The following is a 115,343-nucleotide window of genomic DNA, read 5'->3' as shown; positions in this document are numbered from 1 at the left end:
TAATTCCGATACTGGAGCGATTAAATGAGGACAAAAAAGACATCCAAGCGGTCATTCTTGTCCCGTCCCGTGAACTGGCGATGCAAATTTTGGACGAGGTTCGAAAATTTACGAAAGGAACCGAAATCGTAAGTTATTCTTTCATTGGCGGGGCAAATCTAAAGAAACAAGTAGAAAAGCTAAAAAGCCGACCACAAATTGTTATCGGTACAACCGGTCGGATGTACGAATTAATTAAAATGAAAAAAATGAAAATGCATGAAGTGAGAACCGTGGTTGTTGATGAGGCGGACAGACTTCTTTCCCGGGAGCATTTAGCTGAAGTAAAAAATATCATTCATTCTACTTTGAGAGACCGACAACTGCTCGTTTTTTCAGCAACCATTACGAAAGAAACAGAAGAAATCGCCCGTGAGCTCATGAATAATTCGGAAATAATTCGGATTCAAACACAACCTGAAAATGCAACTATTCAGCATCAATATATAACATGTGAGCAGCGGGAAAAGATCGATTTGCTCCGAAAAATCATGCATACAAATCCGGGGCGAACCATTGCTTTTTTCAAGAATACCGTTAAAGTTGAGGAAGCCGCTGAAAAACTTACCTATCATGGATTAAAGCTTGCGGTTTTAACGAGTGAAAGAAATAAAATGGAACGAAAAACGGCACTGACTCAATTCCGCTCCGGCGCTGCCCCTCTCCTCCTAACAACCGATGTAGCGGCAAGAGGTCTCGATATTCCTGATATTGCTACTGTCATTCATGTCGATTTTCCAAGTACAGAGGGGCAATATTTGCACAGATCCGGACGCACAGGGCGAATGGGTAAAACAGGAACGGTTATTTCGCTCGTCAATGCACGAGAAGAAAGTTTTTTAAAAAAGATGAGCAAGGAATTGAATGTGAAAATAAGTAGGAAAGAATTGTATAAAGGGAAAATGGTGGATGTGAAAAAAAATCCTCATAAATAGCATAAAGAAGGCGGAGAAAATGTTATTCTCCGCCTTCTTCCTCTTCCATAATCTGGTCAAATGCTTGTGAAACTTTATCGAATTCTTCATCGGAACCGATTGCCGCTAAATCTCCCTCTTCGTCTACTTTCAATAAAAAGATGTCGATACCCTCATCGGTTTCTTCCTGTAAGTCCTCAGTAAAACTAACCGCTACATATTCAACTCCATCAACAGGAAATGCAGCTAAAACCTCAACCTCGTTTTCTTCTCCTGCTTCATCACTAATTGTAAAAACTTCGCCTACTTCAACTTTTTCCACAAAATCCACCACATTTTTTCGATTTAACAGTTGTTCAAACTAGATGTTAATATTCCCCTCTTTTTGCTGTTTATTCCTATTTTTTCGCATGTCATCAATATTTCGTAATCCCATTTTTAACTTCATTAAGCCAATCGATTGAGAAGCAACTAATTCATGAAGTCCCATTGTTTCATGCCATGCAAGTGTTTGTCGGGACATACCATCCATTTTCCTTTCCCCTTTCAATTTTTCTCAATCGCATTATATGGCTCATTTCATTATTAGGTACATGTTCTGAAACAGAATGGGCGGAATGAATCAGTTTTTAGTAAATACAGATTTAACAATCGTTTTGACTAAATGTACTGCAAAAATTTTTAAAATCACATAAATTGAATGAAATCCTTGAGAATCATATACTTAAAGGGTAATGGAATATACAGGGAGGAATCACAAATGGAATTAGTTGAATTAATTAAATCGCGCCGTTCCATTGGTGCACTTGATGAAAAAGATGTTCCGGATGAAGTGGTTAAAGAATTACTCGATATTGCCGTCTGGGCACCGAATCATAAAAAAACAGAACCATGGAAATTCCGGGTCATTAAAGGGGAAGGCCGGGTTAAACTCGGTGAAGAAATGGCACGTATTACCAAGGAAAAATCAACAGGTTTAAGCGAAGAAGAAGCCAAACAAAAAATTGAAAAAGCGGCAAAAGGTCCGCTGCGTGCACCGGTTATTATTGCATTGGCAGTTAGTCCATCAGGAAAAGTTCCGGAAATTGAAGAAATTGCCGCTTGTGGTTGTGTCCTGCAAAACTTCCTCTTGGCTGCGACGGAAAAAGGATTAGCCACGATTGTCAGAACCGGCGATATCGCCCATGAACCGGAATTGAGGCCTTACTTGAAGTTAGAGGAAAATGATAAAATAATCGGACTCATTTATCTCGGCTATCCGAAAAAGGATTTCGAAATTAAAGCCGTTCGGACACCGGCAGAGGAAAAAACAATTTGGTTTGACTAACGAAAGAAAAAGCGGACTCTTGCTTATGAGTCTGCTTTTCTTATTACCATTTAATATCAGTTTTTAAATCGCTCTATAACGGAAAATCACCCGTATTTTATGAATTTTCCTTAATATTTTTGTTACCGGACAAAATTGCTTAAATCATTCTCTTAAAATATCTTCCAACTTTTTAGCAACAACTTAATGGCCGTGCCCAATTCTTTTTCAGGAATTCCGGCAAATCCAAGAACAATTTTTGGCAGGGTTTCCTCCCTTTTAATAATGGAGTATGCCGAAACTGGATACACTTTAAGACCAGCCTGAAGCGCGCGATCGACAAGTTCTTTTTCCTTTAACCCGTTATTCACTTCTAAAACGAGATGAAATCCGGAATGGGCACCGGACACCGTTAATTCTTGATACGGTTTAAGTAAATCAAGTACCTTCTCTAATTTTCGCCGGTATATTTTCCGCATTCGATTCAAATGTTTTTCAAAGTCCCCGTTCCGCATAAATTCGGTTAGAATATGCTGATCAATTCTCGAAACGGAACATTGATAAAAGGTGAGTTCTTTTTTATATTTTTGCAATAAAGAATCAGGCAGGACCATATAACTGATCCGAATAGATGGCATTAATGATTTTGAAAAAGTTCCCAAATAAATCACTTTCCCGTTTTGATCCATGCTTTGCAGTGACGGAATGGACTTTCCGCTATAGCGAAATTCACTGTCATAGTCATCCTCAATAATAAAACGATTAGGTCTTGCAGCAGCCCAGTTCAACAGCTTTGTACGCCGGTTTACGGAAAGAATCGACCCGTATGGGAAATGGTGGGACGGTGTAACATAAATGACATTAATATTCTTTTCTTCAATTTCTCCCACATTCACTCCTTCCTCATCAACCTCAAGCGGCAGAACATGGTACTCATATTTTTTCAAGAGATGAGAAATAACATGATAACCCGGATCTTCCACACCATAGACGGTTCGTTTATTAAGCAATAGTATTAATTGTTGCAATAAAATTTCTAAACCGGCACCGATGACTATTTGTTCCGGGCTGCAATGAACACCCCTTGCTTGAAATAAATATTGACAAATTTCTTTCCTCAGCTCATATTCTCCCTGTTGATTTCCTGCTAACAATAAATGCCGGTTTTCTTTTTCCATTGTTTGCTTTGCATATTTGCGCCATTTTTCAAAGGGGAAATGTTCGGTATCGACCCAGCCCGGATGAAAGTGATACTTCATTTGTATAATGGGTTGTTGCTCACGGGATGTATTCGTCATTTCCTTTTGAACATACTCTAAATCCTCATAGGCTTGGACAAAATAACCTTTTCTCGGAACACTTTCCACATACCCTTCTGCCACCAACTGTTCATAAGCGGTTTCCACTGTATTTTGGCTAATTTTTAGAAACTCGGCCAATTTACGTTTGGAAGGTAATTTTTCACCAAAAGTTATTTTTCCAGAAGCAATTTCTTTTTTTATATAAATGTATAACTGCTCGTAAATGGGGGTATCACTAGTACGTTCAATGTGAATGGATAACATATCCATTTGAATCACCTCACTGGCATGGTTAATTTTATAAAAACTGACACTTTTAATGGTATCAGGTACTTTCTATAATATAGTAAACTTCTAAAAATGCAATATATTAAAACATTGTATTGGTTCAAACCAATCGGGCATTTTACGGGCGCTTATCATCTACCTTTGCTTCTTTGATTTTCCTAAGCCTTATGGGGAAGATTTAGTGACCGTTAATGCAAAAGAATACTTAAAAGAAATGGAGTGGGGAAAATGGAGAAATTAGTTGGTACAGATAAAGTAAAAAGAGGGATGGCGCAAATGCAAAAAGGCGGCGTCATTATGGACGTGGTCAATGCGGAACAAGCAAAAATCGCTGAAGCTGCCGGAGCGGTTGCCGTAATGGCTTTAGAGCGGGTTCCATCGGATATTCGTGCAGCAGGTGGTGTAGCGAGAATGGCAAATCCCAGGGTTATTGAGGAAGTAATGAATGCCGTATCAATCCCGGTTATGGCTAAAGCTCGAATCGGTCATATTGTTGAAGCACGAGTTTTGGAAGCTATGGGCGTTGATTACATTGATGAAAGTGAAGTACTGACTCCGGCTGACGATGAGTTTCATATTTTAAAAAGTGAGTTTACCGTTCCGTTTGTTTGCGGCTGCCGTGATCTGGGGGAAGCAGCCCGCCGGATTGGTGAAGGGGCTGCCATGCTTCGGACAAAAGGTGAACCCGGAACCGGTAACATTGTTGAAGCCGTTCGTCATATTCGCAAAGTTAATGCACAGGTTCGTAAAGTAGTAAATATGAACGACGATGAACTAATGACTGAGGCAAAAAATCTCGGTGCCCCATTTGAAGTGTTAAAACAAATTAAAGAGGCCGGTCGACTTCCGGTTGTTAATTTTGCAGCAGGGGGCGTGGCAACACCGGCTGATGCAGCATTGATGATGGAATTAGGTGCTGACGGTGTATTTGTCGGTTCCGGTATTTTTAAATCGGAAACACCTGAGAAATTTGCCAGTGCCATTGTTCAGGCTACGACTTATTATCAAGACTATGATTTAATTGCCAAACTGTCTAAAGATCTTGGCACACCTATGAAAGGAATTGAAATTTCAACATTGGCTGCCGAAGAAAGAATGCAAGAACGCGGTTGGTAAGGTTACTTAAAGGTGCCAAATGATCCCTTTCATAACGAATTTTACTCAACTGGAAAATCTCCGGTTATGATTTTTAAACAAACTGAATTATAGCCTAATGTAAAGGAAGTGAGATAAATGAGTGATTTAACAATTGGTGTTTTAGGGTTACAAGGAGCCGTTGAAGAACATGTGAAACAAGTCGAATCATTAGGAATTCACGCAATCATTGTGAAGCGGCCTTCTCAACTAAATGAAATTGACGGGCTTATTTTCCCCGGCGGAGAAAGTACCACCATGCGAAAATTAATTAACCAATACGGATTTTTTGAGCCGTTGATACAATTTTCCAAAGAGCAGAAACCGATATTCGGTACTTGTGCCGGGATGGTTCTTTTAGCAAAAGAGCTTGAAGGGTCGGAAGTTGTCCATCTTGGCCTCATGGATATTGTTGTTAAAAGAAATGCCTTTGGTCGTCAGCGGGAAAGTTTTGAAGCCGACCTTGAAGTTGCCGGATTTGATTCCCCTTTTCATGCTGTTTTTATTCGTGCACCGTATATTAAAAAAGTTGGCGGTGGAGTAGAAGTATTGGCAGAGGTAGATGGTCATATTGTTGCTGCCAGACAAGGCCATTTATTAACGACGGCCTTTCATCCGGAATTGACAGAGGATTCCCGCTTTCTTGAGCTTTTTGTGGAAATGGTTAAAGAAAGCAAAACAAAAACATTCCAAAAGGCTTAGATTTACGAAACGCTTCCGGAACTTCGGAAAACAAATACATCACAAAAAGCTTAGCCAAACAAAACTTAACCCTTCTAAAAGTTGGCAAACAACTTTTAGAAGGGTTATTTTTTGTATGAGGTTGGTGCCCTTAACTTAACGACCTGCGAAAGATATGGATGTAGTGCCATGTTACTTATTACTAAGCTTTCGACGCAGCAACTGCAGCGATGGTTGGATTTATGGCAACCGTGCCTTGTTTCTTATTGCTAAGCTTTCGACCGGGTCATCAAACTGTCTTTAATCAATTCTTGAATCTCCTTTATTTTTCCTTCATTGAATAAATCAACAATTTTACTGCCAACGATAACCCCGTCACAATATTCGCCTAGGTCACGGGCTTGTTCCCCATTAGAAACCCCGAATCCTGCCAAAACCGGGACAGGACTTACTTCTTTTAATGTTTGCAAATACTCTTTTACATGCTCATCATGATGTTGTCTCACACCGGTTGTCCCCATAACCGAAACTGCATACAGGAACCCTTCTGAACGGCGAGCAATTTCAACAACTCGCTCTTTTGGACTCGTTAATGCAACAAGTCTGATAAATGCAATCCCGTGTTGATGCAAAAACCCAGCAATCAAATCTTCCTCTTCTAATGGAACATCCGGAATAATCACACCATCAACACCGGCCCGCACACAAGCTTTGGCAAATCTTTCCAAACCGTAATGAAATATCGGATTTATATATGTCATAAGGATGACGGGAACTTCTCTTCTTGTTTTAAAACTTTCAAGTATTTCCAAAACACCCGCTAAAGTCGTACCATTTTTTAATGCTCTAACCCCGGCCTTTTGAATCGTTGGTCCATCGGCGGTCGGGTCAGAAAATGGGATTCCAAGTTCAATCGCCGCAACCCCGCATTCAGCTAAAAAGCAAATCCGCTCCTCCAACACATTAAGGCCACCGTCTCCCGCCATAATGTAAGGAATAAATAATTTTTCACCACTCGCAAGTTTTTCGGCAAATTTTTGCTCAATCCGTTCCTTACCCATTTATCTTTCCTCCAATCGGCTTTTTACTTGTTCCACATCTTTATCGCCCCGACCGGATAAACAAATAACCATGGTCTCATCCGGCGACATCGTTCTTGCCAGTTTCATCGCATAAGCAACTGCATGGGCACTTTCCAACGCCGGAATAATCCCTTCCGTTTTTGTTAAAAATTGAAAGGCGTCCAGTGCTTCTTCATCAGTTACAGCTTCATATGTGACTCGCTTCGTTTCATGTAAATGACTATGTTCCGGACCGACTCCCGGATAATCCAGGCCTGCCGATATTGAGAAGGCTTCTGTTATTTGCCCATGTTCATCTTGTAAAAGTTTTGACAAGGTCCCGTGCAAAATTCCGACGTCCCCTTTTGTTAGAGTAGCCGCATGCAAATCGGTATCCACACCTTTTCCTGCCGCTTCAACCCCATATAGTTTAACGAACTCGTCTTCAATAAATGGATAAAACATACCGATTGAATTGCTTCCCCCACCGACACAAGCGACGACAGCATCCGGTAACTTTCCTGTCTGTTCAACGATTTGCCGTTTTGTTTCTTTACCGATCACTGACTGAAAATCACGAACGATCAGCGGAAACGGGTGCGGACCAACTGCAGAACCTAGTATATAGTGGGTATCGGTCACATGAGCCGCCCAGTAGCGTAACGCTTCATTGGTGGCATCCTTCAATGTCCCGCTGCCACTGGATACGCCTCTTACTTCAGCCCCTAACATTTCCATGCGAAAGACATTTAATTTTTGCCGTTCAATATCCTCAACACCCATAAACACGATACATTCTAAGCCAAATAGGGCACAGACCGTTGCAGTAGCTACCCCGTGTTGTCCCGCACCTGTTTCAGCAACCACTTTTTTCTTGCCCATCCTCAGTGTCAACAGCGCCTGACCAATTGTATTATTAATTTTATGGGCACCGGTATGATTTAAATCTTCCCGTTTTAAATAAATTTTCGGTCCGCCGAGCTTTTTCGTCAATTGCTCGGCAAAATAAAGCGGTGTTTCCCTCCCGACATATTGTTTTAAATAATATTCCACTTGTTGTAAAAATGCAGGATCATTTTTTGCTGTTTCATAGACTTCCTCCAGTTCCAATAATGCCGGCATTAATAATTCCGGTACAAATCTCCCGCCAAAATTTCCGTATCGCCCTGTTTTATCTGGCATTGTATAAGTTGTCAATGGACTCATCCTTTCCCGTCGATTTTGCTTGTTTAATAAATTCACGAATTTTTTCCGTATCTTTTTTTTCATCTGTCTCTACACCACTGGAAACGTCAACCCCAACCGGACCAACAACCGTAATTGCCTCCCGGACATTATCCGGTGTCAAACCTCCCGCCAAAATAAGTTTGCGACGGTCCAACTCGAAATCCTTTGCAATCTTCCAATCAAATGTTTTCCCGGTACCACCGTGATATTTTCCTTTTGGACTATCAATCAAGTAATAGTCACAAGGATAGGACCTTATTTCAGAATGATTGATTAAATCGGCTGAATATGCTTTGATCACCGGTAATGGTAGTTTTTCGGCTACACTTGCCGGCTCATTGCCATGAAGTTGCAAAAAATCCAAGCCCACCATATTCGCAATCTCTGTCATTTTTTCAACCGTTTCATTAACAAATACACCTACCTTCTTTACTTGTTTCGGCAATGCGTTCGCAATTTCCCGGGCCGTTTCAGGGGTGATTTTTCTCCGGCTGTCAGCAAAAACGAATCCGATAAAATCAGCGCCCCCTTGAACAGCTGTCCGGGCTGCTTCCAAAGTTTGAATACCGCATATTTTCACAAGCATGTATGGCTCACTTCCTTTCCTGTAAAATCTTTGTTTTCATAAAGTGACACTTCCATCAATGGGGGTCTTCCTGTCGGTTAATGCTTTTCAGTTTATATTTTGAAATAATGAAACCTGGAACGATTTAAAAGTTTCTTCCAAATTCTCCGCCCGCATAAACGTTTCGCCGACTAAAACGGCATTCGCCCCGGCATTCCGAACACGTATAACATCTCCTTGTTGCTTCATACCACTTTCACTGATTAAAATCGTCTTCATGCCGCGAACCATCGAAGCAAGCCTTTCCGTTGTTGCCAAGTTTACCTCAAACGTTTTTAAATTGCGGTTATTGATGCCGATTATTTCCGGTTCCAGTCGTAATGCCCGTTCCATTTCTTCCTCATCATGCACTTCCACAAGCACTTCCAAGTCGTTTTCAACTGCATATTGGTACAATTCAGCCAGTTGGGCATCCGATAGGGCAGCGACGATTAATAAAATAATGTTTGCCCCTGCTGCTTTTGCCCGATCTATTTGCACCGGATCAATCATAAAATCTTTACATAAAATCGGTAGCCGGACGGTTTTCCGCACCTGAATCAAATCTTCTATTGAACCGTTAAAAAAAGCTTGGTCCGTTAAAACAGAGATTGCTTTTGCTCCAAGTGCTTCATACCTTTTCGCTTGATCGGCAGGATCAACAGTTGTGTTTATCGCTCCTCTTGATGGTGATGACCGCTTAATTTCAGCAATAATATTCATTTGTGAAGAAGCAGCTACTAAACTTTGAAAAGTCGGGACTGGTTCATAGGCAACCGGTTGAAAGGTTTGACCGGTTAATGTCTTTATCTCGTCTTTTTTCTTTGCAATAATTTCATCTAATATGGTCAACTTAAGACACCCCGCTCGGAACTTTTTTACTGTAATCAATTAAGTATTCCAATCGTTTCAATGCGGCACCCGACTCGATGCTTTCCCTTGCCTTCTCAATTCCATCCTGAATTGAGTTAACTTTTCCGCTCGCAAAAATTCCCAGTCCGGCATTCAGCAAAACCGTATCATAATAAGCACTCTTTTTCCCCTTTAGTACGCTCAATAAAATGTCTGCATTCTCCTGTGCAGTTCCCCCACGAATCTCTTCTTTTGCATAGGTTGGCAAATTGACATCGTCCGGTGACAACGTAAAGGAAGTGATTTCTCCATTGTTTAAAAAAACAAGATGATTATCACCGGCAAGGGTTGCTTCATCGAGATTGCCGGCCCCATTAATCACGACCGCTCTCTTTCTGCCTAATCGATTCAATGCTGTTGCCAACATTTTCAAAAATGTTTTGTCATAAACACCAAGTAATTGAGCGTTCAAATGAACCGGGTTTGTTAAAGGTCCGATAATATTGAAAACCGTGCGGATACCAAGTTCCCTTCTTACTTTTGTAAATGGTTTTAATGACGAATGAACATTGGGTGCAAATAAGAAAGCAATGTTATTTTCCTGCAATAATTCTTCAACATGTTCTTTTGAAAGGGTTAAGGAAACTCCTAAGGCTTCCAGCACATCGGCACTGCCTGATTTACTTGTGATACTGCGGTTTCCGTGTTTGGCAACCTTGATCCCGGCTCCGGCAATGACAAATGCGGACGTGGTACTAATATTGAAACTGAAAGATTTATCGCCACCTGTGCCACAATTATCGATTGCGTCGGTAATGACAGGTATTTTAAACGTAGACTTTGCTAAAATGACATCAACGATTCCGGCAATTTCCTCAGCCGTCTCTCCTTTTGCCTGCATGGCGGTCAGTAAGGCGGCGATTTCCGAATCGGTCGCTTTTTCCAGACAGTATTCCGTTACTTCTTTCATTTCTTCAAAAGTTAAATCTTCACCGCTGATCAACTTCTCCAAATAAGCTTTCATCTTATAATCTCCTCTCTTGTTTTTTGTAAAAAGTTACGAATCATTTGTTTGCCCACTTCTGTACCAATCGATTCCGGATGAAACTGGATTCCGTAAGTTGGAAAATGTCGATGTTGAACAGCCATGATTTCATGATCATCAATGGATTTGGCAACAATCTCCAGTGAGTCCGGGATAACTTGTTCATCAATGACAAGAGAATGGTAGCGCATGACTTCCACCGGCTCCGGCAAATCCGTAAATACCCCTTGACCATTATGAGATATAAAAGAAGTTTTTCCGTGCTTAATTTCCTTGGCCTGCCTTAATTTGCCCCCTAATGCCACGGCAATTGTTTGGTGTCCTAAACAAACACCTAAAATCGGGACAGATTGGTAAAAACGTTGCACTGTTTCGATACAAATTCCCGCTTCTTCAGGCGTACCGGGTCCGGGAGAAATAATAATCGCTTCCGGTTTTAATGCAGCAATTTCCTCTATTGAAATTTGGTCATTACGGACTACTTTTATATTCACTTTTTGCTCGGAAATATATTGGTATAGGTTATATGTGAAAGAATCATAGTTATCAATCAATAAGTACATTTCCCGCCACCTCCATTAATGATTTGGCTTTATTCACCGTCTCCATGTATTCCGTTTCCGGGTCCGAGTCATAAACAATACCCGCTCCGGCTTGTAAATGCGCCTTTCCATCCTTGACAACGAGGGAACGAATGGCCAGGGCAATATTCATATCGAAATTAAAATTGATAAACCCAATCCCGCCGGCATATACGCCTCGTTTCTTGTTCTCGAGCTCATTAATAATTTGCATGGCTCTGATTTTCGGTGCTCCGGAAACCGTTCCTGCCGGCAAGCATGAAATTAAAGCGTCAATGCTAGTAAATTCTTCTCTCAGCTTGCCTTTTACTTCTGAAACAATATGCATCACATGTTGATATTTTTCAATTTTCATATAGGTTGGCAATTCAATCGTACCTATTTCGGAAACACGCCCTAGATCATTCCTGCTTAAATCGACCAACATTCGATGTTCGGCCAGTTCTTTTTCATCTGCCAACAGTTCTTGGACAAGCCGGGCATCCTCTTCTTCGGTATTTCCGCGTGGACGTGTTCCGGCAATTGGATTGGTAATAATGGTCCTCCCTTTCGTCTGTACTAAGCTTTCCGGAGATGCGCCAAGAACAATATAATCTTCAAAATCGATAAAAAACATGTACGGGGACGGATTGGCTTCTCTCAGTCTTTGATACAGGTGAAACGGGTTTTGTCTCAACTCGGCGGTAAACCTATGTGACAAAACGATCTGAAAAATATCACCTTTTCGTATATACTCCTTAGCCACTTCTACATTTCTCTTAAACTCTTCCGCTGTTGTATCAGGGGAAAATTGGATTGGCTCCATTACCGGAACCTTCTCCTGGAACGGATTCACTAAAACGGCTTGGAGTTGCTGTAATCGTTCATTTAATCGCTCTTCCGGTTCATAATCCGGGTTCATCACGATTAAATAAATCACTTGATTTTTATGATCAACGACAATCGTATTTTTAAAAACCATCAGATGAATATCCGGCATTCCAATATCATCCGGAAGATCTTCACCAATATACTCATACTGCCGAATGGTATCATAACTAATAAAGCCAATTGCCCCTCCGTAATACGGAAGCGGGAGATTTACATCGATTTTCGGTAATTGTTTTTTGATGACCGTTAAGGCATTTTCGGTTAATTTTTCTGAACGACCGGTCTCATGATTCATCATAGTTGTTTCGTTTCCTATGCCGATAAATTCCAAGTAAGGATCTTCCCCAAGAAACGAATATTTGCCTTTTTCTTCGTGCTGAAAGGTACTTTCCAAGAGAAACTTTTTCTTCCCGGTCAAACGGAGATAGATATCCGTTGGCGTGAATGTTAAATTTTTTATTCGTTTAAATTTATAAAGCGGTGTTTCTCCCATCATTTTTTCTCCCTTCTTTTTCAAAAATAAAAAGCCCCCTGCAAACACAAACGACTTATGTCTGCAGAGGGCGATTGATTACCGCGGTGCCACCTCTGTTGAAAAGCATTAAATACTTTTCATCTTTTTCGGATACGGGATGAAAATATTTGCATTATATTCATCTGATATCCTATCCGTGTAACGCCGGAAAAACGGGTTTACCTACTTAACATCGGGAAAAATTCGATCTAACTTGCGAATCCACATCCCGTCTTTGTTGTTCAGCCCACCTCTCGTAAGGCCATTCAGCAACTATCCACGTACCGGAATCCCACCAACACCGGCTCTCTGCAACGCTTCAAAACTGCCTACTCTTCTTACTCATCGATTTATTCATGTTCTGTTTTTTCTTTACAAAATGCAAAAAGTCCCTCCATCCGTAAAGGACGAGGGACCGCGGTACCACCTTTATTAGCTGTAACAGCTCACTTTAGCGTTTAAGTATTATAAACTTAAACTGTCTCAGATAACGACAAGACAATATCGCCAAAGCCTACTGCGAAATTTTGGTTCGGTTTGGAAGCTCAGAAGCCCATTCTTCTATCCGATCACACCGGTTCGCACCATCCACCGGCTCTCTTTTTGTGTCAAAATAGAATACTCTTCTTCTTCATCGCCTGAAAATTTTCGATTTATTGAAATTAATAATAAAACAATTCAAATCATATGTCAACAACAAATTTTCTTATTCATTTGTTTGTTGAAAAAACGCCAAGCGCATCCTGTTTTGTTCATTGTAAAATGGATTTCATTAATTTGTTTTTGGAATAAAACCTTTTTCAAGTAAATAGTGAATCACGGTTTGAACAGACTCGGCCAATGACAGTTTTTCTGTATCGATGATTAATTCCGGGTTTACCGGTTCTTCATACGGTGCATCAATGCCCGTAAATTCCTTAATTTCACCGGCACGGGCTTTTTTATACAGCCCTTTTGGATCGCGATTTTCACAAGTTTCCAAGCTGCATTTTACATAAACTTCGATAAATTCCGCTTCACCAATAATCTCTCTTGCTTTGTCCCGATCTTTTTGGTAAGGAGATATAAAGGCTGTCAATGTAATTAATCCGGCATCAACCATTAATTTTGCTACTTCTCCAATCCGGCGAATATTCTCTGCCCGATCCTCGGGACTAAAACCTAAATCTTTGTTTAAGCCAAACCGAATATTATCTCCATCTAAGCGATAAGTGTGGACGCCCAGTTGGTGAAGTTCCTTTTCCACGGCAACGGTAAGTGTGGACTTTCCTGAACCGGATAAACCGGTAAACCAAACAGCGGCACTTTTATGTTTTTTTAATATTTGGCGGTCTTCCTTCGTCACTTTTGAATCATGCCAAACAATATTCGTTGCATTTCCCATTCCATTTCCCCCAAATTCTAATTGTTACCGTTGACTTATTTGAGTAAAAGAAGCAAATCTGTTCTCCTGCGGGGCACTTGGTCCACAGGATGAAGGTAGACATGAGTAGTAACAGGACGACTTTAGTTTTAGCCGGCCGGTTTAAACATCGCAAATAGGTTTGCCACGCGCTTTTTTTCCTTCAATCAGTTTGTTGCATATCCTTTTCTTAATACTTCAGCAACTTCCGGACGCGAAAATTCCTTAGGCAAGTCTTCCCCATTGCGAAGTTTTTCCCGCACCTTTGTGCCACTCAAATGAACATGTGCAGACTTGTCATGAGGGCAAGTTTTTGCTGTCGCCATATTCCCGCATTTTGTGCAATAAAAAGCATGCTCGAATTTTAAAATTTGGATTTCTAATTCATCCTCATATTTGGAAATTAATTCTTGCGCCTCATATGTTCCATAATAGTCACCGACACCGGCATGATCACGTCCGACAATAAAATGCGTGCACCCGTAATTTTTCCGGACAATTGCATGCAAAATGGCTTCTTTCGGTCCGGCGTAACGCATAGCGGCAGGATAAATCACGAGCCTGGCCCGATCTTTAGGAAAATAGTTTTTCAAAATAACTTGATAACTCTCCATTCTTATATCAGCCGGAACATCATCGGATTTTGTTTCACCGATGAGCGGGTTGAGTAACAAACCATCGACAGATTCCAAGGCACATTTTTGAATATATTCATGGGCCCGGTGAACGGGATTTCTCGTTTGAAAACCGACGATTGTTTTCCAGCCCAAGTCGGCAAATAATTTTCTTGTTTCAGCCGGTTCGAAATAGAAGTCTTCAAATTGGCCGTGGTCGATCCGGTTTAATAAATAGACCGGGCCGGCAAAATAAACATCACCTCTTTCAAATAATTTTTTCACACCCGGGTGGTTTAGGTCGGTCGTCCCGTAAACAAGTTGTGCTTCTTTTTCTTTATCAGGATAATATTTTTCCTCCAACCGTAGAATTCCATAGACAATACCATCTTCCCCTTTAAGGGCTATCTCTTTACCAATATCATATAGATCCGCATCATCGTTGGACACGGGGAGAGTAATGGGAATACTCCAAAGCGTACCATCACTAAGGCGCATTTCCTCTATCACCCGTAAATAATCCTTTTCCCCCATGAAACCGGTAAGCGGGCTAAAACCGCCAATCGCGATCAATTCTAAATCTGATAAACTCCAACGATCCAATTTTAATGATTTTAACGATTTTACTATATTTAAATAAAACTCTCTTTCCTGACCCGACAAAACTCGCTGAACCAGTTTTCCACCATGGGCCGGAATTCCTTTTTGTTCTTCCTTCATTGTAACAGCCATTAATACCCCTCCCGTAAAATCAACAAAAACCTTTTATAACTGGATTTTTGCTCCATGTAAGGCACTTCTTGGCACAACGTCATCCCCGAATAAAGGATAATGATTGAACGGTTTCGTAAACACGATCCTTTAATGCTTCCTTTATGTTTGGATGGCTTCCAAGTTGCTTTGATAATATAATTTGCTTTTTTACATCTTTATGCGTAACGATGGTCTTTTGCAAGTCGTTCATTAAAAATCCGGTAAACCATAAATAAGGAACAACCCATACTTGTGAATAGTTACCTTTTAATGACAATGCAAATTCCTCTGCAAAAGACGGTTTACAAGCTGCCAAAAAACAATAGTTTACATTTTTAAAATGGATTTTTTCGCTCAACATTTTTGCAAGCCTTTCAATATCTACTTTCGTTTCCGGATAAGTACTGCCTCTTCCAACCAACAGGATTTTCGCCTGATGATTGATTGGTACACCTGTTTCGTTAATCCGGTCTACTAAAATATCAATTAACCGATCTTGGACACCAAGGGGTTTCCCGTATGCAAAAGATATATTCGGATATTTTTCTTTGTTTGCTTCGAGCTTTCTAGGTATATCAATATAGTAATGGCCGGCACTTAATAGCAACACAGGAATGACAGCGATTTTCGTTACACCTTTTTCAATGAGTTTGGCAATCCCTTGGTCGATATCAGGCTGAGCCAATTCTAAAAAACAACATTCCTGAAACGAAACATCGACCTCATTCATCACCAAAGCAATAAAATCCTGAACTTCCGCTATTGCAGCTAAATCACGACTCCCGTGACAAACATATAAAATTCCCAGCATACACTTTCTCCTCACTAACCGAGTGCTGCCTGAATTGGAAATGCTTGTTGAACCGCATTCCATTCAAACCACTGAATCGTTTCCCTTAACCGGACCACTTCACCAATGACAATCATTGCCGGATTTTGAATATGTTTTGCCTTCTCGATTATATTTTCCAGCGTTCCTGTTACGGTTTCTTGTTTTGTCGTTGTTCCGCAATGGATGATGGCGATTGGTGTGGATGGATTTTTTCCATAGCGAATTAGTCGTTCACAAATACTCGGTAATTGTTTTACACCCATATAGACACAAATTGTGTCCGTTCCCTGTGCCAAATATCGCCAATATTGTTCCGTATCGGCACCTTCTTGTCTAACACCGGAAATAAAAGTAACCGAGGAACTGTAATCTCGATGGGTTAAGGGAATTCCTGCATAGGCAGGGACAGCAGAACCGGCAGTAATCCCCGGAACAATTTCAAATGGGATCCCGCATTTCCTTAACGCTTCTGCTTCTTCAGCTCCGCGTCCAAAAATAAAAGGATCTCCACCTTTTAATCTCGCAACAACTTTACCTTGAGCAGCGAACTTACATAACAAGCTATTTATTTTTTCCTGTGATAACGTATGCTGGTTCGGGCTTTTCCCGCAATAAATTAATTTGGCATCTTTTTTAGCATATGCAAGTAATTCTTGGTTAGCTAAACGATCATAAAGGATTACATCTGAATGTTGGATAATTTTTAAACCCTTAACAGTAATTAATTCAGGATCACCCGGTCCCGCTCCGACTAAATAAACTTTCCCCATCGTTCCACCTCATTCTTTCTTTGTTGGCATCCGCTAACTTTTTATAGACCTTTTAAGGCTGATAAAAATTGTCGTATTCGCTGATTTTCAAGTGATGAAATATCCACTTATCAATGAAGAAATTAACAATATATTTTTTCGTTTAGTGCATGTGTTTTATATGTTTTTGACCGTTTTCGAACCATGAAAATCTAATCCGGAATGAACTTCTTCCACATAACCGGTTCGAATGACAAAATCACCAAACCGCTCTCCTTCTTTTCGTTCTTTTGCATAGTGCTGAAAAATTGGATATAACGCTTCTAAAATTTCCTTTTCCCCAATATTTTCTTTGTATAATTTATTTAAACGATTGCCGGCAAAACCGCCACCCAGATACAGGTTGTATTTTCCGGGTGCTTTCCCGATAAATCCGATTTCTGCCAAAGCCGGTCTTGAGCAGCCGTTTGGACAGCCTGACATTCGAATGACTATTTCATTCTGTTTGAGCCCGACTTCTTTTGTAATGGCTTCAATCTTTTTGAGCAGAGTCGGAAAATACCGTTCAGACTCGGCCATCGCCAATCCGCAAGTTGGGAAACCGACGCAACTCATGGAATTTTGCCATAAAGGAGATGCATATGTTCCGCCAGCTAAATGATATTGTTCTACCAGTTTCTCAATTTCTTTTTTCTTTTTTGCTGTTATATTAGCAATAATGACATTTTGATTCGGGGTTAATCGAAATTCACCGGTATGGATTTTGGCAATTTCTCTTAATCCGGTGAGAAATTGGGTCTCTTCATCGTCTTTTACCCGGCCACTTGGAATAAATAACGTTAAATGCCATTTCTTATTTCCTTTTACCCAGCCAAATTGATCTCCAGTATGGGTAAAATGGAATGGTCTTGCCTCTTCTAATTCCCAACCTAACCGATTTTGTAACTCGGTTTTAAACCATTCAATGCCTCTGGAATCAATCGTATATTTGAGACGGGCATTTTTCCGGTTGGAACGATTTCCATAATCACGTTGAACCAAAACAATTTTTTCTGCCACATCGACTACTTTATCCGTTGGGCAGAAACCGATCACACGGGCAATTTGCGGATACGTACGATAATCGCCGTGGGTCATCCCCATCCCGCCACCAACCGCAACATTGAATCCTTTTAGTTCACCATCTTCTTCAATCGCAATAAAGCCTAAATCTTGGGAGTAAATGTCTACATCATTGGAAGGCGGAACCGCAATCCCAATTTTAAATTTTCGCGGTAAATACGTAGGTCCATAAATCGGTTCAATTTCTTGACCAACGCTTGTGTCGATTACTTTTTCTCCGTCCAACCAAATTTCATGATAGGCAGGTGTTTGCGGCAGTAGATGGTCACTTATTTTTTTTGCCGCTTCATAAACCTCGTAATGAACATCCGATAAATTTGGATTCGGAGTACACATAACATTCCGATTTACATCACCACATGCGGCAAGTGTTGTAAAAAGTGCCTCATTGATTTCTTTCATTGTTTGTTTTAAGTTCCATTTCAAGACACCATGCAATTGGAACGTTTGTCTTGTCGTCAGTTTCAAAGTTCCATTCGCATAAGTAGTTGCAAGTCGATCCATTTCCAACCATTGCTTTGGGGTTGCCAGTCCCCCGGGCATCCGCACACGAATCATAAACTGATAGTCCGGTTCCAATTTTTTTCGGCGGCGTTCATCTCTCACATCACGGTCGTCTTGTTGATAGCTTCCATGAAATTTTAATAATTGATTATCATCGGGAGAAATGGCTCCGGTGATCGGGTCCTTTAATCCTTCCGCAATTGTCCCTCGCAAATAATTACTCTCCCGTTTAATCCGCTCATTATCACTAAGTTTTGTTTTATTTTGTTCCACGCTTTGTCGCCTCCCCTGTTTTAGTAAACATCTCGCTGGTAACGCTTTTGTTTTCGCATTTGATCGATATAAACAGCGGCTTGTTCACTAGTCAAACCACCCTCTTTTTCTAAAATCGTCAGGATCGTTTGATGAACATCGCGAGCCATATGCTTTTCATCTCCACACACATAAACAACAGCCCCGTCTTCCAGCCATTGATAAAATTCTTTCCTTTTTTCAAGCATTCGGTGTTGGACATAAACTTTTTCCGCCTGATCCCGCGAAAAAGCAACATCCATTTTCGTTAACACCCCATTTTTTAACCATTTTTGCCATTCAACTTGATATAAGAAGTCTGAGGAGAAATGTTGATCACCAAAAAATAACCAACTTTTCCCTGTAATTCCTTCTGCTTCACGCTCTTGCAAAAATGCCCGAAATGGTGCTACACCTGTTCCCGGCCCGATCATAATAATTGGTGTATCCGGGTTACTTGGCAGTTTAAAGTTTGGATTTTGATCCACATAGATTGGCAACATATCGCCGGGTTGAATCCGCTCGGCAATTTGAGAGGAACATACACCTTTTCGATTGCGACCATGGGCTTGGAAACGGACGGTACTGATGGTGAGATGTACTTCATCCGGATTTGCTTTTAAGCTGCTGGCAATTGAATACTGGCGCGCCGGCAATTTTCTTAGAATATGAATAAAATCAACGGGTTTAAGTTGTACCGGTCGAAAATCCCGGACAAAATCAAGTAAATCCCGACCATCTAAATAAGCTTTTACTTTTTCTTCATTGCCCGGTGCTGCAAGTTTCTTTAACTCTTCATTATGAAACAGTTCAGCTGCCGCCTGAATAAATGATTTCGTTAGTCTAGTAATCTCAAATTTGGAGAGCAAGGCTTTTCGCAATGAATAAATATCACCTTCCTCGTTAATTTGCATCGATTCTTCCGGGTTCCATCCGAGTTCATTGATTAAACTGTCAACAAGTTCCGGATCATTTTCCGGTAAGATGGCTAAACTGTCTCCCGGCTCAAAAGTCAGACCGGAATCTTCCAACGATAACACAAGGTGGCGGGTTTCTTTATTCGAACCACGACCATTTAAACTAATATTTTCAAGTACTTCAGCCGGATAAGGATTCTTTTTCGAATAAACCGACTGTTTTTCCTCCAACAGAGTAGCCGCCGCTTGCTTTTCCGAAACAGATATGGCCGATGCATTTGCATTGCTTGTTTCATGTAAGACGGCAACTACTCCGCTCATCCATTGTTCTGCCGGATCCTCAAAATCAACATCACAATCAACCCTTGGATAGAGCCGTTCTCCTCCTAATTCTTCCAAACGTTTGTCAAAGTCCTTCCCGGTTTGACAGAAAAATTCGTATGACTCGTCACCTAATGCAAGCACAGAAAATCGGACATTTTCTAATTTTGGTGCCCGCTTACTATGTAAAAATTCATAAAAAGACCGGGCATTTTCCGGGGGCTCCCCTTCCCCATGGGTACTCGTGATGAGTAATAAATCTTGAACTTTCTTCAAATTTTGCGGTTTAAAGTCGTCCATCGAAAATGATTGCACCGGTAATTGTTTTGCTTGTAATTTTTCAACAATCGTACTTGCCAACGATTGCCCATTGCCCGTTTCAGAACCAAACAGTACGGTTACTTCACGAGTTTGAATGGATTGTTCCATTTTCGGGGCAGCTGTTTGATCAACTTGCACGCTTTGTTCATGCCCGGCAATGAACGGGAAGGACAGGAACCCGCACAACCATATTTTTTGTGCTTCGGTTAATGTCGGGATTAACCTGTTCAAATATTCTCGTTGTTCTTCATTAAATGGGCTGTTATTCACGTTAAATTGCAAAACGTTTCACCTCATCATTTCTTATGTTACAATCTATAAAACAGTATTCATATTAAAATAGTATGTTTTTAAATTATGATTATCCAACTTTGCGACAAATGAACCGGGTCTTTATTTGGATTTTTCAATTTTGCAACAAATCCAATCGGTCCTCCATTCGGTTCCCCATTTTGTTTCAAAGAACCGGATCTTTAATTCTGGTTTCCCAATTTTCCAACAAATTAATTTAGTCCCAATTTGATTCCCATTTTGTTTCAATGAACCGGTCCTCAATTCGCCGGGGTATGTAGACCGCATTCTATTTTATTAAAACCGGCCCATCTTCCGGCACGTTGATTATTTGGATCTGTAACCGGCAATGTGCACGGCTCACAACCAATGCTCGGGTATCCTTGATCATGTAAAATATTATATGGCAACTCATTTTGACGGATATATGACCAAACATCTTCCCAAGTCCAGTATATTAATGGACAAATTTTAATAGATTTAAATCTTTCGTCCTTATTGACAAAATCTGTATTCTTTCTGCTTGGAGACTGTTCCCTGCGAAGTCCGGAAATCCAAGCCGGGACTCCATACAAAACTTCTTCCAACGGCCTTATTTTTCGCAAAAAACAACATAAATCAGGCTCTGTTTTCCACAACTCCGGCCCGTACTTTTTTGCTTGTTCCTCCAAAGTCAGCTTCGGTTTTTTTAGTTGAATATTTAAACTCGGGTATTTGATTTTTACTTTTTCAATCAATTCATATGTTTCCTTAAAATGAACGCCGGTATCGAGAAAAACAATCGTTGCTTCCGGTTGAACTTTTGCAATCAGATCCACTAAGACAATTCCCTCTGCCCCAAAGCTACAGGCGTAAACAACGGAATTTCCATATGTCTCATATGCCCATTGTAAAACAGGCAACGCCCCTTTTGTTTCATCTGTAAACCGTTGATTCTTGAAAGGATCATCTGTAAAGTTATCATATAAAATCCGCTGTTCAATCATCATTTCACCCCTAAAAAAATCCCTTCTTCATTTTGATAAATAAGAAGGGATAGATTTAAAAATATTCCTTCTTATCTTCCAGACATTTGTCTGCAGGAGTTGGCACAGTGTTTTTAAACCTGTTGCCGAGGTTTCTTCGGGCCTGTCCCTCCACCTCTCTTGATAAGAATATCATCTTTTCCTATAATTTTAGTATGAATTAAGTTTAAACTGTGTTATTTTAAAAGTCAATAAGTTTTTTGAAAATATGACCTATTTCCCTTTTTGACTCTTTTCTATATAGGCTAAGTACTTGCCGACAACGTCCATATCATAACATTTATACAAAACTCTTGAACCGACCACATCTTCTATTTCATTAAATAAAAAACGTCCCTCTTCATCTAAAATAAAATCAATCCCGACAAAATCAAACTGTGCAAGTTGCGTGATTTTCTTAACCAATCTCTTTTCATCGTCATTCAGTGAATACGGTTCAACCTTCCCACCTAAAGAAAAATTTGCTTTAAAGCTCTTTTCGGAGTATCTTTTGACAGCTGCCAAAATTTCGTTTCCCAAAACAAACACACGAATATCAACGCCGGGATTTGTACAAACTTCCTGCAAAATAAACTCATCACCGGAAAATGCGGCTAGTTTTTCTGTCAATTCCTTTTCGTTAGCAATGAGAAATACTTCTCTTCCTCCGTGTCCGGCAACTGATTTTAAAATAAACGGAAAATCACCGTCAAACTGCTCAACACAAAAATCATGCCGGTTTCCAAGCCAAGTTTTCACAGATTTAATGCCATGTGAGTTGATAAATTGATGGGTTTTCCCTTTATGATTACAAATTTCTGTTATAAAAGCCGAATTAAACACACGGCACCCCATCTTTTCAAAATGCGTTGCAATGATACTATTCCGGCTCCGATTAATAACAAAATTCGGTGTCACTAATCGCTTTCTTCTAGCTTCTGCGTAAAATTGTTCATCAATTCCAAGGAAAAGTTCATCCGTCAAAACAAGGTCAATCGTTAACCCATGTTTCTGTGCCCTTGCGACGAGTTGTTCCGCAAACCATTGATTTTTCTTATAATCATCCCGTCCGTAAATCAGTAAACCACTATGCATTACCAATTCTCTCCATTATGTAATCAAAAATATATTCCGACACGTCGATACCGGTGCAATCAAATACATTTTTTATATGGGCATTGGAATTCACTTCACAGATTATCGGTTCATCATTATCACCAAATAAAAGGTCAACACCGGAAAAATCCGCTCCCACCGCTTGTGATGCTTTTATGGCCAACTCCTTAAAAGTTCGCGGGGGATCGAACTTTTGCATCATCCCGCCATTTGTTACATTCGCACGAAAATCTATCTCATTGAATCTGAGCATGGAAGCCACAACTTGATCCCCAACCACATACAATCGGGCATCTTTACCGGTACTGGATGAAATAAATTGTTGGTAAAGATGAGGCCGGTATAGCAGCTGGTGCCTTTTGACGACCAATTCTTCTCGGTTTTTCACTAAATAAACTTGATCCCCAAACGAACCGTATGCTTCCTTTATAACAATCGGATAATCAAATTCCTTTTCCACTCGATCAATAAATTGGTCATTTGGATCTATCGTACCGGGAAACATCATTGGTGAAAATAACGTTTTCGGCATTCGTATTCGTTTATTTGCTAATGTTTGAAATGTAGCGATTTTATCATCACATATTTCAATGGCATTTGCATTATTGAAAAGTTGATAACCTAGTCCTTCCAACTGTTTGGCCAGCCGGATATCTTTATCTAAAAACAGAATAAAATCAGGCTGAAACAAACCATCCTTTTTTACATGCAAAGAATTATCCATGACGAAACTATATATGTCGTTGTTTTTAACCGGTTGTAATTCGATTCCTTTTTTTGCTGCAGCGGATATGTACATATGGTTGATTTCCAAAAATTTTTTAGAAATTAAACCACCGTTGTATATTAACCAGCCTTTTTTATTCATAAATACATCACCTTACCTGTTCAAGCTATCTGAAATCATTATATAGAAAAAATACCACAAAGTAATCCGCAAATTTTCACTTGATCGGATGAGCGGATATTTTTTAAAAATATTGACATATATAAATTCAAAACCTATAATCATAAATAACCTGTAACTAATCCTCTGCTGTTGGATCAGTGGAGGTTTATTTTTTAAACGGAATGAAGAGTGAGGGAGAGAATCAGTGAAAAAAAGAATATTGGATTTGCAACCTTATAAGCCGGGGAAATCACCCGAAGATATAAAACGAGAATATAATATTGATAAAGTCATTAAATTGGCTTCAAATGAAAATCCATATGGTTGCTCGCCTCATGTGGAAACTACTGTTTTAAGTTCACTTCATGATACAGCCACCTATCCGGACGGTTATGCAACAGAGCTTAGGAAAAAGGTTTCCGATCATTTACATGTTGATGAAAATCAGTTGTTATTTGGAAGCGGGCTTGATGAAGTTATTCAAATCATCAGCCGTGTTCTTTTATGTGAAGGGGACAATATAATAACAGCCAATGAAACCTTTCCCCAGTACAAACATCATGCGATCATTGAAGGTGCGCAAGTTCGGGAAATCCCGCTAGATAACGGTTCTTTCGATTTGGACGGAATGTTTCAAGCGATTGATGATCGTACAAAAATCGTATGGATTTGCAACCCGAATAACCCGAGCGGAACTTATTTAAATGAAGAAACACTGGTCCGGTTTCTGGAAAAAGTTCCCCCGGAAATTGTGGTCGTCCTTGATGAAGCATACTATGAATATGTAACAGCCGATGATTATCCAAATTCTATCCCTTTATTAGCGCATTTTAATCATTTAATCGTTTTACGGACATTTTCAAAAGCTTACGGTCTGGCCGCTTTCCGAATCGGCTATGCAGTCGGCAATGCTCAACTAATCGAAAAAATCAATATTGCCCGGCTCCCGTTCAATACTTCAACATTTGCTCAACAGGCAGCCCTCGCCGCACTTGAAGACCAAGATTTTGTCAAAGAATGTGTCCGGAAAAACGCTGAATGTCTGAGAGATTTTCAACAAACTTTACAGAGACTGAACGTTGAATATTATCCGTCCCAAGCTAACTTTATCTTTGTTCGAATGGCTTCACCAATGGAACTGTTCAACTTTTTCTTGAAAAAAGGTTATATTGTCCGTCCGTTTCCAAACGGGGTTCGAATCACCATAGGGACAAAAGAGCAAAACAAAGAAGTTTTAGCCGCCCTTGAAGATTATGTGAAAGGCCATGTTTTCAACTAGAAAACGAATTTTTGCAATCATATTTTTTGATATAACCGTGCTGCTGATTGGACTTCAGCAGCTTTTGCATGTGCTCGATAAAAAAAGATCATTGTATGTCGAGGTTTCCATTTTGATTGTTGAAACTTACTACCTTAAATGTACAAAAGATCCCTGTCACATCCCATGAATTTTCGGAAAAATTCCGTTTAAGTAGCATCCATCTCCATACTGTAATAAAATGTGTTTATGAGAATACTGTGGAGGTGAGGCCATGGATCCGGTTGAAATTATGTTACATGAAAACCGTGTTGTTCCCAATTACCATCCCGTCATTAGTGCTGAAACACAATTAGTGGTTGGTTATGAAATTGAAGCATTTTTTCATGAAGAGGATGGTACTGTACAAAGTATTGACTGGTTTTTCAAAGATTTGACCATTCCCGATGAATTTCGTCTGGAACTAAGTCGCCTTTTACTGGAAAAAGCGATCGAATATCAAATGAAAACAGATCCTTCCATGTACATATTTTTCACTTATGATACGAACCTGCTTATGAAAGATCGAGGCGAATGTTTAGAAAAATTTCTAGACATATATACCAAAAAAGGATTCGATATAAACAAACTAATCATCCAGTTAAAGGAAGAGTTTAAAACAGAAGAAATGGATTCAGTCCGAATTTTGTTCAACTATTTTAAATCAATAGGTATTCGAATCGCTCTTGATGATATCGGTGAACGGAGCGGCAGTTTTGATCGCTTAGCATATTTGAAACCCAGTGTGGTAAAAATTGATGTTGGATTTTTAAAAGATAATGATTCGCCGCATCTATACAGAGATGTACACCATTCACTTTCATTATTATCCCAAAAAATCGGGGCAACTTTAATGTTCAAAAATATATCTACTTACCATCAATTAAATCATGCTTGGCGTAATGGGGGTCGATTTTATCAAGGCAATTACTTAATCAGAAGCGGACAAGAGTATGTTCCCATTGATTGCTGTCAAGAAAAAATGAAAAAAGACTTCCAGTTATTTGTTAATTATGAGCGGAAAAAAATTAAGGCGCAAATGACGTTAACAAATGCAATCAATCAACAATTAAAATCAATTTTAACGTCTATTCATTCGGATGATCCGCTTGATGAAACGATCTTGAAAATCGGAAAGGCATGCTCCGATTATGCATTTCGTGTGTATATATGTAATGAAGAGGGTTTGCAACTTTCCGCCAATGCTGAGAAAGATAATGACGGCAATTGGAGTTTAAAAGAGGAAATCCGTAATAAAAACTGGAGCTGGCGACCGTATTTTTTTGAAAATATCGCCCGGATGAACATAGAGAAAAAAGGCATTTTATCCGATTTATATACAGATATCGAGAAAAACGAACAAATCCGGACATTTTCCTATCCAATATCCGATACACTATATGTTTTCCTTGATATTCCTTATGCCTATTTATATGAGCAAGAAGGTCTATTGTAATATGATGAAACTTGGGGCTGTCCTAAAAGTACAACTTCTATAATTTTATTGCTAAAAGAATAGGTTCGGTTGACTTTCGTTTTGGTGGCGGACGCTTTCCGCGGGCACGGCCTCAGCCGCTTCGTCGCTCGTTTCCTCGCTCCTGCAGGGTCTTCGGCTCGCGCTGTTCCCGCAGGAGTCGCCGCCACCCTCACTTCAATTAGCCTATACAAATTGGATTAATTTTTGACTTTCTGGACAGCCCCTTCATTCATTCTGCAGCTTTTGTTCAGTGGAACTTGCCGCCACTTCAGACAGCGTATAATTTGTATAATCCTTATCTCCCTCTTTCACCGATTGATCGACAACTCTCCATGACAATAATAATGAGCCACCGATAATCCCCAATAATGTACCTACGAATAATCCCCCGAGGGCACCTAAAATCGATGCAATAGATAAAAAGATCGTAATAATACCAAAAATAATGTTTAATCTTGTATAAAAATAACTCAGAATTCCTATAATCGTCATTAGTCCCCCAAACAGAAGACCTAACACGACAAAATTTCCCGGGCGTAATGCCACTTCAAGCAAATGAATCGGCATATACAGAATAATTAAGCCAGCAAGGAGCGAAAATGTCGCTCCCCAAAACGGCCTGCTCATCCGCCATCTTTTAAATTTTTTTCTAAAGTTATGAAATTTGTCCATCATTAACACTCCCAGACAAACAGGCTATTAATTTTTCACAAACTCAACTTTTAATCCTGGCAATGTGACCATTTCTTGGAATAAATAATGGGTTTCAATGTTACCGTTTTTAATTGTCACCGTACTCGCCCCTTGCGTAAACCCTTTCTTAACTGCTTCAGGATCATTGGCTTCTACATAGTTTTCCGAAATATCCATTTTAGTAAACACTGCATCCCCTTGTACGAGTGCAGCTTTTTGGATTAACCCTTTAATTTCTACCGGGGTACCTTTATTACCGGCGGAAATTTTGACAGTGTACTTCCCTAAAATTGGAATATCCACATTTTTCGAAATGACCAGATCTGTAATTTTTGCATTTTGAATATCATTGTCAAATACCGGTTTTACATGTGCTTGGGAATTTTTACTTGGATCACCATACAGGTCTCCATATAATTTAAAGCCGGTACCTGTCATCTCAGTAAAGGAAACATTAAACTTACCAATTCCGCCAACCCCCGCTGCGTAAACCACACCGTTAATTCCTAATGTAAAGAACACCCCCCCTAACAAAATGAAGCTTGCCAATAAAGCGGAGAAAAACCATTTTTTAGAAGTTTTTCCTATTAAAATAGTCTCACTCATTTGAATACCTCCTCCCATTTTTAAATGAAACCGCTTGATGTTTTCAGTTTATTATAATTATTATAAAAATATATTCCTAACTTTGTCGGTAATTTATTTTTTGGACCTACAAAGGTAGGAAACAATCAGGATAAACGTGAATTGAAAAACTAACAACGTTTACTGTACCAAAAAATGATGAATATGATATAAATAGGTTAATAAAGGTAAAGAAAACTCGGGCGTCCGAGCCTTTAGGCGAGAGCAGAGCCGTAGTTCACCGAAAAAATATAAAATTTTTTCGGCTGCGATGTATCCCGTGAAGCTTTCCTTGTGCACTTATGCGTTAGGAATGTAGAAATTGAAAAATTTCTACTTTCCTATTAGCCGAAAAATACTTTCTTCTGTCGAACATCATAAAGTTACACATACTACATTTTTGCTTTTTTTGACAGTCACCTCGTCCTAGGTTAAAATATCGGTATTTAATAATAGCTTTGGTTCAAAAACAATGAGTCTGGAAGTTCTCAGAAGCTACTGGCGTCTAGGTAACGGAGCATATTTTTTCGCACATGATAAACTCCAGAAAATTTTTCGCTTTTTTTACTTTTTGAATCACGCAAAGAAATTTTGACATGAGGTGATGGACCATGCATCAAACGGAACATATTTTACAAGCCAAAAATTACATAATGGAAAAAATAAATCTCAAGCCGGAAATCGGACTCATTCTTGGCTCCGGACTTGGCGTGCTTGCCGAAGAAATTGAACATGCGGTAACCATTCCATATGATGAAATTCCATATTTTGCAAAGTCATCCGCCATTGGACATGCCAATGAACTTGTTATTGGAGAATTGATGGGGAAAAAAGTAGTTACGATGAAAGGGAGATTTCATTATTATGAAGGATTTACTTTGGATGAGGTTACTTTTCCCGTTCGGGTTATGAAAGCACTCGGTGTTGATTCTTTAATTATTACCAATGCCTGTGGAGCAGTTAATACGAGTTTTCAACCGGGAGATCTTATGCTCATTTCCGATCATATTAATTTGGTTGGGACAAACCCGTTGATTGGACCAAATAATGATGAACTCGGTATACGTTTTCCGGATCTCTCTCAATTGTATACACCTGAACTTCGAAATTTGGCAAAAAAGGTAGCCGCTGATTTAAACCTCCCTATTCAGGAGGGTGTATATGCATGGTGGAGCGGCCCAACCTATGAAACTCCGGCAGAAATCCGTATGATACGGACGTTGGGAGCGGATGCCGTCGGGATGTCAACCGTTCCTGAAGCAATCGTTGCCAGGCACAGTCATATGCAAGTATTGGGGATTTCATGTTTAACCAATATGGCCAGCGGAATTTTGAACCAACCGTTAAGCCATGATGAAGTTATTGATGTAGCAGGGAAAGTGAAGGTAAAATTTATTTCCTTGATAAAAGAGATTTTAAAAGAAATGAATTAAGGAATTGCCGCGGGACCCGTTTTGAAAACTTCCTTTCAATAAAGGAGTTCTTGTCTATGGGTCCCTTTTTCAAAATTTTATTTCCGTTTTTATTCTCACCAATAAAATCAAATGCGATTGAAAAAAAGATTTGCCCGCTAGCCTCTTCATTCACACTAATTTATGCTGATACCATTTTTCCCCGCGAAATCTTAAGTAAAAGACTATTCCGCGGACAGACCACTCTATGATCATAGCAGCCCACACACCGATAATCCCAAACCCTAGCGTTATTCCTAAAATATAGCCAAGAACAACCCGGACAAACCACATGGAGAGCAATGCGGCTACCGAAGTAAAATTCGAATCCCCGGCTGCCCTCAATGCGGCAGGCATAATAAATGCGCCTGACCATAATATCGGTTGAGCGATAGCTGACATAAGTACGATAATAAAAATCGTATGAATAATTTCATTCGGTGCACTGAACATTTTCATCAACAAAGGGAAAAGTGGCATTAACACGGCGGATGTTACAATATAAAACAGTGATGACAAACCAATGAAAGACATAGTAAATCGCCTTGCATCGCGAATGTTTCTCCTGCCGATACATTGCCCAACGACAGTAACAATCGCAATACTGAGTGCATTCGGACCGATTTGAAACAGTAACGTAATGGAACCGGCAATTGCATTTGCAGTCAAAGCCAGCGTCCCTAATTTAACGATAAATGTTTGGGTGATCAGCTTTCCGCCATTGAAAAATAATTGCTCCGCAGCAAACGGGATGCCGATAAACATCACCTTTTTTAAAATGGAAAAATCCAAGTGTAAAGCCTCTTTGATTCGAAACCGGATCGTGTGATTATATTTTATAATATAAAGTAAGGAAGCGGCCATCCCTATGATTCTTGCCGTGATAACAGAAATAACTAAACCTAAGACGCCTAAATCAGCAATTGTGATTAGAATAACATTCAAAATCGTATTAACAAGATTCATTAGTAAAGAAAGCACCAGAACCGGTTTCGTTTCCCCAACTCCTCTTAATCCGCCGCAAACAGCTTGATAAATGGCGATGAAAGGATAAGAAAAACAACTCCCGATTAAATAAAGTTTCGCATTATGCAAAACATCTGCTTCTGCATCCCCAAACAACAAATTCAATGTAGGTCCATGAAAAATGATAACGAGGACACTAAGTAAAACGGAAAAAATGGTTACCGCTGATACTGCTTGTGTCGCAGTCTTGGTGACCATTTTCCGATTCCCGATACCTTTATATTGAGCAACGATGACCGTACCACCAGTAGCAATAGCAATAAATACGTTTACTAAAAAAATATTCAGGGAGTCAACCATATTAACGGCACTAACTGCAGCAACCCCGGCTGAAGCAACCATCGCCGTGTTCAGTAAGCTCATGAAAATTAAAAAGGCTTGGTCGACTAAAATCGGAATAATGATCGAGATAACTTCTTGATAGCGAATGGAGTCACCGGTAAAGTATTTATTTAGTAAATAGATCGTTTTTTGTTTTAATTTTGATCGCGTACGGTTTTCATTTTGAGCCGGCAGTTGACGTCGGCTCTTTTGAATCAATTTTCTTTTATTCATTATTCAACACTTCTTTGTCACGTATTTATAAATAAAATCATTAATTTAATAATAGAACATGGACTATTAATTATAACATGTTCTATTATGGATTACAGGGGTTTTTATGAAAAATTTCGTAAGCTTTGTCTTCAAAAAATCGAGCTCCCCGTTCCGTAAATCATCTTTCCTTACTGGATAAAACATTTTCATGTAGTTTATCAAAAGTTTACTTTACTGAAATGAAAAATCAGGTTCCTGTTGAATATACTAAAAATAGAACTGGCTATTTATATATGAAAGGAGTATGAGAAAATTCCCTGTTTTCAATGACAAATTTCAGAATTTGACAGAAAAAAACATGTCTTTTGAAGATGTGTTTCAACATATTATCCGGTTTATGCAAAGTGATCCGACCGGAAACTATCGACTTATGTTCGGTACAGATTCCCAAGTTCATAAAGATGACACGAGATTCATTACCGGAATTGTCATTCAGCGTGAAAGAAAAGGAGTCTGGGCATGTATTCGTAAAGTGATTGTTCCAAGGAAAATGACAAATTTACACGAACGGATCTCTTTTGAAACAACTTTAACAGAGGAAGTGGTTTCGTTATTTACTGAAGAAAAGAAAAACCGATTGATTGATATTATCTTGCCAAATATATACAGAGGAGCCAGTTTGATCATTGAAGGACATATCGATATAGGTGCAGGTCGGAAAAATAAAACAAGAAAGTTTGTAAAAGAAATGGTTTCCCGTATGGAATCGATCGGGGTGGAACCGAAAATAAAACCGGAAAGCTTTGTCGCAAGCTGTTATGCGAATCGCTATACAAAATAACGGTAGTGTACTTGGACTTGGTCCTTGGTGAGTTTTTAAATAGTCGCTATACAGATAACTGTATGAAACATCTAGTGTACCGGGATTGTTGGAGTAGCAAGCAGTTTTGCGAATTGATATAAAAAATAGCGGTATAACATCTGCTGTACCTAGATTGATGAGGTTTTTACAATTGATATAAAAATCATGCTTATCAGGAGTCTATCCGATCGCCATTGTGAGTACACACCGATGTAATCAGAGGACGAGAGTGGCCAAAAGTCAACTATCATTAAAAAGTCGGATAGGCTCCAATGTATTTACCAAAAAATTTCTGTGTGCAACGAATGATTTTTCTTACAATGAGATGCCTCCCCGGAATCCGCCACTTTTACTTTCAACTTTCCAATAAGAGCTAAACCTCCAATTATGAGCAGATTTAAGATATAATATTATCGATAATAATTCTAGATTGGAGCCTTGAGAAATGTTACGAGCGGAAAATCAAGCTATTGCACATTCAAATATAATCAAACAACTTGAAACAAAACAAAAAACACTATTTAGTTTAACGACACCGATTGATCCATTTGATCCGGTTGTCTTTTATAAACAGGGCACTCCAAATACAGAAGGAAAACGATTTTTCTGGAAGAGTGCTAATGAAGATTTTTATTTAGTTGGCGTTGGAGCTGCTTTACTATTTTCCAACCTAGCTAAAAAAAATCGTTTTGATGATATTCATCAATTTTGGAAAGATATCGTTCAAAATGCTGAAATAGAAGGTTCCTCCATAATCGGAACGGGACCGCTTCTTTTCGGCGGCTTTTCTTTTGACCCGGATACAGGAAAAGAACAAGAATGGAGCGATTTTGGAGACACCTTCTTTTATTTGCCAAAATACATGCTGACAGTCGTAAATGGTCAACACTTTTTAACCTTTAACCAAATCATGGATCCAGCTGGGGAAAACAAAACTTCCCAATATAAACATATAGAGGAATACATGAACGATTTATTGGCCCGGCAATCGACTGTTGCTGTTGAACAAGTCTCGATGACTTCATGTACGGAAATAGGACAAGCCGAATGGGTGAAAGCAGTTGAAGATATTGTAAACCTGCTAAAATCCACCGATATAAAAAAAGTCGTTTTGGCAAGAAAAATGATCATTGAATTTACGAAATCGCCTTCCATTGCAACAGTTTTGGAACAACTAAGAAGAAACCAACCCGGTAGTTTCGCGTTTGCATTAGAATCCGGTTCCAGCTGTTTTCTGGGGGCATCGCCGGAACGATTAGTGAAAAAAACCGGTGAAGAAGTATTATCCACATGTCTAGCCGGATCTGCACCAAGAAGCAAAGATCCGGGTGAAGACGAATGGCTCGGTAAGAATTTATTAAATGACGCAAAAAACCGATATGAACATCAGCTGGTTGTAAACATGATCAAAAATGCACTAAATCCCATTTGTACGAACTTAATTGTCCCGGAAGAGCCGATTTTAATGAAAACACCGGCCATTCAACATTTATATACACCAATTACAGGAAGGGCCAAAGCAGGACAATCGATTTTCAAAATGGTCGAACGGCTTCACCCAACTCCTGCCTTAGGAGGAGTACCTACGATAGAAGCATTGAAAATAATCCGTGAAAAAGAAAAAATGGATCGCGGACTCTATGCCGGTCCAATCGGTTGGACAGATTTTCGAGGCAATGGCGAATTTATCGTTGGCATACGTTCCGGCTTAATTCAAAATAACAATGCAATATTATATGCAGGTTGTGGATTAGTCCCAGATTCAAATCCGCAAGATGAATTAATCGAAACACGAATAAAGTTTCGCCCTATGCTGCATGCGCTGGGAGGAGAAGAAAAATAAATCATCAAGAAGCATTATTTTATCGATATGAAATTGATTTATGAGTGGTTTGAGGAAGGAGAAAAACAATGAATCATCAAGAAGCACTAACCGAATATTTAGCCGCATTCGTTTCCGGTCTTGTTCAAGCAGGAGTAAAAGATGTTGTGATTAGTCCCGGGTCTCGCTCAACCCCTCTTGCTTTACTAATTGCAGAAAATCGCGATTTAAATGTGTATATGAATATCGATGAACGATCTGCCGGATTTTTTGCACTCGGTATGGCAAAAGCTTCCCAAAGACCGGTTGCTTTATTATGTACATCCGGAACTGCAGCAGCCAATTATTTTCCTGCTGTTGTCGAAGCAAATCTATCAAGAGTTCCGCTAATCATTTTAACGGCAGACCGGCCTCATGAACTAAGGGATGTCGGTGCCCCGCAAGCCATTGACCAAATCCATCTATACGGAAATCATGTTCGTTGGTTTACTGACTTGGCCTTACCTGAATTTGGACAAGAACAGTACGCATTTAATACCGCTGTACGGGCGATAAAAGAAGCAACAGGCCATTTACAAGGACCGGTTCACCTTAATTTTCCATTGCGTGAACCGCTCCTACCAATACTAGAACCATATCCTTTCACTGAAAAAATAAAAGAATTGAAGATTAGTCAAGGAAATCTTACTATATCCAATGAAACAGCACGTGAAATAGCCGAGCAAATCCAACAAATTGAAAACGGTCTGATCATTGTTGGTGATATCGATAAACCTGAATTGGCCGAGGCGATCCATCAATTCGCCCAATTAACCGGTTACCCAATTGTTGCAGATCCGTTGTCCCAATTGCGTGGAAGCACAACTGCCGATTCTCAAGTCATTGATAGTTACGATGCGATTTTGAAAAATGAACAAGCTGTAAACTTGCTGAGACCGGACCTTATTATTCGCTTTGGGAGTATGCCTGTATCGAAACCGCTCACTCTATTCCTAAAAAAATGGCGGCAGTCACCGCATATTATTGTCGATGGCGGTTCCGGTTGGCGTGACCCGCAAAACTTGGGAACAATGATGGTTCAATGTGATGAAGCAATATTCTGTCACACAATCAAGGCGTTTTTTACAGAAGCACGGCAGACACAATATTTTTCAATTTGGAAAGACTTAAATCATATCGCGAAGGAAACTATCGCTTCTTACTTAAAATCAATGAATGATCTTGACGAAGGAAAAGTTATTTATGAACTAGCAAAAGTGATCCCGGAAAACAGTACCATTTTTGCCGGAAACAGTATGCCGATTCGTGACGTGGATACTTTTTTCCATCAAACGAGGAAAAATATACATCTAATGGCAAATCGCGGAGCAAACGGAATTGACGGTGTCGTCTCCACGGCAATCGGAGCCGCTGTATACAGAAACCCGCTTTATCTTGTGATTGGGGATTTATCGTTTTTCCATGATTTAAACGGGCTGCTTGCCGCAAAATTGAATGATATTTCCATCAATATTATTTTAATTAACAATGACGGTGGAGGTATATTCTCATTTCTCCCGCAATCCAAGCTTGATAGACATTATGAACTGTTATTTGGGACACCAATCGGCATTGATTTTTCCTATGCGATGAAAATGTATGGCGGAGAATATTGTAAAATAACCAATTGGGGAGAATTTGACCAAGCAATTGAAGCAACGGCCGAAAAAAGCGGGATTCATGTTATTGAAGTTCAAACCAATCGGCAAGCGAATCTTGAATCCCATCGCAATATGTGGCGACTTATCGGGGAAGAAATAGACCGGTATTTTGAGGCGATGAAAAATGGTCATTAATCTAAACGGTGTCAACTATTATTACGAAATAGCCGGTAAAGGGGAACCTCTAATGCTATTGCATGGATTTACCGGAGATGTTTCAACCTGGAAGCTGTCCCGGTTATCGGATTCCTTTAAAGTTATTACAATTGATATTATTGGTCATGGTAAATCGGACGCACCGGCCGATCCGAATAGATACACAATGGAAGCTGTGGCAAAAGATTTATGCGACATGTTAAATATTCTGGGCATCAACCGAATTCATTTGCTGGGTTATTCAATGGGCGGCCGGCTTGCTCTAAGTTTTACCATGTTCTATCCGGAACGTGTAAAAACATTAATTCTTGAAAGTAGCTCCCCTGGTTTAAAAACCGAGGAAGAAAGAAAAAACCGCATCCGGCAAGATGAGCATTTGGCAAATACTATTTTAGAGGACGGAATCGAGCATTTTGTCAATTATTGGGAAAACATACCGCTATTTAAAAGTCAAACCCAGTTGCCGGAACAAGTGCAAAAATCGATCCGCAAACAACGCTTAAAGAACTCCCCGCTTGGATTGGCAAACAGTTTACGGGGAATGGGTACAGGGAGACAACCTTCTTGGTGGGATCGTCTCCAGAAATGCGAAATCCCTGTACTTTTGTTAACCGGTGAAATTGATCAAAAGTTTTGCCAAATTGCCAAAGAAATGGAAGCTGACTTACCTAATTGTCAGCGCATTGTCTTCCCGAATGTCGGACATGCAGTGCACTTGGAAGACCCAGTATCATTCGAGCAATCAATTTTACGCTTTTTAAGTAAATAGAGTGCCTAATACTCATTTCATATAGTATTCGATCAAAACAGTTTTCACTTTTTAAATAAATAGAAGTGCCTAAAATGTTTTTTGCTTGTTTCAGCTATCATTTGACCAATCGGTTTTACGTTTTTTATGCATTTAGAGTACCAAAAATTGGTTATTACTCGTTTCAACTATCATTCGTTCAAACGATTTTTTCAGCTAATTTAATTTGGTTTTTTATAAAATAAATTTCATAAGAAGGTAAATTACATGGAGATTGAAAAAGTAATATTAAGGGTTATTGAGATGCCGTTAAAAAAGCCTTTTACAACTCATCTTACAACAGTCACAACAAGGGAGTCGATTATTGTTGAAGTAGTTGATAAAGACGGGTTATCAGGATTTGGCGAAGTGGTGGCTTTTTCTTCCCCATGGTATACAGAAGAAACGGTACAAACCACCTATCATATATTGCAAGATTTCTTGATTCCAATCCTATTTCGCACAAAAATTGAACAGCCGCAAAACGTATCTCAATTATTTGCCAAGATTAAAGGAAATCATATGGCAAAAGCGGGACTGGAAACAGCGATATGGGATTTATATGGAAAAAGAAACAACCGATCCATTGCAGAAATGATCGGGGGAGAACGAAAGCAAGTTGCCGCCGGAGCAGTCGTTGCCGCTAAAAACAAGATAGAAGCGATTGAACAAATAGGAAAATTCCATGTCCTTGGATATCAGCGAATAAAGATTAAAATTCAGCCGGGGCTTGATTATTCCTATATAAAGGAGATTCGCCATCAGTTTCCCGATCTTCCGTTAATGGTCGATGCTAATTCTGCTTATTCATTGGATGATGTAAAAAAATTGCAGGCTCTTGATGAATTTCAGTTGATGATGATTGAGCAACCATTGGGGGACGATGATCTAGTCGAACATGCGATTTTACAAAAACAAATCCAAACACCGATTTGTTTAGATGAAAGTATTGTCAGTTTCCATGATGCAAAAAGTGCGATTCAATTAGGCAGCTGCCAAGTGATGAATGTGAAAATTGGACGTGTCGGCGGATTGCAAAATGCACTGGACATCCATCATTTATGTAGAAAAAATCAAATTCAATTATGGTGCGGCGGCATGATTGAGTTTGGGATTTCAAAAGCGTTTAACCTTGCACTCGCCTCATTACCCGGCTTTACCCTTCCCGGCGATATACCGGCTTCGACAAACTATTGGGAGGAAGATATTACCGAACCGGAAATTGAAGTAAAAAACGGGTGGATTTCTGTACCCGACAAAGCGGGAATCGGCTTTTCCATAAATCAAAAACGATTGCATGCAGTGACAGTACATAGGGAAATTTATCAAAAACGTGCTGTTTAGGAAACAGGGCCGCTTTGTGCGCGACGTACAAACTGGTTGGCAAAGGCTGTTCATCATTATTTTCATTCTTATTTGAGATTCGCATATTTTAAAGACGGCTGGGATGTTTCATCGATATAAAAGAGGATTTTTTGCCCAAAATAGTGATGAGAACAGGGCTCGTCGCCAAAATTGAGCATTTCTCACCTCAAAACGACGACGAGAATGGGTCTCGTCGCCAAAAAATGATATTTTTCACCCAAAATTGGCGACGAGAACGGGTTTCGTCGCCAAAATTGAGTCTCTTTCGACGTAAAATAGTGACGAGAATGAGGCTCGTCGCCAAAAAATAGAGTTTCCTGCCTCAAAACCACGACGAGAACGGGGCTCGTCGCCAAAATTGAGCATTTTTCACCTCAAAATGACGACGAGAATGGGTCTCGTCGCCAAAATTGAGCATTTCTCACCTCAAAATGACGACGAGAATGGGTCTCGTCGCCAAAAATGAGGATTTCTCATCGCAAAATGGTGACGAGAACGGAGCTCGTCGCCAAAATTGAGCATTTCTCATCGCAAAATGGTGACGAGAACGGAGCTCGTCGCCAAAATTGAGCATTTCTCACCTCAAAACGACGGCGAGAATTAGGCTCGTCGTCAAAAAATAGAGTTTCTCACCTCAAAACGACGACGAGAACAGGGCTCGTCGCCAAAAAATGATGTTTTCCACCCAAAAATGGTGACGAGAACGAGGCTCGTCGCCAAAATTGAGCATTTCTCACCTCAAAACGACGGAGAGAATGGGTTTCGTCGCCAAAAAATAGAGTTCTCCGGCTTAAAACGACGACGAGAATGGGGCTCGTCGCAAAAAAGTCGAGTGTCCCGCCTCAAAACGACGACGAGAACGGGGCTCGTCGCCAAAAAATGATGTTTTCCACCCAAAAATGGTGACGAGAACAGGGCTCGTCGCCAAAAATAAGCATTTCTCACCGAAAAACGACGACGAGAACGGGGCTCGTCGCCAAAAATGAGCATTTTTCACTCAAAATTGGCGACGAGAATAAGTTTCATCTATTTATATGCTCTTCTAAGGTGCGAAACCAAGATTCTTATTATAATAGAACAAAACAAACAGGCTGTTCAAAAGAAGAATCCACTTTTGAACAGCCTTTCTTTTTAGTCAAATTTACTTTGTAAGTCTTCCGCTAATTTAAAAACCATGATTCGTTCGCCGGTGTTTGTACTGATATCTGTGTAAAAACTTGTAACTTCATGACCGGTAATTTCAAAAATGATTTTTTTTAACTCATCTGCACCCGATTCTACCAAACTATTGCGATTCTCTTTGACAGACAGCAATCCTTCCTTATCTTTACAAAGTGAATATTCGGCAGGGGTTAAAATACCACGCAACGAAACAATAATCATATCACGTAAAATATCTGATTTTACAGAAATGGACCCGCGTCCTAGATATGTTTTTTCCCAATGTGTTAAAGCTTTGCTGATCTCTGCCTCAAGCGCTCCTTTTGTTTTCTCCATCATCTTTTCCCTTTCTTTATCTATATCTCTAAACCATCATGATAAAATTATATCAAATAACGAAATGTATCCATAATTTTTTTCAAACTTCCTTTTTACTACATTTTTGCAAAAGGAGCAATGCTCAAATTTCAATCATCACGTCCAGCTTATCCATTGGCCGTCCGAATCGATAGAAGCAAGTCGAATCCAACCGTTAGTCAGTTTTTGTTTCAATAAAGAATTTCCTTCAAGTAAACGCTCGATGTATTTTCTTGGAGCTTGAATAACAACAAGCAATCGTAATGGTTCATGAAAATATTCACGATCTGACTGCATAACCGATTGCCATGGCAGACCTGTCAGTAAGTCACTGGCATTCCCCTGCATGATACCAATACCGGCAGTTACAGTCTGGGTTGTTTTATTTCCGCTTCCATAATAATGGGGTGCAACGGTTGAAGCATAGTATTGCAAATTTATCCACTGGGCAACCGTTACCGGACCGGATATAATGTTATTAAGGATGGTGCCGTCCTGGTCCTTCCGCCAATCATAATTGTGTAAGAACGAGCGCCCCTCCAGGTTACAAGCTTCAGTTAATTTCCGTTCACCGATAATAAAACTGGCATTTTTGGCTAACCCCCACTCCGGACGAACTTCACTCCAATCTTCCGCCAAACGTCTTGCTTCCTTACTTGGGTCTCTATCATTGCGTTTATAAGACGGTATTTGAATTATTCGCTCTGCATTTGCTTCTTCATGAACTTGAGGAAGTGCAGCTTGAACTTGTTCAAAAGCCTCCTTTGCTCTCTCTGAAAGATTGGGTACATCCAACCAGCGTAGTTCATCAAGTGATGTAATATGCTCGGCAGCCACAAACACCGTGTCATGTGGAATGACAATTCCTTCTTCAGCTAATGCTTTTCTAACTTCCTGATCGTTACACACTGAAGTTAATACTCTTGCATTAAACCCGCTCGACGCTCCCCCGCAAGCACCACAATCGAGACTTGCCGCATAAGGATTATTCGTACTAATACTTCCATGGCCGCAAATAACGATAAGCGGCGCAAACTGGTCCGTGAGTCCCATCGTCACTAATGCTTGCCGGGCAAAATGAATTTTTTCCTCCTTAGAAAATCCTGTTGGTATAGACTGTGTAGCTCTTTCCTTCCGATCCAAAGTAAGTTGGGTGGCAGGTTTCTTTGCCCATGATTTTCGCATTTTTCGTAAACTATTTCCGGCTCGTCGTGGCATAAAACTTCTCGCCAACGTTTGTAAACTTAACCAAGGACCGCTAATTTCCGGAAGTAACATACTTGACATTAATTGCTGTTTTAAGTTTTTAAAGGTATGTGAAAAGGAACCGGCTACCTGTTGTCTTTCTAAATAATTTTTTAACTCGGGAACAGCTGACGTTTCCCGAATTTTATATTGTGGCTTAAACATGACCGGCAAAGATGGATGAACATGGTCACTCCCAAGTTCACATGTTTCGATCGGTAGGCCAAAAAACCCGGCAGTTCCAATTGTTTCAAACGGACCGGCTTTTTCCAATTTGCGTCGGAACGGTTCCGAGCGAACATCGATACAAAAGACAAACTGCGCATTCGGTTTCGTTACATGATTGAAAGAAGGATTTTTTTCAGTAATGATTCTCCGCAACTCATCTTCATACGTTTCCTCCCATGCTTGTAACCATAATTGATTACGGACAATTTCATCAAAATGAAGTGCTAACGAGAGCCTCGATTTTATTTCGGAAAAAGACAAATGAAACCAACTATCGGCAGGTAATTTTCCCCAATTCGCCCATGATTGTAATAGTTCTTCCATCCTCCCTGTTTGGTTTTGTTTTTGCTCTGGTAAAGGGAGGTATTTTTTGATTAATAGCCATTCGGTCGTAAGTCGAGCAGCCAAGTATTCGGTAAGCAAATTTTCCTCACCTTGAACATTTTCTGCTCGCCAAAGCATCATCCCCGCCCACCCCGGTAAACAAAGCAAATGAGCTTCCAAATAAGATTGAATTTCAGAATAAGGAATGCCAAGTTTTAACAAGGCTTCCTCAAGTGCAGTCGTTGCAGCTTCAGGGGTTTGTAATAATTCATCACGATATTGTTTAAAATTTGGATCTAATTGCGCAGAACTTCTCCATGCAAAATAAAATCCATTTTCCCGGTAAGGCATTGACAAAACTGCTTGAGAGCGATCCAAATACAATTTACACCACTTTATCATATATTGATTTAATAGATTCGCGGCTTTGAGGGTGCCAATTTGTTCCAGTTGCTGACTCAAAGTTTTAATAAATAGTTTTTCTTCTATATCATGACCGAGCCGTACTAATTTCTTTGCCACTGATTTTATTTCCGGGCTCATATTCTTTTTCTTGCCATCACTGAAATCCATTAATGCTGGCAAACAAAATTTCTTTGCTAGATTATCGGGTAATTCTGTGACATTCCTCTCAAGCCATTGATCAAGCTTTGCAATTAAATGACCTTTATTAATTTTCCCGGATTCCCAAGCAGATTTAATCATTTGTTTATCGGGGAAAATATCTACATCGACAATCCCCTTTAATTTCCTTGCCACTTGTTCAAAAGGAAGAGATTCCATACCGTCCCAAGGATTCCGTGCCGCGAATTTATCAATCGGGCCGTAGGGGGAAATTACTTTTGCAGCAGAACTTACCAATTCAACAAGATTCAGACTTAGTAAATCCGCTTCTTTTTCAACTGTCATTCGTTTAGCTAATGTTGTACTCAACGGAAGCTCCCTCCTTGCAAAGGTATTTGTGCTAAATATTTTGGATGGCTTTCAATTAATTCTTGATCCGGTTCCCCTAATCGAAGCAACCAAAAATAAACTTTTGCATAAAGCGGTGAAGAACGGTGGCTCATTAACCAAGCACTAAATAAACTTCCAAGTGTTAAAATGAGTAAAACGAAAACACCGGCAATAAATGAGGATGTCCCGGCAACCGATTCATGAACTTCATGCAAAATTTCATGAAATCCCCCTTGTACAATCAAGTATACCGCTCCCGCACCGATAAACAGCATCCCGCCTACAAAACGACCCATTTGTTCGTTGCTCCTTGCAACAAGCTGAACCCATGAAAATGAAACCGACCAACCTAAAATAATGGCACTAACCAATTGATAGGAATGATTAGGAGAAGAGAACCAAATGGCAATTCCTGAACCTAAACCAAGTATAATTCCGATAAAAATCAAAACCGGTGAATGATGTCCGGTTGCCAGCTTTATCTTATCTTTATTTTGATCAAAAACAGAACCCGATTGCAGGAATAAGGTAGCTTTAAATAATCCGTGAAGCACCGCGTGGGTAATGGCTGCCACATATGCCCCTAAGCCGCACTGAATAAGCATAAATCCCATTTGGGCAACCGTAGAACCGACAAGTTGCCGCTTGTAATCGACTTGGACAAGCATGATACCCGTTCCAATTAATACTGAAAAACTGGAAATAACAATTAGAACGGTTTGGGAAAGATTCGCTTGAACAAGGGGGGCAAACCGGGTTAACAACATTCCCCCTGAATTGACAATCCCCGCATGCATGATTGCCGAAACCGGTGTCGGTGCAACAACGGAATTTAGTAGCCATTTCCCAAAAGGCCATTGGGCTGCCGGTATAAGAACCGCTGTAACCAATAACAGGTTCAACCCGGTTTTTTCCCAAGAATGTAAAATTTCTGTCTCACTAAGAGCCATTGATAAATGCCATTCACCGGTTTTTTCGCTTAGCCAAATGACCGCTGCCAATAGGAAAAGCCAACTAATCAAAAACATTCGACCGGAACTCAGTGCTGCTTTTTTCGCTACTTGCCATTCCCGCTTCAAACCAATTAGTAAAAATAACCCGAATAAAGTGGCGCCAAAAAAGAACAACAAAAGACGGAGATCATCACTAAACCAAGCAAGTGCATTGGAAACAGTCGTCAGTGTAAAAAGAATGAAGTATTTTCGATAAGACCGGTCTCCAAATAAATAACGGACAGAGAACTTTTGTAAAATAAGGCTAATTGTTAGAACAAATGAGGCTAAAACCCACGATAAAGAGTCTAGTCGCCACGGTCCTATGACAATACTTTCATGTAGATAAAATATTGCCAAGAGAGCAATGATCGGCCCCGGTACAAGTAAACACAGGTGGATTTGTAAAAACGATAATGGTATTTTTGGATGCAACAGGATCATTCCGCTTATAATTGGGAATGCAATCATGATAAAAAAGACGTTCATGATGAAATTCGGTTCAATTTGTGCATGCATGGAAATCCCCCCTGTTGCGATATAATTTTTTTCGAAGCTGTCTATCTTTACAGTTCATCCTCATTTATTTCTTTCCTTTCCAACACAACTTTGACAAATAAAAAACCGACAATTTCATCCGTTGTATGGCATTCAATTACCATAAAACGTGGAAATTGTCGGTTTACGATTAACGAACCGGTCCTCGGTTTTTAATCCGTCTACCTATTATTCAATTAATCTGGGCAATAAAAATGACCCGATCTATAATATTATTTCAAATAAAGTACACCGTTCAAAAATGTAATTACCGTTACATCCTTTTTCATACCGCCAATTCATCATTAACGATATGCTAAAGGTTCATTACATTCAAAACATAATTTTATAAGTTATAATACTAATTCGAAAATCATCTGTCAAGTAATTTATTACATTCATTTTTTGTAGGTTCCTTTGCAGCTACTCTATTTCATTAACATGTTCCATACCGGATTAGATTTTTACTTGAGTTTCGCGCCCCAAAGACAGGTTGGGATTTCGTCGTCAAAAATGAGAGTTTCTCACCCAAAATGTCGACGAGATGAGGTTTCGCTGATTTATTTGTTTGACAAGGTGCGAAACTTAAGTTTTATATTATCTTTATCAGAATACCAAAATATAACGAATATTGTTTATATTTTAGATAAAATCTGTTAAAATTCCGTAAATAGCCGATTGCCGGGCGAAAACTTCTCACCCGCTAACCGGAACATAAATAAAATTAGGATTACAAGTCGATTTTCTTTTCAATTAAGTAAGCTGTTCCTAAATAGAGTACAATCAATTCAATAATATTATATATACTTGATGCAATATTAAGCTTGAATATGCCTGTTTCTGAACTAATGCTCACCTCGTTACCTATACTTATTTCAAAATTATATAACTCTTCCATCGTTCCCATTTTAAATGTGTTAATATCAAAATAATAAGGAAACAGCTCAATAATTTGGACTTGGATAAATGCTAGAAGTCCGCTTAAAACTAAAAAGATAACAAACCATAAGCCGCCAATTTTTTTATTTCTAAACGTTACTCGGCCAAGTGCCATTGAAAAATAAATTAGAATAAAGAAATTAGCTAAATTGAAGATTCCACCAATAACACCGATAATTATTTCCTTCACTGAAACGACTTGACCTACAGCTTTGAACAGTTCGGAAAAATCAAACTCAGAAGTGCTAAAAATAGAAATCATCATTAAATTATATAAAAAGATGGCCAGCCCTAAAATAAAAAACCAAAACATTGCAACAAGTAACTTCGCCCCAACGATTTGATTTCCCGTTAAAGGAAGCGTAAAGGTTAAGTAACCACGATCTTCATATAATTCATTTTTGAAAGAGCTGACTATATATAAAAAGGTTGCCAAGCTCGTACCAAACAGGACGAGTACAGAAAGTGTCATGAAAATCGCTCCGAAATTCAAGAAATTTGAACTATCTCTTGAATACATATAAATTCCGGTAATTAATATCAAAACCAATGCTAAAATCCCTAATAAAATTTTGTACGTGCCTTTAATTTCATATTTCATTAATTTAACCACGTATAACTCACCCCTCACCAAATATTTCTTTATAAATTTCTTCTATTTGTTTAGCTTTTTCTTCCCTAAGTGCTTCTGCATTTCCAGTTAAAACGATCTGTCCATCTTTTAAGAAAACAACTTCATCAAACATGCTCTCCATATCTCTGACCAAATGTGTCGTAATAATCATTGAGCTATCTTCATTATAATTATTAATAATCGCATCTAAAATCTGGTCTCTAGCTACCGGATCAACACCGGCAATCGGTTCATCCAAAATATACAACTTTGCATTTCTCGACAAGACAAGAGCAAGATTTAATTTTTCATGCATCCCTTTTGATAAACTGTCAATTTTCATACTTCTGTTCAAATTCATAAAAGCCAGCAATTCATTAAACTTTGCTTCATCAAAATCTGTGTAAAAATCTTTGTACATATGGCAGGCATCTTCAATTCGCATCCATTTATACAGAAAATTTCGATCAGGTAAATAGGAAACAGCAGATTTCGTTTTCACCCCGACTTTATTTCCGTCAATCAAAACTTCTCCACTCGTTTGCCTTAACAGTCCTGTTAAAATTTTTATCAGCGTCGTTTTTCCGCTGCCGTTCGGTCCTAGGATACCGACCACTTTTCCTCGTTCAATATTCAAGTTAACGTTGTCCAATGCTGTTTTGTTTGCATATTTTTTTGTCAGATTGTTTATTTCCACGATATTGCTCATATGCTCTCCTCCTTATTGGTCCATTCTGAAACCATTTTTTTTATAGCATCTATTCTAAAACCAAGACTTCCCATATCGAGGAAAAACTGATTTATCAGTTCGGCTGCTCGATCCTTTTTCAAGTTTTTTATTATATCTGTATCCTCAGTTACAAACGTCCCCATGCCTCTTTGTGTAAAAACCAGTTTTTCCCGCTCCAGTTCCTGGTAAACCCTTTGAATCGTATTCGGATTTACTTTCATCTCTTTTGAAAATTCTCGTACAGATGGCAATTTATCACCCCCATTTAGTTCGCCCGATGCAATTTTTGTTTTTATTAGGTTCATAATTTGAATATAGATTGGTAAATTACTATTGAATTCCATTTTTTCACCCCCAATACCTCCGTGTCTTAGTGTCCTAATCAAATGGTACACTAAGACAATTTCCATGTCAAGAAAATCGAGTCATTTTTTCCCAAAGTCCACTTTTTATTTATTCCTTGACCTTATTGTTTGCCAAACTATAAAGAAAACTCGGCGATTGCCGAGCCTTTAGGCGAAAGCAAAGCCGTAGTTGCACTTATACTTAATTCTTAAAATTTCCAACTACGTCGAATTCGCTTCTTTGCTGGTAATTTATACTTTCTTAACGTATTAAAAAAGAGCCGACCATTTCCGATCGACACCTTTTGTATAGTTCATTTATTTGCGCTGTACTCCCAATATAATAAGTAGAATGACAAAAAATTTCATTAAATCACTTTACTTTTCCTTAAGAGTCGAATATTATTAAAATACGAATTACCAGAAAGCGAGGGATGTTTTATGAAAAAGCAAGTTATGAAGGATAACAAGCAACTGAACATATTTGCACAGCCCTCGTATCTATGTTTGTAATTCTCCTTTTTGGGAATGGTAGATATCTTATGGGCAGTGCCGGCTCATAGGGTTTTATTTTTCAAGGACCGTATGTGCGGTCTTTTTATTTTGCCAAAATTTACCTTTCCTAGGAGAAATCGAAATTGAACTTACAAGATTTAGGTTGGAATGAAACACTACAAAAGGTTTTTACGAAATATCAGCAAGATGGATTTACTGTAGGGAGAATTACCCTTGAACATAAGAATATGTATCGAGTTATGACTGACAATGGCGAATATTTTGCCGAAGTATCCGGAAAATATCGTTTCGAAGCAATTTCTCGAGAGAATTTTCCTGCAGTTGGGGATTGGGTTATTCTTACTGAGCGAATAAATGAAGGGAAAGCCACGATTCACCACTTATTGCCAAGATTTAGTAAGTTTTCGCGAAAAGTAGCCGGAAATACAACAGAAGAGCAAATTATTGCAACTAATATAAATACAGTCTTCATTGTTCAATCTTTAAACCAAGATTTTAATCCAAGGAGACTTGAACGCTATCTATTAATGGCTTGGGAAAGCGGCGCAAATCCCGTTGTCGTGCTGACAAAAGCTGATTTATGTGATGGTATTGAAAAATATAAAAGTAGTGTAGAAACTGTAGCTTTTGGAGTGCCTGTCCATGTAGTTAGTGTGGTCAATCAAACCGGTTTAGAGGAGATTATGGAATACTTTGAAACTGGAAAAACGGTTGCTTTACTCGGTTCTTCAGGTGCCGGAAAATCAACTTTGACAAATTATCTTTTAGGTGAAGAAAAACAACTTACACAAGAAATTCATGAAGGAGACGGACGTGGAAAACATACTACCACTTACCGCGAGCTAATCTCGTTACCTAATGGCGGATTAATTATTGATACACCCGGAATGCGGGAACTCCAGTTATGGGAAGCAGATTCCGGTCTTTCCGAAAGTTTTAAAGATATTGAGGAACTTGCGAAACAATGCCAATTCCGAAATTGTTCACATCATAATGAACCAAATTGTGCTGTGAAAGCTGCTGTTCAAAGTGGTGATTTAGATGAAAAAAGATTGCAAAGCTACTTTAAATTACAGAGGGAACTCGCTTATTTGGAACGAAAAAATGATAAGCTTGCCCAAGTGGAAGAAAAATATAAGTGAAAAAAATAAATAATCAGAATAAGCATAGAAAAAAGCCAATATAATTAAGTTATTTTCATAATTTTGCTCTAAAAAGTACATGGATTGGATGGCCAAACTTGTGAACATTTTGGTCTGGATAGCAGTAAGGTTGGATACAATTGGCAAGCCCCCAATTGCTTTACCTAACAGAATTGGTAAATTGGAAAATGCGAGTGACCCAAAGAAAATTTGAAGAAGCTTTCAGTCAAGTTTTTCAACTGAATAAAAATGGAATTGGTGCTATTACAAACTAAAAGTATTTTGGTTTTAGCGCTAATTTCCATTTTCCTTGATTTGGAGCACCTTTGATATATCAATCGCCCTTTGTTAGAGAGATCTAGTTCCAATAAAACAAATTTTTTTGGAGAAACTTCAAAACCTGAAATAATGAAGTGAACAACCGTTCATTCTTTCGCATAACTGTGTTATAATAAGGGTAAACTAGACATAATCTCCTATTAATGGAGGTGTCTTTATGAAAAATTTGTTTAATCAATCCACTGAATTTGAGAAAACAATTAAGGATGCGAGAAGTATGAATACAGTAAAATTAAGGGATATTGAATTGAGAGTAGAAAAGAACTCCAGAACCTATCTTGAAACATCCAACAGAGTTCTTTCAGAGATTCAGAAAAAGAACCTAAGAAGAGGTAGAGTTCGTCCTAAAGATCCTACTGAATCAAAAATTTTAGCCCGTTTCAGTAAAAGGTAGGAGTGAACAAAGTAATGGACATCATTCAAGCTAAAGAAATTTTAGCTCAATTAATCTACAAGCCAAAATATGAAGCAATGATTTATACAGCCTCTGTTGTCACACAATTATTAGCTCCCTTTGGTATAAAACCAATTATTGTAGGGGGGCTGTCTGTTGAAATTTATACACAGCAAGAATATGCAACTAGGGATATAGACTTTGTTTCCGACGGGTATCAGAAAATAACGGATATCCTTTTTTCTTTGGACTTTAAAAAAGAAGGTCGACATTTTTATCGGGATGATATTGAAATTGCCATTGAGATTCCAGATAACTATTTAGCCGGGGATTATTCCAAGGTTAACAAAGTCCAAATTGATGATGATGGGCATTATGTTTACCTAATTTCAGCGGAAGATATTATCTTAGACAGATTACGTGCGGCGGTTCATTGGCATTCGGAAGAGGATTCCATATGGGCATTTCGTTTGTTATCCCGAAATTTCACGCATGTGGACTTAGATTATTTGCGGAATCGTACAGAAACAAAGTCAGAACGAGAAGTATTAGAAGAATGGATTGAACAATTAGAACGAGATTTTCCTTCAACATCCGAATGAACTTCGGTTTTTTTTATAGAAAAAACGTGCCATTTTATGACGAAAAAAAGGAAAACATTTATTTTTCCTCTGATTTGTGAAAAAGAGATCCCGTTTAAGTTGGGATCTCTTTTCGTTCTAGTATAAGAAAGTATAAAAATACAAGCAATTAACTTGGGATTGGTTTTATTGTCTAGCTACGAGCGCCAGCGACTAGCAAACTTCACTCCCCTCCACTACGATAAGTCAACATCGGCTCGTCCCTCGCCGTGTTTCCTTTTCCTTAGAAAAAGCTACTCGCTTTTTCTTCGTGCGATGCTTATTCAAGGAAGATTATTCAGAGTCCTCGAAAAAGCTAATCGCTTTTTCTTCGTGCGGTGTCTATTCGAGGAAGCAAGTCTGTTCTCATTGCGGGGCGCTCCAGTTTGTACGTCGCTAAGCGGGCGCTCTGCGCTTTTCTTATTAACGAATTGATTTAATATATCTTCTCATATAGAGTGCCATCCAACCGAATGCCAAGAGGATTACTCCCAGCACCAACAAATTGTATTCGTTTGTTGCTGTACTTGGAAGTACATACCCTTCTTCCGGCAAAACTGTTTTTGCAGTTAAATCTTGGTCAGATACAGTAAAAGTACTAAAATGTGTTGTGTTAACACTTACTTTTCCTTCTTTATAAACAGCACCCGGAACTAATTCCCATTGTTTTTTTGTTTCGTTAAAGTAGTAAACATTTAGTTCTTTCAAATGATCATTTCCTACCTCAAACGTAATGGTAACCGGTGCACTTAGATTAGTAATTTTCGCTCCGTTTTCATCTAATATGTTAAAATCATATACGGCACTCACTGCTTCTTTTATATCTTTCATCCGCTTCATCTGAACTTTAACCTTGCTGTCAGGAAAGACCGAAGCCGACATTTGAAGTGAAACATCTTCATTAGTTAATAGGATACTAACACCTTTTTCTTTTAATAAGCGAACTTGTTCTTTTGTTAAAACGAATTCAATATTTTTACCGGTTACTTCAACTATTAATATGCCATTTTGTTTTAATATTGTAATTGAATTATCGTCGATTGTCACCTTACCATTTTTCACAGTTGCATTCACTTTAACATTTTCCTTTAACTCTGACTCAGGTGTTTGTTGATCAGGATCTATCGGTTTTTGTCCACCATCCGACGGGTTTTCCGGATCTGTTTGATCAGAATCCCCCGGGTCTGTATCTCCCGGAACCTCAGGTTGTTCAGATTGATCACGTGCCAAAATAATCGTTCCTCCAAGGTCTCTTGAAGGCATTTTAACCGTTATCTCACCTTTGTCATTTACTGTATAGGTTTGTCCGCTATACAAATCCGTTACAGAAGCACCTGCAGGATAATCAATCTTAAAAGTTGCCTCTTTAGCTTTCTTAGAAGTGTTTAATCCGACATAGAGAGAATCCCCTAAATACTCCCGTTTAAAAATAGAATATTGTTCTTCGTTCCCACCTCTAACAAATGTTCTTGTTCCTTTAGAAAATATTTTTGAATAGTCTTTTCGAATGTTTAATAGTTTTTTGTAATGATCATGAATGGCTACTGCTGTTTGATCGCCACTTTCATATTTATCCCACGGCATGGAACCTCGGTTTTGGCCAAACTGTTTTATAACATCGCCTTCTTTTTCCCAATCAGCCTTTCCGGATTTTCCTAATTCTTCTCCGTAATAAATGACCGGTTGTCCTTTAGAAGTAATTTGCAAGGCTGCAGCTACTAAGAGTTTACCTACGTCACCGTTAACGTATTCTGATAAAAACCCATTTTGGTCATGGCTACTTAAAAATTGTCCGAATGTTGCAGTATTGTCTATTTTTGCATTACGCTCCCTCAGATATTGTTCTACTCCTTCAATATTCCCGTTTAAAAATTCCTTCGCTTTTTCTTTAAAATCAAAATCTAACAGTGAATCCATTTGTCCTGAACGGAGGTAACCTCCATCATTATTTATACTTGCTCCCCAATATTCACCAATTAGTTTAAAGCCGGGATCAATTGCTGTTAAAGTGTTTTTAAACGCCATCCAAGTCGTTGAGTCGACATGCTTTACCGTATCGACCCGGAAGTAATCGATTGTATCTCCCCGATCCGTTCTTGCCTTTTCCAACCAAGCGGTTTGCCATTCAATGATTTTTGCACGAACGGCAGGATCTTCTGTTTTCAAGTCAGGCAAATGATCGAGTTCACCACGAACAACCGGGTCTTCATCAACATCACGAAGCATCCCTTCAAGACGAGCTCTTTCCACATCAGTCGGTAAATATAGTGCATCTTGTTTCCAAGTTTCTTCAATATCCTTCATTCCGTAACCGGCATGATTCAAGACGACGTCCACCATAATTTTAATGCCACGGTCATGGGCTTTTTTAATAAGTTCCTTAAAGGTATCTATATCACCTAATGTCGGGTCTAATGATGTGAAATCTTTTGCCCAGTAGCCGTGATAAGCAAATTGTTTAGCCTCTAATCCATCGACGGTTTTGAAATCTAATCCTTTATTAAAGTCAATATTATCAACAATTGGTGTAATCCAAATTGTATTAATCCCTAAATCTTCAAGGTAATCAAGCTTTTCTATAATTCCTCGGAAATCCCCTCCATGATAAGCTTCACTGTGGGTAGGGTCATAACCGTGCTCCGGATTATTACTCTTGTCCCCATCATAAAAACGATCGGTTAACATAAAGTAAATCCGAGCCTCATCCCAATCGAAGTCCAGCTCCCCTACCGATGTTCTTGGTGCCACATCAATTTCAACAGTTTGATCATGTTTATTCCCAAATTCATCAACAAGAGTTATTTTAATTTCTTTTTTACCGGCAACAACGGTATCAGCCGCAGCAATAGTTAATGCTTGTAATTGGGGGTCAATATTTACTTTCGGTTGACCTCCTAGAGCTGTGAGATCAGCATACATTTCTTGAAAACCAATCTTTTCCTCCGAGTTAATATCGAAAGAAAGAACTGCATTTTCATTGTATGTAATCTTATTTGGACTAGTTTTTGCATTAATGGATACGCTAGGAATCGTGTACGTAATGGTTGATTTTCCATCAATTGTATTTTTCGGATCTGTCACTTCGCTAGTCGTACCATCTTTTGTAACCAGGAAGCTGTATTCATAACTTCCGGGTTCGAGATTTTGTAATGTGTATGAAAAATATTCATTTTTCTTATCATAAACCATCGAATATTCTTTTCCAGCAATTTTTACTTTTACATCATCAATGGTATCCATTGCATCATTAGCGAATAATGTTTCATCTCGATAATAAAAGGTTACATTTCCATCTTCTAAAATTGGCCCTTTTACTGTCGGAACAACATATTGTCCGGGAACTCCTGTAACAACGGTAACTTTTGTTATAATAGAATCCTTGTCAATTTTTATATTGTGATCATCGCTGTCAGGTGAAATTTTTGCCGTATTCCAATCCGTTCCTTTTCGGATTAAGAAACCGATTGATTCCGTTGTAGGAGAAATTTCAATATCTGCAATTGCCGTGTCACCTTCATATTTTTGAAAGTCAATTTGGTCATTTTTAACTCCGGTGTTCCAAACCCAAATGTTCCAATCTGTAAAATCTTTATCAGGTCTTACATATTTAAGACGGACATACCGCTTCACGTCTTCTTTTACAGTAAAGGTCAACATTGCTTTAGCTTCACCGGATGTGGCTGTAATGACAATAGTGCCGGGCTTTTTACCGGTAACTTTACCTGTCCCATCAACAACGGCAACGGATTCATCTGATGATGTCCATTTTATTTTTTCTCCTAACATTTCTTGATCAAATTGGTCACGTACAACAGTAGATAATTGTGTACTGTATGATTCAAAAACAGATGAATCTCCATGAATTGTTATCGTTTTCGGTACTAATTTAGTGACATAAACCTTAATAGTTGCTTCGACATTTCCTGCAGTTGCTGTAAGGATAGCATCTCCTTCATTTAACGCAACAATTTTTCCATTTACAACTTTGGCTACTTCATCATTAGACGAAGACCAAGTAACTTTTTCGCCTGTTAAGATTCGGCCTTTTTGATCTTTTACATAGGGCACGATTGTTTTCGTATCGCCTAGGTTTAAAGCGATTTGATCGATGTTAAAATCGATGGATGAAACTTCCGGAGTGTATTCTTCTTCCGCGTCATCATATAGAACCATCATTGAGAGCGGAGCAACAGATACTTGATTGCCATTAATTGTCCGGATTGTTTCTGTACCAGCCTTTTGATCATCAACGACCACTTTCCATTCAGAGTTAGAAGGCAAGGCAATTTCTTTTGAAGTATTATTAGCATTATAAATAACGATAATATTTTTCCAAGAATCGTTATTGGCAAAATTCTTCAATTCGAATACAACTATATTACCATCTGATTTTATCACTTGAAGATTTTGTTCAATAGCTTCTTTTGTATCTAAACGAAAGGCAGGGTGAGATTTTCTTAATTCAATCAGACCTTGGTAATAATCAAATACAGGCTTATACTGATCTTTTAGTTCCCAGCGAATCATATTAATGCTGTCTGGGCTTTTATAGCTGTTATGGTCACCATACTTACTTCTTAATATTTCTTCACCGGCATGAATAAATGGAATACCTTGTGATGTAAGTACAATGCCATTTGCAAGTAGACTACGTTTTACGTATTCATTATCTAAAACATTGTCTTCGGTAATGATTTCATGAGGACTCTTTGAAACATCGATATTTGCAACTTTCATAATTTTATCCCATAAATTTAAATTATCATGGGCTGTAACATAGTTAATGCTTTCAGATGCCCGGTTCGTAAAATCGTCAATGGCACCTTTTACTCCTTTGACAATATCACCTTCTCTTCCTACGGCACCGGTGGCAAATCCTGCACTTGCATCATCACTTCCACCTTTAATTGCACTGCGAAAATTATCATTGAAAACAGCATATCCACGATCCTTTTGTATTCCTTTATAGTTTTGTAAGGAAGAATCTAAGCTTGAAGTTCCTCCTGTCCAAGGCTCCCCATATATTAGAATAGATGGATCAACTTCCTCTTTTAATTCCTTCGTTAATTCAGTCATTGTTTGTTTATCGATTAGGCCCATTAAATCAAAGCGGAAACCGTCAATTCCGTATTCTGAAGCCCAATATTTAACAGAATCTTTAATGTATTTTCGAACCATCGGCCTTTCAGATGCTACTTCGTTCCCAGTACCGGAACCGTTCGTAATTTTCCCTTTCTCATCCGTACGATAATAATATCCCGGAACGATAAGATCAAAAGGTGATCCTCCCTGTAATTGAGAACTTTCCGGAATATATGTATGGTTATAAACGACATCCATAATGACACGGATTCCTTGATCGTGTAAAGCTTGGACCATTTGTTTAAATTCTTGTACTCGTGCTGTCGGGTTTGTAGGATCAGTCGAGTAAGAGCCTTCCGGAACATTAAAATGAACCGGGTCATATCCCCAATTAAATTTTGGATCTTTTGAATTAGAATTATCCACGGTTAGCTCATTCACAGATCCGAAATCATAGACCGGAAGTAGGTGAACATGAGTTATTCCTAATTCTTTTAACGAATCGATTCCCGTTTTTATTCCGTTCGTTCCGGTTGTTCCTGTTTCTGTAAACGCTAAATATTTCCCTTTATTTTCTTCGCTTATTCCGGAGTTTTTATTAATCGAAAAATCTCTAACGTGAAGTTCATAAATGACTGCATCAGTGGCAGAAACGAATGGTGGCTTCACGTCAGGTTGGAAATTTTCAGGATCTGTACTGTTAAGGTCGATGATTGCTCCTCGCTGACCGTTTGCAGATGTAGATCTGGCATAAGGGTCTACAGCATAATTTGTTGTACCATCTGCAAATTCCACTTTATACATATAATATTTATTTTTCAGGTCATCTTTCATTGTTACAGACCAAACGCCATTTTCCGCACGTGTCATAGGTGTTTCTCTTCCGTCCGTATGATCGGTTACGAATGCGCCGTCATATTTACCGGCATTTTCATAAATGGCAACGCTTACTTTTTTCGCAGTAGGTGCCCATAATTTAAATGTTGTTTTCTCCGGTGAATATGTATATCCAAGATCGTTACCTTCATAGTAGAAAGAATCATCATTCAATATATTACGCATAATAACTGTTGTACCTTTATAACGATCTGCTTCAACACGATAAATATTCTGAACGTTCACTTGTGTTGGATCTGTGATGGTCAGTGTACCTTGTGTGCTTGAAGTCTTTGTAAAAGTTGTAGGAATTTCTTGATTCGTTTCGTTTTCTATTAATCTAAATTGATCACTGTCTTTTAAATCTGTGTTTACTGTTAAATGGATCGTATCTTTTGCATCCATTAAAGCAACTTCTATTTTTACATTATCTACATTATCTACTAAACTAAAAACAGAATTTCCATCTTTTTGATTAGGGTTTAGCGGATCTGTTGTTGATTGGTCCCAACTTCTGTTATTTAAGATAAACTTATACTGGTGTTCCCCATATGACAAGTCCTTCAGGTTTGCTGTAAATACTCCATTTTCCAAGGTCATTTCAACGGCGGTATTTAAATCCCAGTTATTAAATGAACCAATTACAAATGCACGGGTCTCCCCTTGATTCGGGGAATAGTTAAATGTCACACTCCCGTCTGAATTAATGATTGGGCTTTGAACACCCAACGCTTCTGTGCTAACGTTTGCACTAATTATTGCACTTGAAAACAATTGTAGCACTAAGGTGAAAATCATTGTTAAAGAAAATAGTTTTAATCTCTTTCTCCACAAATCGGCTCCTCCTCCTTGTTTTAATGTTGATTGAGTGATAAGTTTGCCTATTTCCAACAGAAAACATAGTAGTACATTAATTAGGAAAACTAGTGCAAACGTTTTCACTACCCCACATATATTAGATTACCATTTTTTTTGATTTATGGCAATTCTATTTTTAAAAAAATTATTAATTTGTTATATTTGTCATATTAGTAACTTGGAATTAACTGTTTTTTATTTCATGAACTAAAATTCGATTTCAAAATTGTATAAAGTAAACAATCAATATATTTATGTTCTTAAAATGATTAGATTTTCGCTTCGGATTACTATAACTAATGTAAGATATCTTGTGGTAAAAAATGGGCTATTTAAGAAATTAAAGTAGAAACAACTTCTAAAGCACAGGTAGAAAATCCTTTGGTATATAAGGTCAGAGCCATAGCATACAGCAAAGTGAAACAATGCTTTAGATCGTTACAGACACCTGATGCAGAAAATGACTTAAGAGTAGCAAAAAATTTGTATCAAGAATAAAAGCAAAGGAAAGTGATTTTTTTGGGGATTTATGATGAAATTAAATTACATGAAATTATTGCTTATAGCTTGGTTAATCTGATCTTGCAAATCTTGATGAAATCCAAATTTTTTATTTCCCCATATTCCTACTTATATATTATTATAATTTTGTTAAGTTTCCTGATATTATCTGAATCTCTTGGCATTAAAATTTATAAAGATTAGAAAAGAGCCTATAATAAAAAGGACGTTATTAAGATGAATCAAGATGTATAAAAAATTAAGCTTTCATCTTAAGCGTCCACTTCTATTTATATTCAAACATCAATTATACAGATTCCTCGAAAGTAATTTTTGGCTTATTAACAAAATGGGCAATTCTGCTTTTAAAGATTGGAAAAAAGTATTCTGCTTCTATATAATGCCTCGGTATACTGAAAATAACTTCTTGTCCATAATCATAAAATACAAAATGCCATTTTTTTAACGGAAGAAATAAGAACCTGTCTTGCTTTGCCAACACTTTCTTTTCGAATTTTACTTCAGCAATGCTTTGTAAATCGATGTACTCCCCTTCGTTAAACCAAAAATAATCCAAATAGTAACCTCTTATTCTTGTACGCACATTTTTTTTAATCTTTTTAGCTTGAAAATATTTTAATAAAAGCCATATTGGTGCAAGGATAACTGGAATTATAAACCAATCACTTACCAATACTAAAAAAAACGAAGATATAAATGATATCAATGCTATTGTATTATTCTTTTTGTCAAAAATCGGAATATAGTCATAGAAGATTTCATCAATATTCTTCTGATGTTTTTCGCGAAGGAAGTTTTGAAAATCAGTTACGTGTTCATTGAAAGTTTTATTATCCCAAGTTTCAAAATCTGTATAATGATCGTCAAGTCCGACGAGGTTGTAAGAGGTTGGAATAGATCCTGTATGATAAGCTCCTATTAACATTCGCATCCAACCTTTACTTTTAAATACAGGGTCTGCGGACTTAAACCGAACCACATAGTACATCAAGTTCTCATCAAATTCATATTCCTTCCATTCAAAAGAACCCATAATTTCCACTTCACTCGGAAATTTTTCAATTCCATCTTCATGGTTGTAAAAGATAAACCTCGCCGCTTCAGTCACAAAATAATTTTGAAAAACGGGATCTCTTGGTAAAAGTTCAGGCTTATTCTCATTAATAATTATAAAGGCTTCCTGTGAACCATCTGTACTTTTAAAATTTCCTCTATTTCTTTTATCCCTATTTCAAGACCACGCTTCCACATTAATTCGATGTAAATTAGTCGAATCTGATTATCTTTCCATTTTAAAATGTTCTGTAAGGCATATGCCTCTTTATCCGTGCAAAACGAAAAATATAACGTTAATAAAAATCTTAAATTATACCGTATTTTTAAATACGAATCCTTCCAAACTTCATATGCCAATTCTTGTGTATAGATTTCGTGTTTTTCTAAATAAATGGCAAAAAGCTCCTCAAGTTCATTGTGAATATATTCTTTATTTAGAGGGTAATGCTCGGCTTTAAAGTATTGTTTTTCAATACCCATTGCCACAAAATAATGATAACACCACTCATACCAAGGATGAAAATACACTTGATGTTCCAGCAAAACATCAAGTAATAGGATAGTAGGCTCCTTTTCTTCAAGGATTCGGTTTCGTTCCTCATACTCCGGTACAAGCGAAACATGGTCATAAAACTGATGAAAAGTCTTCTTATAAAGGGAAATAGCTGATTCTGTATTTAAAACCAATAGAAAACTTAACACTTTTATCGCTGCTCTTAGTGAATAGCGTAGAATGTTCTATTCAATAACCGGAACCATATCTTCATGTATAAAAATACAAGCAGCTGTAACTAGAGCATATGATGGATTGTCCCATTCATCCTCACATAACGGTTTTATTTCGGCTGCTTTTTCCAGAAGCAAACACGCATCTTCCAATTCCAATTGATATTCCCATTTCTTCAAAGCTTCTATAGCTTTTTTTCGAATTCCTAAATTTTCTTCTTCCAATTGGTCGAGGATTACCTGCATTTCAGCATTCATCTTAATTATCCACACATTGCATGTCATTCAATCTTGATTTAATTTTCTGTAAAATCCCAGTCATAGATGCCTGTTCTAATCCCTATTCAACTTTTCTTATCGCTAAGCAAAATCCCACTTCGAGTATGAAATAATTTTCTTTTAATCATTAAATAGTTTTCAATTTCGTTCATTAAGTAAAATAAGTTTGCTCGCGTCTCAAACTCTTCTCTTGTTGCTGGCAATTCCGTTTTTCGTACCATCTCCCAACAATCTTCCAGTTTTTGCAAAGACAGTTCAGTTGTATCGCCGGAGTGCACATTTTTACTCAAAAACGCTAAAAAGTCAGCAAACATTTCCTTTTGTTTTACCTGGAGCTCCAATGATGAGACAATCGGAAGCATTCGTTTTAACAGCTCCAATTGCCTTTCCCGCATTTCCAAATAAAATAAGTCCTCATATTGTTTCCGAATCAAATGATTTTCGACATCTCTCAGAGCCATATTTTTTGCTTGATTGATAATATCTTCCGCTTCTATTAGTTCTTTTCCATTCCAGTTTCGCTCATGGTTTCGCAAATAGGCTGAAAACTCATAAAGGATAACACTGAACCGCTGCTCAATTTCTTCTTTAAAATTCTGGATATCCTCTTTGACACTTGGCATGTAGCTATTTACTAAAATAGCAATCCCGATTCCAATTAAAATGATATAAAATTCATTTAGCATAATTTGAAAATTCGTCTCCTTCAATGCATAGAGATGGAGGAAAACGACCATACTTGTGACAAAGCCACCTTGAATATGAAATTTGACCAGCAAAGGAACAAATAATAGAATAAAAACTGAAAAAACAATGGATTATAACCAAAGACCTCTAAAAACAATCCGCCAAGAAGTAAAGACAACAGGCATGAAAAAAACTTGCCTTTAATTGTTTCCAACGACCTTTTCCTAGTTCTCTCAATACACATAATCACAATAATCCCGGCAAATGTAGAAAATTGTAATTGAAATAAATCAGCCAACCAAATGGCAAGTCCTGCACCCACGGCTGTTTTTAATGTTCGATAACCCATCCCAGTCATCCAAACGCCTTCTTCCTATTAAAAAAGTCTTTCCCGATTGGTTTTTGTGGAAGCTTTATTTTACTATGATAACAGATTTTTAACATATGGCTCAATATCCAATGAACTTACCGGTGGTTCAAAATTCTTTATAAATCCTCAAATCAAAAAAGCAACCAGCGTATGATTCCGGTTGCTTTTTTTCTACTGTTAAAGCCAAGTATCTAAGTACTTTCTTTTCCATTACATTAATACCAAACCCAACAAAGACAACGCCAAAATCCAAAAAGCAACCAGAGTAATATACCGGTTGCCCTTTTTTTCTACTGTTAAAGCCAAGCATTTAAGTACTTCTCTTTTCCATTACATTAATGCCAATTCCAACAAAAACAACGCCCATTAAGATTAAAATACTCATTGGCTGCAACAATTCACCCCAAGACTCTCCATAAATGGTGGCTCCTTTTAAAGCTTCCATCCCGTACTTAATCGGCATGAAATCCGCCAATTTCAATAAAACCGGTGAGGATACAATCTCAAGCGGCCAGTATGCACCGCCAATCATTGCCATACTGACCGAAATCAATGGGATAAGGGCATTGAATTGCTGGATATTTTTTACAACACCTACCAGAAACATAGATAACGAGACAATTGAAAATACATACGGTATTAATACAATCAGTGTTTTACCGAATCCTTCATAAAAATTTACCCCGGCAAAATAACGAAATACAAAAAATAATAAAGCGACTTGAATGTAACCAAGTAAAAAACTATAAGCAAGATTACCTGCATACATCTGCCATTTTTTTAACGGGGATAAAATCAGCCGGTCCCAGACCCCCTCCAGTTTTTCTTGCAAAATATGAAGCACATTATAGGAGATCGTATAAATGACAAAAAACAAGGACATTCCAAAGAGAATTTGTAATTGGTTGTCGATAATGACCGTCCCTTTTCCCCGGAAGGAATCCGTATGAATAGTAAAAAGAGAGTTATCATTTTTTATTTGTTTGATGATCACTTTGCTTTTTTCATTGTCGGCAACTTGCTCATTGATCTGTTTTTCAATTGAGAAATCGGAATAGACGGATTGTAAATAGTTTCTAATCAGCGGTAAGTCTGATGTTTTTGCGGCAATGACAATCTCGTACCCATCTTCCATCAATTTCACGGCTGCCCCTCGGTCCCCTTCACTTACCTGCTTTTTCGCCTCGGCTTCCGTCACTATGGTGAATTGGAATAATTTTGAATCCTTGAGCTCCTTCCATAAATCAGTTGTCTCAAAATGATCTATATCCGTATAAATAGGGACTGATATTCTCGAATATTGCGAACCACCTATGAAAAAAGCAAAAAGCATACTCATAGCCGTCATTCCGATAAACAGTAACGGCTTCCTGAAAAATAAACGAAACTTAGTTTGTAAAATACTGATCATATCGCTTCCCCCCTCTTCGGAAAACTAAACGCGGCAACGGACAATAAGACAATCCCAAAAATGATTAAATATAACACATGCTCAAAAATTCCCGTTATACCGGAGCCTTGCAACACTTTCAATAATGCAGTCATTCCTGCTCCATTCGGCGTTAGATTCCCAATAAACTCAATAATTGGTGAAACTTCCGCTAATGGTGTAAAACTTCCGCCAAGTAATGAAAATAAAGTGACGAGAATGCTGCTGAAAAAACCGGATGCTGACTCGCTGTCTATTCGGTAATTTACAGCTGTCAAAAGTGCCGCAACACCACCAATGGCAAAACTTAATGATAAATTTAGAACAAGAAATGCGGCTAAGTCTCCCCAATATACATGAAAAATAAGGGCAGATACCCCGTATAAAATCAATTGTTGAATGAACGCAATTAACATCGTCGAGAAAAAGATACCGATGAAGTAAGACCATCTCGATGTATTTGATAAAATAATCCGATTAAATACGTGTAACTGTTTTTCACGATAAGCAAAGGAGCTAATGTTTGATGCCACATACATGATAAACATAACACTCATTCCAACCGTGTAATATTGCATCGAATTGATCGGTTCTTTTTTAGACACCGTTTCTATCGTTCCGGTTATCGGTTCAGTATCCAATTGAACACCATTTTTTCCAACAATCGTCATCGTTGTAAGCTGTTTTTGAAATTGTCTAATAACATCTTCAACAAGGTTCGAGGTGCCTTGTTTTCCTTCATTTTTATAAAGCTGCAAAGAAATTTCTGCCGATTTGTCAAGAAACACTTTTGATAATAGATGATAGGTGAATTTTTCCGGTATTTCAATAATCGCAGCATAGTTATCGTCCTTTTTCACCTTCTCAGCTTGTTCCGGTTTGATTATTTCAACTTCAAAGTACTTTTTTAATTCCTCACTGCCAAAAACATCTTCTGTTAATATCGCAACGGGTAATAAACTTTGTGCACCGGTCTTCATTGACGTTTCCGCTTCTGTCGGTAGCCCGGCATTTTCTATATCCTTTATAAATTGTTGTAAATCTTCCTGTTCATTATCATTATTTATAATGGCTACTTTTGCGTGAATATTTGGTGAATCACCTTTAAGAACCCCACCAAGCGCAAAGCCTAGTATTGCAATTAAGACGATAGGCATTAAAAGAAGGACTAATAGTTCTTGGCGATTTCTTATCATTACTAATAAATCTTTTTTTATAAAAGGAAAAATCATCAATATCACCCCCTGCACTAATCCCTAAGTGCCCTTCCCGTTAAATGAAGGAATACATCTTCAAGCGTTGGTGCCTTCACTTCTATCGAGATTAATTTTGTTTTCGTTTCTTCTGCGTAATGGGTAATCGCTTGAAATAGATTTTCTTCTTTTGGAACGATGATTGAAATTTTTTGATCTTGAACTTGTACTTGTCTGATATGGGGATCTGCTTTTAACACTCGAATTAATTCATCTTTTATTCTTTCAACTTTAATAATAATTGTATTTTCCGATGAGAGAATATTTTTCAATTCTTCTTTTGTTCCTGAAGCAATGATATGACCTTGATCCATAATGTAAATTCTGTCACATAAAAATTCGACTTCCTCCATATAATGGCTCGTATAAAGAACGGTCAGCCCTTGCTCTCGATTGAGTCGTTTAACTGTTTCCAATATATAATTTCTTGACTGCGGGTCGATTCCTACAGTCGGTTCATCCATAATGATCATCTCCGGTGTATGCAATAATGCGACACCTATATTCAATCTTCTTTTCATACCGCCTGAAAAAGTTTTTACAAGATCCTTCCTTCTATCGGTTAAACCAATTTGTTCCAAAACTTCATTTATTCGCAGTTTCAATGTTGTTCCTTGTAAGCCGTAGATTTTGCCAAAAAACTGCAAATTTTCTTCAGCGGTTAAATCGGTATATAATGCGATTTCCTGAGGAACAACACCAAGGATATGCCGAATTTTTTCAGGCTGTTTCACGATACTTTCATTATGCAAGCGAACGTCACCGGATGAAGGTGTAATTAGTGAAGATAGCATTGAGATTGTCGTTGATTTTCCTGCACCGTTTGGTCCTAATAACCCGACTATTTCACCTTTTTCCAAATACATATTCACACCGGAAACAGCTTGAACGTTCTTATATTTTTTTGATAAATCCATTATTTGTAACATGGAATCCCCTCCCGTTTTCTTTATTTTAAAAGAACATTTTTAACTGCAACACTGTCGGTAGTCATTTTTTAAGTTGGAAAAGATGACTTAAGTCATTTTGTGAAACGGCTTAAAATACGTCACTTTTCAATTGAAAAAATAAAAGCTACCCTTTATTTAAGGCCGCTGCAACTCTTCGTGCATGAGACCTTGTAAGGCAGCTCTTATGATATGTCGTTTTTACTTTATCAGTGAAATAACTATCAGCATAAATAGGACAACTGTTATGAGACCATAAGGCTTACGTTAGCACTTGTGTAAGGCAGCCTTATGATATGTCGTTTTTAACAGCAAAAATCGCCAGTTGGGTGCGATCACGCAACTCCAATTTTTGAAGAATTTGTGTAATATGGTTTTTCACTGTTCCAATGGATAAATAAAGTTCTGCGGCAATTTCCTTATTTGTTTTTCCTTCACCGACTAGTTTGGTAATGGCAAGTTCACGAGACGAAAGGGGAATGTCTAGTTTTTTCTCAGCCTTGTGTAAAAGTCGTGGCATCATTTTTGCAGCTACTTCTTCATGAATGGGCAATCCGCCACGAAAACAGCTATAAACAGCTTCGATTAAAGTTTGGCTGTCGGAAGTTTTCAATAAAAATGCATTTGCACCGTATTTTAATGCTTGAATCGCATACTCGTCATCATTAAATGTTGTTAAAATTAATATTTTCACCTGTGGAAAACGTTCTTTTATGATTCGAGTTGCTTCAATTCCGTTCATTACCGGCATGCGGATATCCATCAAAACAAGATCAATCATTTGTTCCTCAACACATTTTATAGCTTCCCGGCCGTTACTTGCTTCTGCCACAACGCGAATATTACCATCCTGTTCAAGCATTAATTTTAACCCTTGCCTGACGATAGATTGGTCTTCCACGATTAAAATGTTCCACATATTTGCCTTCTCCTTTTTCTCAAAGCCCGTTTTTTATCCTTGTTCTGTCACCGGAATCATTCCTTTTACAATAAAATGTCCTTCCCTTTGCTGGATTGAAAGTTTACCGTCCAACTCTTCAACCCGCCTCCGCATATTTTGTAAACCAAAACCTTCTTGGAACGTTTTATTCTCGTGTACTTTATTTTTAATGGAAAATTCAATATCACCTACCGCATTTCTTCCCAATTCAACATATACTTCCCTGGATTGTGCGTGACGCATGGCATTTGTTAGCCCTTCTTGAATGACACGATAAAGGACAACACTTTGCTCATTGGTCAATTTAACAGATAAAATTCCTCGCTTCGTTGTTAATTGAACTAGAATATGGCTTTCCGACTCTAATTTCTTTATCAGTTGCAAAATCGTTGCCATTCCTTCAAGCTCTCCCGTAGTGAGCGTTCTCACGGCAAATCTTGTCTCCGCTAGACAATCTTTTGCCAAGTCTTTTAATTCCGTATATTCTTCTTCTCCCTTCTCCATTGATAAAATTTCCAATTGCATAAGGAGTGCAGTAAGCTTATGTCCGACCGAATCATGAATTTCACGAGCAATTTTTGTCCGTTCTTGAAACCTTGCCTCCTCTTCAGAAAGAACGGCCACCCTTTTTAAGCGGCGATACTCTCCCAGCAGTTCTTCATAGATTTTTCTTTGCTCTTTTAGCCCCGAGGCAAGGCCGTTCGTCCGGTTCGCAATATAGTAGAATAGTAGAGAAAGTATAAACCATACTCCTGAAAGCTTGCCAATGATTAAAAAGCTAAGAAGAGATATACAAATAAGTACCGATAACCATTTGAATTTATTTTCTTCTAAATCAAAAATCGCCATTACTGAAAAATAGAATAGCAAGGCCAACACATACGGGTTTATTGTAAAAAAGTAAAGGGCCAGCAATAATAAAAGATTTAACAGGAAGAGCATAAATTGTCTTTTTGTAGAATTCTGAAAAAAATACACGGCCATGACTGCGGCACAAATTAATAATGATCGAACAGATGGTACCGTCCCTTCTGAAAAAAAGAACAAACCCCAAAGTACGATTAATACTGAAGTACGGATAAGAAATGCTTTCATAACACGCTCCAAGTTTTTCTTTATATTACTACTATACCAAAAATCCGTCAAAAGCTTTCTAAATCATCAAATCAGCTTTTTGACAACCCCCATCTCTAAAGAATTGGCTTTCTCATTCGTCTGTAGCGGTTCTCTTGGAAAAAATATACATAAGTCCAGTTTCTTGTCACAAGAAGGGTCATCCGCATAAAATTTGGGACGGGATGGAGCTTTGTCGACAACAATAGGGCATTTCGCAAAAATTTGGAACGAGAAGCGCTCTCGTCGCCAAAATCGAGCGTTTTTCGCCTCAAAATGGTGACGAGATTCGGGCTCGTCGTCAAAATCGAGCGTTTTTCGCCTCAAAATGGTGACGAGAAAGAGTCTCGTCGCTAAAAAAAGGAATTTCCCGCGCAAAAACGACGACGAGAAATGGCCTCGTCGCCAAAAAAAGGAGTTTCTCGGCTCAAAATGACGACGAGAAATGGTCTCGTCGCTAAAAACGAGCAATTTTCGCCTCAAAATGGTGACGAGAAAGAGTCTCGTCGCTAAAAAAAGGAGTTTCCTGCCCAAAAACGACGACGAGAAATGGTCTCGTCGCCAAAAAAAGGGGTTTCTCGGCTCAAAATGACGACGAGAAATGGTCTCGTCGCCAAAAAAAAGGAGTTTCCCGCGCAAAAACGACGACGAGAAATGGCCTCGTCGCCAAAAAAAGGAGTTTCCCGCGCAAAAACGACGACGAGAAATGGCCTCGTCGCCAAAAAATGCGATTTCACGCCTCAAAATGGTGACGAGATTCAGGCTCGTCGTCAAAAATAGAAAATTCCTGCCTAAAAATATTATCGTTCAGCCAATTAGAGAAAACTAATAACCACGCTACCGCCACGTATGAAGCGCCTGTTCAACTCATCATCATAAAGAGAAATTTTTTCAGAACTGCCAATCACCATTAATAGCGTTTTTCCTGATATACAAAATTGTTCAGCTAATGGAAAAAAGTCATACGAACATACCTATAAAGGGTCCGTTCACCTCATCATCACGAGAATAATTTTTCGAAATCGCCGATCACCATTGATAAGGCGTTTCTTGATAGACATAATAGTTCAGCCAATTGGAGAACAGTAAATAACTATGTGACCGCCACGTATGAAGCGGACGTTCATTCACATCATTATTTGGAAAATAATTTTTCGGGATTGCCGTCCCAAGTCCTTTCTTTTGATCACGAACGTATTCATCTGCAAGAGTAGTAGCATCATATTCTAAATGTCCGGTAATCATAATGTTTTTTCCATTTTCAGACATAATGATAAATGGTGCTCCCTCCTCTGATACAGATACTAACTTCAATTCCGGATGGTTTTCAATGGCCTCCCTGGAAACGTCAGTATAACGGGAATGAGGAGCGTTGAAAACTTCATCAAATCCCCTGACAAGCTTCAACTTTGGTTCAAATAATTGATGTTTGAACACACCAAAACATTTTTTCGGCAATTCGAATTTACCAATGCCATAATGATAATACAAAGCTGCTTGGGCACCCCAACAAATATGTAGCGTTGATGTTACATTTGTTTTTGTCCACTCCATAATTTCTGCCAATTCTCCCCAGTAGTCCACTTCCTCAAAAGCCATTTTTTCTACAGGTGCCCCCGTAATAATCATGCCATCATATCGGCGGTTTTTTACATCCGCAAAAGTTGTATAAAAATTATCTAGGTGATAATTGCTGACATTCTTTGATTGATATGTAGATGTCCTTAAAAAAGTAATATTTACCTGTAGCGGTGTATTACCGAGCAGGCGCAAAAGTTGCAGTTCCGTTTTTTCCTTTTCCGGCATTAAATTTAAAATAAGAATATTTAATGGACGAATATCTTGGGTTCTTGCCCGATCTTCATCCATGACAAATATCTTCTCTTTTCTTAACAACTCTCCCGCAGGCAAATCTTTTGGTATATTAATCGGCATTGTCATTCCCCCTTCATTTCACAATTTTAATAATGTATCACCTATTATAAAATTTATTTATTATTTATGGCAACGTTATTTTTCTTTAAATATTAAATTTATGCAGTATTTTGATACTCTTTTTTAAAACCATTAGGTATTAGTAAATATATAAAAAAGGACCAAGTTATTTCTATACCCGGTCCATTTATTACTAATTTTTTGTACTTTCTCTCTCAATCGGCAATGTACAGCACCGGAATGAGCCACCTGATTTAATGATTTCTGTTATATCGACTTCGATGACTTCAAAACCGTGATTTCTCAAAGCTTCGTTGACTTTTTTATTAACCGGGAGACTAATAATTTTCCGGTTGCCAATTGATAAAACATTTGTTCCTAGTGTAAATTGTTCTTCCTCTGTTACTTCAATTAATTCATATCGCTCTTTTAATTTTCCAATATGTTCTTGATCCAATGCTCCCGGGAAAATTAAAGCAACATCAGGTGAGACAATATTGAACACACAATCCAGATGCAAATATTTTTCATGAAAGTGAACCGGAATAATCTCAAATTGCTTATTCAACAGTTTTTGAATCTGTTCAATCGCTTCCTTTTTGGTTCTGTCACTTAACCCGATATATATGCGGTCACGATCAATAATGACATCGCCACCCTCAATTTGATGACCAATAATATTATAGTAAGAAATTTCTTCGTCCTCTAACCACCGTTTCAAGACTTCTTCTTCTCCGTTTCTAACCTTACTTGCCATATCAGCAACAAATATTGTTTCTCCGAGAACAAAACCGATATCCCTTGTAAACACTTGCTCAGGATATTTCCGATGGTAGGGGAGTAAATAGACTTCAACATGATTTTGCCTTAATGTATCAACAAATTGGTTATGTTGTTCCAAAGCTTTTTCAATATGTATCCCTTCATTCTTAAAATGCTTTTGGGTCTCATTAATAACATCTCGAATTGTCATATATTGCGGTTGACATACAATTACTTTTTTCAATACATCGTATTCCGTATAACAGTGGATTTTTTGTGGTGGAATTGTTTCATACGGTTCCAATTATAACCCTCCCATTATGATCGTAAAAGTAGCAATTTTATCTTAAAAAATCGCATGAAAGATATTTAATTTATCCGTAGTATCGTTTTATCTTTCCAATTTACTGTGAAATTTATGTAAGGGTACAGCCAAAAAGCTCTTTTATTAAAAAAGATAAGCGAACGGACAATATTTTGTAGTACCTTTTTGGATGTAATTCATGTAAAAACATGTAGATATTTGTAGACAAAACATTCGAAATTTTAGAAGGAAGAAGCTATCCTATTGAAGAATTATATTTAAGAGAATAAAAACTTTTTAGGGGGAGTTTGCATTGGATCGGATTAGTTATATATCCTACGTTTTATATCAATCTCATAATGAAAATTTAAAAAAATGGGCTCTGGAGTTATTAAACGGTACGATTACTTTAAGGGAGGTAAAGGTAAAATCACAGGTTGCAGAAGCAGAAATTCAACGCGCAGAACTTTTGTATAAAAATGGAAAATTGGACTATCAAAATGTTTTTCGGTTTGTTGCGGAATATATGGAGTTAGCCTCTTAATATTATGGAAATTATTATATTTTTGAGCAGTCATCAATATTTTTATAAAGAAAACTCGGTGACTGCCGAGCCTTCAGGCGTTGGCAGAGCCGTAGTTCAGTGGAAAAACATTTTCGCTTGCGAGGTAATGCTACCGAAGTCTCTCTAATCACCGAAAAAATATAAAATTTTTTCGGCTGCGATGTATTCCAGTGAAGCTTTCCTTGTGCACTTATGTGTTAGGAAAGTAGAAATTGAAAAATTTATACTTTCCTGCTATTAGTAAAAAAGGGTCGACCGAAAATCGGTTAGACCCTGAACAGCTTATGTGTACTGCTTAAATAACCGATTACCTTCTTTTAATGAGAATAGCACCTATCCCGAAAATCCAAATGTATGAAAAGAAAAAGATCCATAGGTAAAGAATGGAAATCGACTCGTTTCCTAAAAGTGTGAAAACGGCTAAAGCTATAAATAAAATAGCTAAGGAAAGATGTGAAGCATATGCAAAAAAACGAAAAACATTGTGAATAACCCGTTCATCTGCTTCTGGCAAATTATCCTTTTTGCGTTTCTGTTTAATCACTTGAATTATTGTCAAAATGATAGTTGCAACCAAACCACCGGCAAATACATCATATGGAAATTCACCCTGAAAAAAATAAGCAAGAAATGAGCCCAGAACAATACCTATAAGACCACAAGCAATAATAAAGAATGGCGTCCACTTTGTTAAAATCGTTTCCCATTTTTTCCTGTCTTTTACACTCATTTTTCATCCTCCTGTAAAATAAAAATTTCATCAATCGGCATATTAAAATACGCAACGATTTTTAATGCTAATTCCAGACTGGGATTATACTTGTTTTTTTCAATGGCATTTATCGTTTGACGTGTAACTTGTAAATCCTCAGCCATTTTAATTTGTGAGATCCCCTTTTTTTGACGGATTTCTCGAATATGGTTAATCACCGGCATTAGTCAAACCTCCGTAAAAAGTAAAGATATCTTTACATATATAATACTAAAATACCGATAGAATGTAAAGGTATCTTTACACTCCATCGGTATTTTTTCACGATAATCCAATCTATATTGCCGCAACCGTTATCTTTCACTAAGCTGCATTCAACAAAAAAGGGTGAACATAAAGATAAACATCTTTTGGACACCCTTCGTTTTATTCATTACTCCAGTCGATTCCTTTTCAACTCAACAACGTCTCCGGTATGAGCTTAAAGCCTTCAATAACGGCATCTTCATCAACTTCAATTAAAATACAACGTTTGCCGCTGACGGTTACTTGTTTAACATACTTCAAATCTTGCGGACTGATTGAGATATTGGCAACCTTTGTTTGAATTTTTATCGATTTTGGTACTAAGCTTGTTGCCTTTAGCTCATATTTTTCATCATCAATTACTTTTTGAAACGCCATTTCGACTTTTTCCGGATTTACATCTTCAACTCCGCTTGCTTTCAAAACCTGCTCAACATCTTTATAATCGAGTTTTGGAATATCTTGTTCCTCTTCCTCTTCCATCATTCGATTAATTTCTTCATATACATTCGAAAGTGTTGACGATTCTACTTCTTCACCAACCACTTCTTTAACAATTTCTTCAAAAACTGCTTTATCGTCTTGAGCGGTCATCACCGGTTCCGCATTCAATACATCCTCAATAATATGATAGTCCGGTTGGTTTGCCTTCCCTGTCGAGTATAAAATATGATTAATATCAGTGTAATTTTCCGTAAAACAAGGAAAGAGGAATCCCGACATTGGTGATGTTAAATTAATAATTGAATCGACGACTACATTTGCTTTAAACTCCAGCTCAACAAAATCAAAAAGCAGTGATTTTTTCGGCTGTTCGGTACGATTTATGCTACAAAGGATAAATGGATGGGTATATACGGAATCATTTGCGTGTTCTTCCGTCTCCTCATTCGTCCTTTTGGTTGGTTTATAATATTCGCCGCGAATGAACGTAATTACGATATCTTTTTCATACTGAATATCTTTGACCATTTTTTCAACAAGCAGAAGCATTTGTGATTTCCAGGATTCAACATCATCGTTTTGGATTGCCTCGTATAGAATGTCCTTGCTATGCGCCTCTGCTTCCGCCTGAAACTTTAGCTCAAACAGTTTTACATCCAGCTGGCCGGTTAACACCTTTTTGAAGTTCAACATAAATAATTCTTGCTGCTCCCGGTCCAACATCGGAAACGGATGACATTCTTGATAAAAAATTTCACTGCTTTCTTTTCGAATATACACATTAAAAATATCTTTCACTTGCAAAAGATGATTATCTAACTTAAATTGCTTTCGGATATTTGCGATGTCTTTTACATTCATAAGAACTTCCCCTACTCTATTAGTCTACCTAACTAATTATAAGCAAATGCTCACCATTTTGGAAGAAGACAATCAACACGTATGATAAAGCCGATCACTAATGAAGGGATAAAAAATTTTTCTCTATTTTTACTCATACATCTGCTTAAAATTTGAAGAAAGTTCATACGTGGGTGAAAATTATTTGCGAAAGGTCCATAACAAATTTTTTAAAAAAATAGTTGACATATAGGAATAATACGTATATATTAATAAACAAGATTAATTTCATATTTTCAAATATTCTTATCTAGAGAGGTGGAGGGACTGGCCCGAAGAAACCTCGGCAGCGGACTTATTAAAAGTACTGTGCCAATTCCAGAAAGCTTTTGGCTTGAAGATAAGAAGAGATCGAAAACTATAATCGTTATGTTTACCTCTCTTCTTTCTTGAAGAGAGGTTTTTCATTTGTCAATACCGGTGACTTACCATATTGACAAGCTTAACAAAAAAATAAAAAAAGTGAGGGAAACATAATGACAACAAAAACAATTACAAAAGCACCTTTTAAAGCTGATCAAGTAGGGAGCCTACTTCGTCCGGAGCGAATCCATAAAGCAAGAAAGGACTTTCAAGAAGGAACCATTACAGCTGAGGAATTAAGAGCCATTGAAACAGAAGAAATCAAACGAATTGTCGATAAACAAATTGAAATTGGTCTGAAAGCTGTGACGGATGGCGAGTTCAGACGGAGATTTTGGCATACGGATTTTATGGAGCATTTAAACGGGGTTGAAGGGTATATCCCTGAACAAGGTTATCAATTTGTTGGCGTCGAAACCGAAAAATATAATGTCCGCGTTGTTGGAAAAGTCAGCTTTAATCCGAACCATCCGCACTTGCAAGATTTTATCGAATTTAAAGAAATTGTCGGCGACCGGGCCATTGCGAAAATGACGATTCCGAGTCCAAATCAATTTTTCTATCCGGGAATTCTAAACGAAGAGGTTTATCCGGATGTTGAAGATTTTGCAAAAGATCTAATTCAAGCATACCGTGATGCGATTCAAGCGTTCTATAATGCCGGCTGTCGTTACCTGCAACTAGATGATGTTGCGATTGCTCGTTACTGTATCCCGGAAATTCCGGAAGATGAGCGGCAAAAATCGATTGACCGGGCATTACGTGTGGCAAATGGTGTGCTGGAAGGAAAACCGGATGACTTAATCGTGACAACCCATCTATGCCGCGGGAATTATCAATCGGCTTGGGCATTTGAGGGTCCATATGATTATATCGCCCCCACCTTTTTTGCTAAGGAAAAAGTAGACGGCTTCTTCCTTGAATACGATGATGAACGGTCCGGTGGTTTTGAACCTTTAAAATATATACCAAAGGGCGGACCCAAAGTCGTTATTGGTATTTTCACATCGAAGTCCGGAAAACTAGAAGACAAAGAAGTAATTAAAGCACGGATACAAGAAGCCGCCAAATATGTTCCGCTTGAACAACTGTGTATTAGTACACAATGCGGTTTTGCTTCGACTCACCACGGCAATAAGTTAACGGAAGAAGAGCAATGGGCAAAATTAAAATATATTATTGATATCGCAAAAGAAGTCTGGGGTACACTGTAGATATTAGGTTCTTTATACCATATGGCAAAGAAAAAATAAGTAAATACCGCCAAAGAAGTTTGCGGAACACTACAGGTTATAGGTTCATTCACCATATGCTAAATAAAAACATATCGGTATCGCCAAAGAAATACGAGAACACTGTAAAATTCCAGGATTGTGTCTTTTAGGAAAAAGTGACTCGGAATTACTGTTCCGAGCCACTTTCTATGAAAAATCTCATTCATGAAATTCTTTTTTCACGACTGATAAGGCTGCGGCAATGACTTGGTGCATATCATAATATTTGTACATACCAAGTCTGCCGCCAAAAATAACATTTGGAAATTGTCCGGCAAGTTCACTATATTTCCGATACTTTTCATTATTTTTTTCGTCATTCACCGGGTAATAAGGTTCATCACCTTTTTTCCACGTTCGCGGATATTCTTTTGTAATGACTGTTATTGGTTGATTGCCAAATTCAAAATGTTTATGTTCAATAATTCGCGTAAAAGGTGTTTCTGCATCCGTATAATTGACTACCGCATTTCCTTGATAATTTTCTAGGTCTAAAATCGTCGTTTCAAAATGCAAACTACGGTACTCTAATTCTCCAAATTGATAATCAAAAAATTGATCAATCATTCCGGTATAAATAACTTTTGGAAATTCCTGCAAATATTCTTCACGTTTTGCAAAAAAATCGGTATTCAATTCCACATCGATTCGTTCACTTGCAAGCATTTTTTCAATAATTTGCGTATACCCGCCAATTGGAATACCTTGATAACGGTCATTAAAATAGTTGTTGTCATATGTAAAGCGAACCGGCAACCGTTTTATGATAAAAGCAGGCAGTTCCGTCGCTTTCCTTCCCCATTGTTTCTCTGTATAGCCTTTAATTAATTTTTCATAAATATCGGTGCCGACCAAGGAAATGGCTTGCTCCTCCAAATTCGTCGGCTTCTCAATCCCGGCAGCCTTTCTTTGTTCCTCAATTTTCGCTTTTGCTTCTTCCGGGGTAATCACACCCCATAATTTATTAAATGTATTCATATTAAAAGGTAGATTATAAATTTCCCCTTTAAAATTGGCTATTGGACTATTTGTGTATCGATTAAATTCAGCAAACTGGTTTACATAGTTCCAAATTTCCTTATTATTTGTATGAAAAATATGGGCCCCGTATTTATGAACTTGAATCCCTTCCAAAGTTTCAGTATAAATATTACCACCGATATGGTCCCGCTTTTCAATGACCTTAACCCTTTTCCCTCGTTTGGCAGCTTCATAGGCAAAAGTACTGCCAAAAAGCCCGGAACCTACCACTAAATAATCCTCATTCATCTTTCTTCCACCTTGTCATCTAAATTCATTAACAGAAATCGTTTCTCACTTTATGAAGAAGCGGCTGTCCAAAAAGTCAAAATTAGTGACTTTTTGGACAGCCTCTGTTTCTACGGATTGACTTGCGATTTTGTCCGCGAGAGCCGCTCTATTGGACAGTTCTTCCTGATTAACTTCCCTTTTTGTCCACGAGAGCCGCTCTATTGGACAGTTTCTCCTGATTAACTTCCCTTTTTGTCGGTGAGAGCTTGCTCTATTGGACAGTTCTCGCTGTTTGGCTTCCCTTTTTGTCCGTGAAAGGCACTCTAGTCTACTGAAAAGGTGCGAAAAAATTTTTCCGAACGCCATAACTAGAAATACTTTTGCGGTTAACCATACTATATTTTTGGGTCATGAACTTATTTCGAGTAGTTTTTCAGTAGCCTCAATCCATACTTTTTTCAGCCCCTTATAACCGTCATGCTGGTTTTATCTGTAAAAAAAATACCCTTCAACTATCTTACCATTGAAAGGTATGTGCATTCAACTTGTCATCTTTTTTACAAGTAAATCTGTTAATTAAAGCCGACAATTTTTTGTGAGATTTTATAGGCTCCGACAGAAATGGTTCGACCAACTCGCCCGGGCAAATTCATGAGCTGACCTAACATTCCGTATCTAAGATTATGATATAGTTCAAAATCTCTTTCTCTAATAAAATTCCATAATTCCTTTTTCTTTTCCAAGTTTTCCGGGGTACCTGAACGAATTAACATAATTGCCGAAATAACCGTCACGATTTCTATATGATTGAGCATATATTCCCGTAGCTTTGGATTTTCAATTGTATCCAATTTTACAAGTTCAATCATAAGCTTATTAACCTTTATCTGTTGATCAATTCGTTTTATCATAACCTTCTCATTTACCGACTGGTCATTTCTGCCAATAAAATAGCGGTAAAAATTTACATCGATGTAAATCATTTTTTTCACATATTGGAGCGGTTGATAAACAAACAAATTATCAACATAAAAAGTATGTTTCGGTAATTCCAAGCCGCATTCTCTTAATAAATTCGTCCTGTAAATAAGGGAATGCATCATGATATATTGCCCTTTACGAAAACGACCGATATCGTCCCATGAAAATATCCGATTTTGCGGAAAGACATTTTCATATTTCATTACTTTCTTGTTTTTCTTTCCTTCTTTTTCAAATACAAAATTGCTGACCACCATATCAACAACCGTATGATTTCTCGCCATCGTTTTCAGTTTGTGCAAGATTTTCATATACGATGGGTAATCGACCCAGTCATCACTGTCCACAACTTTTAGATATAAACCTGAAGCATGACGAATACCGGTATTAACAGCCCCACCATGGCCGGCGTTTACTTGATGGATTGCTTTCACAATGGTTGGATATTTTTTTGCATATTCATTGGCAATTACTGCTGTTTGATCCCGGGACCCGTCATTTACTATCAGCAATTCCACATCCTCCCCCCCGGGCAACAGGGAGTCAATGCAATTTCTCATATATTCTTGTGAATTATAACAAGGAATAACGACTGATAATAATTTCATCTATCACACTACCTTTTTTTTGAACCTAGGTTTCTACTTTTCCGATTCGTTTTTAAAAATAATTTTAAAGATCGGGAAAAATACCCAGAAGGAAATTGCGCTGTTAATGAGCATTGTAATAATATCGGCAGTCGTTTCACCAGCAGAGCCCCATCCCCATGTATTCATGAGTAAGTTATAGATTGGCGCTTTGTAGAAACCTTGAGCTGCTGCAGCACCGATAGTTATTAAAATATAAGCAACGACATACCAAAAAGCGGCTTTCCAAATATTACTATTCGACTTAAATGTTATATTTCTTTGGGCAAAAAAGTTTATGACTTGTGCAATACCGATTGTAATTTGAACGGCAAGGAAATAAGCAAGACCTCCACCGCCACCATTAGATAGGGACCCCGCTGCATAGTCAAAAACATAATAAGGACTACCATCAAAATTGTGCCCAAATTGCATAATCTGAAAATTTGTGTCTACCAATGGTGTTTGCCCAAAAATGTTTTTTAATAAAGGCATTAATACAAATTGTAAAACTGTTACCCCGTTACTTAACATAAAAAACACTAGAAACTGCGCAATATTCGGGTGCTTCTCTTTGTATTTTACCCATATATCAATCATTCCCGCAACCATTTTATTTTGTTTGATTTTACCACTCGCCATGATTACATCTCCTTAACTGCGTCAGTTTCACGGGTTAAAGAACTTTTTTCTTTTAACATTAATTTTCTTTGCTTTAAGAAATAATTTAGTCCTTTAAAGAAATGTCCGTTTACAATCATTAAAAGGCCATCGAGCATTGGCATGTTAATCATGCCGCCGGTCATTCTGGAAACCCCTCGAAATGGCATATGATAAACAGACATGATGATGAGATTGGCCGTGCTTCTTTTTCCAATTTTTCTTAAAAACCAATGGGCAAATTTTATAAGATGAAAGGCAAATCTTGCAAAACCACCTTTTGCATATTGGCATTGTGCAATCGTGTCATTGTATCCAAGCGGCTTTGAACGGTCCCAGTTCGGATCAGGAACTTTTCTGCCAATCAAATGTTCAAACTCTTCTAAACTTACATTACTTACTTTTCCAGAATAATAAGATGGCAGTTCTTCTTTTTCATACGGTACGGGTGCTGCGGTTCCTTCGACATGTAGATTTCCATTCAATCTTATATCCACACTTGAAGCACCAATCATTATTTCATATTCAGCATCCTCAATTTCCCATTGGTTAGTTTTTACGTTAAAATAACGAAATGTTTTATCATCAAAGGAAATGGTAACTTCCTTTGTTTCACCCGGTTGAAGATAAACTTTCTTAAATCCTTTTAATTCCTTTTTTGGTCTAAAAATTGCTTCAGACTTGCAACCGACATACAGTTGAGCAATTTCTGATCCGGCGTGATTTCCGGTATTCGTTATGTTAAATGTTACTCCTTTGCGGCTTACCTTAAGATCATCATACGCAAACGTTGTATAACTTAGCCCGTAGCCAAACGGGAACAATACCGGGACATTAGCTGTATCATAATAACGATAGCCAATGTATGGTCCTTCCCGATATTCGACACTTACTTCTTTGCCCGGGAAGTGATGAAAGGAAGGGGTATCTTCATAACGGATTGGGTAGCTTTCTGCTAATTTACCGGATGGGTTGACTTTTCCGGATAGTACGTTCAAGACTGCCTTAGCCCCCGCTTGCCCACTTAAATATCCGTGGACGAGCCCCTTCACTCTATCAATCCAAGGCATTTCTACAGCCGAACCGCATGAAAGAACAACAACAATATTCCGGTTTACCTCATAAATAGCATGTAATAATTCGACCTGATTTTCCGGGATTTTCATATTTTCCCGATCTAATCCTTCAGCCTCTGTCACTTCATCTAATCCGATATATAATAGAACGACATCGGCACGACTTGCCAGTTCACATGCCTTATCTATTTTTTTCTTATTCTTTTTCCCGTATCGTTCAAAACCCGGTTCGAAGCCAATAGCTTTAATACCGGATTCATCAAGGCAATCCAATGTATGATTTAAAATGGTCGGATTGACAATGGATGAACCGGCCCCTTGATACCTTGCCTCTTCTGCAAAATCACCAATCACGGCTACTCTTGCATCTTTTTTTAATGGTAAAATATTTCCTTCATTTTTTAATAGGATAATGGATTCTTCGGCCACTTTTTGGGCCATTTGATGATGTTCTTTCGTGTCAAAATCGATATGAGGCTTTTCAAATACTTTTTCTGTCGTGAAAATAAGATCCAATAAGCGGTCGACACATTCATCTAACACTTCTTCTTGAATTTTTCCGCTTTTTATTGCTTCGACGATTTCTTTATCGGTTTCACCGTCTGTTGTCGGCATTTCTAATTCATTGCCGGCAAGGAGTCCAGCAACACGATCATTGTTTCCACCCCAATCAGTTACGACGACACCATCAAACCCCCATTCATCACGGAGAATGTCTCTCATTAAATGTATATTTTCATTCGTATGTGTGCCATTTAACATATTATAGGAAGACATAACTGTTTTCGTTTTTCCTTCTTTAACAGCAATTTCAAAAGCTGTTAAGTAAATTTCTCGGAGTGTCCGCTCGTCGACAATTGTGTCAATGACCATCCGTCTTTCTTCTTGATTATTGACGGCAAAATGCTTCACACAAGCGGAAATTCCATTCAATTGAATTCCGCGAATGAGCCCGGCAGCCATTTTTCCGGCAAGATATGGATCTTCACTGTAATATTCAAAGTTTCTTCCACACAATGGGTTTCTTTTCATATTAATACCTGGCCCCAGCAAAACATTGACTTTCTGAGCAACTGCCTCTTTCCCAAGATATTTGCCCATGTTTTCAACAAGTTCCACATTCCAACTATTCGCAACGGTTGCTGCTGTTGGGAAACAAGTTGCCGGGATACTTTCATTTAAGCCCAGATGATCGGCTGCAGCGGCCTGTTTCCGAACCCCATGCGGACCATCGGAAAGAAACATACTAGGGATGCCAAGACGATCAATATTTTGCGATTGCCAGAAATCCTTTCCGGACATAAGAGAGGCTTTTTCTTCCAGGGTCATTTCTTGAATTATGTCTTTATATTTCATAGTCATTCCTCTTTTTTATTTTTTGGGCGGTACCTCGGATGAAGTACCGCCTAATTTTTCTTTTATTCGAGTCATTATACTTTAGGCAGCATTTTCTTTTCCTTTTTCCTTTCCCTTTCGAAATGTTAAGAAGAAACCGATACCGATACCTAAAGCAACAAGAACATCAACCGCAATGGTGATCTTAACCCATGTTGGAGTTTCTGAGCTCATGGGATTGTCTATTGCACTACTGTTTGCAACAGTGTATAAGATACTGTGAGCTGCATCTCTCATCGCCCATAACGTGTCATTACTTTCAGTATTTACTTCAGCAACACCAACAGGGGCAGCACCTGTTAAATACAAGTCATTTCCACTACGGATACCCAGTTCATAATTCATATAAGGATAGGCATTAATCATATAGAAATCAGTTACAACCAAACCAGTGAATCCCCATTCGTTACGAAGGATTTCTTTTAACAGACCCGAGCTAGCACCTGCCCATGTATTACCGATACTGTTAAAAGACGACATTACAGCTCCGGCTCCACCTTCTTTAACCGCAAGTTCAAATGGTTTTAAGTAAACTTCACGAACGGTTTGTTCATTAGCCCATGTTAAAACACCATTTGTACGATTTGTTTCTTGGTCATTTAAAGCAAAGTGTTTGATGTAAACATATCCACCTTTGCTTTGGAATCCATTCGTTACAGCTGCTGCCATCTTACCAGAAAGTAATCCATCTTCTGAATAATATTCAAAGTTACGTCCGGCAAATGCGGTACGATGAATATTCATAGCAGGTGCATACCAGCCTGTAACACCATAAGCTTGAGCCTCAGCACCAATACTTTCGCCCATTTGTTTTGCTAATTCAACATTCCAAGTAGATGCAAGCATAACTTCTGCAGGGAATGCGATACCAGATTGTCCATTTGCAGCCATATTCATATTATTAATAGCTGCTGGCCCGTCATAGTCTAAAGTTGCAGGTTTACCTACTGATTCAATTTCAACGGTTCTGTATCCTCCTAAGGTTGAAAGACTAACCAAATCATCAACCGTTAATTGATCAAGTAAAGTATCCCAACTTTCATCATTGTAATCGACACCTACATAGTCTTTTAATGTCTTTCCGTTTTCTGCTCCCGTAGTTGGTGCTTTGTCATTTGTATCAGCAGGTACATCATATCTGATTCCGTTTATATAATTAACAAAATTAGTAGTTGTAACTTTACCTTTTACCGTCATTGTTTTGTTCTCTGCATCTTTAACCGTATAAGTTTGATCTTGTGTAAGTACTTCATTTAGATTTGCAAAACCATTAGCTCTTGAAAGAACCTTAGTTAGACTACCTTCACCTGTTAGTTCGTTGTCTAACCGATTCACAGCAACTTGTTGATCACTGGAACGACCTTCTGTATAATAAGTAACTTGAGAGAGTTCCTTAGAAGCTACATCCGTAATTTTTTCATGAGAGTTCTTCATAAGCATTAAGGAATATTCTCCCGCCTCTAGAACATATCCACCATTTGATGTATAGACTTTATTTGAATCATAAGATGCCATATCTTCTACCTTAAATGATAGAGTTATCGTTTCTGATTCACCTGGTTTAATCACATCTGTCTTAGCAAAAGCACCAAGAACTTTTGATGGTTTTTCAATTTTTCCTGTGTAAGGTGCTGAGTAGTACAACTGAACCACCTCTTTACCTTCCACTGAACCTGTATTAGTTACTTTTACATCAACCGAAATATTTTCATCATCCCATTTTAAACTATTTGGTACAACTTCTTGTGCAAACTCTGTATAACTTAAACCATAACCGAACGGATAAACAACTTCTTCATCATAATTAATTGCACCTTCATCGGCGGCTGTTTCATAAAAACGGTATCCTAAATAAACGCCCTCTTTATAATCAACGTAATTTAATTTTACTTTTTGTTTATCAGTTGCAATAGAATATGATCCATCTTCGTTTTTAAGTACATAGTATTGATCACCGAAACTACTCATTGCCGGGTTTTTCAACAAATCAGCAGTATAAATATCGACTGTCCTACCTGATGGATTAACTTGCCCGGCAAGAACTTTACCAAGAGAAGTGAAGCCATTTTGACCTGGACCGGCAATATTGACCACACTTTTAATTTGGCTATAATCTTTAACCCAGCCAAGCTCAAATGTATTGGAACTATTGACAACAAGAATAACGTTATCAAAGTTTGCTGTAACTGCATCAATCATCCCTTTTTCACGGTTACTTAGTTCCAAGTAATGTTTATTTGCGTCAAGATCATCTTTATTCCCATATCTTACGCCCGTAGCACCGAATGCTCCGCCCTCTGGATCAAAGGTATCTTCACCATCTAAACTTACCGGAAGATCTGCACCCTCACCACCGGAACGAGCAATAAAGATGATAGCGGTATCGGAAAATTCCTTAGCTTGTCTCATAAGTTCATTTGTATAAAATTTTGTTGGTTCAGGTTCTGGAATCGTCCAATCTTGACCATTCATTCCTACCATTGGTCTTTCTAAACCTGTATCTACATATGCTTTATATAATTGTTCATTCACTTCAAATCCTGCAGACTCTAGTCCCGCCTTTGGTGTAACGGCTGTAGAAGCATCCGCTGAACCGGAACCAGTCCCACCATAGATTGGATTTGTAAAACTCCATCCAAAAACGTTTACCTTCGTCTTTTTTTCTTGTGAAGTTTTAAGTGGAAGTGTATTGTCATCATTTTTAAGAAGGACAATACCTTCATCAGCAATTTTTTCAACTAATTTTGTTGATGTCTCACGTGCAGCAACCGCTTCCTTACTATCCATGTCAATCGTAGAAAAATAAGCTGAAATAACATCTGAAAAATGATACAAGGCAATATTTGCCCCAATAGCAATTACCAACAAAACAGACAAAACCGATCTCCAAATAATGCGAGATCTTTTTTTATTCTTGGTTTTACTCATGTAATTACTCCCCCTCACTTAATATAGTATTTTTTTATGTGGAAGAAATCTTTGCGAAAACTTAAATTTTCAGAGGATTTTAAGCGTATTCATTTTCAAAAATATAATAATAGCTTCATAATTTCTCCATATCCTCAAAAAAATTTAAGCCCTTTCTTCCTTCCTCATATTTGACATTCTTATACTAACACAGTTTTTTTCTTATAAAATTTACTTGCACGAACTGCATGGATTTTTGCATAAACTGTAAAAGCGTTTTCTATTTATAAATCTTACTCTGAAATGAATGCTGAATAATAAAGTCTATATTTTAACAGAAAAGGCTTGGATTGACATTGAGTCTTATCCAAGCCAAGAAAATTCATCCAATATTCGATTCACTAAGGTATGAAATCTTTAGTTCAAGCCAATTTTTGATTCACATAATAAAAATTAGCAAACTACATAACCAAGGTAAAGATAAAACGAACTAACTTATTTAGCAGGTTGTTCCAATGTCTCTTTTTCAACTTTTTTAAACTTATCCACCTGTTTATTTAAGTCATCTACAATTTCCCAATTTCTTGAAGATTCATCAGAAATGACCGTTATTGAGTTTAATAACATAGCGGTATCATCACTTGATTGAACCATGACTCTTACACTTTCCTCCACTGCTATTGTGATTCCTTCAATACCTTCAGCCATATTATTTGAAATTCTCCTCAAATCGCCGGACTTTTCTTGATAGCGAGTTAACATAGCATTTATTGTATCAATATTTTGTTTATATTTATTTGCGATATTTACAAACCCATCATAATCAGGCAGAACGTTTTCCGTAATATAGGACAACAGTTTTTCGCCATTATTTACAAGTTCATCTACAGCATGAATGACTAGCGAATTGATATTTTGAATATTACTTGCAATCTCCTTGGTACTCTCTGATAGTTTCCTAATTTCTTCAGCAACTACTGCAAACCCTTTTCCTGATTCTCCTGCTCTCGCTGCTTCAATCGATGCATTCAAAGCAAGTAAGTTCGTTTGATTGGAAATTTCTAAAATATCTGCCGTAAGTTCATTAATTCTTTTTACAGAACGGCTATTCTCTATAGACAAACTCATTGATTTGTTAATATCTTGAAGAACCTCTTCTGTCTGTTTTTTACTTTCTATCGTTTGTATTTGAATTACATCTGCTTGTTCAACAATACTACTGACATGCGTTAAATTTGTTTTGGCGTCATCGGCAATATCGTTAGAGGCGGATAGGACTTCTTGAGCGCCATAATCGACATTCTGGATCGTACTGCTTATTTCTTCCATACTTGCGGTTAATTCAGTTAATCCGGCAGAAATACTGGATGTAGAATCTTTACATTCTAATATTTGCTGACTAATATTTTCAGTAGATTGATAAATGAACTTGGAACCGGATTTAATAGAAATCATAGCATTTTGTAAAGCATCTAAAAATTGATTGATACCTTTAACCATCTGTCCGACTTCATCTTCAGAACGGTTTTCAATGCGAACTGTTAAATCGCCTTCATTATTTTCGAGCTTTTGAATGATATGATTTAAACTCGTTGTTGCGTTTTTTAACGGTGATATAATCGTCTTTTTTGAAATCCAAACAGCTATTGCAACTGCTGCGATAAAAATTACTCCCATTACCCAAACGATAATAGTGGATCTGTAAACTCGGGAGTGGATGAGACTACCTTCGTGGTCAATACTTTTATCTAAAACCGTTTGATAATCGGTCTCTGCGACATGCATTTCTTCTAATAGTGACTCATATGTTAGATATTTTTCTTTTACTGATGGAATATCACCATTTGAAATATCTTCTGCAATATTCGTAGCTTGTTCCAAAAACGCTTCCATATTCTTTAAGTAAGGAGCAAAAGCATTCTTAAGTTCATCATTCATCGCCTTTTCGGAAAACCCATCGCTTTTATTTGCAATTATCTTTAAACTATTTCTTACTTTTTCAATATTATTTTGTATCTTTTCAGACACTTCTTTTGGATCATTCACTGTTCCTTGAATATACCGATCAACTGATAATTTAATTTCCCCTATTTCTTTGGCTATTTTTACCTGCTCCCCTTCTATTTTTACAAAGTAGTTTGAAAACAGGGCAGATGATAACTGTACTTGGCTGTTCGTAACACCACTTATGACAGTATTAAATAGAAAAAGAAACAATAAAAAAAAGAGTATAATCAAAATTCGATATGTAATCGATTTTCGCAATGATAATTACCTCCAAATATTTAATTTAAGGACAATATGACCTAAAGGATTCAGCATAGAGATAGAAGTCCCATTTTATATAGCTGGAAATTAATTGGAAAGTAGTTCGTTTCTATTAAGCTTATCCGGTCTGATTAGGATAGCCGCAACTATTGCCGACATTAAAACATAGTCAAATGTTATCATGTTATTTTGTTTGTAAAAATACGTTGCATAAACTGTTCATTTTTTTGCACAAACTGTTATTGCATTTCCTGTTTTGAAAAAATCTTGACCGAATGCTGCTGGACGATAAAAGAGCCTTTTTAAATAGAAAAGGCCTGGATTGACACTGAGTCTTATCCAAGCCATGAAAATTCTTTCAAAGATCCGATTTTTCGTTTTTCAAAGGTATGAGGATCTTTAGTTCAAACCAATGATCTTTTTGATCTACACTAACGACACCGCCATACTTCTGAACCGCATAGCGAATACTTTTCAGCCCGTAACCATGATTAAACGTATCCTTTTTTGTCGTGACCGGCAAGTCCCCTTCAAGCTTGAGCTCGCCTTCGAAATAATTTTCAATACGAATCATCAAAAATCCCTTTTGTGCAAAAACAGAAACATGGAGTAATCGTTTTTCTTTATCAGCTATTTTTTGTTCGTATTCAATTGCATTATCGAGCGCATTTCCGAAAATCGTACAAATATCGACGACATCCATGAAATTCAGTAATGTTCCGTCTGCTACACAGGTTAGCGTAATCCCGTTTTTCATACAATTCATATTTTTACTGGTTAACAATGTATCTAATACATGATTCCCCGTTTTATTTTGTGCCTCGTACAGCTTAATGTCATTCTCCATTTTTGTTAAAAACTCATTGCGCTTATCTGCATCTTTTTCTGCTTTAAGCGCAATAATTTGGTTTTTTAAGTCGTGGTATTTAAAATTGATCATTTCAATACTTTCTTTTGATTGTTGATATTGAACAAACTGATTTTGCAAAATATTTTGCACTGCTTTTAATTCATGCCTGACGCGTAATTCATTTAATTGAATATGGTAAGCGTAAAGAATGGCAAATCCACCTAAATCTACCAATGTACGAATGTTAAAGATTTCTTGCGCATATTGCCCACTAAACGGTGTTCTCGTCGTTATGAAACTTAAATTACTTATGGCAAAGACGGCCGCCCCGATCACAACCGTTGACCATAATTCGTGCTGTCTTATATTTAATTTCCCATCAATCGGAACTTGACGTTTTTCCAGAAACCAAATGAATAAAAATGCTACTCCATAGATGGCAAATAATAATAGTAATTCCATTGGCAAAGTCGCTTTTTCTGCATTCCAAAAAAAGAAATGCACTTGCCATTCCAAAGAAGCAATCAGTTCTGCAGCGACAAATGCTCTTACGCTAAAATAACCTGCTTCAAAAATCGTAATATCACAACTAAAAAAAATGAAAAAAAGCATCATACCGATTGCCATGATCATACACGGAATCCAAAAAACAATCGGTAAATCTCTCGTTATAACTAAAAAAATAGATTGGATGAATAGTGTACAAACGGAAAATGTTATCAGTTTCCAACCGGTTAATCGCTTTTTTAATAATGAGATATAAATGAGGCAGGCCATCCATTCGGCCAAGGCTGTATAGATTCTCGGTATATCCGGAATGACATTAGTCATTTAATCACCTCGCCCCAATAATTAGCTAACGCTTCCATGAATGCTTTCCTTCTTGGACGACTGATCAAAAGTTCCTTCCCTCTAACAACGGCACAGTTTTCATTCATTCCTTCAACATGAGCTAAGTAAAAAAACAACTGTTGGCTTTATTTTTCATTTTGATAGTTGCCCTTATCCTACAACTAATTTACCCTATAGCCGGAAATATTTTATTATCATTAGGAATTATTGGCGTTATCCTCATTTATCTTCTTCAATCACGTAAACAAGACCATTCAAAAATATTAGCTGAATTTATTAAAGAAGGAGATTCAGCGAAATCAGGAAACTATCGGATCAAAGCTACAATTCAGCTTCAGAAATTGGTAAAATATTGGATAACTTAAAGGAAAAAATCAATGCAATTATTCAATCGGTTGAATCGACTAATCAAAAGTTTGAAATTCAACAGCAATCGTTTGAAGAAGTCAATCAAGTCTTTGATCAATTTGATACAAATGTACTTGATTTAATCAATGACCAAAATAATATTCGTGGACATATGAATGTGTTAAATGACACGAAAGATAACTTAATTGATGCGATTAATAGTATTGCCGCCATCGCCCAACAATCCGCCGCTTCAACGCAAGAAGCTGCCACCTTAAGCATGCAGCAAAAACAATCCAATGAAATTTTACTAGACTTATCGAAACAATTACAACAAGTAGTGGTAGAAGTTGAGAAATCCATTCATAATTATCGGGTTGACAAAAGAACAAAAACTACTAAAAAAATTGCTTTTATCAGCAATTTGCAAAAGGGGCATCCTTTTACGGAACTGATGATAGAAAACGGAGAAAAAGCAGCGAAGAAATACGGTTTTCATTTTACCGCTAAATTCATGAATCGCTTTGATAAGTCGGAGCAAATTCAAATGATTAATGATGTAAAAAAGGAAGGATTGGATTATTTAATTATCATACCTTCCGAGCAAAAAAGCCTTGCACCTGTTATTGATGATTTGTATCGTGAGCAAATTAAAACCATTTGTGTGGATGCAGATATCCCTAACAGTAAACGAATTAGCTTTATCGGTACCGACAATTATGAAGCAGGGAAAAACTTAGCGAATTTGATTGTCAAACAACTTGGCGGAAGTGGTAAGGTTATTTTGAGTGCAACCAACATCAATCAGGAAAATTTAAAATTACGGGTGAAAGGTGTATACGATGTTTTAGCAAAATACCCTAATATTAAAGTTGTTGGTGAGCAATCCGGTTTCTTCGATAATCAAGAGCGGGTGAAGGATTTCGAGAAAATCGTTAAAACATGCGGTGGTTTCGACCTTGCTGCAGGGGTTGACAGTGATTTTGGAACAGTCGCTATGCTTTATGCCGAAAAACATGACATTTCAAATAAAAAATTTATCGGTTTTGATGACAATCCGGTCAATTTACAAGCGATCAAACAAGGTGTTCTCGATGCCGTTGTCTCCCAAAGACAAAGACTATTTGCGGAATTAGCTGTTAAGAAAATTTTTGATCTGGAAGCCGGAAAACATATTAAGGAAAATGACCTGTTAAGCACGTTTATAATTAATAAAACAAATATTAACGCTATATCGAAATAAAGGGGCACTTCAGTGGGGGAAGCGCTATCCTCCACTGATTTCGTTTAAGCATCAGGCTTCTTCATTTCAACAAAGGAAAATCAATATCCATGCAGGCATTCCTCATCCACTTGTCGAAAACTATGGATTTGCTTACAATAAACATATGGGAAATACTATTTCAATCAACTCGGAGGTAACTCGGTGAATATATTATGGGATTTAGACGGAACTTTATTTGATACATACCCAAAATTAATGGCTTCTTTTCAAAAACTCGCCGGAAAGCAAATCAATGAGGATGAACTTATCCGCTGGTTAAAAAAAGATTCCAAACAAGCTTTCAAACATTACGGAATTTCCGAAGACAAGCGGCAAGAATATCAAAAAATTGATTTACAGTTTAAAGATGAGGACAAAAAACCGTTTCCTTTTGTGGAAGATGTTTTAAAAATGGCAGATAAAAATATCATTGTTACCCATCGATTTAGAAAATCTACTTTACGCCTATTAAAACATTGGAAAATGGATCATTACTTCCAAGAAATTGTTTGCCCTGAGGAAGATGGCTTTCCACGCAAACCCCATGTCGCATCCTATGCCTACGTTCATGACAAGTACGGAATTGACCTCGTTATTGGGGATCGGGCATTGGACATTATACCGGCAAAAGAATTGGGTATTCCAACTTGTTTATTTCAAAATGAAAATGAAGAAGCCGACTTTCATTTATCATCATACAAAGATTTTCCTCAAGTTTTAGAAGGCTTATCAATGTAATTGAACCAAGGGATCGGGTACCCGGTCTCTTCCTTAGAACCTTTTATTAAAATGATAAGACGATCATCTTTCTGGAAGGAAAAAATATTTTTCAAGGTCGTAGGAAAACATTGAAACGTACCCAACACGGACAAGCGAGATCGACAATTTGGCATTTTTCGGTACTTGAAAATTTTTTCCCTTAGATATATAATAATTTTTGTTCGTTGTTTCTGTCTTTGTAGGTGATGTTTTAGATTCATTTTTGATTTTGCGGATATGGTGGAATTGGCAGACACGTATGATTCAGGTTCATATGCCTTAACCGGCGTGGGAGTTCGAGTCTCCCTATCCGCATTCATTTTTGGAAAACTACTAAAGTCAATGCTTTGAAACACTCAAGGTATTGGCTTTTTTTATATTTCGCTTTTTTACGAGGCAAATCGAGTTGAACACATCTGCTGTATGATCTTCCAGTCACTTTCTAAACCCAAATGCGATAAATCATTTGTCAAAATATTTGCATAAACAATTTTGCCATAAAGTAACCGATGATTCCACATCCCGGGAAAGTTAAAATCCAAGCCCATATCATTTCTTTTGCAACATCCCAGTTCACATTTCTAATGCGCTTAGAGGCGCCGACACCCATAATAGCTGTTGTTTTTGTATGAGTAGTACTGACGGGCAAACCAAAAATAGAGGCAGTTAAAAGTGAAATGACACCGGCCAGGTCTGAGGCAAATCCTTCATGTTTTCGCAGTTTCACCATGCTCATTCCAACCGATTTGATGATACGATAACCCCCGATGCTGGTCCCTAATGTGATTACCACACTGATAACTAACATCACCCATAATGGAATCGTAAACACGGTAGCTTCTGTAACACCTTGTGAGAGAAAAACACCAAATAGAAAAACACCAATAAATTTTTGACCATCTTGTGCACCATGCATAAAAGCCATTCCGGCACCGGCAAATATTTCTCCATATTGAAAAAAATTTGCTGATTTACTTAACGGAACATTTTTAAATAAACGATTGATTATTTTTACAATAAAAAATCCAAGTCCGAATCCCATTACAGTTGAAATCACGAGCCCGTAAATAACCTTCATCCATTCATGTCCATTTACTCCTGCTAAACCACCCTGAAGTGCAATGGCAGCACCGGTTAAACCGGCAATTAAAGCATGACTCTCACTGGTTGGAATTCCAAAATACCAAGCACCCGTAGCCCATAAAACAATGGCCACCATGGCTGCACATAAAGCGACAATACTATTGTGGGCATCACCGCTAAAATCGACCATATTATAGATCGTTTCAGCAACGGTTGCATTAAAAACAGTCATCACGGTTACACCAAAAAAATTCATTAAAGCTGCCATAATGATCGCCTGACGAACACTCATGCAACGTGTTGAAACACATGTAGCAATCGCATTTGGGGCATCCGTCCACCCGTTTACCATTACAACACCTAATGTCAAAAGAACTGTCACAAGCATAATCGGATTACTAGTAATCATTGTTATAAAATCTGGGAATGATAAGGACATTTTCTCACCTACTATAATTACGATTTGTATTCAGTTACATCGTTTTTTGAAAATTTGTTCATAATTGTGACTGCTTTCACATTATTATTGTATATTTTTTAAACGATAAATCAAAATTTCACCGATGCCCTTTTCAATTATACATCAGTTTGAAAAAATATGTTTTAATACTTTTTAAACATATAATGATAATTTGGACGTAAATTCAAATTTCTCATTTTAACTACTTAACCTTACTTTTTAAACATATAGGCTAATTAGGACGTAAATGGTTTTGCGCAAAATTTATCACGAATGTAAACAAAGCATGTGAAGTACTAGATCCATTCACATGCTATAATTCTATGTTTTTAATAGTTTATATCATAGTATTCATTTGTTTCCGGATTATATTGAAACAATTTATAAAAGTCGTCCGGTTTTATTTCATCATCTTCCATGTCCACTTCCAAAAATTCCCATTCTTTTTCACTTATGGAATCAATAGACATAGATATTTTATTTTCCATAATAACATTCTTAATTTGGTGGGAGTATGTCAGACTGGGCTCATCGTATCCAAATCCGCTAAATTTCACCGGCTCATGCTCCTTTAAATAAAAAATAAACTCCCATTCAAAATCCTGTGAAGAATATTTCCCAATATCCGAAACAAGGGCTGCTTCGATTCGGACGCTTTCTACGTCTTCCCACGGGATGGCAATTTGTTCCTCCTTTGACGATAAAAACAATCCTTCTTCCCTAATCGCATAATAATCATTCTTTCCATAAATCGATAATCCGGCACTAATCAAAAAAGCTACGACCAGTGAAATATACAATTCCTTTTCAACCTTAAACCCAACGATATAAATCACTATAAACAGACAAAACGCATAAAATCCGGTAAAAATGATAATTAAACCGATAAAATCTTGATAATTGGTAATGTAAATATCAGTTGGGGTAGAAATCCTGTTTGTGTTTTTATCATTGAAATACACAATAATTTTTAATAGAATTGGTGCTAAAAAAGAAATTCCCGTATAAAAACGAAATTTTCCCCACGCATTCTCCTTTCCTTCTTTTAATCCTTCAAGCATAATGATTCCGATTGTAAAAGGCAATCCGCCAAATAATAAATATAAAAAGATGTTTATAAAGAGATCATCCCATTCGGCTGTTGCCGTCGCAGCGATTCCTGTAATAAACGATAAAATAATAATGATATAGCTAACGACTTTTTTTACCTTTGTTAATACTGACCGCAAAGTAATTCTCCCCCTATGTTACAAATGCTATCGTATAAAAATCGTTTATTTCATGCTTTATATTATTCTTAATTACATGGAACTACTTATTCGCTTTAAGAGAATAGGTTCCGTTTTTCCCATCGTTGCTTTGTACAAAAGGATGGTACCTGGTGTTTCTCCCTTTTCTGCAGCTTCAACATTGAAGTCTTTATTTAAGGCAATCGTCCAAACCGCTTCGTTATTTTTCATTAACACAATCGCCAATGTTCCGAACTGGACGACTTGATCCCATTTATAAATTTCTGTCCTTCCATTTACCGTGACAGACAGACCTTCTGTTTCATTCGTAATTCTAGCATTTTTCCCTTGCCAAACACCATAAATTTGGGCCGCAACATAATAATAAGATATGCCGGTTCCACGATCGCCATATGTACCAATATATTGATGTACAGTTTTGTCCTTTGCCTTATAGGTTACTGCTGCAATATCATCTGTTAACCAATCCACTTTAAACCTGCCGTTCGTTTGATAGGGCAGTTTTTCTTTCGGTCGTCCCAAAATACCAAAATAGGAGCGGTAGTAATATGTTTCCCCGGTCTTCGTATTTTCTTTTAAAGACAGGACATGTTGAAAGTTTGGCGAAACACTGATAATATTCTTTATCTCCTTATTCGTCTGGGAAATCATCGTAATATTGGGAATCATAAATATTAAAACAACGACTGCCCCAAAAACCTTCCATTTTTTCTCTAAGTTCAAAAGTTGCAGTATGGCAATAAATAAACAAATAACAAATATCATGTTAAGTACATAAAAAAGTCGATTATCTATATATTCAAATTGTAGTCGCTCATGAAAGAATAAAAAACCTATTTGCAAGAAAAAAATCCCAATAGACAAGATAAACAGTATCCAGCCCACGATTAGGTTCATTTTTTTACTTGTTTGCTTCATCCGGGGACACCTCCATTGAAAACGCCCATGTATTTCCTTTGTCTGTAGAAATAAATTTTCCCTTCACTAAACCACCTTTATAGTCGCCATTCGGACCTTGATTCACAAAAACTGCTAAATGGTCATCTTCTATAAACGGTGTCTCTGATTGCACAAAAATTTTGTCGTACTCGGATGGAATATTTACCGTTGCTTGTTTCCAAGTATTTCCGCCATCTTGAGTTACGTATAATTCCGGTGCTTCCGGATTTATCGTCCCAAAAGACAGAAAACCGATCTTTGCATCAACAAAGCCCCCGTCTGCAATAAGTCGACTAACGCCCGAATTATTCGTTTCCTGCCAACTTTGGCCGCCGGCAAATGTTAAGAACACATTGGAACCTTCTTGTGACATCGTCCGCCCGCCGGATATGATAATATACCCGAATTGATCATCTACAAATCCTACTTTTCGGAAACGTACACCCATGTAATGTTCGGTAACGACCGAGTTCATCCAAGTTTTCCCTTGATCGAGTGTAAATAGGATACGAATCGTTTCGTTATCCCAACTCGGTTCTTCGGCATATAAAAAGGCAGTCCGATTTTCTGTCAATAGATAACTATGATCAATCAATTCCTGTTTGTTCCCATTATATTCGCCGGCAAACAATTGATCTTTTTCTATAGGGACGGTGATCCAATTTTTCCCTTTATCAAAAGTAATTTGAAGCCGGTCATTCTGCAGGGAGTATCCGATTTGTTCATTGAGATAAATTCCTTGAATCTGTTCAGGTTGTGTTGGTGTTTCATCTATGCTTTGTTCCTCCGGTTGTGGATCGATATCCGGTAAAGCTTGATTAGGCGTTTGATTATAAAAGAAAATTCCAAGTAATAATCCGATGACCATTACAAGACTGATCGTAATGACAAATTTTTTCAAAGGAAGCACTTCCTCCAATTCAGCATTATATTTAAAAAATATGTTGAGAAACTGTAGATGAAAAATCACCATCTAAACTTAGAAGGATTTTTATATAGAAATAGCGAAATATATGTATTTATCAAGTAAAACTATCGAAATATATTTTTTCATCAAGATTCGAATTAATAACGATAGGAAAGGGATTTTTTATGATACAAGAACTTTTTACGACACTATTTCATGTTATTGTTCCACTATCTCTACCTGTTATTGCAGGAGTGTTATTAGATCGTTATAAACAAATCGACATAGGGCCTCTTGTGACATTGGTTCTATATTATTTAACGCCGGTGTTAATATTTGAAAGGTTAATGAAAGCAGACGTTTCGTACCATGATGTATATTTGACATTAGCTTATTCCTTGTTAAGCCTTTTATTCCTTTGGGCTGTTTCAAATGGATTTGGAAAACTATTTAAGCTTTCTTCCAGTGATACGGCCAGTTTGACACTTATCTCCGCGTTTACCAACAGTGTGAATTATGGAATCCCTTTGATTCTTCTTGCTTTTGGTCAAGCCGGTTTGGACAAAGCCACCGTTTATATTGTTTTGCAAATGGTGATTGTTAATACAATTGGAATCTATTTTGCAGCCCGCTCACATTTTCGTATAAAGGAAGCGATCAAATCTGTTTTTTCCTTACCGGCTATTTACGCTTCATTGCTTGCACTTTTATTACGGTCGTTTCAAATTCATTTACCTGAACCCATTGATACAGGAGTTTCTATGATTTCAGCTGCATATTCACCGATTGTTTTGGCTATTTTGGGAATGCAAATGATGAATGTAAAAACTTCATCCATTAAAAATAAAGAACAGGTTACTTTTTGGACCGGGATGGGCATCCGAATGATTATCGCGCCAATCATTTCCTTACTTTGCTTGTTTCTTTTAAAAATAGACGGTATTTTACATTCGGTTTTATTTGTTTTATCCTGCATGCCTGTCGCTGTCAATGCAGGAATACTGGCCCAAAAATTTTATGCATCACCTCAAATTGTCACAAAGACGATTCTTTGGACAACTTTGCTTTCATTCATTTTTTTGCCGATTATTATTGTTTGGGTGCACTGACCAAGCCTACCGCAAAGTCCGTGGTTTTCTCGTTAGAAGAATCTAACCCTTTACCCAACCATTACTTAAAAAGCTTTTTCAATAACTTAAATATATCAAAAGTGGTTCTATGATACACTTTGTTATAGGTATATTTTTTCGGGTTGCGTAGCCAGCCATAACCTCTTGGCATTTTTAAACCTGCACGATGAACGAGTTGCCTTTTTATACTCGTTCTGGCTGCAACTCTTTTTTTCAAGCTAGGTTTTCTCATTCCTATTTTCATCAGATCACCTTCTATATTATTTGTTTTTGGAAATACGCATTTGTCCACACTTCAGCTGTGTTCCGTCACAAAACTACTAAATTCTATTTACTACTATTTTGTAAGAATATTATACACTACCTGAAAGCAGATGAATTGGATATTTTTAAATAACGATAAATTTCGATACATAATTTCCTATATGATATAATTTGAAAGAAGAATTGGACTTGAAAGGATCAGAAGAAAAATGATACAAAATATACCAAATTTAAAAGAATTACAACAGGAGATAACTCGTTTTTTATTACAATATCGTTTTGCCTTAAAAGAGATTGAAACAAAAGTAGAAATTTTACAGGCAGAGTTCGAACTCATCCATGAATATAATCCGATTGAACATGTGACGTCCCGGATTAAATCACCGCAAAGCATCATAAATAAAATGATTAAAAAAGGTTGTACCTCTTCGTTAACAGATATTAAAGAAAATATTCGAGATATCGCCGGCGTTCGTATTATTTGTTCTTTTACAGAAGATATTTATAAAATTGGAGATATGTTAAAAAATCAAAAAGATGTAGAAGTTGTTCAAATAAAAGATTATATCAAGAATCCAAAGGCAAACGGCTACCGCAGCCTACATCTCATCGTGAAAATTCCGATTTTTATGTCTGACCGAATGGAACATGTTTATGTTGAAATCCAAATTCGAACGATTGCAATGGATTTCTGGGCTAGCTTGGAACATAAAATATACTATAAATATAACAAAGAAATCCCTAAGCACATACAGGATAGTTTAAGAGACGCCGCACAACAGGCTGCAGAGCTGGATAAAAAAATGGAAGATTGAACAGCGAAATTAATATTTTAAAAGCACATGATGCCTCAAAAAACAATCATCATTTTACAACAGAATTATTAGCTAAATTTTCCGAGTTCCTTTCTTAAGCCGGACCTGTAAAGGCAAACTTATTGTCATTAGCGCATTAAAAAATTTGAGTCAAGAGGCAGGCCTGAACGGCGCATTGTAAAAGTAGGCTTGAGATTTTCACCCGGCAATCAGTGGCCCTTACTGATTGTCATTTTACTTTATTTTCTCAGTTTCGTTTTTTTCATTGCATTGATTTTTTTATTCAGGATAACTTAATGCTAGGTGATTAATATGAATAATTCAATACGTAAGCCATGGCTGCTTGTTTTAACAATCGGTCTGGGCACATTGCTAAATCCATTAAATTCATCAATGATATCCGTAGCTTTAACACGAATGCAGCACGAATTTGGTTTAACATTTGCTGATGCAACATGGCTGATTTCTGTTTTTTACTTGGCAAGTGCGGTTGGGCAACCTGTTATGGGGAGATTGAGTGATATGTTTGGTCCGAAAAAAGTGTTTTTGACCGGACTTTTACTTGTTGCTGTTGCTTGCGGGTTCGCTCCGTTTTCAACGAATTTTGCTTTTTTATTAAGTTGCCGTGCATTGCAAGCGATTGGAAGTTCTGCTCTATTTCCAAGCGGAATGAGTATTGTTCGAACAAGTATTACAGAAGGGCAAGCCAAAGCATTATCTACTCTATCAATTTTTTCTACCACATCTGCAGCATTTGGCCCTTCAATTGGTGGTTTCATCATTGACTCGTGGGATTGGCCGGCGATTTTTATCGTAAATTTTCCGTTTATTCTTTTATCCATTGTCTTAGCGATAACCATCCTACCTAGTATAGGCCAGGGAAAATTTAATCTTGAACGTATTGATGTGGGCGGAATTTTGTTATTTATTATTTCCATAGTAGCGCTCATTCTCTTCCTGCTTTCATTAGAGAAACAAATTCATTGGTCGGCATTGTTCGTATTTTTCATTTTTAGTTTTATTTTTTACATGTATGAAAAAAATCGGAAGGAACCTTTTATCGATGTAGTTGCCTTAAAGACGAATCTGAATGTTTCTTTAGTTTATATACAATTTATCTGTATCAATCTTGTTTATTACTGCTATTTTTATGGTTTTCCGACGTTTCTCCAACAAGTACACCATTATAGCGAGAAACAGACTGGCCTCATTATGCTGGCATTAGCCGGTTTTGGTGTTATTGTTGCACCTTTGGCAGGACGATTAATTGAACGTCACGGTTCAAAACCTTCTCTAATTTTGGGTGCCGGATTCTTATTCATTGGTACGGGACTATTACTTAGTTTAAATGAAACCTCTCCAATCTTATGGTTACTGATCATCATGGCTGTGCTCGGAATGAGTAATGGTTTTAATAACATTTCTATGCAAACGGCACTTTACGAACAAGTTAAGCCGGAAGAAACCGGAACTGCTTCCGGTCTTTTCCAAACTAGCCGTTATATTGGTTCCATCCTGTCATCCTGTTTACTTGGGATTGTCTTTAACAGGCATTTAGACGTGGAACATCTCCATATTGTTGCGATTGTTTGCATTATTTTTTGTATCATCGTTGTGGGTCTTTCATTAAGATACCCTAGAATAAAACAGATGAAAAAGAGCGCGAAAACTACATAAACTTACTTAAATCCGGATAACCCGTTACAGCCCATGCACCGTCTACGAGTAAACTGGAAAAAAAGACAACAAAACTGTCCCATGTTAATCCAATGATATTTTTACGACATTGTTCAAGTATTTCGTCGTATTATAGCCATAAATTTCGAGTCTTTTCGGAACCACTTCTTCGCCGGCTTTGTCACTTTGTAAACTGATGTCATATTTTGTTACGAAATAACGGGGTTGTTCGATTTCTTCATACTTGACTAAATCATCAATCGGATCGTATTTGTTGCCATTTTTATCAACAATCACACCATCGTCTCTCATTCCCATTTCAATATTTTCATCACCGTTTATACCGAGGTTCAGCGTTTCATATGTTCGATTTTCAATATTATCATCACTTATAACAACTTTGGATGGATTTCCAATTTCTACCTTTTCGATGGTGATTGTACTGCCCGCATATGCAAAGGTTTGCGGATAATTCTGAGACGGATCCAATTCAACGATTTTTTGGTCTTCAACTGTTAGGAAAGCTTCTTTCAATTGAGCCTTGACTTCTTTTGGTTTTTTCCCAAAAAATGGTTCAAAGAAAGCCTGATAAGTACTCCAATCCATGCCCTCCTGCGCATCAATAAAAGCGCCACCATATAAATCTGCAATCACCTTTTTATTATTCACTACCAGTTTGTCAAAAGTAATACTACTTAAATTTTTTTCCGGCTGTATAGCATTAATACTATATTGCAGAATCGTTGCTGTTGGTGCAATAATTAGTTTATCAAATCGCATCGGGACTCCCTCGACTGCTATTTCTTCATCCAATGTATATTGTTTGGTGGGAAGTTTTTTCACAGGGATTTCAAATTCCCACTCTCCTATTTTATAATTTCCATCGTAAACTTCATCCGGGTTTGATGAGGCATCATTCAATTTCATTAACTGTGTAATCACCAGTTTAATTGTTCCGTTATCCTCTCTGATTGGAAATAAACCCATTTTTCCATGGTACACATTCTTTTTTTCTTTATTTATAGCCGATTCAAGGTCAGGCGGGTAATTTAGGGGATAGACATCCGTATTCATCAAATCAATTTCGTTCTCCACAAAAACCCCATCGCCAAACATGATTCCATATTGATTGTCTGCTTCTGTATCTTCAATTTCATAAAAAATGAGCGTCTGGAACTCATCTGATATTGCGCTTTTAATCTTAACTTTCACTCCATTACTTTCTGCTTCCAGATTCAGCATCTCACCAAAATCATGTTGCAGATAGGGTAGCAATTCTTGATCTTCTACCGTCCATGTATAGTAAAGGTTTGCAAAAGTCCCGGTAAAAAAACCGATTCCGATTATTAATGTACATACAACTGCAAAAATAAAAACCCATTTATTACGTTTCTTGATCTTTTGCCGCCTTTTCTTTTCCTTTTCTGCCAGCCTAGCTTTAATATTTTTCATGAAACCGGTGGGAATAGGCAACTCTTTACTTTGTTCAGTAAGGTAGATACGGACATCCTGAAAAGTCCCTAAATCCTCCTGACAGTTTTGACAATGATAAACATGAATTTCAAACTCAATCTTTTTCGACCGCTCCATCGTTCGATCTAAGTAAGAGGTATAATCCTTTTGATACTCCTTACACCCATGAAAAGTTGATCCGTACCCCAATTCTTTTCTAAGTGACTGTATGCCGGAAAACAAAAGCTCTTTCAGCTTCTCCACTGAAACTTGGAGAAGGTGGGCCGCTTTTTCATATGGGAATCCGCTCACATATGTAAGTACCAGTGCTTCTTTCTCTTCCATATTTAATTGGTCAAGAGCTTGAAATAAATCATTATGCGGGTTATTTTCCTCCGAAGCTAGTAAACTAATATCAGTAGTAAACTCCCTGCAAATATGTATAAAAATGGATGTAACCCATGATTCGAAATCGGTTTCGCCTTTCAATCGATGTAGTTCTTTGTGGACTTTCATTATAGACCGGTAAAATAATTCTTCCATTTGCCGCTGCGTTTTAACATAGGTCCAACCAAGCGGATAGAACCGGTTTTTCTGTTGATCGAACCAATCAGCTATGGATTCCAGACTTTTTCTATCTATAGGAATAATTAGATTTTCATTTGTTGTTGGAACCATTCGATTGCCCCCCCTTTGACATGGAAACTAGTTCAGCGTCCCCCATATCAGTCCTTATGAAAGTGTCTAACTCAATAAATAAGGTTTAGCTTAATGGAAAAATAGATTTCATTATGATTGACTAATCTCTTTTTGTATTTTTTTAGGTAAACTTTGTAAAACAAGGGAATAAGAATGGATGATTAGTTTTTCAACTAACTCGCTTGATATACTCGAATCAAAGTAAATTGAGTTCCAGTGTTTTTTGTTCATATAGTATCCGGGGATAATCCTATCATGATTCGCTCGTAATTCTTCTGAACGATTTGGGTCACATTTTAAGGTTAAGATAGGTTTCCCTTCTGAATCACCACCAATCATTGCATACATTTTGTTGCCAACTAGAAAGCGAGTAGCTTCCCACTCTTTTTTATAATCTTGAATAGTTCCTGTCAGATTTAAACAAATAGTTTCAATGGTAGTTTTATCCATAATAATTCATTCTCCTTTTTTCCTACAATAGTTTTGATAATAATCTATCAAATTTGTTTGGACTGATTATTTCGTGTGTAATAAAATTCCCGTTATAAAACAAACCAAAAGTTGTCAAGATTGTTGGTGAATTTTGTGCTTTTTCTTTCGTTGTTATTCTAATCGTTTTAAAAGGCACATTTTTGTTTTCTGCTATTTTTCTTAGTTCTTCCAATATACCAACAGCAAATGGACACTGCACAGTATAATAAATCGTTATCCCTTCATCACCGGAAAAGGTTTTTACCTGTTTTTTAAAAGAAGGGACAACATGTTTATTCCATGTCAATGCCATTAATTGAAAATATGGTTCTACTTGGTCTACTATTTCAAACCCCATATGTTCAAAGAAACGCCCGTCACTTAAATACGGATATTTTTTCTTCCCTACAATATGTACAATCCCATCCATCCCACGGTTAATGGCATCATTTCTGCAATAGTCTAACAGTTGCTTGGCATACCCATTATTTTTATGTCTTCCTGAAACCCATAAACAGTTAATATACATATAATTCGGTGCATCAATAGGAACCCAAGCCATTTCAGCAGGCAAGTATTCAATAAATACTTTTGCACGTTCATCTAAACGATAAAAAACTAACCCTTCATCCATTCGTTCCGTCAGCCACTTTTTCTTCTCGCTAACTGCATGTTCATACTGTTTTGCCCCTAAAGCACAGCATATATGTTCGGTTTCGATATTACCTTTGGTTATTTGAATAAATCCCAATTTTTCCACCTCCATCTTCATGTTAAGAATGATTAAATACGCTTAATATATACGTTGTAAAAGAGTCACAGGTTTCGTTTATCAGAACTCTATCATCATTTTGGCTTCAGAACTCCCTTCACATCATTTGCAAACATAGCCATTCTAATTGTATATTATTATTAGCTATATTAGCTACTTTAACTAATATTGGAGGTACTGCTAAAATGAAGGTCAACTCCACTGAATTACAAAATAACTTTGGAAAGTATTTAATGTTAGCTGCACAGGAAGATATTATTATCACCCGCAATGGTACTGAAATTGCAAAACTTACCGCCTTGGGTGATCAACTCGGTAGTGCCGTAAATCAAATTCATGAAAGTGTACCACTATATGGCTACGGTAAAAAAGCAACCTATGAGGAATTTTTGCAATTATGGCAGGAGTCCGATGAACGATATGAGTACATTGATGGGGAAATTTATTTACTTGCCTCACCAAAAACTGCACATCAAATAGCAGTTGGGGAAATTTACGGGAGTTTCTACAATTATTTTCAAGGAAGCAATTGCACGCCAATAGTTGCCCCCTATGATATTGAACTCAGGAGAACACCAGAACAAATCAATATCGTGCAACCGGATATAATGGTGATTTGTGACCTGGAAGAAAATTTGGATGACAACGATTATTACAAAGGGGTTCCAACATTAATTGTTGAAGTGCTTTCCAAGGGGACAAGAAGAAAGGACTTGATTAAGAAACTCGATCTCTATATGTCTTGTGGCGTGAAGGAATATTGGATTGTGAATCCTGACAACAAGGAAATCACTGTGTATCTTTTTGACGAACAGAATATTCAAGAATTTACGACCTACAAACAGAACGAAATGGCTCAGTCTTATCTATTTGAGAAATTAAAAATAGACGTGCAGCGAATTTTTAGATGAACATATATTTCCTATCAAAAACCCCATCTTCTTGAAAAAACAAATGAAGATGGGATGTTTTACATTTTTTAAATAAAAATGTAGGACTGCTTTTTAAAATTTTTATCCGGAGTGGAACATCACCCGCAAATGTCATTGTAGCCGGAATATCCGCTGAAATCATCAAAAAATAAAACCAATCAGGGGTAATAGCCTTCGAAGTAACCGCCAAATGACGCTTTTAGTCCCTTGATTTTATGATAAGCAGCATCAACAGCCTGTTCTTTATTCCATTCACTCTCACAATCTTTACAGTAGTATTCTGGGCCACCAACTATTTTTCTGCATCCACCTAGTTTAATTTCTCCTGCTTCTGCTTTTGGAAAACTTCCTTGGTTGGCATACCATACAAAATTTTCAATGTATTTTTAGATCCACATTTTGGACACTGCTTATAGTGCCCATAATACTCCTCGCTTTTCTTTTAAAATGAGACCTAGTTTTTTCAAGTAACCCTCTTTAATGGATTTTAAATACTTTACAACCCTATCAATAGATGATTTAATATCATCTTTTCACGTACATAAGTTCAACCATACCATCATTCGTTTTTGTTCCAATAAGTTTAAGTTGAATTTCTGGATTTTCCCCTAAAAATAGAGGAATCCCTTCACCCAAAATTGTTGGTATGATTGTTATAATATACTTATCTACCAAGTTTTGTTTAATAAATTGATCAATTAACTTTGCTCCGCCAACAAGCCATATATCCTTCCCCTGTTGTTTTTTTAGATTTTTAATAAACGCAGTAATATCCTCTGATATATACTCTGCCCTACTATCAGGTTCATAATTTTTTGTTGTTACTACATAACATTTCTTACCTTCATATACCCAAACATTGGGCGATAATTCATTAATAACTTGTTCATATGTTGTTCTACCCATTACAACCGTATCTATTGAACTATAAAATTCCTCAAATCCTAAATCTACATTTGGATCCCCACTACTACCACTTAGCCAGTCAACTGCTCCATTGGTCCTTGCTATATACCCGTCTAAACTCACTGCAATATAGAGAATTATGTTTCTATCCACTCCCTCACGCTCCTCACTTTTTCTTACATTGGGACGCTTAATCAAATACTATATTTATTATAACTTAATGCTTTGTTGTGACGCATCATTTAACTATATAGATTTTACATAATACTAACACAATTAAAGACTGTTAATTAACAATAAGTTGACCCGTTAAAGGGGTAGAATGTTGAGTAAAGCGCTTTGTTCTAAAGGTCAGTTCAATAAAGAAAAAAGGTCTCTCTTTTGAAGAAGAATACGCTTATGTGTCGAAAGCAAACAACTTTTTCCACAATTTTTATACTTTATTTTTAGTGAACAGCATAAACATTCTATAAAAGAAAATCATTTCTATAGGAGGTTTCCATGGATCAAAAGGATCAAAGTCGTCAATTAGACCAAATAAAGCAAATGCAACAAATGTTTAAAGCGAATATGAAAACTCATCCTTATCCCATGTACCCCAACTATGGGAAAATAACACGTTACGAAGAAATTCCGATAAGTTTACCTGAACAGCGCCAGCTACGCCATCCCGGAGTGGAAAAATTTATGGTACCCCTTCCAATTATCGAAAACCCGAACTATAAAGGGAGTGGGAAGTTAACAGGAAAAGTAGCACTTATTACAGGAGGTGACAGTGGTATTGGTGCAGCTGTAGCAATTGCGTTTGCTAAAGAAGGAGCAAATGTTGCCATTTCATACTTAGATGAACATGAGGATGCAAATAGAACAAAAACGAGGATTGAACAACTCGGACAACGTTGTTTACTGCTACCTGGCGACTTGCGAGACAAACAACAGTGTATCTCCATTGTAGAACAAACAGTAAATACGTTTGGACGTCTCGATATTCTTTGTAACCACGTTGGTATCCAATTCCAACAACTAAGTCTGCTTGACATTACAGATGAACAATTCGATGACACCTTCAAAGTTAATATATACTCTCATTTTTACACAACAAGAGCAGCGCTTCCTTATTTAAAACCAGGCAGTTCAATCATTGGCACTTCTTCAGTGGTGACGTATGTAGGTGAGCAGCAAATGATTGATTATACTGCCACAAAAGGCGCAATAGTTGGTTGGACACGTGCCTTAGCTAAAAATGTCGTAAAACAAGGGATCCGAGTTAATGCCGTCGCCCCCGGCCGAATTTGGACTCCACTTATTTCAGCAAGTTTCTCGTCAGACCAAGTCGCCGTATATGGAGCATTTAATCCAATGGAACGAGTTGCCCATCCATTTGAACTCGCACCAACCTATGTCTATCTTGCTTCTGATGATTCTCGTTTTGTTACTGGTCAAGTTCTTCATGTTGACGGGGGCGAATCCACTCATTCCTAATGGAAGGAGGTTACCATTTTGAGATATGAATTTAATCCAGAAGTAAAGCTATTGCTAGTAAACCATTCCAATGAAAAAGTAAAGATGGTCTATATGGAAGATTCCTGGCCAATGTCTAAAATCGCACTTAGACCACCATACTATTGCTACCCAAGTTACGAGCTGAATTATCCAATAATCTAAATAATAACAAACAAAAAGACTTCTATACACAGTGTAGAAGTCCATTTAATTTTTTCTTAAGGTTCGCAGTTATGCTAACCTTCAATTTATCTATTTAGACTAATCAGAAAATAGGATAACGGTTTTAAAACGACTTTTTACAGTCGTCCTCACGATTATTAAACATTTTGATAACCATGACTTGCTTATCCAAGGTCATTTAGTGTGTGGGTCAATATAAGGTGGACCCCTTCGTCAAGACACTGCAAAGAGGTCTCCAATTAATCTAAAACTATGGGGGTGGCAAATTTCTTGCATTAATGACCCTTTAAATCAAGGAGGCGAATTATGATTCTCTCTAAATTTGTAGACGAACTGCCCATTCCACCTATTTTAAAACCTCGATGGAAAGATCAGTTTTATACTTACTACGAAGTAAATATGACTGAATTCAGTCAATCACTTCATAGTCAGTTAAATAACTCAACTGTTTGGGGGTACGAAAATGGATATCCAGGACCTACAATTGAAGTCGAAAGTGGAGAAAAAGTGTTTATTAAATGGATTAACAATCTTCCTGATAAGCATCTTTTTCCAATCGATTATACGGTTCATGGTGCCCATTGGGACGTGCCTGATGTAAGAACAGTCGTACACGTACACGGTGCTTGTGTTGAATGGGAAAGCGATGGCTACCCAGAGGCTTGGTTTACAAAGGGATTCAAACAAGTGGGGCCTTATTTTAGAAAGCAAATATATCGATATGATAATTGTAATCATGCCTGCACTTTATGGTATCATGACCATACGATTGGTATTACGAGGCTAAATATTTATGCAGGTTTAGCAGGATTTTATCTTATCAGAGAAAATCGGGAACGTTCATTGAATTTACCGAGTGGGAAATATGAGATTCCTCTTATGATACAAGACAAGACATTTAATGAGGATGGTTCTCTTTACTACCCAAAGCAACCAGAAAAACCGATTCCTGAATTAGAAACGTCTATTATTCCTGAATTTATTGGGGATACGATTCTAGTAAATGGTAAAGTATGGCCTTATTTAGAAGTGGAACCACGTAAATACCGCTTTAGGCTTTTAAACGCATCCAACACTCGTTTCTATAGGATTAAGCTTGATTCTGGACAATTTATGTATCAAATTGCGACTGATGGAGGGTTGCTGGAATATCCAATTGGTATCAGGGAAATCATGTTAGCCCCTGCAGAAAGGGCAGATGTGATCATTGATTTTACCAATTTAGAAGGGAAGAATATTATCATGACAAATGATGCCCCCGCTCCTTTTCCAGGGGGTGACAAACCGGATCCATTAACGGTTGGTCAAGTGATGCAATTTAGAGTAACTCTTCCTTTATCAAGTGTTGACACTAGTACAATTCCGGCTTATATGGTACCTGTTCCAAAAATAAAGGAACAGTCAGTTACGAGGATAAGATACCTAACATTAAATGATACTATGGATCAGTACGGTCGTGAATGGATGCTATTGGACAATAAACCATGGGATGCACCCATATCAGAAAACCCAAAATTAGGGACAACCGAAATATGGTACCTCATCAACGTAACTGATGATTCACACCCAATTCATCTTCACTTAATTGATTTTCAAATACTTGACCGAAGAAATTTCGATGTTGATAAGTTTAACAAGGAGAAAGTTATCGAATATACAGGTCCGGCAATGCCGCCGGAACCACAAGAACGAGGATGGAAAGATACCGTTCGAGCTAATCCGAAGCAAGTTACTCGAATAATCATGGAGTTCGGACCATTTACCGGGTTATATATATGGCACTGTCATATTTTGGAGCACGAGGATTATGAGATGATGAGACCATATATTGTTATCCGATAATAAGCAGTGACCTGTCAAAATTAACTTGAATCACCGGGACGTTTCTTAATGTATCCAATATGTTTCCTCCAAGAATAAAAATAAGGGCTTCCTGACATGAACATTCTCGACAAAATTCCCGAGAGAAGGCTGCAATGTCAGAAAACCCTTTATTTCTCAGTGCTTTGAATAGCCCTATTTCTTTACCCTAGACATCAAGGCAACACACTCCACGTGCAACGAGCCGGTTGGTTTGATGTCTTTTACATTGTCGGTAGTCGGAAACAAGTCAAAGGCACTTTTTGCACTATCGGTAGGCGGGAACATATCGACATATATAATTATAACGCCAACTACTAGATTTGTAATTGGCGTTATAATTATTATGACTTTAGTTTTGCTTTTAACTCTTTTATTTTTGTTTCTATTGTTGAGATTACTTTTTTAAATTCCTCATCACTCTTACCTGTAGGATCATCCAACCCCCAATCTTCCCTGTGTTTACATGGAAAGTAAGGGCATTCCACATTACACCCCATTGTAATAACAATATCTACTGGAGGTATTTCATCAAGCAACTTTGAATGTTGAGTTTTCTCCATATCTATATCATAAAGTTCTTTCATTAGGCGCACAGCATCCTGGTTAATTTGAGGTTTTGTTTCTGTGCCAGCAGAGTAGCTTTCAAATATATCTCCTGCAAAGTGCTTACCAAGTGCCTCAGCTATTTGGCTTCGACATGAATTATGAACACATATAAATGCAACCTTTAGTTTATTACTCATTGGCCATACCTACTTTCTTGATTTTTCTGGAAACCAGTGTCTTGTATTATTCGCTATCTTTACTAATATCAACATAACAGGCACTTCTGTTAGAACTCCTACAATGGTAGCAAGTGCAGCTGGGCTTTGAGTTCCAAACAATGCAATCGCAACGGCAACTGCCAGTTCAAAAAAGTTAGAGGCGCCAATCATGCCAGCAGGCGCTGCTATCTCATGAGGAAGTTTTATAGCCTTGCTTGCTAGATATGCAATGAAAAAGATTAGGAAAGTCTGAATAATTAATGGTATAGCAATTAAAACAATATGCAGTGGATTATTCAGAATTACATCGCCCTGGAATGAAAAGATTATTATTAATGTTAGCAATAGACCTATGGTGGTGACATTCCCAAACTTCGGTATAAAGCTATTCTCAAAGTAATCGAGTCCTCGCCTTTTTGTGATGTAATTACGGGTAATTATGCCACCAGCTAGCGGGATAACAACAAACAATACTACAGATAAAATAAGAGTGTCCCAGGGTATGGTTACGCCGCCCACACCTAGAAGAAACGCAACTATAGGCGTGAAAGCTATGAGAATTATAAGATCATTTGTTGCCACTTGCACGACGGTATAAGCTGCGTTGCCTTTGGTCAAATAACTCCATACAAATACCATCGCTGTACACGGTGCTGCTCCAAGAAGTATTGCTCCCGCAAGATAGTCTTGTGCCAATTCTGCCGGAATTAGAGATTTAAAAATTACAAAGAAAAACAGCCATGCAATGCCGAACATAGTAAATGGCTTTATCAACCAGTTGGTTATCCATGTAACAAAAAGCCCCTTAGGATTTTTGCCTACATTTCTAATACTTTGAAAATCTACTTTTAGCATCATTGGATATATCATAAGCCAGATTAAAATCGCCATTGGTATTGATACATTTGCATATTCAAAACGTCCTAAAAACGCTGGTATTCCAGGTAAAAACTTTCCAATCAATACCCCTGCAAACATACATAAAATAACCCATACGGTTAAGTACTTTTCAAAAAATCCAATTCCACTATTTTGTTCCTTACTCATGTTAAATCAATCCTCCTTTCTTTCCAAGCTATCAAAAAATGTAATTAAGTTTTGTGGGATTTCATATTTCTCATTTGTCAAGGGGATTGAACTATGGCCATCATAAACTTCTTTCAAAATTGCGTTAATAATCATGGATTTTGGTGGTTCCGTATACTCTATACCATCCTGCACCCAAACTCTGCAATCCACAGAGTCACCACATAGATCTCCACATTCTTTGCAGGAAGATTCCTTAACCTCAAGAGCAATATCCCTGCCATTTACACGAATGGTTGGAGAACTTAAAAAATGGTGTTCAATGGCTAACTCCCTTGAATTTATATTAATCTTATTCACCACTATATCAAACCCTGCCGTTCTTAATACCGTTGATACTTCATTAACTGCATCCTCAAGATTAGTTTCAGTTCCTTGACACCTCTTACATACACTCAGATCAAGATAAAGAAAATCTATTATAATCTGCCTTTTTTTCTGTTCTTGTCCGCAGCAGCCACTGCCACAAGAGCAACAGCCAGCATCACTTTTATTCATCACTTTTACTACCTCCAGAAAAGTTCACTATATTTTCAATTGATGCATCCTGAAACCAGGGGATTGCAACAAAGTTATCAGAACTTATTTGCTTAACTTTTTCCAGCCATTGCTTTTCAGCATCAGCGCGAGCTATTAACATACTATTTTTAGTATTCGTCAATGAAAGGCACTGATTAACCACCCACCATTTGTTATTAATTCCCGCTCTATTCAGGTCATCACCCAGTCTCTGAGCTTCAAATACCGGTGTTGCTTCAGGTAATGTAACAATAATAACCTCTGTTTGTTTCTCATCCCGAAGTCTTGGAAGTAATCTTTGAACAGATATTGGCGTTTCACCTTTTGTTCTCTGAACCTCTTTATGATAACTCTGTGTAGAATCAAGCAACAGAAGCGTGTGACCCGTTGGTGCAGTATCAATTATTACAACTTCGTTTTCAGCCTTGTCAACAATCTCAGCAAATGCTCTAAATACTGCAATCTCCTGTGTGCATGGAGAGCGTAAATCCTCTTCAACATAAGCAACATCATCTTCGCTCATTGTTTCACGAGCCTTACTTAATACCTCATTTTGATATCGCAATAGTTCCTGCTTTTCATCTATTTTACTTAGCTTAATATTTTCAGTATCTTCAACCACATATTTGAGATGATTAGCTGGGTCTGTAGATGTTAAATGTACCTTAACACCCTTTCTAGCAAGAGCCACTGCAATGGTTGCAGCAATAGTTGTTTTTCCAACACCGCCTTTGCCCATTGTAAATATCACTTTTTTACCTGCCCTATAAATATCTTCAATCAGAACATCTAGGTTTCTTAAATTTAAGGATTTGCTATAAATACTATTTTTTGTGTATTCGTCACTATATAAAAATGTTCTAATATTATCAATACCTACAACGTTATAGGAACGAAGTGGTATAGTGAAAATCTTAAACTTTTTTAAACCCTGTGGCATATTTTCCAAAGCCTTTTGCTGCTTATCTAACATTTTAATCGAAACATCGTCAGTTGCTTCACTCAGTATACCATTGATAACTAAAACCTGATTGTTTATCCCTAGCTCACTAAGCTCATGGCTTGAACGTTCAGCTTCAATCAAAGGAGTTTCCTCCGGCCTTGATACCAATATCAAAGTTGTTTTATCTTTATCTGCAAGGTTTTCAACCGCATTCTTATACATATCCTTTTTATCTTGAAGTCCAGCGAGCTGACCTAAACATGACGCCCCATGTGTACTTTCACTGATAAAATTACTCCACGCTGATGGTAATTGCAGCATACGAAGTGTGTGCCCTGTCGGAGCAGTATCAAAAATAATATAATCGTATTTATTCTCTGTGGATTTATCAGTGATGAAGTTCGAAAACTGGTCAAAAGCGGCAATTTCAACAGTACATGAACCCGAGAGTTGTTCCTCCATATTTACAATTACACTATCCGGCAGCTTCCCCCTATATGGAGCAATAACCGATTCCCTATACTCTCTGGCAGCTTCCTCTGGGTTAAGATTCGCCACAACTAAACCCGGCGCTCCATCAATCGGCACACCTTTGCCATCAAGCTCAGTATTAAAAACATCCTGCAAATTGGATGCAGGATCAGTGCTTATAAGGAGAACACTTTTTCCATTATCAGCTAAATTTACTGCCACAGCACAAGCGGTTGAGGTTTTACCTACACCACCCTTTCCTGTGAAAAACATATACTTAGTCAGATTTATCCCATCTAAACTAAATGGCTCATAATTATTCTTTAACATCTTAACAGCACCCCTTTGGTCCGCAGCAGCCGCTCTTCTTTTGAGGTTTTGTGCTTATTTCCACCCCTAACCATTCTGAAAACTCTTCGTTTGTTGGGTAGCTTTTGGTTTTTACAATTTCACCATCTGCCAGTGTTACAGGAAGAATATCTGCTCCTTCCTTTTGTAGAATTTCACTTATAACTTTATTGGAGATAAAATCCTGAGGTTCACTTGACAAACCATGCCTTTTTATAATAATCCCTTTTTCTTTAAGCGAATTAATAACAGTTGCTACTCTTAACAGCTCTGGGTCAATAGATGGTCCACAAACTCCTGTCGAGCAACACATTGCTGGGTCAAAAATCTCAATATTTTTCATTACTAAATCCTCCTTAACAACATTGATTATCAGATTTTTTATTTTTGCTCTTTTTACAAATACAATCTTCTTTATCGTTTGTTATGCATGTAAAGAAAGCTATAACCTCATCCGTTTTTTCTTTGTTTAATGTATATCTCATCCAAGCCCCATCACGTACTGCATTTACAAGACCGCTTTCAGATAATATCTTCATATGATAACTAAGAGTGGATTGAGAAATACTGAATTCTTCTAATATATCGCATGCGCACATTTCTCCACACGATAGCATATCTATAATCTTTAACCGTGTTTCATCTGACATAGCCTTAATTGCAGGAACATAATCTGCATATGAATGTTTCATGAAATTACCTCCTATATATTCATATGTATCAATGACATCGAATGTTCTCGATATGACAATAATATCAAGCATATCGATAGTTGTCAATATGATTTTGTAATTGTAATAAGTTAATTACAAAAACCGCCGACCAAGATGCCACAGCCCCTTAATCGGCGGTCAAATTCGTTTTATTTTTCTATATCAATTTCTACACCAGATTTAAATTCAATAGTTAGTTTATCATCATAGACCGTTATTTTCTCTATAAGTCTCCTTACTAGTTGCTCATCATACTCCTCGAGGAGGGTGGGTTTTTCATTTAGGAAATCAACCATTTCTTCTAGTCTTTGCTTAGAACCCTTTTTTCCGGCTTCTTCTGCTAAAACTTTATGCCTTTCATCCCTAAGCCTATAGATTTCATCGGCTATATCATTATAATCTTCTTTAGAATTGGCCAATTGCAAAAGATCTTTTTGTAATTCTTCGAGCCTTTTATCTATTTCATACACTAAATTATTGTCCGTTTCACTTATCACAGTTTCTATATTTTCCTTTAAGGTAATCAAAAAGTCATCTTTTTGCCCAAGTAGCTTATTAATTGCATCCACCGTAGCTAAGCCTATCATGTCCTCTTGTACAGTTCGAGAATGACAAGCTAACCCTGTATTCTCAAGTCTACTGACGCATCTCCAAACAATCGATTTTTTACCTCGGTTATTCCAATGAACTCTACGGTATATTTCGCCACACTCTCCACAGAAGATAATTTGTGAAAATACATGATTTGAACTAAAGTTTCTTTTCTTTCCACTAGTACTTATATGTCCTCTACTTCTACGAACTAACTCTTCTTGTACCTGCATGAAGATTTCACGCGGGATAATGGCTTCATGGTTATTCTCTACATAATACTGAGGTACGATTCCGTTATTTACAACCCTCTTTTTTGTAAGAAAATCTACCGTATAAGTTTTTTGGAGCAATGCATCACCAATGTATTTTTCATTGCTTAATATTTTCCTTATAGTACTGGTATGCCACCTTTTTTCCCCGCTCCCGTAAGTATGCCATCAGCTTCAAGTCCTTTTTTGATTTTATCCATACTTGAGCCTTCAAGATACTCTCGGTAAATCCTTTTAACTATTTCAGCTTCCTCCGGCACAATTACTAATCGCTTATTTTCATCTTTGGTATATCCTAAAAACCTAGAACAATTGACCATTACCTCTCCCTGTTGGTATCGGTATTGGTAACCAAGCTTTACATTCTGGCTTAATGACTGGCTCTCTTGTTGCGCTAAGGATGCCATAATGGTAAGCATAATTTCACCTTTGGCATCCAGTGTATTGATATTTTCTTTCTCAAAATATACCGCAACATTTTTAGCTTTAAGTTTTCTGATGTATTGTAGACAGTCCAAGGTATTTCTAGCAAATCGGCTTATTGATTTGGTAATAACCATATCAATTTTCCCAGCCATGCACTCATCAATCATTCGATTAAATTCGTCGCGATTTTTTGTATTTGTGCCGCTGATACCATCATCAGCAAAGATCCCTGCAAATTCCCACTCTGAATTCTTCTTAATAAACTCTGTATAGTGTTCAATCTGCACTTCGTAACTACTAGCCTGCTCATCACTATCTGTAGAAACTCGGCAATAAGCAGCGACCCGAAGTTTTGGTGTTTCATCTTCTTTTCGATTGTTGCCTACACGTTTTATTGCAGGTATAATCATTACATTTTTATTAACTGCCATCTTGCTGCACCTCACTTTCTATTAAGCTGTATACATATTCCGCTTGTGTAAAAGGATTTGTATACTTCTGAATTACTTGTCCTGTGGTATCTTTTTAATTATCTATCCTGCCTTCTCAACCCCAATAAAAAATCTAACCTATCAACTCAACCCCTGACATCAATACCACGCACTCAACGTGATGTACTTAGGCTATTCTACACATCTTTGTCTAACAGGAATAACGCTTGTATTTACGTAATTTACCATCATTTCCGTCAAGTCAACATACCCTTTTTTGATTAGGCTATTTAATATGAATTAATATTTTATCAATTTGTTTTTCATCACTAGCGTCGCATTAAAATAATTTAACACCTTAAAATAAACCGAATTTTCTGAAATATAATCCAAACACAAAAAAATCCTTTATAATGGTTGGGTGGTAGTAAACCATCCAAATCCAATACAAAGGACAAAACCATGGATAAGTTTACACGAAAAACATCATTTGAACAATGGTTTTCACCGATTAATCGTCCATTATTTGACGACCTAGTGAAAACACATCAATTAAATCACTATACCAAGAAGCTTTATATGGCTTCATTTATGAAACTGCTTTTGTATGCCCAACTCCATGAAACCGAGAGTTTACGGGCGTTGAGTGACGCTGTCTTTTTAGAAGAATTACAACGAGCAACGGGATTGGAATCGATTAGTTTTTCACAGTTAGGGAGACGAATCAATACCATCCCAACTGAGTTCTTTCAAACGATTTTTCTCGATTTAGTGGCACAAATTCATCGGAAAACCAATTTCCAAACAAGAAGAAAAGTGACAACGCCTTTGAAAATCATTGATTCGAGTATATTACCGCTTAATTTGACCAATCATAAGTGGGCAGAGTTTCGAAAAACAAAATCAGGAGTAAAGCTTCACTTACGACTTGTTTTTATGGAAAAAGGACTCTCCTATCCAGATAAAGCCGTACTCACGAATGCCAACGAACATGATCGTGGTCAACTAGAAGTATTCGTGGATGACAAAGAATGCATGTACGTGTTTGATCGTGGTTACTTGGATTATGGGCGCTTTGATCAAATGACGGAAGATGGCTATTTCTTTGTGACCCGTTTGCGTAAAAACGCTGTTGTCCGAGTGTTAGAATCCTTTTCGTTACCAGAAGATTCACCCGTATTCTCTGATGAAATGGTTGTCATTGGAACACCACAAAATCGTTCTGAAAACGTGTTTCGCTTACTCAAATTGCATGATACAAAAGGAAATGAGCTTCATTTACTGACAAATCGGTTTGACATTGACGCAGATGAAATTGCAGAAACCTACCAATCACGTTGGGCAATCGAACTTTTTTTCAAATGGATGAAACAACATCTGAACATTAAAAAGTTTTTTGGTCACAGTGAACAAGCTGTACATAATCAAGTGTACGTAGCCATGATAGTGTACTGTCTGAATGTTTTAGCTCAGTTGAACACGAATAGCGAACGCAGTTACTTACAAATTAGTCACTATTTGAAGGCTTCTTTGTGGAAATCCGCTCACATTTGGCTACGAAAAATCGAAGGAAACGGCGTCCCATAAAGGTTTGCCAGTCGTTGTTGCACAAGTCATAGGTTATAGTAAAAAAATGGATGTTTACTACCCTCGCTTAGGTGTTTTCGTTTTTTCTCTAAAGTCTAGGAAAATAAAACTGAAAATTCAGACACAATTTATGCGACGGTAGTGGTTTTTCATGTATTCCAAAAAATCATCTATCGGCTTATCATTCCATTTTTTATTATGTACTGCACGATGACAATTTGCACACAGCATAATTAAGTCTATCTTTTTAGTCACCCTTTTCCCCTTATGTAAGGGGAGAATATGATGTGCTTCGATGAAATCAATCTCATATATTTTATTGAATGAAAAGTTGCATGCTTCACAAAAAAGTTCTCCATGTTTTTCGATAAATTCTCTTTTTGCAAGATTTATAATTTCTGAATTACGTTCGATTTGATAATGAATACGATGCCGTCTCATTCCTTCGACAGTTTCATATTCATTCGCTACTTCATTATCATGAGTGTGGATACCGCCTACATCAAACTTTCGCATGTATTTCATAAATGCTTCTTCTAAAGTATCTTTCACTTCCCAAATAAATAGTTCCCTTTCATAATATCCTTTAAAAAAATGACTCCAATACCTTTCCTTTTTACTGTTCTTCCTTACATCAGCTACAAATGCATAACCTTTTTTTCTTAGCCTTTTAACTGTTTGAGCCATAGATGAATTATATACTTGATATGAGCGCCCAGTAATTTCTGATATTTGTTTAGCGGATCCTTTACCTTCCATTTCAATAATTAAAACATAAAGTGCCTCAAGTAAGACCGGAGTAAAACCACTATTTTCTTGTAACATATAAATCCATTCATCAATGGTAAAATTTTGTGCATTAGTTGGATAATAATTTATTTCCTTTTCCAAATTATCGTCCGCCCTTTACATTATTTTTCTGTCAAAGTAAATCGAACAAGCTTAGATTTTTATCAAATATTTTTTCAGCTTATTATTTCTCTCTCTTCGAACTGTACTTCCTACTCTTTCTTTTTACACCATCATCAGTTTTCACAACATTGCTTCTATTCTTCTTTTCAATCTGCACCGCTTCAAATTGCTCTTTTGAAATGATTGCTGGATGATTATTTTCAGAGACATAATGCTCTTGATGTTCCCCGGCATTCAATAGCCTCACTACACCAATATATTTTTCATTGCTAAGCATGACATCAATGGTTCGTTTACTCCATTTTTCTTTCCCTGTTGGTGTTTTTATTCCACGTTTTTCTAATTCCCGCTTTATACCTATAATACTAAATCCGCCAAAATACAGCTCAAAAATCAACCGAACATTTCTAGCTTCTTCATTTTTTATACCTAGCAGACCATTTTCATCATTTTCATAGCCATAGCATTTCCTGTTATATAGTTTAGAAGTTCCTTGGGCGACATGACGTTTATATCCCCATTTAATATTTTCACTTCTAGATTCATTTTCCGCTTGCGCAATGGATTCTATAATTGTAATCATTAAAGCACTATCCGTATCCGCTGTATCTAAGCCTTCTTGTTCAAAAATAACACGTACTCCCAGTTCTCTTAGTTTGTTCAACCCTTCAAGCACTTCAACCGTATCTCTACCAAATTGACTAATGTTTTTCGTTATCACAATTTCTAAGTCTTTGGATTCACAATCTTTTATCAGACGATGAAATGCTTTACGGTTAGACTTCGCTTTTCCTGAAGCAATATCTATATACGTATCAACAAATAACCAGTTAGGGGTCGATGCTGTTAATCTAGTTAGAGCAGATACTTGATTTGTTAAACTATTCAATTATTCAGCGCTATTGGAACTTACTCGACAATAAATGCCTACTCGCTTTTCACGTTTCACAGGTTTTGGTGGAATAAAGTGAACTCTACGTTGATCAGGCATCTCCTTACCTCCTGGCACTTATGTTTTTTAGACTAATGATATTCAATGCAATTTTTAACTATATGATTAGTCTAAATATAACACATTTTATGCCCTACATCTATCCTGTCAACTCCCCCATCCAAAATCCATTCTATCAACTCAACCCCGATTTTCAGGGCATCTAAAGCCAATAACAAAAAGGGTACCACCTGTTTATTAACATAAAATAAACTTAAGTGAAACCCTATAAACCTTGCTCTATCAATGCTTGAACAGCTAGTGTAGA

The 115,343-nt window shown here is 37.5% G+C and carries 100 protein-coding genes, 1 tRNA gene, 1 pseudogene, 2 riboswitches and 2 other annotated features (1 of these 106 running past the window's edge); of the genes and pseudogenes, 27 read left to right on the top strand and 75 right to left on the bottom strand.

Annotated elements, in window-relative coordinates:
* On the top strand, window positions 1-974 hold the 3' portion of the coding sequence (locus tag BT1A1_RS04675; protein WP_034768606.1) for a DEAD/DEAH box helicase. 172 nt of this gene lie to the left of the window's left edge; 974 of the gene's 1,146 nt are visible here — the last part of the coding sequence; the start codon falls outside the window, past its left edge; it ends in the stop codon at window positions 972-974.
* Between the two features lie 22 nt (window positions 975-996).
* On the opposite strand, the gene BT1A1_RS04670 is transcribed toward BT1A1_RS04675, so the two are convergent.
* Complete coding sequence (locus BT1A1_RS04670; protein WP_034768605.1) at window positions 997-1,275, bottom strand: DUF1292 domain-containing protein; 279 nt, start codon at window positions 1,273-1,275, stop codon at window positions 997-999.
* Between the two features lie 39 nt (window positions 1,276-1,314).
* Window positions 1,315-1,485, bottom strand: coding sequence for a hypothetical protein (locus BT1A1_RS17765; protein WP_269147483.1), 171 nt, complete (start codon window positions 1,483-1,485; stop codon window positions 1,315-1,317).
* Between the two features lie 228 nt (window positions 1,486-1,713).
* Between BT1A1_RS17765 and BT1A1_RS04665 the strand changes: the two genes are divergently transcribed.
* Window positions 1,714-2,280 (top strand): nitroreductase family protein, encoded by a 567-nt coding sequence (locus BT1A1_RS04665; RefSeq protein WP_034768603.1) that lies wholly within the window; start codon window positions 1,714-1,716, stop codon window positions 2,278-2,280.
* A 152-nt stretch (window positions 2,281-2,432) separates the two neighbouring features.
* Here BT1A1_RS04665 and BT1A1_RS04660 read toward each other — a convergent pair whose 3' ends face one another.
* Window positions 2,433-3,830: a MocR-like pyridoxine biosynthesis transcription factor PdxR gene (locus BT1A1_RS04660; protein WP_034768601.1), complete on the bottom strand. Its 1,398-nt coding sequence runs from the start codon at window positions 3,828-3,830 to the stop codon at window positions 2,433-2,435.
* A gap of 246 nt (window positions 3,831-4,076) precedes the next feature.
* On the opposite strand from BT1A1_RS04660, the gene pdxS reads away from it, so the two are divergent.
* Together pdxS and pdxT are read left to right on the top strand one after the other, a co-directional pair.
* Entirely contained in the window at window positions 4,077-4,964 is an 888-nt protein-coding gene (gene pdxS, locus BT1A1_RS04655; protein ID WP_034768599.1) for a pyridoxal 5'-phosphate synthase lyase subunit PdxS, read from the top strand.
* 117 nt (window positions 4,965-5,081) lie between these two features.
* Complete coding sequence (gene pdxT, locus BT1A1_RS04650; protein WP_034768597.1) at window positions 5,082-5,684, top strand: pyridoxal 5'-phosphate synthase glutaminase subunit PdxT; 603 nt, start codon at window positions 5,082-5,084, stop codon at window positions 5,682-5,684.
* Window positions 5,685-5,932: 248 nt separating this feature from the next.
* Here pdxT and trpA read toward each other — a convergent pair whose 3' ends face one another.
* From trpA to BT1A1_RS04570, 16 genes are all read right to left on the bottom strand, one after another.
* Window positions 5,933-6,724: a tryptophan synthase subunit alpha gene (gene trpA, locus BT1A1_RS04645; protein ID WP_034768595.1), complete on the bottom strand. Its 792-nt coding sequence runs from the start codon at window positions 6,722-6,724 to the stop codon at window positions 5,933-5,935.
* On the bottom strand, window positions 6,725-7,921 hold the full coding sequence (trpB, locus tag BT1A1_RS04640) for a tryptophan synthase subunit beta (protein ID WP_034768592.1): 1,197 nt from the start codon (window positions 7,919-7,921) through the stop codon (window positions 6,725-6,727).
* Window positions 7,896-8,537, bottom strand: a complete 642-nt coding sequence (locus tag BT1A1_RS04635; protein ID WP_034768589.1) for a phosphoribosylanthranilate isomerase — start codon at window positions 8,535-8,537, stop codon at window positions 7,896-7,898. The genes trpB and BT1A1_RS04635 overlap by 26 nt, the downstream gene beginning before the upstream one ends.
* 87 nt (window positions 8,538-8,624) lie before the next feature.
* The gene (gene trpC / locus BT1A1_RS04630) at window positions 8,625-9,407 is read right to left on the bottom strand and encodes an indole-3-glycerol phosphate synthase TrpC (RefSeq protein ID WP_034768588.1); all 783 of its coding nucleotides are present in this window, start codon (window positions 9,405-9,407) and stop codon (window positions 8,625-8,627) included.
* Between the two features lies 1 nt (window position 9,408).
* Window positions 9,409-10,431, bottom strand: coding sequence for an anthranilate phosphoribosyltransferase (trpD, locus tag BT1A1_RS04625; protein WP_034768587.1), 1,023 nt, complete (start codon window positions 10,429-10,431; stop codon window positions 9,409-9,411).
* Window positions 10,428-11,015, bottom strand: coding sequence for an anthranilate synthase component II (locus BT1A1_RS04620; protein WP_034768586.1), 588 nt, complete (start codon window positions 11,013-11,015; stop codon window positions 10,428-10,430). The genes trpD and BT1A1_RS04620 overlap by 4 nt, the downstream gene beginning before the upstream one ends.
* A complete protein-coding gene (gene trpE, locus BT1A1_RS04615) occupies window positions 10,999-12,396 on the bottom strand; it encodes an anthranilate synthase component I (protein ID WP_051989010.1) in 1,398 nt (465 codons plus the stop codon). The genes BT1A1_RS04620 and trpE overlap by 17 nt, the downstream gene beginning before the upstream one ends.
* 63 nt (window positions 12,397-12,459) lie before the next feature.
* Window positions 12,460-12,772 (bottom strand) — a binding site (T-box leader).
* A gap of 45 nt (window positions 12,773-12,817) precedes the next feature.
* Window positions 12,818-13,061, bottom strand: a binding site (T-box leader).
* A 128-nt stretch (window positions 13,062-13,189) separates the two neighbouring features.
* Window positions 13,190-13,801: an adenylyl-sulfate kinase gene (cysC, locus tag BT1A1_RS04610; RefSeq protein ID WP_034768585.1), complete on the bottom strand. Its 612-nt coding sequence runs from the start codon at window positions 13,799-13,801 to the stop codon at window positions 13,190-13,192.
* Between the two features lie 185 nt (window positions 13,802-13,986).
* Window positions 13,987-15,165 carry a sulfate adenylyltransferase gene (sat, locus tag BT1A1_RS04605; protein WP_043988428.1) on the bottom strand — a complete coding sequence of 393 codons (1,179 nt, stop codon included), beginning with the start codon at window positions 15,163-15,165 and terminating at the stop codon, window positions 13,987-13,989.
* 79 nt (window positions 15,166-15,244) lie between these two features.
* Window positions 15,245-15,997, bottom strand: coding sequence for a sirohydrochlorin chelatase (locus BT1A1_RS04600; protein ID WP_034768584.1), 753 nt, complete (start codon window positions 15,995-15,997; stop codon window positions 15,245-15,247).
* 14 nt (window positions 15,998-16,011) lie between these two features.
* Window positions 16,012-16,788: a uroporphyrinogen-III C-methyltransferase gene (gene cobA / locus BT1A1_RS04595; RefSeq protein WP_034768583.1), complete on the bottom strand. Its 777-nt coding sequence runs from the start codon at window positions 16,786-16,788 to the stop codon at window positions 16,012-16,014.
* Between the two features lie 156 nt (window positions 16,789-16,944).
* Window positions 16,945-18,666: an assimilatory sulfite reductase (NADPH) hemoprotein subunit gene (gene cysI / locus BT1A1_RS04590; RefSeq protein ID WP_034768582.1), complete on the bottom strand. Its 1,722-nt coding sequence runs from the start codon at window positions 18,664-18,666 to the stop codon at window positions 16,945-16,947.
* A 20-nt stretch (window positions 18,667-18,686) separates the two neighbouring features.
* Window positions 18,687-20,525, bottom strand: a complete 1,839-nt coding sequence (locus BT1A1_RS04585) for an assimilatory sulfite reductase (NADPH) flavoprotein subunit (RefSeq protein WP_034768581.1) — start codon at window positions 20,523-20,525, stop codon at window positions 18,687-18,689.
* A gap of 269 nt (window positions 20,526-20,794) precedes the next feature.
* Window positions 20,795-21,520: a phosphoadenylyl-sulfate reductase gene (locus BT1A1_RS04580; protein WP_034768579.1), complete on the bottom strand. Its 726-nt coding sequence runs from the start codon at window positions 21,518-21,520 to the stop codon at window positions 20,795-20,797.
* Between the two features lie 68 nt (window positions 21,521-21,588).
* Window positions 21,589-21,689, bottom strand: a riboswitch (SAM riboswitch).
* An 83-nt stretch (window positions 21,690-21,772) separates the two neighbouring features.
* On the bottom strand, window positions 21,773-22,633 hold the full coding sequence (locus BT1A1_RS04575; RefSeq protein WP_034768577.1) for an ATP-grasp domain-containing protein: 861 nt from the start codon (window positions 22,631-22,633) through the stop codon (window positions 21,773-21,775).
* A complete protein-coding gene (locus tag BT1A1_RS04570) occupies window positions 22,626-23,522 on the bottom strand; it encodes an ATP-grasp domain-containing protein (protein WP_034768575.1) in 897 nt (298 codons plus the stop codon). Before BT1A1_RS04570 ends, BT1A1_RS04575 begins: the two co-directional genes overlap by 8 nt.
* Before the next feature lie 226 nt (window positions 23,523-23,748).
* On the opposite strand from BT1A1_RS04570, the gene hisC reads away from it, so the two are divergent.
* Together hisC and BT1A1_RS04560 are read left to right on the top strand one after the other, a co-directional pair.
* Window positions 23,749-24,822: a histidinol-phosphate transaminase gene (hisC, locus tag BT1A1_RS04565; RefSeq protein ID WP_034768573.1), complete on the top strand. Its 1,074-nt coding sequence runs from the start codon at window positions 23,749-23,751 to the stop codon at window positions 24,820-24,822.
* A gap of 253 nt (window positions 24,823-25,075) precedes the next feature.
* Window positions 25,076-26,296, top strand: coding sequence for an EAL domain-containing protein (locus BT1A1_RS04560; protein ID WP_034768571.1), 1,221 nt, complete (start codon window positions 25,076-25,078; stop codon window positions 26,294-26,296).
* A 246-nt stretch (window positions 26,297-26,542) separates the two neighbouring features.
* Here the strand turns inward: BT1A1_RS04560 and BT1A1_RS04555 are convergent, their stop codons facing one another.
* Both BT1A1_RS04555 and BT1A1_RS04550 read right to left on the bottom strand, forming a co-directional pair.
* Entirely contained in the window at window positions 26,543-26,989 is a 447-nt protein-coding gene (locus tag BT1A1_RS04555; protein ID WP_051989003.1) for a DUF6114 domain-containing protein, read from the bottom strand.
* 27 nt (window positions 26,990-27,016) lie between these two features.
* The gene (locus tag BT1A1_RS04550) at window positions 27,017-27,616 is read right to left on the bottom strand and encodes a DUF6230 family protein (RefSeq protein ID WP_034768569.1); all 600 of its coding nucleotides are present in this window, start codon (window positions 27,614-27,616) and stop codon (window positions 27,017-27,019) included.
* Window positions 27,617-28,245: 629 nt separating this feature from the next.
* Here BT1A1_RS04550 and BT1A1_RS04545 point away from each other — a divergent pair.
* Complete coding sequence (locus BT1A1_RS04545; protein WP_034768567.1) at window positions 28,246-29,067, top strand: purine-nucleoside phosphorylase; 822 nt, start codon at window positions 28,246-28,248, stop codon at window positions 29,065-29,067.
* Window positions 29,068-29,217: 150 nt separating this feature from the next.
* Here BT1A1_RS04545 and BT1A1_RS04540 read toward each other — a convergent pair whose 3' ends face one another.
* Window positions 29,218-30,666: an MATE family efflux transporter gene (locus BT1A1_RS04540; protein ID WP_081912271.1), complete on the bottom strand. Its 1,449-nt coding sequence runs from the start codon at window positions 30,664-30,666 to the stop codon at window positions 29,218-29,220.
* Window positions 30,667-31,006: 340 nt separating this feature from the next.
* Here BT1A1_RS04540 and BT1A1_RS04535 point away from each other — a divergent pair, with 340 nt between their 5' ends.
* From BT1A1_RS04535 to menC, 5 genes are all read left to right on the top strand, one after another.
* A complete protein-coding gene (locus BT1A1_RS04535; RefSeq protein ID WP_227202915.1) occupies window positions 31,007-31,489 on the top strand; it encodes a ribonuclease H-like YkuK family protein in 483 nt (160 codons plus the stop codon).
* Between the two features lie 466 nt (window positions 31,490-31,955).
* Window positions 31,956-33,353 (top strand): isochorismate synthase, encoded by a 1,398-nt coding sequence (locus BT1A1_RS04530; protein WP_034768563.1) that lies wholly within the window; start codon window positions 31,956-31,958, stop codon window positions 33,351-33,353.
* Window positions 33,354-33,421: 68 nt separating this feature from the next.
* Window positions 33,422-35,167: a 2-succinyl-5-enolpyruvyl-6-hydroxy-3-cyclohexene-1-carboxylic-acid synthase gene (menD, locus tag BT1A1_RS04525; protein ID WP_034768561.1), complete on the top strand. Its 1,746-nt coding sequence runs from the start codon at window positions 33,422-33,424 to the stop codon at window positions 35,165-35,167.
* Window positions 35,157-35,957, top strand: a complete 801-nt coding sequence (menH, locus tag BT1A1_RS04520; RefSeq protein WP_034768559.1) for a 2-succinyl-6-hydroxy-2,4-cyclohexadiene-1-carboxylate synthase — start codon at window positions 35,157-35,159, stop codon at window positions 35,955-35,957. The genes menD and menH overlap by 11 nt, the downstream gene beginning before the upstream one ends.
* A gap of 246 nt (window positions 35,958-36,203) precedes the next feature.
* Complete coding sequence (menC, locus tag BT1A1_RS04515) at window positions 36,204-37,319, top strand: o-succinylbenzoate synthase (RefSeq protein WP_034768557.1); 1,116 nt, start codon at window positions 36,204-36,206, stop codon at window positions 37,317-37,319.
* A gap of 182 nt (window positions 37,320-37,501) precedes the next feature.
* On the opposite strand, the gene BT1A1_RS18550 is transcribed toward menC, so the two are convergent.
* From BT1A1_RS18550 to BT1A1_RS04485, 9 genes are all read right to left on the bottom strand, one after another.
* Complete coding sequence (locus BT1A1_RS18550; protein ID WP_197057075.1) at window positions 37,502-37,696, bottom strand: hypothetical protein; 195 nt, start codon at window positions 37,694-37,696, stop codon at window positions 37,502-37,504.
* 65 nt (window positions 37,697-37,761) lie between these two features.
* Window positions 37,762-37,914, bottom strand: coding sequence for a hypothetical protein (locus tag BT1A1_RS18545; protein ID WP_156103181.1), 153 nt, complete (start codon window positions 37,912-37,914; stop codon window positions 37,762-37,764).
* Between the two features lie 164 nt (window positions 37,915-38,078).
* Window positions 38,079-38,330: a hypothetical protein gene (locus tag BT1A1_RS18540; protein ID WP_156103180.1), complete on the bottom strand. Its 252-nt coding sequence runs from the start codon at window positions 38,328-38,330 to the stop codon at window positions 38,079-38,081.
* A gap of 141 nt (window positions 38,331-38,471) precedes the next feature.
* Entirely contained in the window at window positions 38,472-38,837 is a 366-nt protein-coding gene (locus BT1A1_RS04510) for a Na-translocating system protein MpsC family protein (protein ID WP_034768556.1), read from the bottom strand.
* Between the two features lie 138 nt (window positions 38,838-38,975).
* The gene (locus BT1A1_RS04505) at window positions 38,976-41,564 is read right to left on the bottom strand and encodes a DUF2309 domain-containing protein (RefSeq protein ID WP_034768708.1); all 2,589 of its coding nucleotides are present in this window, start codon (window positions 41,562-41,564) and stop codon (window positions 38,976-38,978) included.
* A 20-nt stretch (window positions 41,565-41,584) separates the two neighbouring features.
* Complete coding sequence (locus BT1A1_RS04500; protein ID WP_034768553.1) at window positions 41,585-43,120, bottom strand: NADH dehydrogenase subunit 5; 1,536 nt, start codon at window positions 43,118-43,120, stop codon at window positions 41,585-41,587.
* Between the two features lie 748 nt (window positions 43,121-43,868).
* Window positions 43,869-44,690, bottom strand: coding sequence for an ABC transporter permease (locus BT1A1_RS04495; RefSeq protein WP_034768551.1), 822 nt, complete (start codon window positions 44,688-44,690; stop codon window positions 43,869-43,871).
* 7 nt (window positions 44,691-44,697) lie between these two features.
* A complete protein-coding gene (locus tag BT1A1_RS04490; protein ID WP_034768549.1) occupies window positions 44,698-45,399 on the bottom strand; it encodes an ABC transporter ATP-binding protein in 702 nt (233 codons plus the stop codon).
* Entirely contained in the window at window positions 45,396-45,764 is a 369-nt protein-coding gene (locus BT1A1_RS04485; protein ID WP_034768547.1) for a GntR family transcriptional regulator, read from the bottom strand. Before BT1A1_RS04485 ends, BT1A1_RS04490 begins: the two co-directional genes overlap by 4 nt.
* A gap of 638 nt (window positions 45,765-46,402) precedes the next feature.
* Here BT1A1_RS04485 and rsgA point away from each other — a divergent pair.
* The 3 genes from rsgA (at window position 46,403) to BT1A1_RS04470 (ending at window position 48,757) form a co-directional block, all read left to right on the top strand.
* A complete protein-coding gene (gene rsgA, locus BT1A1_RS04480; RefSeq protein ID WP_051989002.1) occupies window positions 46,403-47,422 on the top strand; it encodes a ribosome small subunit-dependent GTPase A in 1,020 nt (339 codons plus the stop codon).
* Between the two features lie 496 nt (window positions 47,423-47,918).
* Entirely contained in the window at window positions 47,919-48,155 is a 237-nt protein-coding gene (locus tag BT1A1_RS04475) for a hypothetical protein (RefSeq protein WP_034768545.1), read from the top strand.
* Between the two features lie 14 nt (window positions 48,156-48,169).
* Window positions 48,170-48,757: a DUF6036 family nucleotidyltransferase gene (locus BT1A1_RS04470; RefSeq protein ID WP_034768543.1), complete on the top strand. Its 588-nt coding sequence runs from the start codon at window positions 48,170-48,172 to the stop codon at window positions 48,755-48,757.
* Window positions 48,758-49,198: 441 nt separating this feature from the next.
* On the opposite strand, the gene pulA is transcribed toward BT1A1_RS04470, so the two are convergent.
* The 15 genes from pulA to BT1A1_RS04390 form a co-directional block, all read right to left on the bottom strand.
* Window positions 49,199-55,567, bottom strand: a complete 6,369-nt coding sequence (pulA, locus tag BT1A1_RS04465) for a type I pullulanase (protein WP_051989001.1) — start codon at window positions 55,565-55,567, stop codon at window positions 49,199-49,201.
* A gap of 832 nt (window positions 55,568-56,399) precedes the next feature.
* Window positions 56,400-57,146 (bottom strand): hypothetical protein, encoded by a 747-nt coding sequence (locus tag BT1A1_RS04455; RefSeq protein ID WP_156103178.1) that lies wholly within the window; start codon window positions 57,144-57,146, stop codon window positions 56,400-56,402.
* Window positions 57,147-57,280: 134 nt separating this feature from the next.
* Entirely contained in the window at window positions 57,281-57,871 is a 591-nt protein-coding gene (locus BT1A1_RS04450) for a hypothetical protein (RefSeq protein ID WP_034768537.1), read from the bottom strand.
* Window positions 57,872-57,907: 36 nt separating this feature from the next.
* The gene (locus BT1A1_RS04445; RefSeq protein ID WP_034768535.1) at window positions 57,908-58,153 is read right to left on the bottom strand and encodes a hypothetical protein; all 246 of its coding nucleotides are present in this window, start codon (window positions 58,151-58,153) and stop codon (window positions 57,908-57,910) included.
* A gap of 86 nt (window positions 58,154-58,239) precedes the next feature.
* A complete protein-coding gene (locus BT1A1_RS04440) occupies window positions 58,240-58,911 on the bottom strand; it encodes an aromatic acid exporter family protein (RefSeq protein ID WP_051989000.1) in 672 nt (223 codons plus the stop codon).
* Window positions 58,881-59,219, bottom strand: a complete 339-nt coding sequence (locus BT1A1_RS18165) for an aromatic acid exporter family protein (RefSeq protein ID WP_051988999.1) — start codon at window positions 59,217-59,219, stop codon at window positions 58,881-58,883. The genes BT1A1_RS04440 and BT1A1_RS18165 overlap by 31 nt, the downstream gene beginning before the upstream one ends.
* 118 nt (window positions 59,220-59,337) lie before the next feature.
* Complete coding sequence (locus tag BT1A1_RS04435; protein ID WP_034768533.1) at window positions 59,338-59,541, bottom strand: hypothetical protein; 204 nt, start codon at window positions 59,539-59,541, stop codon at window positions 59,338-59,340.
* Window positions 59,542-60,642: an ABC transporter permease gene (locus tag BT1A1_RS04430; RefSeq protein ID WP_034768531.1), complete on the bottom strand. Its 1,101-nt coding sequence runs from the start codon at window positions 60,640-60,642 to the stop codon at window positions 59,542-59,544.
* Window positions 60,639-61,892, bottom strand: a complete 1,254-nt coding sequence (locus BT1A1_RS04425; RefSeq protein ID WP_034768530.1) for an ABC transporter permease — start codon at window positions 61,890-61,892, stop codon at window positions 60,639-60,641. Before BT1A1_RS04425 ends, BT1A1_RS04430 begins: the two co-directional genes overlap by 4 nt.
* A 17-nt stretch (window positions 61,893-61,909) precedes the next feature.
* Window positions 61,910-62,842 (bottom strand): daunorubicin resistance protein DrrA family ABC transporter ATP-binding protein, encoded by a 933-nt coding sequence (locus BT1A1_RS04420; RefSeq protein ID WP_034768529.1) that lies wholly within the window; start codon window positions 62,840-62,842, stop codon window positions 61,910-61,912.
* Window positions 62,843-63,149: 307 nt separating this feature from the next.
* Window positions 63,150-63,779: a response regulator transcription factor gene (locus tag BT1A1_RS04415; RefSeq protein WP_034768528.1), complete on the bottom strand. Its 630-nt coding sequence runs from the start codon at window positions 63,777-63,779 to the stop codon at window positions 63,150-63,152.
* Window positions 63,780-63,812: 33 nt separating this feature from the next.
* Window positions 63,813-64,895 (bottom strand): sensor histidine kinase, encoded by a 1,083-nt coding sequence (locus BT1A1_RS04410; RefSeq protein WP_034768527.1) that lies wholly within the window; start codon window positions 64,893-64,895, stop codon window positions 63,813-63,815.
* Between the two features lie 66 nt (window positions 64,896-64,961).
* Entirely contained in the window at window positions 64,962-65,687 is a 726-nt protein-coding gene (locus BT1A1_RS18535; protein WP_156103177.1) for a hypothetical protein, read from the bottom strand.
* A 255-nt stretch (window positions 65,688-65,942) separates the two neighbouring features.
* Complete coding sequence (metA, locus tag BT1A1_RS04395; protein WP_034768524.1) at window positions 65,943-66,848, bottom strand: homoserine O-acetyltransferase MetA; 906 nt, start codon at window positions 66,846-66,848, stop codon at window positions 65,943-65,945.
* Between the two features lie 193 nt (window positions 66,849-67,041).
* A complete protein-coding gene (locus tag BT1A1_RS04390) occupies window positions 67,042-67,914 on the bottom strand; it encodes a dimethylarginine dimethylaminohydrolase family protein (RefSeq protein ID WP_231553289.1) in 873 nt (290 codons plus the stop codon).
* A 313-nt stretch (window positions 67,915-68,227) separates the two neighbouring features.
* Here BT1A1_RS04390 and BT1A1_RS04385 point away from each other — a divergent pair, with 313 nt between their 5' ends.
* Window positions 68,228-68,458: a hypothetical protein gene (locus BT1A1_RS04385; protein WP_034768523.1), complete on the top strand. Its 231-nt coding sequence runs from the start codon at window positions 68,228-68,230 to the stop codon at window positions 68,456-68,458.
* A 328-nt stretch (window positions 68,459-68,786) separates the two neighbouring features.
* Here the strand turns inward: BT1A1_RS04385 and BT1A1_RS04380 are convergent, their stop codons facing one another.
* The 3 genes from BT1A1_RS04380 to BT1A1_RS04370 all read right to left on the bottom strand — a co-directional run bounded on the left by BT1A1_RS04380 (window position 68,787) and on the right by BT1A1_RS04370 (window position 70,802).
* Window positions 68,787-69,209 (bottom strand): hypothetical protein, encoded by a 423-nt coding sequence (locus tag BT1A1_RS04380; RefSeq protein WP_051988998.1) that lies wholly within the window; start codon window positions 69,207-69,209, stop codon window positions 68,787-68,789.
* Entirely contained in the window at window positions 69,206-69,415 is a 210-nt protein-coding gene (locus tag BT1A1_RS04375; protein ID WP_034768521.1) for a helix-turn-helix transcriptional regulator, read from the bottom strand. The genes BT1A1_RS04380 and BT1A1_RS04375 overlap by 4 nt, the downstream gene beginning before the upstream one ends.
* Window positions 69,416-69,644: 229 nt before the next feature.
* Complete coding sequence (locus BT1A1_RS04370; protein ID WP_034768519.1) at window positions 69,645-70,802, bottom strand: DUF4317 domain-containing protein; 1,158 nt, start codon at window positions 70,800-70,802, stop codon at window positions 69,645-69,647.
* 282 nt (window positions 70,803-71,084) lie between these two features.
* Window positions 71,085-71,188: riboswitch (SAM riboswitch) on the top strand.
* A 129-nt stretch (window positions 71,189-71,317) separates the two neighbouring features.
* Between BT1A1_RS04370 and BT1A1_RS04365 the strand changes: the two genes are divergently transcribed.
* Window positions 71,318-72,418, top strand: coding sequence for a 5-methyltetrahydropteroyltriglutamate--homocysteine S-methyltransferase (locus BT1A1_RS04365; protein ID WP_034768517.1), 1,101 nt, complete (start codon window positions 71,318-71,320; stop codon window positions 72,416-72,418).
* Between the two features lie 219 nt (window positions 72,419-72,637).
* Here BT1A1_RS04365 and glf read toward each other — a convergent pair whose 3' ends face one another.
* The 7 genes from glf to BT1A1_RS04330 form a co-directional block, all read right to left on the bottom strand.
* Window positions 72,638-73,747, bottom strand: coding sequence for a UDP-galactopyranose mutase (gene glf, locus BT1A1_RS04360; protein ID WP_034768515.1), 1,110 nt, complete (start codon window positions 73,745-73,747; stop codon window positions 72,638-72,640).
* Window positions 73,748-74,301: 554 nt separating this feature from the next.
* Window positions 74,302-75,318 (bottom strand): glycosyltransferase family 2 protein, encoded by a 1,017-nt coding sequence (locus BT1A1_RS04355; RefSeq protein WP_034768512.1) that lies wholly within the window; start codon window positions 75,316-75,318, stop codon window positions 74,302-74,304.
* Window positions 75,319-75,351: 33 nt separating this feature from the next.
* Window positions 75,352-75,978, bottom strand: coding sequence for a hypothetical protein (locus BT1A1_RS04350; RefSeq protein WP_231553288.1), 627 nt, complete (start codon window positions 75,976-75,978; stop codon window positions 75,352-75,354).
* Between the two features lie 2 nt (window positions 75,979-75,980).
* Window positions 75,981-78,428: a glycoside hydrolase family 3 C-terminal domain-containing protein gene (locus tag BT1A1_RS04345; RefSeq protein ID WP_034768510.1), complete on the bottom strand. Its 2,448-nt coding sequence runs from the start codon at window positions 78,426-78,428 to the stop codon at window positions 75,981-75,983.
* A gap of 81 nt (window positions 78,429-78,509) precedes the next feature.
* Window positions 78,510-81,395: a glycoside hydrolase family 3 protein gene (locus tag BT1A1_RS04340; RefSeq protein ID WP_051988997.1), complete on the bottom strand. Its 2,886-nt coding sequence runs from the start codon at window positions 81,393-81,395 to the stop codon at window positions 78,510-78,512.
* A gap of 474 nt (window positions 81,396-81,869) precedes the next feature.
* The gene (locus BT1A1_RS04335) at window positions 81,870-83,639 is read right to left on the bottom strand and encodes a methyl-accepting chemotaxis protein (protein WP_034768508.1); all 1,770 of its coding nucleotides are present in this window, start codon (window positions 83,637-83,639) and stop codon (window positions 81,870-81,872) included.
* 361 nt (window positions 83,640-84,000) lie between these two features.
* Window positions 84,001-85,323 (bottom strand): sensor histidine kinase, encoded by a 1,323-nt coding sequence (locus tag BT1A1_RS04330; RefSeq protein WP_034768506.1) that lies wholly within the window; start codon window positions 85,321-85,323, stop codon window positions 84,001-84,003.
* 373 nt (window positions 85,324-85,696) lie between these two features.
* On the opposite strand from BT1A1_RS04330, the gene BT1A1_RS04320 reads away from it, so the two are divergent.
* From BT1A1_RS04320 to BT1A1_RS04310, 3 genes are all read left to right on the top strand, one after another.
* Entirely contained in the window at window positions 85,697-86,935 is a 1,239-nt protein-coding gene (locus BT1A1_RS04320; protein WP_034768502.1) for a sugar ABC transporter substrate-binding protein, read from the top strand.
* A 183-nt stretch (window positions 86,936-87,118) separates the two neighbouring features.
* Window positions 87,119-87,694 carry an HAD-IA family hydrolase gene (locus BT1A1_RS04315; protein WP_034768500.1) on the top strand — a complete coding sequence of 192 codons (576 nt, stop codon included), beginning with the start codon at window positions 87,119-87,121 and terminating at the stop codon, window positions 87,692-87,694.
* A gap of 252 nt (window positions 87,695-87,946) precedes the next feature.
* Window positions 87,947-88,030 (top strand) — tRNA-Leu (locus BT1A1_RS04310).
* A 154-nt stretch (window positions 88,031-88,184) separates the two neighbouring features.
* On the opposite strand, the gene BT1A1_RS04305 is transcribed toward BT1A1_RS04310, so the two are convergent.
* From BT1A1_RS04305 to BT1A1_RS04290, 4 genes are all read right to left on the bottom strand, one after another.
* Window positions 88,185-89,237 (bottom strand): inorganic phosphate transporter, encoded by a 1,053-nt coding sequence (locus BT1A1_RS04305; protein ID WP_034768498.1) that lies wholly within the window; start codon window positions 89,235-89,237, stop codon window positions 88,185-88,187.
* Between the two features lie 350 nt (window positions 89,238-89,587).
* On the bottom strand, window positions 89,588-90,487 hold the full coding sequence (locus BT1A1_RS04300) for a hypothetical protein (protein ID WP_034768496.1): 900 nt from the start codon (window positions 90,485-90,487) through the stop codon (window positions 89,588-89,590).
* A gap of 72 nt (window positions 90,488-90,559) precedes the next feature.
* The gene (locus BT1A1_RS04295) at window positions 90,560-91,426 is read right to left on the bottom strand and encodes a hypothetical protein (protein ID WP_034768494.1); all 867 of its coding nucleotides are present in this window, start codon (window positions 91,424-91,426) and stop codon (window positions 90,560-90,562) included.
* On the bottom strand, window positions 91,410-92,348 hold the full coding sequence (locus BT1A1_RS04290) for a WD40/YVTN/BNR-like repeat-containing protein (protein ID WP_034768492.1): 939 nt from the start codon (window positions 92,346-92,348) through the stop codon (window positions 91,410-91,412). The genes BT1A1_RS04295 and BT1A1_RS04290 overlap by 17 nt, the downstream gene beginning before the upstream one ends.
* A 191-nt stretch (window positions 92,349-92,539) precedes the next feature.
* On the opposite strand from BT1A1_RS04290, the gene BT1A1_RS04285 reads away from it, so the two are divergent.
* Entirely contained in the window at window positions 92,540-93,463 is a 924-nt protein-coding gene (locus tag BT1A1_RS04285; protein WP_034768489.1) for an AEC family transporter, read from the top strand.
* A gap of 61 nt (window positions 93,464-93,524) precedes the next feature.
* On the opposite strand, the gene BT1A1_RS04280 is transcribed toward BT1A1_RS04285, so the two are convergent.
* Window positions 93,525-93,728: a hypothetical protein gene (locus BT1A1_RS04280; RefSeq protein ID WP_034768487.1), complete on the bottom strand. Its 204-nt coding sequence runs from the start codon at window positions 93,726-93,728 to the stop codon at window positions 93,525-93,527.
* A 229-nt stretch (window positions 93,729-93,957) separates the two neighbouring features.
* Between BT1A1_RS04280 and BT1A1_RS04275 the strand changes: the two genes are divergently transcribed.
* Entirely contained in the window at window positions 93,958-94,563 is a 606-nt protein-coding gene (locus tag BT1A1_RS04275) for a GTP pyrophosphokinase (protein WP_156103176.1), read from the top strand.
* Window positions 94,564-94,875: 312 nt separating this feature from the next.
* Window positions 94,876-96,240, top strand: a complete 1,365-nt coding sequence (locus tag BT1A1_RS04270) for an MFS transporter (RefSeq protein ID WP_034768486.1) — start codon at window positions 94,876-94,878, stop codon at window positions 96,238-96,240.
* Window positions 96,241-96,324: 84 nt separating this feature from the next.
* Here the strand turns inward: BT1A1_RS04270 and BT1A1_RS04265 are convergent, their stop codons facing one another.
* The 3 genes from BT1A1_RS04265 to BT1A1_RS04255 all read right to left on the bottom strand — a co-directional run bounded on the left by BT1A1_RS04265 (window position 96,325) and on the right by BT1A1_RS04255 (window position 99,613).
* A complete protein-coding gene (locus BT1A1_RS04265) occupies window positions 96,325-98,370 on the bottom strand; it encodes a DUF4179 domain-containing protein (RefSeq protein WP_034768483.1) in 2,046 nt (681 codons plus the stop codon).
* A gap of 111 nt (window positions 98,371-98,481) precedes the next feature.
* On the bottom strand, window positions 98,482-98,841 hold the full coding sequence (locus BT1A1_RS04260) for an MmcQ/YjbR family DNA-binding protein (protein ID WP_034768481.1): 360 nt from the start codon (window positions 98,839-98,841) through the stop codon (window positions 98,482-98,484).
* Window positions 98,842-98,863: 22 nt separating this feature from the next.
* The gene (locus tag BT1A1_RS04255; protein ID WP_034768479.1) at window positions 98,864-99,613 is read right to left on the bottom strand and encodes a GNAT family N-acetyltransferase; all 750 of its coding nucleotides are present in this window, start codon (window positions 99,611-99,613) and stop codon (window positions 98,864-98,866) included.
* Window positions 99,614-99,819: 206 nt separating this feature from the next.
* Between BT1A1_RS04255 and BT1A1_RS04250 the strand changes: the two genes are divergently transcribed.
* Window positions 99,820-100,545: a type II toxin-antitoxin system prevent-host-death family antitoxin gene (locus BT1A1_RS04250; RefSeq protein WP_034768477.1), complete on the top strand. Its 726-nt coding sequence runs from the start codon at window positions 99,820-99,822 to the stop codon at window positions 100,543-100,545.
* A gap of 546 nt (window positions 100,546-101,091) precedes the next feature.
* Here BT1A1_RS04250 and BT1A1_RS04240 read toward each other — a convergent pair.
* The gene (locus BT1A1_RS04240) at window positions 101,092-101,625 is read right to left on the bottom strand and encodes a dihydrofolate reductase family protein (protein WP_034768474.1); all 534 of its coding nucleotides are present in this window, start codon (window positions 101,623-101,625) and stop codon (window positions 101,092-101,094) included.
* Window positions 101,626-101,973: 348 nt separating this feature from the next.
* Here BT1A1_RS04240 and BT1A1_RS04235 point away from each other — a divergent pair, with 348 nt between their 5' ends.
* Both BT1A1_RS04235 and BT1A1_RS04230 read left to right on the top strand, forming a co-directional pair.
* Window positions 101,974-102,954, top strand: a complete 981-nt coding sequence (locus BT1A1_RS04235) for an SDR family oxidoreductase (protein WP_034768472.1) — start codon at window positions 101,974-101,976, stop codon at window positions 102,952-102,954.
* A gap of 510 nt (window positions 102,955-103,464) precedes the next feature.
* Window positions 103,465-105,000: a multicopper oxidase family protein gene (locus BT1A1_RS04230; RefSeq protein WP_034768470.1), complete on the top strand. Its 1,536-nt coding sequence runs from the start codon at window positions 103,465-103,467 to the stop codon at window positions 104,998-105,000.
* A gap of 362 nt (window positions 105,001-105,362) precedes the next feature.
* On the opposite strand, the gene BT1A1_RS04225 is transcribed toward BT1A1_RS04230, so the two are convergent.
* The 7 genes and pseudogenes from BT1A1_RS04225 to BT1A1_RS04195 all read right to left on the bottom strand — a co-directional run bounded on the left by BT1A1_RS04225 (window position 105,363) and on the right by BT1A1_RS04195 (window position 111,585).
* Complete coding sequence (locus BT1A1_RS04225; protein WP_034768468.1) at window positions 105,363-105,764, bottom strand: arsenate reductase ArsC; 402 nt, start codon at window positions 105,762-105,764, stop codon at window positions 105,363-105,365.
* A 9-nt stretch (window positions 105,765-105,773) separates the two neighbouring features.
* Window positions 105,774-106,832: an ACR3 family arsenite efflux transporter gene (gene arsB, locus BT1A1_RS04220; protein WP_014097260.1), complete on the bottom strand. Its 1,059-nt coding sequence runs from the start codon at window positions 106,830-106,832 to the stop codon at window positions 105,774-105,776.
* A gap of 6 nt (window positions 106,833-106,838) precedes the next feature.
* Window positions 106,839-107,369: a DUF2703 domain-containing protein gene (locus BT1A1_RS04215; RefSeq protein WP_034768466.1), complete on the bottom strand. Its 531-nt coding sequence runs from the start codon at window positions 107,367-107,369 to the stop codon at window positions 106,839-106,841.
* Window positions 107,362-109,134 carry an arsenical pump-driving ATPase gene (arsA, locus tag BT1A1_RS04210; protein WP_034768465.1) on the bottom strand — a complete coding sequence of 591 codons (1,773 nt, stop codon included), beginning with the start codon at window positions 109,132-109,134 and terminating at the stop codon, window positions 107,362-107,364. The genes BT1A1_RS04215 and arsA overlap by 8 nt, the downstream gene beginning before the upstream one ends.
* Window position 109,135: 1 nt before the next feature.
* A complete protein-coding gene (arsD, locus tag BT1A1_RS04205) occupies window positions 109,136-109,495 on the bottom strand; it encodes an arsenite efflux transporter metallochaperone ArsD (RefSeq protein ID WP_014097257.1) in 360 nt (119 codons plus the stop codon).
* A 13-nt stretch (window positions 109,496-109,508) separates the two neighbouring features.
* Window positions 109,509-109,844 (bottom strand): ArsR/SmtB family transcription factor, encoded by a 336-nt coding sequence (locus BT1A1_RS04200; RefSeq protein WP_015009204.1) that lies wholly within the window; start codon window positions 109,842-109,844, stop codon window positions 109,509-109,511.
* Between the two features lie 170 nt (window positions 109,845-110,014).
* A pseudogene (locus BT1A1_RS04195) lies at window positions 110,015-111,585 on the bottom strand (recombinase family protein).
* A gap of 462 nt (window positions 111,586-112,047) precedes the next feature.
* Here BT1A1_RS04195 and BT1A1_RS04190 point away from each other — a divergent pair.
* On the top strand, window positions 112,048-113,172 hold the full coding sequence (locus tag BT1A1_RS04190; protein ID WP_034768464.1) for an IS4 family transposase: 1,125 nt from the start codon (window positions 112,048-112,050) through the stop codon (window positions 113,170-113,172).
* Window positions 113,173-113,289: 117 nt separating this feature from the next.
* Here BT1A1_RS04190 and BT1A1_RS17360 read toward each other — a convergent pair whose 3' ends face one another.
* From BT1A1_RS17360 to BT1A1_RS19240, 3 genes are all read right to left on the bottom strand, one after another.
* Window positions 113,290-114,063: an HNH endonuclease gene (locus tag BT1A1_RS17360; protein ID WP_051988996.1), complete on the bottom strand. Its 774-nt coding sequence runs from the start codon at window positions 114,061-114,063 to the stop codon at window positions 113,290-113,292.
* A gap of 82 nt (window positions 114,064-114,145) precedes the next feature.
* Entirely contained in the window at window positions 114,146-114,973 is an 828-nt protein-coding gene (locus tag BT1A1_RS04180) for a recombinase family protein (protein ID WP_197057073.1), read from the bottom strand.
* Window positions 114,974-115,146: 173 nt separating this feature from the next.
* Window positions 115,147-115,343 (bottom strand): hypothetical protein (locus tag BT1A1_RS19240; protein WP_231553287.1); only part of this gene is annotated, 197 nt, incomplete at its 5' end.

This window comes from Caldibacillus thermoamylovorans, assembly GCF_000751775.1.
Taxonomy (GTDB): Bacteria; Bacillota; Bacilli; order Bacillales; family Caldibacillaceae; genus Caldifermentibacillus; species Caldifermentibacillus hisashii.
The sequence above is the reverse complement of the archived record's forward strand: the minus strand, read 5'-3'. Positions and strand labels throughout refer to the sequence as shown.

Bases quoted from the DNA above. Each gene is read 5' to 3' on its own strand.
- BT1A1_RS17765 (WP_269147483.1), bottom strand. From the start codon at position 1,485: ATGGATGGTATGTCCCGACAAACACTTGCATGGCATGAAACAATGGGA.
- BT1A1_RS04665 (WP_034768603.1), top strand. From the start codon at position 1,714: ATGGAATTAGTTGAATTAATTAAATCGCGCCGTTCCATTGGTGCACTT.
- BT1A1_RS04660 (WP_034768601.1), bottom strand. From the start codon at position 3,830: ATGGATATGTTATCCATTCACATTGAACGTACTAGTGATACCCCCATT.
- pdxS (WP_034768599.1), top strand. From the start codon at position 4,077: ATGGAGAAATTAGTTGGTACAGATAAAGTAAAAAGAGGGATGGCGCAA.
- pdxT (WP_034768597.1), top strand. From the start codon at position 5,082: ATGAGTGATTTAACAATTGGTGTTTTAGGGTTACAAGGAGCCGTTGAA.
- trpA (WP_034768595.1), bottom strand. From the start codon at position 6,724: ATGGGTAAGGAACGGATTGAGCAAAAATTTGCCGAAAAACTTGCGAGT.
- BT1A1_RS04635 (WP_034768589.1), bottom strand. From the start codon at position 8,537: ATGCTTGTGAAAATATGCGGTATTCAAACTTTGGAAGCAGCCCGGACA.
- trpD (WP_034768587.1), bottom strand. From the start codon at position 10,431: ATGAAAGCTTATTTGGAGAAGTTGATCAGCGGTGAAGATTTAACTTTT.
- BT1A1_RS04620 (WP_034768586.1), bottom strand. From the start codon at position 11,015: ATGTACTTATTGATTGATAACTATGATTCTTTCACATATAACCTATAC.
- trpE (WP_051989010.1), bottom strand. From the start codon at position 12,396: ATGGGAGAAACACCGCTTTATAAATTTAAACGAATAAAAAATTTAACA.
- cysC (WP_034768585.1), bottom strand. From the start codon at position 13,801: ATGGGAAATGCAACGAATATTGTTTGGCATGATTCAAAAGTGACGAAG.
- sat (WP_043988428.1), bottom strand. From the start codon at position 15,165: ATGGCTGTTACAATGAAGGAAGAACAAAAAGGAATTCCGGCCCATGGT.
- BT1A1_RS04600 (WP_034768584.1), bottom strand. From the start codon at position 15,997: ATGCTGGGAATTTTATATGTTTGTCACGGGAGTCGTGATTTAGCTGCA.
- cobA (WP_034768583.1), bottom strand. From the start codon at position 16,788: ATGGGGAAAGTTTATTTAGTCGGAGCGGGACCGGGTGATCCTGAATTA.
- BT1A1_RS04580 (WP_034768579.1), bottom strand. From the start codon at position 21,520: ATGATTGAACAGCGGATTTTATATGATAACTTTACAGATGATCCTTTC.
- BT1A1_RS04575 (WP_034768577.1), bottom strand. From the start codon at position 22,633: ATGCATAGTGGTTTACTGATTTACGGACGGGATGATTATAAGAAAAAT.
- BT1A1_RS04570 (WP_034768575.1), bottom strand. From the start codon at position 23,522: ATGAATAAAAAAGGCTGGTTAATATACAACGGTGGTTTAATTTCTAAA.
- BT1A1_RS04560 (WP_034768571.1), top strand. From the start codon at position 25,076: ATGGATCCGGTTGAAATTATGTTACATGAAAACCGTGTTGTTCCCAAT.
- BT1A1_RS04555 (WP_051989003.1), bottom strand. From the start codon at position 26,989: ATGGACAAATTTCATAACTTTAGAAAAAAATTTAAAAGATGGCGGATG.
- BT1A1_RS04550 (WP_034768569.1), bottom strand. From the start codon at position 27,616: ATGAGTGAGACTATTTTAATAGGAAAAACTTCTAAAAAATGGTTTTTC.
- BT1A1_RS04545 (WP_034768567.1), top strand. From the start codon at position 28,246: ATGCATCAAACGGAACATATTTTACAAGCCAAAAATTACATAATGGAA.
- BT1A1_RS04540 (WP_081912271.1), bottom strand. From the start codon at position 30,666: ATGAATAAAAGAAAATTGATTCAAAAGAGCCGACGTCAACTGCCGGCT.
- BT1A1_RS04535 (WP_227202915.1), top strand. From the start codon at position 31,007: ATGTCTTTTGAAGATGTGTTTCAACATATTATCCGGTTTATGCAAAGT.
- BT1A1_RS04530 (WP_034768563.1), top strand. From the start codon at position 31,956: ATGTTACGAGCGGAAAATCAAGCTATTGCACATTCAAATATAATCAAA.
- menD (WP_034768561.1), top strand. From the start codon at position 33,422: ATGAATCATCAAGAAGCACTAACCGAATATTTAGCCGCATTCGTTTCC.
- menH (WP_034768559.1), top strand. From the start codon at position 35,157: ATGGTCATTAATCTAAACGGTGTCAACTATTATTACGAAATAGCCGGT.
- menC (WP_034768557.1), top strand. From the start codon at position 36,204: ATGGAGATTGAAAAAGTAATATTAAGGGTTATTGAGATGCCGTTAAAA.
- BT1A1_RS18545 (WP_156103181.1), bottom strand. From the start codon at position 37,914: ATGCTCAATTTTGGCGACGAGCTCCGTTCTCGTCACCATTTTGCGATG.
- BT1A1_RS18540 (WP_156103180.1), bottom strand. From the start codon at position 38,330: ATGCTCATTTTTGGCGACGAGCCCCGTTCTCGTCGTCGTTTTTCGGTG.
- BT1A1_RS04510 (WP_034768556.1), bottom strand. From the start codon at position 38,837: ATGGAGAAAACAAAAGGAGCGCTTGAGGCAGAGATCAGCAAAGCTTTA.
- BT1A1_RS04505 (WP_034768708.1), bottom strand. From the start codon at position 41,564: ATGACAGTTGAAAAAGAAGCGGATTTACTAAGTCTGAATCTTGTTGAA.
- BT1A1_RS04500 (WP_034768553.1), bottom strand. From the start codon at position 43,120: ATGCATGCACAAATTGAACCGAATTTCATCATGAACGTCTTTTTTATC.
- BT1A1_RS04490 (WP_034768549.1), bottom strand. From the start codon at position 45,399: ATGAGCAATATCGTGGAAATAAACAATCTGACAAAAAAATATGCAAAC.
- BT1A1_RS04485 (WP_034768547.1), bottom strand. From the start codon at position 45,764: ATGGAATTCAATAGTAATTTACCAATCTATATTCAAATTATGAACCTA.
- BT1A1_RS04475 (WP_034768545.1), top strand. From the start codon at position 47,919: ATGAAAAATTTGTTTAATCAATCCACTGAATTTGAGAAAACAATTAAG.
- BT1A1_RS04470 (WP_034768543.1), top strand. From the start codon at position 48,170: ATGGACATCATTCAAGCTAAAGAAATTTTAGCTCAATTAATCTACAAG.
- BT1A1_RS04455 (WP_156103178.1), bottom strand. From the start codon at position 57,146: ATGGGTTCTTTTGAATGGAAGGAATATGAATTTGATGAGAACTTGATG.
- BT1A1_RS04445 (WP_034768535.1), bottom strand. From the start codon at position 58,153: ATGAATGCTGAAATGCAGGTAATCCTCGACCAATTGGAAGAAGAAAAT.
- BT1A1_RS04440 (WP_051989000.1), bottom strand. From the start codon at position 58,911: ATGGTCGTTTTCCTCCATCTCTATGCATTGAAGGAGACGAATTTTCAA.
- BT1A1_RS18165 (WP_051988999.1), bottom strand. From the start codon at position 59,219: ATGACTGGGATGGGTTATCGAACATTAAAAACAGCCGTGGGTGCAGGA.
- BT1A1_RS04435 (WP_034768533.1), bottom strand. From the start codon at position 59,541: ATGCTTGGCTTTAACAGTAGAAAAAAAGGGCAACCGGTATATTACTCT.
- BT1A1_RS04430 (WP_034768531.1), bottom strand. From the start codon at position 60,642: ATGATCAGTATTTTACAAACTAAGTTTCGTTTATTTTTCAGGAAGCCG.
- BT1A1_RS04425 (WP_034768530.1), bottom strand. From the start codon at position 61,892: ATGATTTTTCCTTTTATAAAAAAAGATTTATTAGTAATGATAAGAAAT.
- BT1A1_RS04420 (WP_034768529.1), bottom strand. From the start codon at position 62,842: ATGTTACAAATAATGGATTTATCAAAAAAATATAAGAACGTTCAAGCT.
- BT1A1_RS04415 (WP_034768528.1), bottom strand. From the start codon at position 63,779: ATGTGGAACATTTTAATCGTGGAAGACCAATCTATCGTCAGGCAAGGG.
- BT1A1_RS04410 (WP_034768527.1), bottom strand. From the start codon at position 64,895: ATGAAAGCATTTCTTATCCGTACTTCAGTATTAATCGTACTTTGGGGT.
- metA (WP_034768524.1), bottom strand. From the start codon at position 66,848: ATGCCGATTAATATACCAAAAGATTTGCCTGCGGGAGAGTTGTTAAGA.
- BT1A1_RS04380 (WP_051988998.1), bottom strand. From the start codon at position 69,209: ATGAGTGTAAAAGACAGGAAAAAATGGGAAACGATTTTAACAAAGTGG.
- BT1A1_RS04375 (WP_034768521.1), bottom strand. From the start codon at position 69,415: ATGCCGGTGATTAACCATATTCGAGAAATCCGTCAAAAAAAGGGGATC.
- BT1A1_RS04370 (WP_034768519.1), bottom strand. From the start codon at position 70,802: ATGAATGTAAAAGACATCGCAAATATCCGAAAGCAATTTAAGTTAGAT.
- BT1A1_RS04365 (WP_034768517.1), top strand. From the start codon at position 71,318: ATGACAACAAAAACAATTACAAAAGCACCTTTTAAAGCTGATCAAGTA.
- glf (WP_034768515.1), bottom strand. From the start codon at position 73,747: ATGAATGAGGATTATTTAGTGGTAGGTTCCGGGCTTTTTGGCAGTACT.
- BT1A1_RS04355 (WP_034768512.1), bottom strand. From the start codon at position 75,318: ATGAAATTATTATCAGTCGTTATTCCTTGTTATAATTCACAAGAATAT.
- BT1A1_RS04350 (WP_231553288.1), bottom strand. From the start codon at position 75,978: ATGGCGAGTGGTAAAATCAAACAAAATAAAATGGTTGCGGGAATGATT.
- BT1A1_RS04345 (WP_034768510.1), bottom strand. From the start codon at position 78,428: ATGAAATATAAAGACATAATTCAAGAAATGACCCTGGAAGAAAAAGCC.
- BT1A1_RS04340 (WP_051988997.1), bottom strand. From the start codon at position 81,395: ATGAGTAAAACCAAGAATAAAAAAAGATCTCGCATTATTTGGAGATCG.
- BT1A1_RS04330 (WP_034768506.1), bottom strand. From the start codon at position 85,323: ATGACTAATGTCATTCCGGATATACCGAGAATCTATACAGCCTTGGCC.
- BT1A1_RS04305 (WP_034768498.1), bottom strand. From the start codon at position 89,237: ATGTCCTTATCATTCCCAGATTTTATAACAATGATTACTAGTAATCCG.
- BT1A1_RS04295 (WP_034768494.1), bottom strand. From the start codon at position 91,426: ATGAAGCAAACAAGTAAAAAAATGAACCTAATCGTGGGCTGGATACTG.
- BT1A1_RS04285 (WP_034768489.1), top strand. From the start codon at position 92,540: ATGATACAAGAACTTTTTACGACACTATTTCATGTTATTGTTCCACTA.
- BT1A1_RS04280 (WP_034768487.1), bottom strand. From the start codon at position 93,728: ATGAAAATAGGAATGAGAAAACCTAGCTTGAAAAAAAGAGTTGCAGCC.
- BT1A1_RS04275 (WP_156103176.1), top strand. From the start codon at position 93,958: ATGATACAAAATATACCAAATTTAAAAGAATTACAACAGGAGATAACT.
- BT1A1_RS04270 (WP_034768486.1), top strand. From the start codon at position 94,876: ATGAATAATTCAATACGTAAGCCATGGCTGCTTGTTTTAACAATCGGT.
- BT1A1_RS04265 (WP_034768483.1), bottom strand. From the start codon at position 98,370: ATGGTTCCAACAACAAATGAAAATCTAATTATTCCTATAGATAGAAAA.
- BT1A1_RS04260 (WP_034768481.1), bottom strand. From the start codon at position 98,841: ATGGATAAAACTACCATTGAAACTATTTGTTTAAATCTGACAGGAACT.
- BT1A1_RS04250 (WP_034768477.1), top strand. From the start codon at position 99,820: ATGAAGGTCAACTCCACTGAATTACAAAATAACTTTGGAAAGTATTTA.
- BT1A1_RS04235 (WP_034768472.1), top strand. From the start codon at position 101,974: ATGGATCAAAAGGATCAAAGTCGTCAATTAGACCAAATAAAGCAAATG.
- BT1A1_RS04230 (WP_034768470.1), top strand. From the start codon at position 103,465: ATGATTCTCTCTAAATTTGTAGACGAACTGCCCATTCCACCTATTTTA.
- BT1A1_RS04225 (WP_034768468.1), bottom strand. From the start codon at position 105,764: ATGAGTAATAAACTAAAGGTTGCATTTATATGTGTTCATAATTCATGT.
- arsB (WP_014097260.1), bottom strand. From the start codon at position 106,832: ATGAGTAAGGAACAAAATAGTGGAATTGGATTTTTTGAAAAGTACTTA.
- BT1A1_RS04215 (WP_034768466.1), bottom strand. From the start codon at position 107,369: ATGAATAAAAGTGATGCTGGCTGTTGCTCTTGTGGCAGTGGCTGCTGC.
- arsA (WP_034768465.1), bottom strand. From the start codon at position 109,134: ATGTTAAAGAATAATTATGAGCCATTTAGTTTAGATGGGATAAATCTG.
- arsD (WP_014097257.1), bottom strand. From the start codon at position 109,495: ATGAAAAATATTGAGATTTTTGACCCAGCAATGTGTTGCTCGACAGGA.
- BT1A1_RS04200 (WP_015009204.1), bottom strand. From the start codon at position 109,844: ATGAAACATTCATATGCAGATTATGTTCCTGCAATTAAGGCTATGTCA.
- BT1A1_RS04190 (WP_034768464.1), top strand. From the start codon at position 112,048: ATGGATAAGTTTACACGAAAAACATCATTTGAACAATGGTTTTCACCG.